Here is a 115343-nt window from a genome sequence, read left to right as displayed (position 1 = left end):
ATACAAAACCAACCCATTTACCGGCTAAGTGGAGCGGATCAGCTTCCCTATATCATGAAGGTAGTGGATTTTCTTGCCTTCCTTAAACACAACTGGGGCGAGCCTGATCATACGCTGACGCAAAATAAGTCAGACTTCATCAATGGCAAAAATGGCGTCATTGTTATGGAGATCACCGGATGGAGCGACGCCTCAGGTCACGCAACCCTTTGGAACGGGAGCGTAACCGGTGACGACAGTGACTACCACAGACAAGACAGCCATACCTATGACAATCCACGGGTAAAACTTGAAAAAATAAACTTTTGGGAGTTGAAGGGATGACACGCTCGCGGTTAATTTTTCTGGCCCTGCTACTTATTTCTGGGCGAGCCATATCTGCCGAAATCGATATCGATAAGGCTCGAGAAATGCTTAAAGATTATGGGCTAGCCAACTGTATTTCCAGCCAATTCAAGGGCGAATCAGAAGTAAAGTCTGATATAGGTCTTGCAATTGGTGCCTACTCGTCGATGGGCAAAGGTCAGCATCTCATCATTCAAAACGAGGACACTCTCGAAGTCACACACGACCCATACGCAGAAACCGAGAAATACATGAGCAATGCCTATACAAAGACTTCATCCGTCAGCAAGCATTCTGATAAAAAAATGGTCTTTTATGGTTGCTTGGAGGTTTACAACTCCAAGGAATTCGACGCATTCATTAAATCTCAGGATCAATACCTGCCAAAGTAGATCCGCAAAATAAAAAAGAACGATCCTTCCTACAACCAAACAGGAAGGATCACTCTTTATGCCGATGCTACGGCCGAGCCCGCAATCGCCGCCCAAGAACATCCAGCACATCACACCCATCCCGCAACGGAATGGCACAGAGCAAAGCAAAATCACTAAGAATGAAGGACTGACACTCGATCGAACCGCGCATGGACAGGTTCTCCATCACTTGGGTGACGGCGCGAATTCGGTAGTTGGCAGCGTCATACAAAACATCCAGCGGCGCTTGGGTGTCGACGAACAGGGTTGGCATGTCGTCGCAATTGCTGGTGAGCGCCATGAAGCGGTTTTTGGGGTGGGGGATTGGTTTTTCGTAGGGTGGATCGGGTGTAAATGTTTTCATTTGAATTGCTCCAAGGAAGAAATGGAGCTGCCTTAGGCCTTCCTACAGGCTAGGGTGGCAGCTATGCACGGGGTAGGAATATCGAGACCCTTAGAGCAAAACTCGACCACGCCGAAGCGTGCCCGCGCATAGCCGCCGCAACTGATCTTACGGACGCACGTTAACGGCCGCAAACCAAGCATCGACGCCAATGTAGCTCTAACGGTTTCGAAGGGTTCCTACACCCTGCCACTGGAATTTCAGTGACCGCCAAAGACTATCGATGGAGCTCATTTCATACCAGTTCATGGAAACCGCTACGACTTGAAGGAAACTTCCGACAACATTGCCCAGAAATTTCGCTCAAAAAAGCAAACGTGGCGAAAGGCTTCACTGAAGCTTGGCTTGATTTCGCCACCTGTTGAATCCACATCCTATAGCTGCCACTCAGCAAAGACAGAACTCGGCCCAGAGTGTGTAAAAATGCCTGCCACTCCCTTGCCGCCGACTTCAGACGGAGCAGAATGCCAAGCTATCAAGATCGATCTCGGCGTAGCTCCCCAAATCGCCTTTGTAGAGATAGATCTTGGACACTCCTAGCTCGGATTGTAAGAACTCAACAAGCTTTCTAAGGCTACCGTTTTTAGACATTGCAGTCGGACGTACTACCGTTGCCTGTCCGGGTTCGTCATCGTAAATTCTGATCAGAAACACATCCTCTTCGTTCTGTATGTCGTAGTTATAACCACGGTACTTATATCCAAAATCGTGGTCGACATCATCAAAGCGAGTAGATTTCACTATCTTCAAAGTAGCAGCCCGTTAAATGTCACTCATTGCAAAAGCGGGACAGATTTTATTTACCCCCCCTATTTAACATCTTCCTCAGACTGATAACGCTGCAAACAGCCAAGAAGAACCGTCATAAATTTTCTCTGGTCCTTAACATCTTCATCAAAATAAGTGTCAATTTTAGAAAAAACCCCATCAAAATTGTCACCACAATCTAAAAAATACTCCAAAGTATCAATAAGTAGTTTCCTCTCTTTTTGACTATAGATAAAAAACTCCGGACGCATCAAAACATCAAATAGTTCAGTGAGCTCTTGCTCATCATTCACGTCCTTCGAAACTATTATTTCTTCCCTTTTCAAGTCACGTGTATTTTCTATATCAAAAACGAAAAGCAAACTACGTATATCCCAAATATCGTAAGAATTTTTCATTAGTCAAAATCCGTAAAAGCTGTTATAGGCTGACCCGCTGAATTCAAGTAAACTATTGCTCTTGTTTGTTCACCGTACTGCAAGCCGTCTCTCTTAAATCCCTCGCCTACTTTTTTACCCATTTCAATTGGACGCTTGGAAGCATTCAAACCACTCTGTTTAAAAATCAACTGTGCGCGCTGTATCGCATTCATCTGAGCGCGATGGCTGAGAAAGTGTGTCGCCGCAGAGGGTATTACGGGCTCGCCCCTTCGCCTTCCTCTCTCGTACCTATCTATTTCGCCGGTCCCAGGGTTCCTGCCTTCTTGCACTCGCTGAAGCTGGGACTGCAGAGTGGTTTGAGTCCCATGTTTCTGTAGAAAGTGGGCCTCATCAATTGAATCTTCCATTTCTTTCAATCGCCTATGAACAACCGCCTCCGCCAATTCATCAATCCGCGCCCTACGCTGATCACCCGTCAGCTTCGGCAGCGCCGGCTCACCTTCATCAACCCTAGCGCCAGTAGTATCATCCGGCGCGCCACACCCAGGCTTATTCGGCGGTGGGCAACTCCCGCTCAACCCCAACGGATCAACCCACCCCGTCGGATTCGGCGTGTACTGGTACTGGTTCAGCCCGCCCGCCAACTTGATCGGATCCGGCGTCAGGTACCGACCCACCTCCGGATCATAGTACCGATGCCGGTTGTAATGCAGACCACTCTCAGCGTCGAAGTACTGCCCCTGAAACCGTAACGGTTGCTCGAGCTGCTCTCCTCCTCCGAATGCACGTCGAGTGACCTTGCCGTAGGCGTTGTACTTCGCCGACCAGACAATCTCGCCACCAAAATCGGTCAGTTCCTGCGGTGTNTCCCGCTCAACCCCAACGGATCAACCCACCCCGTCGGATTCGGCGTGTACTGGTACTGGTTCAGCCCGCCCGCCAACTTGATCGGATCCGGCGTCAGGTACCGACCCACCTCCGGATCATAGTACCGATGCCGGTTGTAATGCAGACCACTCTCAGCGTCGAAGTACTGCCCCTGAAACCGTAACGGTTGCTCGAGCTGCTCTCCTCCTCCGAATGCACGTCGAGTGACCTTGCCGTAGGCGTTGTACTTCGCCGACCAGACAATCTCGCCACCAAAATCGGTCAGTTCCTGCGGTGTGCCGAGGTGATCGAGCTGGTAGTAAAACGGGCAAGCCTTGCGCGGGCCTTTGCCGTCGAGCATCGCCAGTGGGCGGAAGCTGCCGGGTTCGTAGACGTAGCTGCGGTAGTGCTCGTGGGTGCTTTCGGCGATGAGGTGGTCGCCTTGCCAGAAGAACTCGGTGGTTTTGCTGTCGACGGTTTTGGCGATGCGGCGGCCGAAGGCGTCGTAGCGGTAGCTGGTGCTGCGGCCGTCCGGGGTCGTGACGCCGACCAAGCGGTGCTGGCAGTCGTAGCGGTATTCGGTGATGAGCTTTTGCCCGGTGCCGCGGCGCTCGCGGATCAGGTTGCCGAAGGCGTCGTAGTCATAGTGGCGATCGCCTTGCATCAGCAGGCGGTTGCCCAGCACCTTCGCTGCGCCGGAGCGGTCCTGCATCAGCAGGTTGCCCGCCGGGTCATGGGCGAAGCTTTCCGGTGGATCGTCTCGGGTGTGGCGCACGCGAGTCAGGCGGTTGAGCGGGTCGTATTGGTAATTGCGTTGGCCGTGACGGGTGTCGGCGATGCTGTCGAGATTGCCGTTGGCGCTGTAGGCATAGTCGCGGCGATACAGTGTTTGGTGCTGTTGACTGACAGCGTGGGCCTTCAATCGGCCCTGATCGTCGTAGGCATATTCGCTGAGCAACTGCCCCTGCTGGCGTTGCTGCTCCCGGCCGAAGGCGAATTGGTGGGTCGTGAGTCGCGCGCCGTTGAGGTCGATGGCCGTCAGCGCACCGCCCTTGGCGTGGTGGTAATCGAGTTTGCTGCCGTCCGGCAGGCGCAGGCGGTTGAGCTGGCCGCAGGCGTCGTAGCCATAGCGCAGCGTGCCCCAGCCTTGGTGTTCGGTGATCAGGCGGTCTTGCTGGTCGTATTCGAACTCCAGCGGATGGTCGTGGCCGTCGTCGACGCTGACCAGTCTGCGTTGGCCGTCGAATCCGCTTTCCTGTCGGATCAAGCCATTGGACGTGTAGTCCAGGAGATATTTTTCACCGGATTCGTTTTCAATTTCCGTGAGCAACAGCTGGGCGTTGTCGTAGCGGTACTTCAGCTGGGTGCCGTCGGCATTGATGCGGCGGCTGACCAGGTGCAGGTCGTCGACGTATTCGTAGCGGGTGACGCGACCCAGTTCATCGCGTTCGGCGGTGATCTTGCCGTAGGCGTTATAGCTGAACGCGCGGCTGGCGCCTGTGGGAAGCATCGTCTGGATCAGTCGGCCAACGGCATCCCATTGGTAGTGGGTAACGGCGCCATGTTCGTCCTGACGGGTAATCCGCCGCCCCAACGCATCGTAGGAAAATCGCCGCTGGCCACCGTCCGGCAAGGTTTCTTCGAGCAGTTGCCCCAAGGCGTTCCAGACGAACACATGCCGACTGGTGTCCGGGTAACGGATCGACAGCAGCTGCCCTTTTTCGTCGTAGTGATAGTGGCTGACATGGCCGTCGGGATCGGTCGCTTCGGTGACGTCGCCTTGCGCATTGCGCTGATATTTCCAGACGGCTTTGCCGCGGTACCGCGCATGCAGGAAACCGTTGCGATACTCGTAGGCTGTCGGTTCCTCTTCCGGCGGAATCAGCACAATCAGCCGCCCGACTTCGTCGTAACGGTATTCGGTGACAGCGCCGAGCGGATCCTGCTCGGCAAGCAACCGACCATTGTCGTCGTAGGCCTTGAGGTGCTCGCCGCCGTCCAGCTCGACCTTGCGCACCAGCCGCGCCCAGTCGTCATGGACGTAAACCTCTTCGCTGCCATCGATGTTCTGAACGGTGACGCTGCCCTCGTCATCCCAGACGTAACGCGCGTCCATCTGCGCAAACGACGCCCAGTGTCGGATGCATCGGGCCGCCTTGCCGGACCGTTCCCACTCCCAGAAGAAACTCGCCCCACCGGTCAGTTGCCGCTGCAGGATGACGTGCTGATCGTCGTAGTCGTAGCGCTCGCTTTCGCCGGCGGCATTGGTCGCTTCGATCAAGCGATGACAAGCGTCGTAGCGGTAGGCAACCAGTGTCTGCTCGGTGTGCCAAGCCTCGTCGAGGGTCTGGGCCGGGACAAAAACCTGATAGTCGACGGCGACCAAATGGCTGCGGTCATAGCGCAAGCGCAAGGCACGGCCGGCGCCATTGTCGAGGCGTTTGATGCGGTATTGCCGGTCGCGGGTGATGCGCAGGCGGTTGTCGTAAGCGTCGCTGATGGTGGTCAGCCGGCCATTTTGAAAGTGATAGAAGCGCGCATCGTCGCCAGCCTGGGCGAGGATCAATTCTTCGGGTTGATCGCCCAGATAAATCGCCGCCCGCGACAGGCTGTTGTGGATCGCCGGGCGTTCACTGTTAGGCAGCGGGAAAGTGGTGCGACGGTTTTCGTGGTCGATCCAGATGACAGTGTCGCCGTCGATTTCCAGGCGATGGGCGAGGCTGTGACTCCAGCCGAACCCGAGGCCGATATCGATCTCGGCGGCGCTGGTGCGATAGAGCCGGGTGAAGTCGAACGGCAGGATGCCGTCCAGCGCACCGTCGGTCAGCGTGAGCAGTTCTTCGCCGGTGACCATCGACACCGGGCATTTATTGGTCGCGGTTTTATCAACGGAATCGGCGCTGTCGCCGTTGGGGTTTTTCGCCTGATCCGGGGCGTTGTCGTGGTGTTCGTCTTTTTTCAGCGTGGTGTTGCGCCTGGCATCCCACCGCAGCTGCATGCGGCCTTTTTTCATACCGGCCGCGACGCCCCTCGCGGCGACTTTTTTGTAGCGGTCGACGTAGCTGATGAAGCTGTTGATGATCGTGAAAATCGCTTTGACGAGGCGCAGAACAGCGCTGAGTAATTGCGCAGCTCGATTAGCCAGCCGCATCGTCAAATAGGCGATACCGGCCCCTGCTGCAGCGAACGTCAGAACGATGCCAATCAGGATGTCGATCAACAGTTGCACCACCACCGTCGACACGGCTTCGGCAGTTTTGCCGGCGATCTCGCCGGGCGGCAGCATGTCCAACCAGAGGCTGGCGGTGCGTAGCAGCAGGTACAACGCCGCTTCGTCACTGGCCAACAGTTGGGCTTTTTCCATGACGTCGGGGGCGGTTTGCGCGAGTTTCTTCAGCTCTGCGGCGCTCTCGCCTAACCGCTCACCAAACTTCCCGGGATCCTTGAGGATGTCCGACAGCAGACCGATGCCGTCCCACACGCCCTCGATTGCCGCCCAGCTTCCCGCGAGCAATCCATTGCCTACGGCAACCGAAGACGATTGCGGCCACTTCGGCTTGAATGTCTTCCATTCATCACGCAGCCATTTCTCAAGTTCCTTCGTCAGGCCGTTGTAGGAAGAGAAAAGATCTTCAACGTGCTGCGGTGTGACTTCGTTGTGGACGTGAATGCGGTAGAACTTGCCCTCGTCCCCCTTGAACGTCCCTTTGCCATTTTCATCAAGCGTAACAAGCGTCGTTTCGCCGCTTTCAAGCGCAATCACATCGACCTGAATATTCCCCACGGGGATGTCATAAACCGATTCAAACTTGCTCTCGATTTCCAGCAATCCACCTTTCGGGCACTGCACGACGGTGGATAAAAACTCGTCATCGTCGCTGCTGACAGCGGTGCTGGAGTTGCCGAACCGGATGATCCGCTCCATGCCCATCAACGACGGCAGATCAGCGGCGCGGCTGGCCGTGTCCGCCGCTTGGCTGAACCAGTGCTTCAACTGTTCGCGATAAAGAGAAAGGGTGCCTGGAAAACTGTCGAGTTCCTGCTCGATACGGGCGACGTGCTCCATCAACGCCCCCAAAAATATGAAGTTGCTGGAGAAAAGGAGTCGAACATGAGCAATCCCTGGCGCAGAAATTAGGCGCGGGGACTTTGCGGGGGATCGATCAGGAAAGAAGTCGGGAAAGGTGGAAATGGATGTAGGGTGATTCCCAGATTAACGGCGACTAAATAACGATCAGCGAAGCGGCCCCCAATTCTGCAATCGCATTGCATCTGACTTATCGCGCTGGATGGTTTCACGACTGCTGCGCAGACGAACGGGAGCAAGCTCCCTCGCCACAGGGGGATGTGCGGCCCTTGGTAGCCCTTACTGTTTCTCAACCGCAGGTGTATCGTATTCGCCTTTTACAGGCCCCATGCCTGTCGCTGATACGTGAGGTAGTTGAGTTCATGTCCTTTACCCGTCGCCAAATCCTCGGTGGCCTGGCCGGTCTTGTTGTCGTTGGTGTCGGAGCGGAGGGCGCGTCGCGGTACTGGTTGGGCAAGATGGCCGACGCCGACGCGGGCCACGACTACGAGCTGATCGCTGCACCGCTGGACGTCGAACTGGTGGCCGGGCACAAGACTGAAGCCTGGGCGTTCGGCCCGTCGGCACCGGGCACCGAGTTGCGCGTGCGTCAGGGCGAATGGCTGCGGGTACGTTTCATCAACCACCTGCCGGCGGCCACCACCATTCACTGGCACGGCATTCGCCTGCCGCTGGAAATGGACGGCGTGCCCTACGTCTCGCAGCTTCCAGTGCTGCCGGGCGAATACTTCGACTACAAATTCCGCGTGCCCGACGCCGGCAGCTACTGGTATCACCCGCATGTGAACAGCAGCGAAGAACTCGGTCGCGGGCTGGTCGGCCCGTTGATCATCGAAGAGCGCGAGCCTACCGGCTTCAAGTACGAAAAGACGTTGAGCCTCAAGAGCTGGCATGTCGATGAAGAGGGCGCTTTTGTCGCGTTCAGCATTCCTCGCGAAGCGGCCCGTGGTGGCACGGCCGGGCGCCTGTCGACCATCAACGGTGTCTCGCAAGCGGTGATCGAGTTGCCCGCCGGGCAGATCACCCGGGTGCGCCTGCTCAACCTCGATAACACCCTGACCTACCGACTCAACATCCCTGGCGTCGAAGCGCAGATCTATGCGCTGGACGGCAACCCCATCGAACCGCGGCCACTCGGCAAGGAATACTGGCTCGGCCCGGGCATGCGCATTTGTCTGGCGATCAAGGCACCGCCGGCCGGTGAAGAACTGTCCCTGCGCAATGGCCCGGTACGACTGGGCACATTCCGTTCGGTGGCGAACACCGATACACCGACCGAATGGCCACCTGCGTTGCCCGCCAACCCGGTGGCCGAGCCGGACCTGGCCAATGCCGAGAAACTCAACTTCAATTTCGAATGGGTAGGCTCAGTGTCGGTGAACGTCGACAATGGCAAGCCGCCGAGCCTGTGGCAGATCAACGGCAAGGCCTGGGACATTACCGACAAGACTTGCGCCGACCGCCCGATTGCCAAGCTCGAGAAGGGCAAGAGCTACATTTTCGAATTGAAAAACATGACTCAGTATCAACACCCGATTCACCTGCACGGCATGAGCTTCAAGGTCATCGCCTCGAACCGGCACAAGGTTATTCCGTACTTCACGGACACCTACTTGCTGGGCAAGAACGAACGCGCGCAAGTGGCGCTGGTGGCGGATAACCCAGGAGTATGGATGTTCCACTGTCACGTGATCGATCACATGGAAACCGGCCTGATGGCCGCTATCGAGGTGGCCTGATGCGTCAGATACGCCCGACAGCAATCATCGACCGCAGCCGTGATCGTGACTTCATGCGCGAAGCCCTGACCCTGGCCGCCCAAGGCGCGGCCCTGGGCGAAGTGCCGGTGGGCGCAGTGCTGGTTCAGGACGGTGAAATCATCGGTCGGGGTTTCAACTGCCCGATCAGCGGCAACGACCCGAGTGCTCACGCCGAGATGGTCGCGATCCGCGCTGCCGCGTTGGCAGCCAGCAACTATCGGCTGCCGGGCAGCACGCTCTATGTGACGCTTGAGCCGTGCAGCATGTGCGCCGGGCTGATCGTGCATTCGCGGATTGCGCGGGTGGTGTATGGGGCGCTGGAGCCGAAGGCCGGGATTGTGCAGAGTCAGGGGCAGTTTTTTACCCAAGGCTTTCTCAATCATCGGGTGCTTTATGAAGGCGGGGTGTTGGCCGAGGAGTGCGGGGCGGTGTTGAGCGAGTTCTTCAAGGCCCGAAGAGCCAAGCCAACAGACTAAACACCGAACTAATGTGGGAGCGAGCCTGCTCGCGATAGCGGACTGACATCCAACATCTTCGTTGGCTGAAAGGTCCTCACAGCGAGCAGGCTCACTCCCACAGGTTTTTCTGGTGTCTGGGAGATTGGGGGTTTACTTGCGGGCCACGATCACGGCGCGCATCGGTGCCGGCAGCCCTTCAACCGTCTTGCTGTGATCTTGCGGATCAAGGAAATCGCTTAGCGACTGATACTTCATCCACTGCGTCCCGCGCTGTTCCTCGACCGTCGTCACGCTCACGTCCACACAGCGAACATCCGTGAACCCGGCCCGGCGCAGCCACAACTCCAGCGCCGGCACCGACGGCAGGAACCACACGTTACGCATCTGCGCATAACGGTCTTCCGGTACCAGCACCTGCTGCTGATCGCCTTCAATCACCAACGTCTCCAGCACCAATTCGCCGCCCTTGACCAGGCAATCCTTCAGCGCCAGCAAATGCTCGATCGGCGAGCGGCGGTGATAGAACACCCCCATGGAAAACACCGTGTCGAAGCCTTCCATGTTCGGCGGCAGGTCTTCGAACGGGAACGGCAGGTGCCAGGCATTGGGTTCGGACAGGTAACGCTGCACCGCCTGGAACTGACAGAAGAACAGCCAGTTCGGGTCAACACCAATCACGCTATCGGCCCCGGCACCGAGCATGCGCCACATGTAATAGCCGTTGCCGCAGCCGACATCGAGGATGCGTTTACCTTTCAGATCCAGATGCGGTGCAACCCGCGACCACTTCCAGTCCGAACGCCATTCGGTATCGACATGCACACCAAACAAATCGAACGGCCCTTTGCGCCATGGCGACAAGCCCATCAGCGCGGTGCGCATTTGCGCACGGGTTTCGTCGTCGCAATCGGTGTCCAGCGTCAGACCATTCAGTAAATCGACGACCCTCGGCTGAATCTTCGGCAAAGCGTCCAGCGCACTCTGCCAGCGCTCGAGGTCGCCATGACCCTTTTCCATTTTCTTGTCGAGTTGCGCCTGCAGGGTATTGGCCCAATCGGCCAGCGGTGTGCCGGTCAGACGGCGGGCGAGGGGAGAGAGATCAATCATGGCAAGGCAATCAACGAGGCAAAGTTAAGACACTGGAACCACGGCACGACTTTCGAGAACCCGGCGGCCAGCAGGCGCTCGCGGTGTTCTTCGAGGCTGTCGGGCTTCATGACGTTTTCGATGGCGCTACGTTTCTGGGCGATTTCCAGTTCGCTGTAGCCGTTGGCGCGTTTGAACGCGACATGCAAGTCAGTGAGCAGCGCATGTTCTTCAAGGTCGTTGAAGCGCAGCTTCTCCGACAGAATCAGCGCGCCACCGGGCAACAGCGACTGGCGGATGCGCGAGAGCAATGCGGTGCGCTGTTCCGGGGCGATGAATTGCAGGGTGAAGTTCAGCGCCACCACCGAGGCTGGCTGGAATTCGAGAGCGAGGATGTCGCCTTCGATCACTTCCACCGGCAGCAGCTCCTGGAACATCGAGTCTTGACCGTTGAGGTACTCGCGGCAGCGTTCAACCATTGCCGCCGAGTTATCCACAGCGATGACGCGGCAGCCGTCGGTGCGTACGTGTCGGCGCAGCGCCTGAGTCACGGCGCCCAAGGACGAGCCGAGGTCGTAGAGCACGCTGTTGGGCTGGGCGAACTGTGCGGCGAGCACGCCAAGGTTTTCAACGATGGTCGGATAGCCCGGCACCGAGCGCTTGATCATGTCCGGGAACACCCGCACCACGTCCTCGTTAAAGGCGAAGTCAGGCACCTGGGCCAAAGGCTGGGCGAAAAGGCGATCGGGTTCTTTGCTCACGGCGGTTCCAGCGGCGTAGGTGGAAAAGGCCGGCATTTTAGCCAAATTGACGGGGGGATGCGCGAGTTGTCTGATAAACCGCCGGGCAGGATCCGAGGTTTGCGTGTTCAGTGAGACCGCTTTCGCGAGCAGGCTCGCTCCCACAGTAGTTCTGCGTTGGACACAAGAAGTGCGTTTAACACTAATCAAATGTGGGAGCGAGCCTGCTCGCGAAGGGTTCAGCGCGGTTTTGCGCCGAACGCCGATGCAGTGATGCCCCATTGCCCTAGCCAGTAACTGAGGATGATCACATAGGCCGCTGCCTCGAACGGCGCGACGAATCGGTTGATGCCAATCACGCTGTCCGAAAACACAAACGCCACCGCACCTGCGGCCGCCAGCAGCGCCGAGCGTTTGGGCACGTCAGTGCCGAGCCGGGCCAGCGCCCGCCAAAGCATGGCGCTGATGGCCAGACCGTAGACGATTACCGGGATGAGTAGCGGACCCAGTCCATTGGAAATCAAGATCCCCAACAACACCGCGCCGACGCCCAAAGCGATGATCAGCGGTAACAGCGCTAACCGCCGGCAATCGCTCAAATAGGCTTTCAGATACGCCAGATGCGCGACCAAAAATGCCCCGAGACCGAACACAAACAAGTCCCCGGGCCACGCCAGCAACACATCGCCGAGCAGGGAGAAAATCAATCCAAGGCTGATCCAGCGCCGATATTCGCTGGGCGGTGCGTCATGCAACCAACCGAGCAAGGCCAATACCGGCAGCGGTTTGACCAGCAGACAGAGCAACGCGGCATGCACACTGACGCCGTAGAGGAACGTCACCGCGCCCATCAGCGCCAGAATCAGCCAGCCCACGATCAGTTAACCGAGATTGCGCAGTCGAAGGTTTCCACTGCCGGTACTTCCGGTGCCCATGGCTGTGAGTAGGTCAGGCGCAAACGGCCCGTGCCCGCGGCGAAGGACTGGAAGCGCCAGGTCGAGAGGCCGGCGCTGCCGACGATCCCCGCGTCTTGTGGATTGCTGTAAACCTCGGGGCTGAGCGCGCGCAATACGCCACCGGCCGAATCCTGGATCGCCCAGCGATAACCCGTGGTCGGGTTGCTTGGCAGGGTCAGGATCAGGTTTTGCCCGCTGTGCAGGTTTACCGGGCATTCGCTTTGTTTTTCCACAGTCACGTTCTGTTTCGGTTGCGTGGCGCACGCGGCCAGCAAGGAGAGGGCGAGGGGGACAAACAGGCGGGTGGGGGACATAAGGTCAGTGGCTCCGGCATTCACGACGAACGGCGAGCATAACTGAAGATGAGACAAAGTGTGACGGCGACAGGAGAGTCGGTGTTATCAGGGCCGACGCCATCGCGAGCAAGCTCGCTCCCACAGGTTTAGCGCAATCCTTGTGGGAGCGAGCTTGCTCGCGATAGCGGTGGTGCAGGCGCTAGATGATTATCAGAACAATATCTTCGCCACATCCGCAAACCGCTTGGCAAAGTGCACGGTAATCCCTTCCTTCAGATAATCCGGCAATTCTTCAAAGCTACCGCGATTAGGCTCCGGCAGGATCAATTCAAAGATCTTCTGCCGCCGCGCCGCAATCACCTTTTCGCGCACTCCGCCAATCGGCAGTACATGCCCGGTCAACGTCAGTTCGCCGGTCATGGCGATGCCTTTTTTCGGCGCCTGGTTTCGGGCGAGCGAGAGCAGGGCGCTGGCCATGGTCACGCCGGCGCTTGGGCCGTCTTTCGGGGTGGCGCCTTCCGGGACGTGGAGGTGAACGAAGGCTTCGTCGAAGAACTTCGGATCACCGCCGAACGACTTCAGGTTGGAGCTGACGTAGCTGTAGGCGATTTCCGCCGACTCCTTCATCACATCGCCCAGTTGCCCGGTGAGTTTGAAGCCACGATTCAGGGTGTGAATGCGCGTGGCTTCGATCGGCAAGGTCGCGCCGCCCATGCTGGTCCATGCCAGCCCGGTGATGACGCCGGTACCGGACAGCACTTGCTCGTTGCGGAAGACTGGATGGCCGAGTGAGGCTTCGAGGTCTTTCGGGCCGATCTTGATCACCGCTTTCGGCTCGTCGATCAATTTCACCACGGCTTTGCGCACCAGTTTGCCCAGTTCTTTTTCCAAGTGGCGCACCCCGGCTTCACGGGCATATCCGTCGATCAACGCTTTGAGGGCGCTGTCGCTGATGCTCAGGCTGCCTTTGGACACGCCGGCCTTTTCCAGTTGTTTCGGCCACAGGTGACGTTTGGCGATGGCGATTTTTTCTTCGGTGATGTAACCCGACAGACGGATGATTTCCATCCGGTCCAGCAACGGGCTGGGGATCGAGTCCAGGGTGTTGGCGGTGCAGATGAACAGCACTTTCGACAGGTCCAGACGCAAGTCCAGGTAGTGGTCGAGGAATTCGACGTTCTGTTCCGGGTCGAGGGTTTCCAGCAGCGCCGAGGCCGGGTCGCCCTGATAGCTTTGGCCCATCTTGTCGATCTCGTCGAGCATGATCACCGGGTTCATCACTTCGACGTCTTTCAACGCATGGACGAGTTTGCCCGGCTGCGCGCCGATGTAGGTGCGGCGGTGGCCCTTGATCTCGGCTTCGTCGCGCATGCCGCCGAGGCTGAAGCGGTAGAACGGCCGACCGAGGGATTCGGCGATGGATTTGCCGACACTGGTTTTACCCACGCCCGGCGGGCCGACCAGCAGCACGATGGAGCCGCTGATCTCGCCTTTGTAGGCACCGACCGCGAGGAACTCGAGGATGCGGTCCTTGATGTCGTCGAGGCCGGCATGGTGTTTGTCCAACACCTTGCGCGCGTGCTTGAGGTCGAGTTTGTCCTCGCCGTACACGCCCCACGGCACCGAGGTCGCCCAGTCGAGGTAGTTGCGGGTGACCGCATACTCCGGCGAACCGGTCTCGAGGATCGACAGCTTGTTCATTTCCTCTTCGACGCGTTTTTGCGCCTGGGGCGGCAGAACCTTGCCTTCCAGGCGTTGCTCGAACTGTTCGATGTCGGCGCTGCGGTCGTCCTTGGTCAGCCCCAGCTCTTGCTGGATGACCTTGAGTTGCTCCTTGAGGAAGAACTCGCGCTGATGCTCGCCGATCTTGCGGTTAACTTCGGCGGAAATTTCTTTTTGCAGGCGCGCGACTTCGACTTCCTTGCGCAGCATCGGCAGGACTTTTTCCATGCGTTTGAGCATGGGCACGCAGTCGAGTACTTCTTGCAGCTCGCTGCCGGTGGCCGAGGTCAGTGCGGCGGCGAAGTCGGTCAGCGGCGACGGATCGTTGGGACTGAAGCGATTGAGGTAGTTCTTCAGCTCTTCGCTGTACAGCGGGTTGAGCGGCAGCAGTTCCTTGATCGCATTGATCAGCGCCATGCCGTAGGCCTTGACCTCATCGGTCGGCTCGGTGGGCTGGTGAGGGTATTCGACTTCCACCAGGTACGGCGGGCGATGGTGCTTGAGCCAGGTGCGGATGCGCACGCGGGTCAGACCTTGGGCGACGAATTGCAGTTTGCCGTTTTCGCGACTGGCGTGGTGCACCTTGACCAGGGTGCCGTAGAGCGGCAGGGCCGAGGTGTCGAAATGGCGCGGATCTTCCTGAGGCGTGTCCATGTAGAACAGGGCCAGGGAGTGGTGATCGGATTTGCTCACCAGATCCAGCGTTTCAGCCCACGGTTCTTCATTGACGATGACCGGCAGCACTTGGGCCGGGAAGAACGGGCGGTTGTGGATCGGGATGATGTAGACCTTGTCCGGCAGGTTCTGGCCTGGCAGGGCGAGGCCTTTGCCGGTGGAGTGGTGTTCGGCGTTCTCTGGGTCGGCGTATTCGCTCGGGTCTTCGGGGAATTCTTGCTGGTCGCTCATGGGGCACCTGCGCAATTGGGTATGGGTGTTAGATGGGGCGGGTGGGGGGTGGTTTCAATGGCTTGGGGTATTTCTGGGTGTGTGTTCAGGGGTTTGACAGGTGCTTTTGACTTGGCGGCCTTTGGGCCGACCATGTTGGGGGTTGAATGGGGGCATATCCGTTGCTGCGGTAACGGCGGCTGGCGGTTTCGCCCTTACGGCGAGGCACTTTTTTCAAACGCCAAAAAAGTACCCAAAAAGGCTCGCCCCGAGCGTCCGGCCCCTCGCTCAGGCTCGGCGTTCCTTCGCTCCAGTATCCATCCGGGGACACTGCCCTCCGGTCTGCTTCGCGACGACCTACATGCAGCGTGTTCGACTGCGTCGAACGGCGCTGCGCGCCACTCCCCGGATGAACACCTCCACTCAGCCTCCCGAAGGGGCGGGTGGATCAAGATCAAGGGCTGCAGGCGAGCTAACGCTCGGCCTGATAAGTGGTGAGAAGCGAAGTTGTATGCCGATCTATTTGTATGAGCCCGCGTTGCCCGCGAAGGCGGCCTGACAGCCGACCAAGATTTCGCTGATGTGCACCGTTTCAATGTGGGAGCGAGCCTGCTCGCGATTGCGACCTGACAGCCGACCAATATTTCGCTGATGTGCACCGTTTCATTGTGGGAGCTGGCTTGTCGGGTCGCCGCATCGCTGCGATGGCGGCCTGACAGCCGACTAATTTTTGCTGATCCACACCATTCAACTGTGGGAGCGAGCCTGCTCGCGATTGCGACCTGACAGCCGACCAGGATTTCGCTGATGTGCACCGTTTCATTGTGGGAGCTGGCTTGTCGGGTCGCCGCATCGCTGCGATGGCGGCCTGACAGCCGACTAATTTTTGCTGATCCACACCATTCAACTGTGGGAGCGAGCCTGCTCGCGATTGCGACCTGACAGCCGACCAGGATTTCGCTGATGTGCACCGTTTCATTGTGGGAGCGGGCTTGCTCGCGAATGCGGTGTGTCATTCAGCATTAATTTCGACTGAAGCACCGCTTTCGCGAGCAAGCCCGCTCCCTCAGGGGGGATTAGCTGTGCGGCGAAGGTTTTGGTAGGTCGATGTTATCCAGCACCCGGTTTGCCGTGATCTCCGCCAGCATGATGTTGTTTGAAATACCCAGCAGGGCATTGCGCGATCCACCCTCTAGATGGTCCACCAACTGATGGACCATCACATCGACCGAGGCCAGGATCTCGACCAGAAAAACCACGAGGGTTTCGTTCGAGGCCTCTGAGTCCACGGAAAACAGGGTGCTGGGCGTGCGCGGCGTGGCTTTGACGTTGGCAATCGAGGGGAAGTGGTAGTCGAGGGCGCGTTCGGCGGCTTCATTGAGTTTGTTTGAATCGAGGGATTCGTAGGGGGAAACGTCGTCGGTTTCCGGGGGATTCGGTGTTTCTTTGATCATGGTGAAGCTCCATTCGAAGAAAAGGAGTTCGCCACGACTGCGACCAAGCAGTTGGGTGGCAAACCGTACGCAGGTTGGTCGACCAGGGAATGGAACCCGGCAGGGCCAAAGCCCTCCCACGCACAGCTCGCCATGAAGCAAGTACGAAAAGTGCGCCATTCTAAACCTGGGCGACCAAACCCGTTCGCTGAATTTGCAGCGACCCTAAAAGCCTATCGCCCTGGCTTCCGACCCGACAACCGATAGAACCTGTCGGAATCCTCCTCCAGAACAGCCAAACCTGTAGGACGTTCGCATTTTTTTCAGATCAACCTAGATCCAAATGTGGGAGCGAGCCTGCTCGCGAAGGCTGTTTAACATTCAACATCAATGTTGCCTGATACACCGCTTTCGCGAGCAGGCTCGCTCCCACCGGTGGCTGGAAATCCAGCGGCCACAAAAAAAGGCGACCCCCATCACAGGCGTCGCCTTTCCTTTAACCGCTGCTAAAACTTACTCGGACAGTTTGTACGCAATCACATAGTCACCCTGCTTGGTGCCCAGCGACCCATGACCACCTGCAACAACAAGCACGTATTGCTTGCCGTCCTTGCCGGTGTAGGTCATCGGCGTGGTTTGCGCGCCTGCTGGCAGGCGGCCTTCCCACAGTTGCTTGCCGTTTTTCACGTCGTAGGCGCGCAGGTACTGGTCGAGGGTGCCGCTCAGGAAGGCGACGCCACCGGCAGTGGTGAACGTGCCGCCCAGGCTTGGAACGCCCATGCTCAACGGGATCGGAACCGGCGAGCTGTCGCGCACGGTGCCGTTTTTGTGTTTCCAGATGATTTTGCTGGTGGTCAGGTCGACCGCTGTCACGTAACCCCAGGCCGGTGCCTGGCACGGCAGGCCCACTGGCGAGAGCAGGGGTTCGAGGATGACGCCGTAGGGCGCGCCTTTGTTCGGCTGCACGCCTTCGGTTTCGCTTTTACGCGGGCCTTGGGCTGCGATTTCGGCGGCCGGGATCAGTTTCGATTTGAACGCCATGTAGTCCGGGTTCATGAAAGCAATCTGACGCACCGGGTCAACCGAGATACCGCCCCAGTCGAACACGCCGAAGTTGCCTGGATACACGATCGAACCTTGCAGCGATGGCGGCGTGAACGGGCCGTCGTAGCGCAGGGATTTGAAGTCGATCCGGCAGATCAGTTGGTCGAACGGCGTCACGCCCCACATGTCGCGCTCTTTCAGTGGCGGCGGCATCAGGTTCAGGTCGGATTTCGGTTGGGTTGGCGAAGTGTGATCACCTTCGACAGCGCCTTGTGGCACCGGCACTTCGTTGATCGGCACGATGGCCTTGCCGGTGCTGCGGTCCAGCACGTAGATGCTGCCTTGTTTGGTGGACGCGAGTACCGCTGGCTTCACGCCGTCTGCGGTTTTCAGGTCCATCAGGGTTGGCTGGCCGCCGACGTCCATGTCCCACAGGTCGTGGTGGGTGAACTGGAAGTGCCAGCGCACCTTACCGGTGCCGATGTCGAGCGCGGTCAGGCCGGCGGCGTGCAGTTCCGATTCAGGGGTGCGAGCGCCACCGAACTGGTCCGGGGTCTGGTTGCCCATCGGCAGGTAAAGCATGCCGAGTTTTTCATCGACGGCGAACATGGACCACATGTTCGGCGAGTTGCGGGTGTAGACCTTGCCTTCGGCAATCGGCGTGGTGTCGTCCGGGTTGCCGCTGTCCCAGTTCCACACCAGTTTGCCGGTGTGCACGTCGAACGCGCGGATCACGCCGCTAGGTTCGTCGGTGGAGACGTTGTCGGTGACGTGGCCGCCAATCACGACCAGGTCTTTAGTGACCGCTGGAGGCGAGGTGGAGTAGTAACCGCCGGCGTTGAAGCCGCCGATATTGGCGCTCAGGTCGACCTGGCCTTTGTTGCCGAAGTCTTCGCACATTTTGCCGGTGTCGGCGTCGAGGGCGATCAGACGGGTGTCGGCAGTCGGCAGGAAGATCCGGCGTGGGCAGACGCTGCTGACCGGCGCAGGGTTGGCGGTGCCGGTCGGGCTTTGCTCGGAGGCATAAACGGCGTCATCGTGATACGTCACGCCACGGCAGGTCATGTGCGCCCAACCCTTGAAGTTCGCCGCGCTTTGCGTGGAGAGCTTCGGATCGAAACGCCAGATTTCCTTGCCAGTGTCCGGGTCCAGCGCGATCACCTGGCTGTGCGGCGTGCAGACGTAGAGCATGCCGTTGACTTTCAGCGGGGTGTTTTCGGCAGTGGTTTCACCCGGGTCGTTCGGCCCAGGCAGGTCGCCGGTGCGGAAGGTCCAGGCCGGAACGAGTTTGTTCGCGTTCTGCGGGGTGATCTGTGCCAGTGGCGAGTAACGATCGCCATGGGCGCTGCGGCCGTAGGAGTTCCAGTCACCGTCGGGCATGGCTGGGGCGGTGTTGGTCATGCCCGGCACGCTGTCGCGGTCCAGTTGGCCTTTGATTTCACCGGGGTTGGTGAATTGGCTGGCCAGCGCAGCAACGCCCGCCAGCACCACGGCCACGCTCAGTGCGCCGGTGCCCATCGGCGCAGGGCCAGTGAGCAACAGCGGACGGCGGAACCACGGCAGCAACATGACGATGCCCAGCGCAAACAGCATGGCCAGACGCGGCACCAGTTGCCACCAATCGAGGCCGACTTCCCACAAGGCCCAAACGGTGCTGGCGAACAGCACCAGTGCATAGAGGCCCAGTGCAGCGCGGCGAGCGGCAATCAGCAACACGCCGGTCAGCGCCAGGCCAATACCGGCCAGCAGGTAATACAGCGAGCCGCCGAGCATGCTCAGCTTGATCCCCCCGGCCAGCATGGCCAGGCCCATTAGCAGAAGCAGGATACCGAGCAGGCTCGGCAGCAGACGGCTTCGACTCAAAGCACCATCAGTGCTCATAGTGTGGTTCTCCGTGACGTTTTAAGTAGTCCCGCGCAAGTTCACTGTAGATGACGATCTGGCGTGGGCATGGTTCAGATAAAAACTGTTTGGACGACGCGATCCCCTGTGGGAGCGAACCTGCTCGCGAAAGCGGTGTGTCAGTCAGCATTGATGTTGAAGCTGACGGCCTCTTCGCGAGCAGGCTCGCTCCCACAGGTTTTGTGGCGTTGGTTAGAAGGATGACTGGATCTTGATCCCGCCAATCAGCGCGTCATCGACCTTGTCCACGCCACCGGGGTGGCGGATGTATTGCAGGTTCGGGCGCACGGTCAGCCAGTTCGTGACGTGCACGCCGTAATAGAGTTCGGCGCTGTATTCGGTGTCCTGCGGCGGCAGGAAGGACGGGTCGTCGTAGTCGAAGACAGCCCGGGCCTGATTGGTCGCCTCGGCGTTCTTGCGATAGGCCGGGTTGACGTGGACGCGAGCCAGGGCGAAACCGATGTCGTCCTTGGCGCGTGCATCGAACAAGCCTTTGTAGACGACGCCTGCCTGGACATAGTTGTCGATGGCGTTGGTCTTCTTGTCGTGCATCGTGCCGTTGGCGAACGCGCTCAGGCCGCGGGAGTTGTCGCTGGCACGGCTGGTCAATTGCTGCTGTACACCGAGCCACACACCGTGTTTGCTCGACGCGCTGCGGTAAGCCTCGCCACTCAGGGCTGCCGGCTGACCGTTGCTGTCCTTGTAAGCGTCGGTGGCGTTGGCACTGCTGTAGTAATAGCCGGCGCGGTATTCACCCGGCAGGCCGTTGAGCTTCGGCGACCAGACCAGTTCCACCGGCAGGATCGCCCCCTGGGTGCCACTGCCGCTGAGCTTGAAACCATTGTCGCGATCAAGGTTCGACGGGTTTTGCTCGTAGGCGCCGACCTGTGCGTACAGCTCCGGCGTCAGGTGATATTTAACGCGCATCGCCCATTGGCTGACCGGCCAGTTGTACCAGATGCCACCGACCCAGTTGCCGACCTGCGAGCCGCAGAACGCCAGGTTCTGGAAGTCGCAGGGGAAGCTGTTGAAGTCTTCGCCTTCGCCGAAACGGCCGACCTTGATGTCGAGCTTTTGATCGAAGAATTTCTGCTGATACCACATTTGCGTCAGGCGCCAGGTTTGCCCGCGACCCCAGACTTCCTGAGCCGAGGTGAACCCGCCCACGCGCGGATCATTGATACGGTCGTTGCTGATGTTGTTGCCGTTGCGCTCGGTGATGGTCAACTGAAATTCGGCATCGTCCCAGCCCAGAATCTTCTGCAGGTCCAGGTGCGTGCCGAGGCCGAACTGGTCGCTGTAGCGGGCGGTGCGGTCATGGTCGTAGCCGCCGTGCAGATTGCTGCCCATTTCTCCGGTGTAATCGACCTTGAAGTCGTAGCCTTTTTCCGAAAGTTCGGTGCGCGTGCCGTTCCAGTCGCCGAGCATCCACGGTGACTCGCTATCGAAGGCCGGAGCGGCCTGGGTGCAAGTAGCGAAGCCCAACGCGGAGAGTCCGCCGATCAGGTTCAGGGCTTTTCGACGAGCAATAGCGTTGCAGACAGCGCTGTCTCGCGGAGTTTGAAAATAAGGCATAGGGGAAGTAATTCTTGGTCTTTTCTGGAAAGTGAACTGAAGCGGCAGTATGTCGCGGGCAGCGGAAGCGTTTCAGCTTGACGGGCGCAAGGATAATGTCCTGTTACAAATAGAGAAAGCGCTTTTACTGACATGGAGCGTTTCGGATTTGGTAACAGCGTTTCACCTACATTTAACTGACAGCACACAGATCGCTTCCCCCCAAGGAAGCCCTCGGCTAAGGTGCGCGGCTTCCCATTCTTTCACCGCTCGAAGGCCCGGCATGACCGAACAGAACAACAACCCGCTGCACGGTGTGACGCTGGAGCAAATCCTCAACGCGCTGGTTGAACACTACGAATGGTCGGGGCTGGCCGAGCGCATCGATATCCGCTGCTTCAAGAGTGACCCGAGCATCAAGTCGAGCCTGACATTCCTGCGCAAAACCCCGTGGGCGCGGGAGAAAGTCGAACGCCTGTACGTGAAGTTGATGCGCACCAAGCGCCCGGTCTGAACATGGTTAGCCTCTCGACGCCGGGGTCTGCCGCGAGGCGTCGCTGTGTTGCCGTGGCCGCAGTGCTGGGCTGGTTTGCCCTGAGTGTCCAGCTGTACCTGATTCTCGGCACACGCTGGAGCATTGGAGCCAGCCTGTTGGGCGGGCTGGTGAGTTTCTTCAGCTTTTTTACCGTGCTGACCAATACCCTGGTGGCCGTGGTGCTGACCTGTGAATTGACATCGCGGGAGTCGGCGGCGCGCCGCTGGTTTTTGCAGCCGTCGGTCAGCAGTGGGATTGCCGTGAGCATCGCCGTGGTCGGCCTCGCGTATAGCCTGCTGTTGCGCCATCTGTGGCATCCCGAAGGCTGGCAGCTGCTCGCCGACGAGTTGCTGCACGACATCATGCCGCTTCTGTTTCTGGTGTATTGGTGGTGCTGCGTACCCAAAGGCACATTGCGCTTGGGGCACATCGCCTTGTGGGTGATGTATCCGCTGGTGTATTTCGCCTATGTGCTGCAGCGCGGGCATCTGCTCGCGGCCTACCCGTATCCGTTCATCGATGTGAGCACGCTGGGTTATCCACAGGTGTTTCTCAATGCCGGGGGGATATTGGTGGGGTTTGTCGCGATTGCATTACTGATCGTGGGATTGGATCGGTACCTTCGTCGTTGACTTGAAAAGCAAAGATCGCAGCCTCGCTGTCATCCAGCCGCCAGTAGCCGACGGCTTTGACGAACTGCTCGTTAAGCCCGTGCTCATCGAGCAACACCCGGCGTATCTGCCGCGACACTTTGCTCTCGGTCGCCACCCAGGCGTACAGATTGCCGCTGGGCACTTGCAGCTGCTTCACTGTCTTCAGCAGGTTGTCCTTGCCGCCCTCGCGCAACACCCAGATCACGTTGACCTGCGCGGCGCTTTCCAGTCGTTGCTGTTCGGCGCCGTTCTCTACTTCCACGATCACCAATACCCGGCGATTGGCCGCCAGGCCTTCCAGCCTCCGAGCGATCGCGGGCAGGGCAGTTTCGTCACCGATCAGCAAGTAGCTGTCGAAGATGTCCGGCACGACCATCGAGCCCCGTGGCCCGCCGATGTGCAGGAATTGGCCCGGTTTGGCTTGCTCGGCCCAGGTCGAAGCAGGGCCGTCGCCGTGCAGCACGAAGTCGATGTCCAGCTCCAGTGTGTTCAGGTCGTAACGACGCGGTGTGTAGTCGCGCATCGCCGGCATCGGCCCGTTGTCTTTACCGGCGCCGAGCACCAGGGTTTCCAGGGCCGCTTGTTCAGCCGCGTTTTGTGGAAACAGCAGTTTGACGTGGTCGTCCGTGCCGAGGCTGACGAAGCCCGCCAATTCCGGTCCACCCAGCGTGATGCGGCGCATGCGCGGCGTCAGGTCGACCACCCGCAACACCTCCAGACGACGGCGTTTGATCTCGTGGCTGACACGGTGGATGGTTTGCACGATCACTTCAGTCATTCGGCTTGCTCCTGAGCGGGTTGAACGACAGGGCCATCGACGATGGCTTTGGCGGTGTTGTTAAGCAGGTCGCGCACCCGCAGGATTTCTTCCGGGCTCCAGCGGCCGTGATGCATCTGCAAGGCATGACGCAAGTTGTGCACTGCTTCGTGAATCTCGGCGGGGCGGTCATGGCCGCGCAATGAGCGCTTGCTGACCTCGATGCGCATCCGCACGCCATCCAGTGCGATCGCCTGATCGCTTAACGACAGACGTCCGGCCTCGGTGATGGTGTAGCGTTTTTTTCCGCCCTCGGCGTCGCCCAGGATCATTTCGCTCTCTTCCAGAAAGGTCAGGGTCGGGTAGATCACGCCGGGGCTGGGGCTGTAGGCGCCGTCGAACATGCTTTCGATCTGGCGGATCAGGTCATAACCGTGGCAGGGCTGCTCGGCGATCATTGCCAACAGCAACAGTTTCAGATCCCCGGGCGCAAACACCCGGGGGCCGCGCCCGCCACGTTCGCGCCCGGGGCGCTTCTCGAAGCCGTCGCGGCCGTCACCGTGTTCGCGGTGGGGGAAATGATGGTCTCTCATTTTCTTGCCTTCTCTTCGTCGTGTTTAGATACAACTTAAGATATATCTTTAGAAAGAATCAAGGCCTCCCGACCAATGGTTTTCCACGCGCTTGACCGAAAGACACCTATGAAAAAAACCGTTTTTGGAAAAAATAAGCGCTTTTAGTTGAAGTAAATCGGCGTAATTAGTGCAAACTCTCTAATGCATAAATTAGAGCTAATATTTGCGGTAGATGTGGTACTTGTCTTACAGGAACAGGTTGGTTAATGTGGGCCGTTAATTGCCGTATTTTCGAACTTTGTAGTCTGTTTCTTACAGTAGCACTTTATATTTTCCGTTATTCAATGCTTTTTCACTCGAGTCTTATAGCGCTTTGGCTACAGGGTTTGAGGAACTTTCCGGCTTACTTTCCGAAAGAATTGATCGAATATTCCCGGCGTCGAAAGTTGAGCCAAATCGCCATCATCTCGTGAGTGATGGCAGCGCTTGATGACATTCGACGGTCCGATCAATTTAGAAAACAGGTAATAAGTAATGTTCAAGAAACTCGCAATCCTCACCCCGCTGGCTGTTCTGGTTTTCGGCTCGACTGCTGCTCTGGCCAAGGATGACGCCAGCACCACTATCAACATCAAGGCCGAAATTTCACCGTCCGAGTTCCATGCCAAACCGCGGGATCCAAACTTCGGTCGGGACGAGACCATGACCTACAACACGGTGAGCGGAGAGCTGAGCACGCTGCGTCAGACCTACGACCTGAAAAACATGAACGGTTCGATCAAGGCCTACATCGAGGGCGGCACCGCCGCGCTGTACAACGGTTCCAGCTCGATTCCCCTGACCATCGCCATCGGTGGTCAGGTACTGGGCGCCACGCCAGAAGAAGTCGCCCCTGACGTGCCTTCCAATGGTGGCATGCAGGCCGACATGGTGATCACCGCCGCCAAACCAGCGGATGACCAGGTTGGCTTGTTCACCGGCAACCCGGTGGTAATGTTCGACGCCGTACCGCGCTGAAGGACACTCCTTCTGTTCGTTGACTGACACGCCCCGATCGGTCCGTCTATCTAACCGGCCGACCGGGTTTCAACGTATTTACTGTCCGCATTCAGAGTATCCGGTTCATGTTCCCGATGACGCCCATCGCGGCAGCGCTTGCCTTGCTGTTTTGTTCAGCAGCCCTGGCCGCGCCCACTAACGGTAATTATATGCCGCGCTCTTTGCTCGCCCAGGCCAAGGGTTTGCCGGCCGAGTTTGAAGAGCACTTCTTTGATGTTCCGCTGGCGGTTCGAATTGAACGTGATCAACAGTTTCTGGGTGAGGCGATGGTGGTGTTATCCCGCGATGACCGCATCACCTTACTTGAAGTAACCGATGTTCGTGACAGCGACGTGAAAGCCACTGAGCGCGAGGCATTGACCACTTATCTGAAACAAGGCGTGCCACTGGGGGCCTGCACTAACAGTTGCCCGGAAAACCTGTTGGCCGTGCATTACAACCTTGAAAATTCCCTGGTCTCGCTCGTCACCGAAAACGCCGAGCGCGCCGACCAGCCCCAGGCTTATTACGAGCAGCCGCCAGGTGGCAGCACCGGCCTGATCGTGCGCAATCAGCTGAATCTCAACGGCGGGCAGGATCAAGACCTCGGCGGCCGATTCGGTCTTGAGGCCAGCAGCAGCCTCGGCAACTGGAGCCAGAGCGTCAACCTGCAACTCGCCCGGCTCGGTGGGCCAGACGATCAGCTCTATCACGCGGTACACGAGCTCTATACCCAGCGCGAACTGGAAGGCCAGTTTCTGCGCCTGGGCTATTTCATGCCCAACTCCGAAGGCCTGAGTCGCCAGCCCCGTTCGTTCGGCGCGAGCCCGGACACCGCGGTCGGCGTGATGTACGGCAGTTCCGACAGCCTGGCGATCAATAATCCCAAGCCCAGCGTGTATCCGATCTACGTCACCGCCAACCGTCTCGGCTCGGTGGAGATCTATCGCAATGGCCTGCTGATCAACACTCAACCGGTGCCCGCCGGATTGCAAACCCTCGATACCCGGCCACTGCCCGGTGGCATCTACGAGGTCGAGGTGCGGCTTATCGAAGACGGCCAGATCACTTCGACCACGCAAGAACTGGTCTACAAACCGAACAACTGGCGCAACCACGACGAACGCTGGCGCTACAACCTGTTTGCCGGGCGCGAGAGCAAGCTGCTCAGCAACTGGGATCAACAGGCTGAAGGCGACATGACCGCCGGCGCCGCACTCAACTACCTGCTGCACCCACGAGTGGTGCTGGGCTTGTCCGGGCGTCAGGTGCGGGATCAGTTGCAGTACGGCACGTCCGTGGACTGGACCGTGGCCAACAACGCCAGCCTGTTCGCCAACGTCTATCAGACCGAGGACCACGGCACCGGCCTCGATTTCCAAGGGCTCTACAGCTACGGCCTGGGCAACGTGGTGGTCAGCCACAATCGCAGCTGGCTCGACACTCGCAATACCTACGAAACCCTGCCCGACGGCACGCGCATTCGCCAGCGCAATGTGTTCAACGGCCAGACCAGCAACTCGTCGCTGTCCCTGACCCATCGCCTGAACAATCGCACCTCGCTCAACGGCCGGGTGGCCCACAGCGAAGGCAATGTCGAAGGCGTCGGCCTGGACCTGGGCTGGACCCAGCGCGGCAATCTGTTTGGCAACGACGCCAATTGGCGTTTCACCGTATTCGACCGGCCGGGCAGCACCAGCAGTGGCGACAAGCGTAATCGCGGTGTGGACCTGAGCGTGAGCCTGGCCCTCGGCGGTCCGGGCGAGCAAATCTCCGGCAGCATCGGCTCGCGCACTTCCCGCGATGGCGGGCGCGACAACAACGCCTCGCTGACCTATCGCAAAGACTTGCAGGATTTTATTCTGCAAAGCGTCTCGGCCACCGCGATCACCGACACCTACGGCCTCGGTGTGTCCGGCACCACGAGCTTCATGACCGACACCGTACTCGGCGATGCCTTCGCCCAGCGTTCGTCCTTCAGCGGCGACGTCACGGGTGGTTTGAACCTGGACAGCACCTTCGCCGTGGGCGGCCAGAAAATGGTCCTGACCAGTCAGTTCCAGGGCCGTGGCGCCGGGATGATTATCGACGTGGAGTCAGACGTGGACGCCATCGCCCTGCGCGCCGATGACCTCAGCGGCGGCAGCACCGCATTGCGTCCGGGACGCAACTTTGTGCCGATCACCGCCTACAAAAGCGGCTCGGTGAGCTTCGATTTCGAAGGCAACCATGTGCCGGCGGCGAGCATTCAACCGGCGCGCATGAGTTATCACCTGAACAAGGGCGGCGTGGCCTATCGCAAGGTCCAGGTGATGAAAACCGTGACCGTGCTCGGGCGCTTGCTCGATCCCCAGGGCCTGCCGCTCAAGGGGCACCACATCATCAACCACGCCAGCCGTGGGGTCAGCGAGGTCGACGGCTTCTTCTCCATGGAAATGAACGCCGGTTCACCGACCCTGCAAGTACGGCGTGGCGATCAGTTGCTGTGCCAGTTCCGCCTCGACCCGAGCAAGGCCCGCGTTGAGCAGGATGTGTTGATGATCGGCGATCTGCGCTGCACGCCCGACACCCTGGCGGACAGCTCTTTTACTTCTCACGCGGCAGGTTGAGCCATGTTTGGAACATTCTATAAGTGCTGTACCCGACAGGTCCTGCTGGTGGGTGCGCTGTGTGGCGCGTTCGCGGCGCCGGTGAATGCGTTGGTTCAGGACATCTCGGCGGTGTTCAACCCCGATCCGGCGAACCCGCTGAAGAACGAGTTCGTCAATACCACGCCGGAAAGCGGTGTGTGTCCCTGGCACATTCCGGCCAGGTGCAAGCAGTTGAATATTTTCAGTCTTCGCATTAGTACCCTTTTTGCACATTCCAAGGGGCCTATTTATCCCAACCCGAAGGACCCTCGCCAGGGAGCTATGTGGAAAGTGCCTTCGGAGTGGCGGGATGTGCAAGTCACCCACACGGGGACCGGTGAGGTCTCTACGGTGCAGATGCGTATTGCCGGCATCGGCCACCGCATGGACATGAGTGACAGTGTCGGTTCATGGGAGTTACCCGGTGTTCGATGGGACTCGCAGTGGCGCAACGCCCCCAGTCCTTGTGAAGGCACCGGATACATTGCGGCGGGCACCCGAATGATATATTTCTTCTGGCTGGTTCCGGAAGGTGCCGGTGTGTGCAGTCGACAACCCGGGACCGAGTTTGCGAGGCTGCAATACGCCGAATTCGAATTCGCCTACGCCCTGAAAACGCCCAATCCCTTGGGCATGTCGTCGGGGCAATACACCGGCACCCTGAAGTACAGCATCGGCCCGGGTAGGGATTTCGATTTTGGTGACAACATGGACGTCTTTCATGATGCGTTAATCCTCAACTTCACCCTGGATGTGCAACACACCCTCAAAGTCGAAGTACCGCCCGGCGGCAATCGCGTCGAGCTGATCCCGCAAGGCGGCTGGCAGGCCTGGTTGCAGCGCAATCGCCGGCCGGAGCGGTTGTTCCGCGACCAGACCTTCAATATCTCGGCCTCCAGCCGTTTCAAGATGCAACTCGACTGCCAATACAGTGATGGCGGCAATCAGTGCCTGTTGTACGAACCGAATTCCGGTGGGGCGGTGCCGCTGAACATCAGCGTCACCTTGCCCTCGGGACTGAACGACGCCGCCGGCCAGCCTGTCAGCCGCCGTCCGTTGCTGCGTGACGGCAGTGGCACCGAACTGTTCCAGCCGGGGCATTACGTCGATCGCAAACCCGGCCAGTTGCACTTCGAAATTGCCCGTGAACACGTCGAAGAAATGCTCACCGGGGTCGCCAAGACCTATTCGGGCAACGTCACGGTTATCTGGAATTCGGAAATCTGATCATCGCTGCCGGGAGGTTCCCGGGCAGCGTTCAACCTGAGGGATCGAAAGTGATGAAACGTCTGTGGGCAGTGTTGGGTGCAGGCTTGTTACCGTTGTTGGCCGAGGCCGGGCCGGCGATCAATGTCGGGGTGGTTTACGACTACCTGGATGGCGACAAAAGCACCTACCTGAAACGGGTTTTCAACGGCGGTGACAGCACTGCCTTCGTCAAGATCAATATTCACGAAATCGTCTATGACGCCGAGGGTAAACCCACGGAACTGCCGATCAAATCCCAGGCCGACAGCAGCGCCCGGGACGGTCTGATGGCCAGCCCGGCGCGCTTGATTGTGCCGGTGAACGGCATGCAGGGCACCCGGTTGCTGTTTATGGGTGAGCGCGAGCGCGAACGTTATTTTCGCGTGCGGTTCGTGCCGGTGGTGCCGGAGAAGGAGGACGAATTCGCGGTCTCCAGCGAGGAGCGCGACGAGTACAAAAAGACCCTCTCGGCCGGGGTCAATGTGCTGGCCGGTTACGGCACGATTTTCTTCGTGCGGCCCAAGGATGCGCGCTTCAACACGCAGATTGACGACCGAGCCGGCCTGTATGCGTTGAGCAACAACGGCAATACCGTGGTGGTGGTCGATGACTTCAAGGACTGCGCCGCCAGCGATGAAAACGATTGCCAGCCGATCACCAAGAACCATGTGTTGCCGGGCAAGGCGTTCCGCTTCGAGAAGCAGGCCGGGCGTCAGTACCGCTTCAAACTGGTGGAAGGTGCGGCGCAGAAAAATTATGAGGTGAAAGGGTGAAGCGCTCAGGTCTCAAGCGCGGGGTCCAGGTCACCCTGTGCACCGTTTTACTGTTGGCCTGCAATCACGCACTGGCGATCCGTGAAGAGCAAACCTTCCACGTCTCGGTGACCATCCCCACCAGCGAGTTTTATGTGTTGCCGGTCAATCCGGGGTTCCTGGAGCGCGAGCAGGTCATGGCGTGGAACCCGGTCAGCGCCGAACTCTCGCCATTGCGCGAGCATTTCGATGTGAAAAACGCCAGCGGCAGTATTTCCGCACGGCTGGCGGCCGAGCCGTTTCTGTTCAATGGCCGTGAGCGTATTGATCTGGCGGTGCGGTTCAATGGGCAGTTGTTGTCGTTGCTCGAGACGCCGGTAGTGGATGAGCAGCAGGCCCGGGTCGGTCAGCGGGTGCGGCTGGAGATCGCCGCAACGAAACCTGCCGACGGGTATGTCCCCGGCCAGTATTACGGGACGGTGCAACTGATGTTCGATGCGGTGAATCCATGAGTGCTTTCGGAGCACGGAGCCATGCACATGAAAAAACGAATGACTAGAGCGGGTTGTGGTGGTGTTTCAGTCGGCGCATTGCTGTGGCTAGTCACACTTTGTGCGACTGCCGCCACGCAAGAAATATCGGCTGTATTCAAACCGGACCCGAGCAACCCGATGCAGAACAAATTCGTCAATACCACGCCTCAAAGCGGGGTCTGTCCAGGGCACATGCCGGCACGGTGCGAGGCCCTTGGGATTTTCAGCATTCGTACATGGGATATCAATTTCACGGCCAATGCGCCGTTGCTACTCAATCATGTTGGGCCTGGGCCCGCCGATGTTCGTAAAGGTGTGATGTTTAAAGTCCCTTCCGAGTGGCGCAGTTTCGAAGTGGTTTCAGATAGAGGCGAGAGGGAAACAGTGCAGGTGCGCATTGCCGGGATTGGCAATCGCTTTGATACCCTCCCCGGAGGCACCCGATCGTGGGCGCCAAGAACCTTTCAGTTTGCACCGGCGCCTTGCGTGTCGACTGGGATGAATACCGGCAGCAGCCGATATTTACTGTGGTTCTGGATTGTTCCTGAGGGTGCGGGGACCTGCAGCCTGATTCACGTGTTGGAAGTGCCCCAGCTCTCGTATGTCAACTTCGAATACGCCTATGAACTGAAAACGCCCAACCCTTTGGGCATGTCCACGGGGCGTTACACCGGATCGATCACCTACACGGTTGGGCCGAACCAGGATTTCGACTTCGGCGACATCATGATTCCCAACGACAACATCTTGACCTTCAACTTCAACCTCGACGTGCAACACACCCTCAAGGTCGAAGTGCCGCCCGGTGGCAATCGCGTCGAGCTGATCCCGCAAGGTGGCTGGCAAGCCTGGCTACAACGCAATCGCCGGCCGGAGCGCTTGTTCCGCGACCAGACCTTCAATATCTCGGCCTCCAGCCGTTTCAAGATGCAGCTCGATTGCCAGTACGGCGATAGCAGCAATCACTGTTATTTGCGCGAACCGAATTCCGGCGACGCCGTGCCGCTGACCCTCAGCGTCACCTTGCCCTCGGGACTGACCGACGCCGCCGGCCAGCCTGTCAGCCGCCGTCCGTTGCTGCGTGACGGCAGTGGCACCGAACTGTTCCAGCCAGGGCATTACGTCGATCGCAAACCCGGCCAGTTGCACTTCGAAATCGCCCGTGAACACGTCGAAGAAATGCTCACCGGCGTCGGCAAGACCTATTCGGGCAACGTCACGGTTATCTGGAATTCGGAAGTCTGATCATCGCTGCCGGGCGTTTCCCGGGCAGCGTTCAATCCCTGGCCAGTATTACGGGACGGTGCAGTTGATGTTTAATGCGGTGAATCCATGAAGCGTCTTTACGGTTGTCTGCTGTTCGCTGCCTGCATGACGGCAAGGGCTGAAGTGGTACAGATTGCCGCCGAGTTCGAGCCGGCCCCGGCTAAGCCGCACAGCAATGAGTTCAAGAACACCACAAAGGACAGCGGCTACTGTGCCGAAAATCCGTTCTCATGCCAGGAGGGAAACGGGTTCGAACGACTATTCAGCATTGAGACCGGGATCGATGTTCAATCGATTCGGCCCATACCTGCCCGTCACACGAATCCTCGTCAGAGGGCGATGTTTGATATCTCGGCGGCGCAGTGGCGTGATGTTACGGTGCTCGATGCGGGCATTGCGCCAAGACCCTGCCGGGATGGACGCGCAGGAGCAGGAGCCAATGACATCGATTTTGCCTTTTTTATGGCTGACCCCGGCACCCTGCATTTTTCCTTGGAGCAGGACGGCGTCGGGCAGATGCTGGAACTGGGCAGCGCGAAATTCTCCGGCGATGTGACGGTGATCTGGGACTCCGAGGTTTAATTGCTCGCCGTGGCGGTCGGCGCCAGGCACTCGGTGTTGCGCCCCGGTTGCAGATACGGCGTCAGGATCGGCGCCATGCCCTTGAGCACTTGCACTGGCAAGGCCGAGGTGAACTTGAACGCTTCGGCCGATTGCCCGGGCACGAACGCAGTCAACGTGCCGAAGTGACGATCGCCGATGTAGAACACGAAGGTTGCGGTGCGGTTTATGGATTTCGAACTCAGAATTCGCCCACCCGAACCGAAGGCTTCGATACGGTTATCGCCCGTACCGGTTTTGCCGCCCATGGCCAACGGTTTGCCATCAGGCGTTACGAAACTCCCGGAGACCCGTTTCGCGGTACCGGCGTCGACCACGTGGGACAAGGCTTCGCGCATGGCTGCGGCCACCTCGGAAGGCATCACCCGTTTGCCGGCAACCGGGTCATTGATCAGTTTGGTTTCGTACGGCGTGTTCGCTGCAAAATGCAGGCTGTCGATGCGCAGTGTCGGCATGCGCACGCCGTCGTTGAGGATGGTACCGATCAGCTCCGCCAAGGCTGCCGGACGATCGCCGGAACTGCCGATGGCGGTGGCCAGCGACGGCACCAGGTGATCGAACGGATAGCCGACTTTCTGCCAGCGCTGGTGAATGTCGAGAAACGCCTCGATCTCCAGCATGGTGCGAATGCGGCTGTCGCGGGCAAGCTTGTGACGGCTTTTGAACAGCCAGCTGTAGACTTCCTGGCGTTCGAACTGGCTGGCTTTGACGATCTGGCTGAACTTGGCGTCGGGGTTGTTTAACAGGTAGCCCATCAGCCAAAGATCCAGCGGGTGAACCTTGGCGATGAAGCCCTGGTCCGGCAAGTCGTAGGCGCCAGGGCCGTAGCTTTCGTAGAGCCGTTGGAGGCGTTCGTCGGTCAGCTTCTCGGTGAGCTTGGCGCCGTTGAGGTGCGAGCGCACGAACATGTTGAAGCTTTGCTGGCTGGCCTGTGGCAGCAGATAACGATGCACAGCGGCCATGCGAATCGGGGTCGGGCGCATGCCGTCAAGAAAGGTTTCGAGCCGCGCCTGGGTGTCCTTGTTCTTGTACTTCTTCCAGAACTTCAGCAGGAACGATGTGCCTTCACGGTCGGCAAACGAGGCCAGGTATTCCTGACGCCGAGGGTCGCGGTCGTCCTTGAGCAATTCGGCGCTGCTGTTGGGGCCCGAATACGTGGTGTAGCGCACCAGGTCACGCATCAGCCGAATGAACGGCAGGTTGATCGACTCACGTATCGCATCGCGCAGCGTCGGCATGCGGCCGTTGTCTTCCTTGCGAAAGTTATGGAACACATGCAGCCCGCCACCGGTGAAAAAGGCTTCGCCGGGGCTGGCGGAGTATTTGCGGTCCAGCGCGGCGCCAAGCATGGCCGGCAGGTTGCGGTCTTTGTTCTGGATCAGGTAATCGACGGCCCAGCGACTCAGGCGGTCCTGATCAGGGACGTCGACCTTCTTCAGTTCCGGGATGGTCATCGTTGCGTATTTATCGTGCAGCTCGGCCATGATCTGCAAATAGGTGGTCAGCACACGCATCTTGGCGGTGGAGCCCAGTTCCAGCTTGCTGCCTTCATTGATATCGAACGGCTGGTCGGTGCTGTCGGTCTGCACCCGCACCCGCGAGCCGTCCGGGGTCAGTTCGAACAGCGTGAAGCTGTAGCGCACTTGGGCGGTACTGGTGGGGGTGAGCAGGCGTTCGCCCATCAAGCCGATCTGCGTCGCAAAAACCGGGTCGGCCAGACGTTTGAGGTACTCGGTGGCTTTGGTTTGCAGCTCGCCTTGCAGGGTGCTGGTGGCGGAGAGATCAAGGCGGTCGAGGTCGTACAGCGGACGGTTGAGCAACCCGCCCAGACGACTGCGCGCCACGCTGATGCCCTTGTTGGTTTCGATCGGCTGAATGGTGGGCTGTGTTTGCCAGTCGCGATAGGTCACTGTGCTGGCCAATGCCGCTGCCTCGAGTGGCGCATCGATCACGCCGTTCTGTGCCAGCAGGCGAATATGGCTGTCGGTGAGATCGGCCAGTTCCTCGTGCCCCTTGGTCAGGTAGTGGGAAGGGCGGCGCTGGGCGATCATCAAAGACAGCATCTCACGCAGGGCCAGACCTTTTTCCGACATGCTTTTCGGATCTGTCGCGTTGCTGGCCAGCTGTTTGTTGGCCTCGTTGAAGTCGGCGCCGTACCAGACGCGCAAACCTTCGGCCATGCCGTGCACTTCACCGTGCCCCGGTACTGCCGACAGGGGCACGCTGTTGAGGTAATCGCGAATCACGTTCTGCCGGGCCTCCAGCGTTTCCGGCCCGGCCTGATAGGCGCGCACGCTGGCGGAAATCATCTGGCGGATTTTTTCCGCGCCGGACACGGTCAGGCCATCGGGCGAATGCCGGTACTTCTCAAGTTGCGTTGCCAGGGTACTGCCGCCCGCCGACTGGCCCGGCAGGTGCATCAATTTGGCGACCTGGGACCACGCCGCCATGCCGAACCGCGGCCAATCCACCGCGGGGTTGGCCCGGGGCTGACGGGGGTCGAGCAAGAAGCGGTTTTCAATGAACAGCAAACTGTTGACCACCACGGGAGGGATCGCTGCAAAGCTTGAATACAGTTGTTGTGGGTATTTGTACTGGTAGAGGGGTGCCGCACGGCAATCAGTGATCGACAATCCCGCCTGGATTTTCTCCGCGTAGGGCACGAAAAAGCCCTTGTCGGTGTAGTCCATCAACTTTTGGGAAAACCGGGTCTGTGACGCCACAACGTAGTCGCGCTTGATCAGGCGCGGCAGGAATTCATCCAGAGAGCTGTAGCCCAGACGCAGGTCGAAAGGACCCGCCCCCGGATAGCGAATGGCATCGCTGGGACCGGGTTTGAGCTCGTAGCTCAGGCTGGCGGCGTATTGGCTGAGCTCCCGGGATTGAAACTTCGACGTGCGCATTTCCTTGGCGGCGGCCAGCCCCAGGACAATCAGGATTATCAGCAACAACAACCAGAACGCCCACCAGCCGTGCTTTGTGCGACTGCTTCGGGGTTTTTCAGGTATAGGCGTTTCATCCACACGTTCAGTCGGAACCACATTTTTTCTCGAATCGGTTTGCCATAAAACGCCCATAGTCGACTGATCCATTTACGCAGATTGAGAGGACTTGTCTGAAGCTTAGACGGTGGTTGGCGTTGGTGAAAAAATTGTGAAGCGATCAGCCGTAGAGAAAGGGCGACGGTGAGGATGCCGCGCAAGGCGGGTGACCGGTGCTGCAGCGTCCGGAAAAGTTTCGCCTCAATATTCCATTCAGAAACACTATTTTGTAATTGCAGCGTTGGCGGAGTTGTTACTTGTTTTAAGTGGGAGGAGAAAGAGCGCTTTATTATTTTTCGTAATACTCATGTGCTTCTTTTTTTAATGTGCCTGTTATTTACTTTTTCTTCGTTTACCTAAATCAAGGATGATGTCATGACTGAGTTGTATGGTTTTCGCTCGAGTGCTGTTTCGGTTTTAGCTGGTAATGGGAAGTCCACGGTTTTTGAGCATATGGAAATCGTTAAGTCGGTAACGCCTGCGCCGCTGTTAACCATGTCGAAGCATAATCTGGACATGTTGAAAAGTTTTACTCCAATCATGCCAGTCTGGCTTGATAAGGCATTACCGGAACAGCGTGTTGAAGCAAGACGACGGGTTGAAGCGAGTGTGACGGCGCACACTGCTTTGAACGACGCCATGGCTGGAGTCAAGGCGCTGAAAGAGTTTGCTGAACCGCTGTTGAAGAAGAGGATCAGTGAGTTCTTTGACCTCGATCTCGATGTGAATAAAACGTGGATTGAACTCACTCCATCGTCCCGGCTTTTTTCCTCCCCGCAAAGCGAATACTTCACCCTGCTGGAGGCAGCCCTTCATAATTTCGAGGAAGAGGAAGCTCGCCCGAGTCACTTTTACCGAACTGAGATTTTTACCTACGAGCCGCTAAAGACAGGGGTCCGCAAACGCGTTTCGATGAGTACAGGGCGTTTCATTGAACTGTGCAGGGAGCTGAATCTCGGCCAACAGTATCAGGCACATATAAAGGCGGTGCTGAAATGGGATGATGTCGTTGCCCAAGGTAAATGGAGAGACGTATTCGTCGGCTATCACAAAGCGGCACTGATGGCGGCGAGCCAAATCGCTTTGCTCAAAGACGATATCGAACCCAAGCATCACCATGCACTGATGGAGATAATAAGCGGCAACAAATCCGTGCGGGTCGACGGCAAACGCGTATGGAGCCGCAGTCTGAGTTTCATGGGAATGACGCTGCACCGCTGCATCATTTTCGAGTTGGCTGAACCCGATGATCAAAGCGCCCTGGACAAGTTGTGGCCATTAGCCGATGCCGGATCGCAGAAAGGTCTCATCGCTTATCTACCGGACGACCCCGACCATCCCGTCAAATATTACCCGTCACTGAGCGCGTTCAAAGCTCGACTGATCAGCCAGTTTTCGCGGAAAAATCCGGGTGCCTCTCAATCGTCTGAGGCTCCCACCGATTATCAGAACTTCTTCAGTCGTTTTGTGAAGCACAAAGACCGCGCAAAGTATTTCACCAGTTTCACTGAATTGGTTCCTCGCGAGTTTCCTAGGCATATGACTATCAAGCGTCGTCAAAAGCAGACACCTGACTTTCTCCTGCAGTTGCGAGTGCTGGACCCGTCGGGAGACCCATGGCATCAAGCGTTTGATATCTGGACAACGCTTTTCCGGGAATACAAGGCGCAGCTGTTGCTCGACGCCCGTAGCCAGGCGGTTCCCACGGAGGATGCCGATGCCAGCGGTCGCCAGGGGTTGGTCGTTCAACTGCTTGATATGGGCTTGACTATGCTGACTCTGGCCTCGTTCCTGGTACCGCCCGTGGGCCTGGTGATGTTGGGCGTGACAGCTGTACAGTTGATGAATGAGGTTTTGGAGGGCGTTGAGGATCTGAGTCTGGGGGATAAGGAAGCGGGCTGGCGACACATCGCCGGTGTGTTGGACAACCTGATCACCATGGGGGCAAGTATTCCGGCCTTTGAATTGCTCACGGCGCCTGCTCACGCTGAATTCAACGCGATAGAACTGGCCAATGGGCAGAAGCGCCTGTGGAAGCCTGATCTTGCCGTTTACCGCAGTGACGTGTCCCTGAAGGGCCACGTACCTAATGCTCAAGGGCAGTACCGGATCGCCGATCGGCACTATGTCCGGGTTGAGGACGATGTTTTCGAAAAGCGTCTTGATCCGGTGATCGGAAAATGGCGAATTCAGCACCCAAAAAAACCGCAGGCGTATCAACCGATCCTTGAAGCAGACACTGCCGGTAACTGGCAGCACACACTGGATCGCACGGTGAATCAACCTGCGCTGGATGCATCCGTCACTGAAGTGACTGATCAGGACGCGGGCAGGGAATGGGTCGCTGAAAGTGACGTTGCGCCCGTTCAGCCATTACCGGTGTCCTCACAGGGAATCAGCAATGCCACCTATAAACGGTATGCAGTCAAGGCGTCGGATATTGCCGGACTGACTCCTTCGAAAGGCATCTTTCGAAGTACCGACGGGCAACAGTTTTACATCCGTAACATCGATGGAAAAGGCAAGGTTGCAGTTTATTCGATCAGGAACTCTTTCAATCTCAATGCCGACATCGTGGACGTCAACATCGTTGACCCCAACACTAATCGGGCTACGGAACTGCGACTCTGGCAAGTCGCCCCCGATCAATGGCAACCGCTTTCATTGAGGGGAGGCAACAACGCCGTAAGTTTTGATAGTGCGCAGTCCTTTACTTCATCCAGTGGGGAAAATCTGGCGATTGCAACTGCCGACACGATGGCGTTTGGCAGCCCCGTATTTACGCGCAAACAATTGCCGAACGGTTTATGGGAGCCTGTGATCGCCGTGGGTGAACAGCGATATCCGGGAAACGTGCCGCTCGATTGGGGAAGGCCTCACCAAGGGCTGCCGTTTACAGCCGAACAGACCAACATCCGCCAAGCGCTATCGGTGCCGGAATTCAGCCGCGTCACGATCAACACCAATCTGTTTGAGGCAGGGAAGGTTCGTTATTCCTCTAGCGTTGCCAAGCAACTTGCGAATAGACAGGGGGGAAGCCGTTTTGTTTTTGAAATGCAGCGGATGAGGTATTCCGGTGCGGTGGAGGGTGAGTTCAATGCCATCAAAATCGTCGATATTGAAGCCGGTGAAATACCCGATCAATCCAACGCAGTATCGGGCTACTGGGCGCCTCAGGGCGGGTACGTCGACATACCGGTTCACCCCGGATGGGCAGAACCCGACTACGTTTTTACACCCGGTTTCGGCGGCTGTTCACTGGTGGTGGATCAACTTGAGGAGAACGTGTTGCGCGTCAGGCATGTCGAGGGCGGTAAAGAAGACGCCCAATACAACTCGCTACCCGGCGGCGAACACGGATGGGGACAGGCTGCTGCCATGGAATATTACGATTACGGCATCGCGGCGGATCAAAACAACAATGCCGACACGTTGTTGGGGGGCTTTGCGTTTATGAAGTACGACAGAAGAACCAAGGTATGGAATATTCATTACCAGTCTCTTCAGGGCACGCCGAATATTACCCGCTACTCCGTGGCCAAACCGGGATTGTTTGGCCAGTCGGACTCCTATGTGGCGGTATATGAACCGTCGAAAGTCAGAAAAACAATGGCCATACAAGTGGTCACGGCGAAGGTGCCTGTAGGCCAAAAAGAAGCCCACGCTGGCGATCCGCTGCGGATAGAGGATGCAAAGTCTTTCGCCTAGCCCGTACAGCTTGCTTGTTGCAATCGTTCACCCGGGACCCAGGTGCCGGGTGAACATGGGGGTGCATCAATGCTGTGCAATGCTCGATGCCGTTTTAAAAGCGAAAAATCCTACAAAGCGCAGATAATCCTTCTCCGCGAATCGCACTTTTGCCGAGATTTATGACTGAATTTTGTGGTTTATAGAGTGAAAATCTCTGTCGCCAGCTTTTTATACTGCACGCCCCCGCTGATCTTGAAGGTTTTGTCCTGCAAGACGGTTCTGCCCACGAAGCAGGCCCGGTTACGGGAAGCAATGGCATATCGGTCAGCGCTTCGACACTCGGTGGTCATATCCAATAACAAGACGAGGTTGTACCCCTATGCCAGGCAATCACCTGCCCAATGGCGAGACCGCTCAAGGCGGCCCGCTCAAACGCGAACTTGGCGAACGGCATATTCGCTTGATGGCGCTCGGTGCCTGTATCGGCGTCGGTCTGTTCCTCGGTTCGGCAAAGGCCATCGAGATGGCTGGCCCGGCAATCATGCTTTCTTACATCATCGGCGGTCTGGCGATCCTGGTGATCATGCGCGCCCTTGGCGAGATGGCGGTGCACAACCCGGTCGCCGGCTCCTTCAGCCGTTACGCCCAAGACTACCTCGGCCCATTGGCGGGCTTCCTGACCGGCTGGAACTACTGGTTCCTGTGGCTGGTGACCTGCGTCGCGGAAATCACCGCGGTGGCGGTGTACATGGGCGTCTGGTTCCCCGATGTGCCGCGCTGGATCTGGGCACTCGCTGCGTTGATCAGCATGGGCTCGATCAACCTGATCGCGGTGAAAGCCTTCGGTGAGTTCGAGTTCTGGTTCGCCCTGATCAAGATCGTCACCATCATTGCGATGGTGATCGGCGGTATCGGCGTGATCGCGTTCGGCTTCGGCAACGATGGCGTGGCGCTGGGGGTTTCCAATCTCTGGGCGCACGGCGGCTTCATGCCCAACGGCGTGCAAGGCGTGTTGATGTCGCTGCAAATGGTGATGTTCGCCTACCTCGGCGTCGAGATGATCGGTCTGACCGCCGGTGAAGCGAAGAACCCGCAGAAGACCATTCCCAATGCGATCGGTTCGGTGTTCTGGCGGATTCTGCTGTTCTACGTCGGCGCGCTGTTCGTGATCCTGTCGATCTACCCGTGGAACGAAATCGGCACCCAGGGCAGCCCGTTCGTGATGACCTTCGAGCGTCTGGGCATCAAGACCGCCGCCGGCATTATCAACTTCGTGGTGATCACCGCGGCACTGTCGTCCTGCAACGGTGGCATCTTCAGCACCGGGCGCATGCTGTACAGCCTGGCGCAGAACGGTCAGGCCCCAGCCGGCTTCGCCAAGACCTCGAACAACGGCGTGCCCCGTCGCGCGTTGCTGTTGTCGATCTTCGTGCTGTTACTGGGTGTGCTGCTCAACTACATGGTCCCGGAGAAAGTGTTCGTCTGGGTGACGGCGATTGCCACCTTCGGCGCGATCTGGACCTGGGTGATGATCCTGCTGGCCCAGCTCAATTTCCGCAAAGGCCTGAGCGCCAGCGAACGTGCCGGCCTGAAATACAAGATGTGGTTGTACCCGGTCAGCTCGTATCTGGCGCTGGCGTTTTTGGTACTGGTGGTCGGCCTGATGGCGTACTTCCCGGACACTCGCGTGGCGCTCTATGTGGGCCCGGCGTTCCTGATCCTGCTGACGGTGCTGTTCTACATGTTCAAGCTGCAACCGACCAATGTGTCGCAGGGTGCGGTGCGTTCGGCTTCGTAAGGCGTAACACCTGAAATGAAAAAGCCCCGGTCGTGATGATCGGGGCTTTTGCGTTTGGAGGGTCAAAAGATCGCAGCCTCGTTTCACTCGACAGCTCCTACAGGAGTTGCAATTGACGACCGTACACGGACGATCGGTAAACACATTTCCCTGTAGGAGCTGTCGAGTGAAACGAGGCTGCGATCTCTTGATCTTAAGCAGCCGCCACCGACATTTGCTGATTCAACCGCTTGTTGAAATCCAGCCACGCCCCCAGCAACGCCATCACCCCGGCACCCACCAACGCGGTGAAAACCTGCATGGCAAACGCATCGTCGGTCAGGGCGTTGAGCATGTCCGCCAAGGGCGCCAACAGCACGCCGAGGCAGAAAACTTCCAGTGAGTAGCGCCCCATGCGGCAGCATTGCTGCGCCAGCCAGTTTTGCGTCCAGCCGTTGCCGGGCAAGAGCCTGGCGGTGACATAGGCCAGCGCCAGGAAGTGCAGCAGACGGACCGGCGACAGATCGGTCTTGCTGATCGGGTACAGCAGGTTGCTCAGGCTGGCTGGCATCAGGGCATCGTGTATTTCCGGCCAGCGCCAGGAGACAGTCATCACGCCGGTCACCACCACGTACACCGCCGCGCTGACAAACAAGGGCTGGCGCAACAGCGGGCGAGTGTCGGGCAACCGTGGCCGCTGCCCGTGAATCGCCATAAAGCCGCCGAGGATAAACAGCAGTTGCCAAGTGACGGGGTTGAAGTACCACACACCGTCCTTGATGGCCGCAAGGTTCCAGCCAAACCGCGGTGCCAGCAGGTACACCGCCAATGACACCGCTACGACCGCCCACGGCTTGCGCACCAGCAACGGCAGGACCAGTGGCAATCCCGCCAGCAGCACGATGTACAGCGGCAGCGGGTCCATCAGGTTCGGCTTGAAGCGCAGCAGTAACTCATCCGTCAACGCTTGCTGGGGGTTGGTGATGAAGTGATGCAGGCCCATTTCCTCCACCAGATCGCGGGTTTCCACATGACTGTTGGCGAAGAACACGATGCCCATCAGCATGGCCAGCAGGAAAATATGGACCACGTAGAGCACCCAGGCGCGCCGCAGAATCTTCACGCAGGCGATCAGGTAACCATCGCGCGCAAGGATTTTGCCGTAGGCCAGAACGGCCGCGTAACCGGCGAGAAACACGAATATTTCTGCGGCATCGCTGAAACCGAGGTTGCGCAGGGTGATTTGGCCAAGGGGGTTGTGAGGCACGTGATCCCAAAAAATGAAGATCAGTGCCAGGCCGCGAAAAAAGTCGATTCGGTGATCGCGCTCAAACGTCATGACGGCGGGCTCGTGAACGGGTGATGAGATAGGGAGTAGCCGAGGCGCCAAAGATTGCGCGCCGCTTATTGGCGGCGCGCAGGGTGGCGTGATTCGCGGGTAATTGCAAAACCGGGATATTACGGGATGTCTCTTGGCAGGGCGGCGGACCTAACCGCTGGTCTGAAAGGCACGTACACCTGTGATTTCTGACAGTAGACAGGTTCAAAGTTTTATGACTTGAAACGGGAGATTCACCATGAGGTTCTTGTGGAAAGGATTTTCCAGCTACACCGTGGTCGGGGTGGCCAACACGCTGATTCACTGGCAAATCTTCTTCCTGCTGAGCGTGGGTGCCGGCTTCAGTCAGGCTGTCAGTAACCTGGCTGCCTTCTGCGTTGCCGCTTCGTTTTCCTTCTACATGAACGCGCTGTACACCTTCGATGCCAAGGCGTCGGTCGGCGGTTATCTTCTATTCTTGGGATCCATGGGGGCGCTGAGTCTGGGCGTCGGCCATGCAGGCGACGTGTGGAGACTTCATGGCCTGCTGACGGTGGCTATTTTTTCAGCGTTGAGCCTGGTGCTGGGCTTTCTGTTTTCAAAGTACGTAGTCTTTCGCGAGCGTAGTGCATGAAAGTCTCGTTGATCGTTCCGGTATTCAATGAAGAACAGGCGATCAGCCTGTTTTATCAGGCCGTGCGTCGCGAGTTGAGGCTTGACCAGGCAGAAGTCGAGATCGTGTTCATCAACGATGGCAGTTCCGACCGGACGGCTGAGGAGGTCAAGGCCTTGGCGCAGGCCGATGAACAGGTCTTGCTGATCAACTTCTCGCGCAACTTCGGCAAGGAGCCGGCGTTGTTCGCCGGCCTGGAATATGCCACCGGCGATGCAGTGATTCCCATGGACGTGGATTTGCAGGACCCGATCAGCGTCATCCCGCGATTGATTGGCGAATGGCAAAAAGGTGCGGATGTGGTGCTCGCCAAGCGCCGGGATCGCACCTCCGATGGTTATCTGAAACGCCACAGCGCGTCGCTGTTCTACCGTGTGCTGAACCGTATCGCTTACACCCGGATCGAAGAAAACGTCGGGGATTTCCGGCTGATGGATCGCAAGGTGGTCAACGTGATTCGCACACTTCCCGAGCATCAGTTGTTCATGAAGGGGGTGCTGTCATGGGCCGGGTTCACCACCGTGGTGGTGGAATACGAGCGAGCCGAGCGAGTGGCGGGTACCAGCAAGTTCAATGGCTGGAAACTCTGGAACCTGGCGCTGGAAGGCGTGACCTCGTTCAGTACGGTGCCGTTGCGCTTATGGACTTATGTCGGTGGCGGTATTTCGATCTTCGCGGTGCTCTACGCGGTGTACATGGTGCTGGACAAGATTTTCTTCGGCAACAGCGTCCCCGGTTACCCGTCATTGATGACCGCGATCCTGTTTCTCGGCGGCGTACAGCTGATCGGCATCGGCATCCTCGGTGAGTACGTCGGCCGCATCTACATCGAAGCCAAACATCGGCCGCGCTATGTGGTGAAAGACATCGTCGGCGGCAAAGACCGGCTCGGGATTTAGCATGGGCAGGTTCAGCGACTTTTTCAGCAAGGAACTCGGACGCCGCCAGGTCTGGCTGTTTTTTCTGTTGGCGACCTTGGTGTATGTGGTGCCGCTGATCCTTGCGGACTATCCGTATATCGATGACAACTGGCGATCCCTGTCGGCCGCGGCCGGTACGGCCTGGGCGGAGGAGGGACGGTTATTCACCGAGTTGTTCTACAACCTGCTGACCTTCAGCAATGCCGCGCCGAACATCTTTCCGCTGCCACTGTTGATCGCCACGCTGGCCATGGCCGCGGCGTTGACCAGCCTGACATTTCATTACTACCCGCAACCGACGATTGCCTGCTGCCTGGTGCCGTTGCCGCTCTGGTACAACCCGTTCTTTCTGCAAAACCTGTCCTATCAATACGACGGGCCCGCCATGGCGTTGAGCGTGGTGGCGGTCATCTATGCGATCACCTTTCGTCCCCCCTCGCGCATCCAGCAGTGGCTGGTGCCGTCCTTCCTGGTTGCCTTGGCGATAGGGCTGTATCAGGTGAGCTTCAATGTGTTTCTTGGTTTGTGTTGCCTAGAGGTACTCAGGGGCGCCAATGACAAGCTGGCCTGGCCGCAGTGGTGCGAGTTGATCGGCTGGAAAATATCGCAGGCCATCCTGGGCTGGTTGATTTACAGCGTCAGTGCTTATCCGTTCATGAGTGGAAATCGCACCTTGTTGTTGAACTGGACGGCGCAGCCCCTGCTGCAACTTCAAATCAACATCGCCCGGGTGCTGGAAAAAGTCGTGCTGCTGTTTCACGGCGGATTTTCCTGGGTGTTCGCCGCACTGCTGCTGTGTGCCATTGCCGGCAGTGTCCGGCTGGGGCTGAACGTGTTGGAACGTCAGGACTCAGTGCTGAAGAAAATCCTGATCGGCTTGGTGTGTTTACTGACATTGCCGGTCGTGACGCTGCTGGTGTCGGGTGTCGCGCTGTTTTTCCGGGACTTCAATGAAGGCGCCAGGACCCTGATGGGCTTCGCGGTCCTGTTGGTGCTGTTGTTCTATTTGAGCCATCTGGCGCTGGCACGAATCCACGAGCGACTGCCGCTGTTGTTGGTGGTTCCACTGCTGGCGATGCTTTCGATTTCGTACGCCTATGGGCGTGTGCTGACGGTGCAGAAAGCCTTCGCATCCAGCGCGTTGTTAAGTCTTGAACACGACATCGCGTCGAATCGACAGCTGCTCGAAGCCAAGCGCATTTACCTGTCAGTGACCTATTCCGATCACTGGCTGCTGGGGGCGGCGGGCTCGTTCAAACAGATGCCGGTGTTGCACTATCTGCTGAACATCGACTTTTTCATGCTGGCCGAGAACCTGCCGAAAGTGGGCATCACCAACGTCGTTGCGGAGAAGGAGCGACGTAACGCGACCCGGGTGGGTTATCAAGGTTATCCACCGCTGGTGGAGAACCCGTACTACCGGATTTATCTGATCGGCGATTACGGTTTTATTGTCATGAAAGAACCGGCCCCGATTAAGACGCTTCACTGGTGAAACGCGATGACGGGGGCCGTCGGGTTCAGGCTGCTACGACCTCGTTCGGCTCAAAACTATCCGCCCGCGCCATCTGCCACATCCGCGAGTAAAACTCACCGCTCACTTCCCCGGTCAACAACTCCCCCGGTTTCAAGAACACATGCAGTTGCGAGAACAGTTTGATCTCGGTCGCCGACATGCGCCGCACCAAATGCTTGGCCGACAATTGCGAAGGATGTTCCAACCCGGCAGCGGCGAGCATTTCGGCCAGGGCCTTGAGCGTGTTGCGGTGGAAGTTGAAGACGCGTTGGGCCTTGTCCGGGACGACGAGTGCGCGTTGGCGCAGGGTGTCCTGGGTGGCGACGCCGGTCGGGCATTTGTTGGTGTGGCAGCTTTGCGACTGGATGCAACCGATGGCGAACATGAAGCCGCGTGCCGAGTTGGCCCAGTCGGCGCCGATGGCCAGGACGCTGGCAATGTCGAAGGCGCTGACGATCTTGCCGCTGGCACCGAGTTTGATTTTGTCCCGCAGGTTCAGGCCGACCAGCGTGTTGTGCACGAACAGCAGGCCTTCGCGCATCGGCACACCGATGTGGTCGGTGAACTCCACGGGAGCGGCGCCGGTGCCGCCTTCCTTGCCATCGACAACGATGAAGTCCGGGAGGATGCCGGTTTCCAGCATGGCCTTGGCGATGCCCATGAATTCCCATGGGTGGCCGAGGCAGAACTTGAAACCCACCGGTTTGCCGCCGGACAATTCGCGCAACTGTTGGATGAAGTGCATCAGTTCGATCGGTGTGGAAAACGCGCTGTGCCGAGATGGCGAGATGCAGTCTTCGCCCATCAGAATGCCGCGGGTTTCGGCGATTTCCTTGGTGACTTTGTGCTTGGGCAGGATCCCGCCGTGGCCCGGTTTGGCGCCTTGGCTCATCTTGATTTCGATCATCCGCACTTGCGGCGTCTGCGCTTGTGCGGCGAAGCGTTCAGGGTCGAAGCGGCCATCAGCGGTGCGACAGCCAAAGTAGCCGCTGCCGAGTTCCCAGGTCAGGTCGCCGCCGTTTTCCCGGTGATAGGCACTGATGCTGCCTTCGCCGGTGTCGTGGGCGAAGTTGCCGAGTTTCGCCCCTTGGTTCAACGCGCGAATGGCGTTGGCGCTGAGGGAGCCAAAGCTCATGGCCGAGATGTTGAACACAGAGGCCGAGTACGGCTGCGTGCACTGCGGGCCGCCGACCGTCACGCGGAAACTGCTCGGGTCGCTCAACGGCGCCGGGCGCATGGAGTGGCCGATGAATTCGAAACCCGACTGATACACATCGATCAACGTGCCGAAGGGTTTGTCGGCGCTTTCGTTCTTGGCCCGTGAATAGACCAGCGAACGCTGAGCCCGGGAGAAGGGCAGGGCGTCGCTGTCGGACTCGAGCAGGTATTGGCGGATTTCCGGGCGAATGCCCTCCACCAGATAGCGGATGTTGCCGAGGATCGGGTAATTACGGCGCACCGCGTGAGGGCTTTGCAGCAGATCGAACAGGCCCACGAGGCTGAGAATGCCGGTGACGACGGTGATCGGCCAGAGCCAGTCGTGCTCCAGGAAGGGCAGGCTGGCGAGGGTAAACATCACACAGACGGCAAAGAAGGCGTAGCGGCTCAGGAGTGACAGGCTCATACGGTTTTCCTTGGTTCGGACTCAATAATTTCAACGCAGCAGGTGCATGGATACACACAGATCCCTGTGGGAGTGAGCCTGCTCGCGATTGCGGTGGTTCAGTCGACATCAATGCTGAATGAAAGACCGCAATCGCGAGCAGGCTCGCTCCCACAGTAAAAAGCACTCCGCGTGGTAATCAGGCATTTTGTGCCTGGAGAAAAATCGAAAACAGCTCGGACTGGGACTTGATCCCCAGCTTGCTGTACATGTGTTTCTTATGGACTTTCACGGTTTCGACAGAGATTTCCAGCTTACGGGCGATTTCTTTACTGGAGCAACCGCTGAGCATCAAGCGCCCGACATCCAGCTCCCGGGCGGTCAATTGCGCGCCTTTGAGTTGCTGCACCGACGCCTCCAGCTGCACGCGCCAGTCGACTTGCGGCGGTGCGGGTGCGAGGGCCACGACTTCGTTGATTTCGTAGGGCAGGCGCTGGCGCAACAGGCCGAGCACCCAGGGCTGGATCAGCGACAGCAAGGCAATCTGCTGGCCGCTGAAACGCTGCTTGCTGCCCAGTGACAGGCACAGCGTGCGGTCGCCTTCGAGCTGGCAATTGAACTGGATTTCATCGGCGACCACATTCAGACGAAAGTAGCGCTGGTAATACTCGGTCAGCTCGAAATGCTCCGGCGCCACTTCCGACAGGCGATAGAGCCCGGTGCGTGACTGCTCGCGACAGGCGATGTAGAACGGATCGAGCAGGTACAAACCGCGCAGATAGTCCTGGAACAACTGATCGGGACTGCCGTCCGCGCCTGGGCATTCGGCGAACACTTGCGGGTGCTGATCGGCGCTGAAAAGCAGCGCCACCCAGCTGTCGAAGGTCACGTACTGATCCAGCAACCGTACCAGCTGCGTCCAGAAATTGGGCTTGTCCAGGGCGTCGATCAGTTGCCCGACCGAGCGGTGCCACGCGATGTCGTCTAACGAGAGTGTCATGCCTCTACCCCTATCGGGTTACCCCAGCGGCGTGATTCCCCGGTCGCTGGCTTGCTGCGCATACTGGCGCACAGACACCGACCGGGCAATCTTTCTGCCAGCCTGGTCAAGAACAAGGAATACCCATGAAAGTCGAACTCGCCCAGTTGGCGGGCCGTGACAATGACACGGCTTACAACCTCGAACGCGCTCTGAAGGCGATGGCTGCCTGTGCTGCCGATACGCAGCTGATCGTGTTTCCCGAAACCCACTTGATGGGCTTTCCGACCCTTGAGGCGCTGGCTGAAACTGCCGAACCGCTGGACGGACCCACCGTCAGCGCCATTCAGGCTGCCGCCCGTGAACGCAACATCGCCGTAGTGATCGGCATGGCCGAGAACGACAACGGCCGCTTCTACAACACCACGCTGCTGATCACCCCGGAAGGTATCGCGCTGAAATACCGCAAGACGCACCTGTGGGCGTCGGATCGCGGTGTGTTCGAGGCCGGCGACCGTTACGCCACGTGTGAGTGGAACGGTGTACGGGTCGGCCTGCTGATTTGCTACGACATCGAATTCCCGGAAACCGCCCGGGCGCTGGCGCAATTGGGGGCCGAACTGTTGATCGTCACCAACGGCAACATGGACCCTTACGGCCCGACTCACCGCACCGCGATCATGGCCCGCGCCCAGGAAAACCAGGCGTTTGCGCTGATGGTCAACCGGGTGGAAGAGGGCGATGGCGGGTTGGTGTTTGCGGGCGGCAGTGCGCTGGTGGATCCGCTGGGGACTTTGTTGTTCGAGGCCGGGCGGGAGGAGGGGCAGTTTGCAGTGGAGCTGGACCTGAATCAGCTGACGGCGGCGCGGCAGGATTATCGGTATCTGGATGATCAGCGGCTGCGGTTGCCGGGGGAAGTGGTGGAGCAGATCGGCGGTGTTCGGGAGTTATTGATTCCTGAGCGTTGAACCAGCCCTCACCCTAACCCTCTCCCGGAGGGAGAGGGGACTGACCGTAGAGTCCTCAAGAAATATTGCGACCTGAAACACCCGGTCGAACTCAGGATTTGAAACACACGGAGATCTGCTCCCTTTCCCCCTCTCCCCTGTGGGGAGAGGGCTGGGGTGAGGGGTGGATCTTCAGGTTGACGAACATTTGAAGCCTTACCCAAAACAACAACGTAACACCCGAAATTTTTGCGCCGAACTCGGCTCTGCCATAAATCTAATAAATTCGGAGTAGTCGCTCATGGCTCGTTTGCAACGCACCCTGTCATTGGGTTCGGTGGTGCTGTTCGGCATCGCCTACATGACGCCGATCATTGTGCTCGGCACCTTCGGCATCCTCGCTCAATCCACCGCTGGCATGGTCCCGGCCGCTTATCTGGCGGCGCTGGTGGCGATGTTTTTCACTGCCATGAGTTACGGGCGAATGGCCTCGGCGTTCCCCGTTGCGGGCTCGGCCTATAGCTATGTCCGCAAGGCGATCAGCCCGAAACTCGGTTTTATCGCCGGTTGGGCCGTGCTGCTCGACTACCTGTTCCTGCCGATGGCGATCTGGCTGATCGGCGCGGCCTACCTCAACTCCGCCTTCCCGGCCGTGCCGCAGTGGATCTGGGTGCTGGCGTTCATCGGCATCACCAGTGCGATCAACATCGTCGGCCTGAAACTGGCCAACGGCATCAACGCGTTATTAATGCTGGTGCAGTTCCTGGTACTGATCGCCTTCGTTGCGCTGTGCGTTCATTACGTCGGTGGTGATGCGAGCACGCCGTTGTGGTCGGTCAAACCGTTCTTCAACGGTGACATGCAGATGCCGCTGATCATGAGCGGTGCAGCCATTGCCTGTTATTCATTCCTCGGGTTCGACGCGGTCAGCACCCTCACCGAAGAAACCCGCGACCCGCGCCGCACCATCCCGCGAGCAATCATGCTGATCACCCTGATCGGCGGGCTGATCTTTGTCGGTGTGTCGTACTTCGTGCAGATCGCGCATCCGTCGTTCCAGTTCGACAGCGTCGACTCGGCGGCCTATGAAATTGCCCGCAACATCGGTGGTGACCTGTTCGTGTCGATCTTCCTGATCGGCCTGATCGTCGGCCAGTTTGCGTCGGGCCTGTCGGCTCAGGCCAGCGGCTCGCGGCTGTTGTTCGCCATGGGCCGCGACGGCGTGCTGCCAAAATCGTTCTTCGGCACTTTGCATGAACGCTTTGGCACGCCGGTCAACAGCATCCTGCTGTGCGCCGTGGTCGCTTTGCTGGCGCTGAAACTGGACGTCACCACCTCGACCTCGTTCATAAACTTCGGCGCGTTCCTGGCGTTCAGTCTGGTGAACCTGTCGGTGATCTTTCACTACTGGATTGGCGGTGAGAACAAAGGGCTGCGTGAATTCGTGTTGTTCCTGTTGTTCCCGTTTATCGGCCTGGCGGCGGATTTGTGGCTGATGGTCAGCCTCGATCACCTGGCGATCTATCTGGGGCTGAGCTGGCTGGCGATTGGCGTGGTGTACCTGGCGGTGTTGACCGGCGGCTTCCGTCGCCAACCACCGGAGATGGATTTCCAGGAGGCCACATAATCGCCTGACGGGTGAGGACACTGTGGGAGCGAGCCTGCTCGCGAAGGCGGTGTGTCAGTCACTATCAATGTTGACTGACATGGCCCCTTCGCGAGCAGGCTCGCTCCCACATTTTGAATCGTGTTCAGGCGGCCGGTTTTGTCTGGTGCACGGGCAACTGGACCCGAAACGTGGTCCCCACGCCGACTTCACTGCGCACCGTAATATCCCCCCGATGTTTTTTCACGATGCCATAGGACAGGGACAACCCCAGCCCTGTCCCCTGGCCCACCGGTTTGGTGGTGAAGAACGGGTCGAAGATTTTTTGCAGGCAGTCCGGCGCAATGCCGGCGCCGGTGTCTTCGACCTCGATCCACACCGTTTCCGCTTCAAGCCCGGTGCGCAAGGTGAGGGTGCCGCGCTCCGGGCCGATGGCCTGAGAGGCGTTGACGATCAGGTTCATGATCACCTGATTGATTTGCGAAGGCAGGCACTCGATGTCGGGCAACGCCTGATATTCCTTGAGCACATCGGCCTTGTACTTGAGTTCGTTGGCGACAATGTTCAAGGTCGATTCGATGCCCTGTTGCAGATTGGCCCACTGCCATTCCTGATTGGAGTCCACCCGGGAGAAGTCCTTCAGGTCCTTGACGATCTGCCCGACCCGGTTGATGCCGTCCTTGGATTCCTTGATCAGCAGTGGAATGTCCTCGCGCAGGAACTCCAGCTCGACCCGTTCGCGCAGTTGGTTCAAACGCTCGACGAGCTCGCTGGAGCCGATCGCCTCTTCCGCATCCCGATAGGCGTCGAGCATTTCCTGCAGCTGTTTGAAGTAGCCATCCAGGGTGCCGAGGTTGGAGGAAATGAAGCCGATGGGGTTGTTGATTTCATGAGCGACGCCGGCCGCGAGTTGCCCCAGTGAAGCGAGTTTTTCCGATTGCACCAATTGGGTTTCAAGCTGTTTGCGCTCGTCGATTTCCCGCTGCAATTCAACGCTGGTTTCTGTGAGCTGCCGGGTTCGGCGTTCGACCATTTGCCCCAAATGGTCCATCTGCACGCTGGCCCGTTCGGTCATGTCCCATTTGGTCAACAGGGTGTTGGCCATCTGCTGGACTTCAATGTTGTCGAACGGTTTTTTTAGAATCAGCAGCCGGTCATGTGCTTTCAAGCGGTCCAGCAGTTCATCCCAGGAATAGTCGGAATAGGCGGTGCACACCACTACTTGCAGGCGCGGGTCGGCCTGCCACAAATGTTCGATGGTCTGCGCACCGTCCCAGCCCTCGGGCATGCGCATGTCTACGAAGGCCAGGGCATAGGGGTGGTTTTCCTGCAAGGCTTCGTTCAGTTTGCCCAGGCCTTCCTGGCCGCCATAGGCTGAGTCCAGCTCGAACAGTGCACTGGTTGATTTCACTTCGCTGCCAAACAGCGCGGCTTCCATCTCGTCCAGTTCGACGGTCTGCTCCGGCATGGGCGTGAGAATCTTGCGGAAGTCCACGTGAATGGACGGGGTGTCATCGATCAGCAGAATGCGTCGGTTAGAAAGCTCGCTCATGCTTCCTCCGGTACGGCTTTCAGCGGGATCTGCAACGTGAACATCGCTCCTTTGCCCGGTCCGTCGCTATGGGCGGTGAGGTGGCCGTTCATTTCGATGGCGGCCAGGGCGCAGCTGTGCAGGCCGAAGCCATGGCCTTCCTTGCGGGTAGTAAAACCGTGGGCAAAGATGCGCGTCATGTTTTCCTCGGCGATGCCTTCGCCGTCATCCTTGACGCTGACTTGCAGGGTCTTGTCTTCGACGATTTTGACCCCCAGGGTCATTTGCCGCGGGCGATTGCTGAGGTCGGACATGGCGTATTTGGCGTTGCTGATCAGGTTGATCAGGATCAGCAACAACCGGTGTTTGTCGCCCATGACCTGCGGCACATCGCTGTACTCCTTGATCACCTGGACGTGGTGTCGGGTCAGGGCGCCAGAGTTCATGCGCAGGGCGTCTTCCAGCAACTCGCTGATGTGCAGCGGTTCCATCAGGCTGTTGGCGCCCGCGTAGGATTGCTGGGTGGCGACGATGTCCTTGATGTGGTCCACGCTTTTGGTCAGCTGGGCCAGCTCCTCGGTCATGCTTTGTTGTTCCAGGGCTATCGCGTCCACCAGTTGATTCAGGTAGCCCGGTAGCAACTTGCCTTTCGCGTCCTCGGTCAGAAAGGTGCCGAGGTCGTCAGGATGGTCGTTGATTAGCTGCATGGCCTTGCCCAGGCCCTGCGCTTTGCTGCCGCGCAGTTTGCGGCTCACCAGGTCGGCCGAAATGTTCACGCTGTTGAGCACGTTGCCGACGTTGTGCAGCACATTGGTGGCGATCTCGGCCATGCCGGCCTGACGCGCGGTGTCGAGCAGTTCGCTCTGGGTATCCTTGAGTTCGCGGGTGCGTTCTTCAACCCGCAGCTCCAGGTCGTCATTGGCGGTTTGCAGGGCTTTGTTGACGCGATTGATCACCGTGAAACTGCGCATCAGGTGAATCGCCAGGTACACCAGCAGTAACACCAGCAGCACCGAAAATAACAGCATGTAGAAGTGATAGCGCTGGTCGACCGCATCGGTCCGTTGCTGGTCGGTGTTCAGCAGGTCGGTGATGTCGTCCAGGCGTTCGGCCACGGGAACAGCTTCGATGTTTTCCAGCAAGCGATTGACCACCGGCTGCTCACGCAGGATCAGTGAAATATGGTTGCTCAGAATATCGATCGGACTGTGGAACTGTTCAGGTAGACGCTGTTTGTTCACCCCCATTTTGTTCAGCCCCAACAGGATGTCGGCCGCCTTGTCGTCGGAGGTGACCTGAGCGAACTCCAGGCTGCTGAGCAACAAGTCATACGTATCGGTGGCGATGTTCTGAAGTTGCAGTTTGTCTTCGTCCGCCAACCGGGCCAACTGTTCCTGAATGTCGTCCTCGGCGGTGGGCAGGAACGCCAGTGAGTTGCGAAGCACGGCGTTGTGAGACTTGAACTGCTCCACCAACCGGGTCTTTTCCTGCATGGCGGTCAGGTACGCATCATGGCTGGCGCGCCAGACGGGCGAGTCGTTGCGGCCATGGCTCGACTCCATCGTGTCGAACCGCTCCCAAAGGTTCGTTATCTCGGTCAGCGGTGTGACCAACGGATCGTAGTTGTGACTGATGGCGATCCTGGCCTTGAGGATCTCGGTTTCCCATTGTGCGTTCAGCTGCTTGATCCGGCCGATCAAGTCCCGGGATTCGGCGTAGGTCGTCGTCTGGTTCGAGCTGGATTTGAGGTACAGAAACAGCAGCACCGAAGCCAACATCAGGGCCACGACACAAAGCAACGCCAGGTTGCCGCGGTTGGACGTTTTCATAAGGGCTTGCCTCCCCATTCACCGGTCAGGGTCTTGAGGAATTTGATGATCAGGGTCTTGTCGTCGGCAGAGGGAATACGCCCGAGCTGGAACTTGAACATCACGTCCACCGCGTCCTCGAGGGTTGTCGCCGAGCCGTCATGAAAGTACGGTGCGGTCACGGCGACGTTGCGCAGGCTCGGGACCTTGAACACGTTGCGGTCCTCTTCGTCTTTGGTGACCAGATAGCGGCCCAGGTCGGCTTCGGTGGGGTTGCCCCGAGTCTCGAAGTAGTCGCCCATGACCCCGAACTTCTGGAACATGTTGCCGCCGATGTTGACGCCCTGGTGGCAGGCGATGCAGCCGTAGTCCTTGAAGCGTTGGTAACCGTATTTCTCGTCGAGGGTGAGAATGTCGGTATCGCCTTGCAGGTATTGGTCGAAACGCGAGTTGGCGCTGATCAGCGTGCGTTCATAGGTGGCCAGGGCATTCTGCACATTGTTCATGGTCACGCCGTCCGGGTAGGCGTTGGCGAACGAGGTCTGATAGGCCGCATCGGCGGTCAGCGTCTGCACCACATGCTCCCAGTTACTGCCCATTTCACTGGGGCTTTGCACCACCCCGTGGATCTGGGTTTCCAGGGTGTCGGCGCGGCCGTTCCAGAATTGCCGGAAATTCAGGCTGGAGTTGAATACGCTGGGGGTGTTGAGTGTCACTGGAACGCCGTTGAACCCGATGGAAAACGCCTTGTTGTCGGCACCGCCGTTTTCGAGTCGATGACAACTGGCGCAAGACAGTGAGTTGTTGACCGACAAGCGTGTCTCGTTGAATAACTGGCGACCGAGCTCGATCCGCAGCGGATTCTGCTGGGGCACCGCCGGCAGTGGTTTGAGCGGTTCATCCAGCGGCGCGGCACCGGCGCTCAGGCAGAACCCGAACAACGGCGCCAATAGCAGACGGTGAAAGGAAGGCGACATCTGATGATTCCTTGGCGTAGGGCCTGTGTGTCGTTGCGCATCGTTCACGTGGCGGCGGATGAAGAGGGCTTCAGCGACCCCAGATACCGGACGAAGGCGTCCGGCTCCACGGCTTTGCTGAAGTAGAAACCTTGACCCTCTTCACATTGATGTGATTTGAGGAAATCCAGTTGTTCGAGGGTTTCCACCCCTTCGGCAATGATGGTCAGCTTGAGGCTCCGACCCAGGCTGATGATGGCGCTGACCAGCGCGGCGTCGTTGCTGTCGCTGCTTAAGCCGCGAATGAACGACTGGTCGATTTTCAGCACGTCGATGGGAAAACGCCGCAAGTAGCTCAGGCTGGAATAACCGGTACCGAAGTCATCGATGGCCAGTCGTACGCCCATCACCTTGAGCCGGGTCAGGGCGTTCACCGTGGTTTCGACGTTCTGCATCAACACGCCTTCGGTGATTTCCAGCTCCAGCAAGGCCGGTTCCAGACCTGTTTGTTTGAGTGTCTGTTCGATGCTGTCGACAAAGTCCCGCTGGCGGAAATCGATGGCCGACATGTTCACCGACATACAGATCTTCGGCAGCCCCGCAGCCTGCCAGGCGCAGGCTTGTCGGCACGCCTCGGCCAGCACCCATTTGCTCAACGGCACAATCAAACCGCTGTCTTCGGCAATACTGATGAAATCCGAGGGGTAGACCAGGCCGTGCCCCGGTTTTTGCCAGCGAATCAGCGCCTCGGCACCGACTACCTGGCCACTGACCAGGTCCAGTTTGGGCTGGTAATGCAGGACAAATTCGTTGCGTTCCAACGCCAGGCGAATGCCGCTCTCGATGCTTTGCTGATCCCGGGCGCGCTGGTTCATCTCGTCGATGAAAAAACTGAAATCGTTCGGGCCGCTTTCCTTGACGTTACGCATCGCGGTTTCGGCTTTCTTGATCAGCGCGATGGCATCGAAGCCGTCGTCCGGGTAAATGCTGATGCCCAGGCTGGCGGTCACGATCAGGTCGTGGCCGGCAATGTGCTGCGGCGCGCGGATGGCGTTCAAGAGTTTTTCGGCGATACCCTTGGTCTGCTGGGGATGGCGGACGTCGGCGAGGATCACCACGAATTCATCGGAACCGTAGCGGAACACCGAGTCGGACTCGCGCACCGTCGCCACCAGATTGCGCCCGACCTGTTTAAGCATTTCGTCACCGGCCGGATGACCCAGGGCATTGTTGATGCGCTTGAAGCGATCGAGGCCCAGAAACATCACGGCCAGTTGCTTGTCATGGCGCCGGGACAGGGCCAGTGACTGGTTCAACCGGTCACCGAGCAACGTGCTGTTGGGCAGCTCGGTCAGTACGTCGTACTGCAACAGGTGCGACACCTTGAGCAGTTCGTGGACCCGCGCCTCGATGGTTTGTTCCAGGCTCAGGACCTTCATCGCCGCGTCCTGCGCCATCTGCCATTTCCAGGTCAGGGCACTGGCCATCTGGCGGATTTCCAGGCTGTCGAAAGGTTTTTTCAGCACCAGTAACTGGTCGCCGAACTCCAGCCGTTCGGCCATGTCTTCCCAGGTGTAATCGGAATAGGCCGTGCACAACGCGATTTGCAGGTGAGGGTCGGCCTTCCACAGTTGTTCGATGGTTTCCAGGCCGTCCCAGCCCGGTGGCATGCGCATATCGGTGAACGCCATGGCATAGGGGCGACCTTCGGCCCGTGCGCGCTTGACCAGTTCAAGGGCTTCCTGGCCCTGATAGGCCGAGTCGAGCTGGAACGTCAGCCGGTCAATCTGCACGGTGCCGAACAGGGCTTCTTCAGCGCCGGCCAGGGACTGTTCACCTTCAATCTCAGGGCCGAGGATCTTGCGAAAATCCTCATGAATCGAGGGCGTGTCGTCGATGATCAGGATGCGCCGGTTAGTCCGCACGAAAGGCATTTTCATCCTTTGTCCTCCGTGAAGCGTGGCGGGTTGTCCAGAATCGTCCCGATGTCGTGGTTCGGGGGCACGATGCTACCGGCCTTCAGCAGCTCGGCGGCCTGCTGGCTGCTGACCGCTTTGCTGAAGAAGTAACCCTGGGCGTTCATCGGTGAACCGGTGGCCATCAGCGAGCTGCGCTGCTCCTGGGTTTCGACGCCCTCGGCAATGATGCCGATCCCGACTTCACGGGCGAAGTTGATGATGGCGCGCAAGGTGTTCGCGCTGGCCGGATCGCGGGCGGCGGTGTCAATGAAGGCCTGAGCGAGTTTCAGGTGATTGACCTGGTAGGTCTTGAGGTAGTCGAACGAGGAGTACTCGGTGCCGAAGTCGTCGATGGCGATCTTCACCCCCAGTTCACGCAGGCGCGGCAGCACATCGTTGTGGGTCCATTTGGTCTGGGCCAGCGTCGCTTCCGTGACGTCGAAGCGCAGGTCCCAGGGGCAGAGTTCCCAGCGCGCGGTGGTGCGCAGCACGTCATAGATCAGTTCGGGACCAGTCTTGAGTTGGGCCAGGGACAGCTTGATCGCAATCACCGGCGGCGCCATGCCTTCGTCGCGCCATTGGCGCATTTGCTGGCAGGCGCGATCCAGCACCCAGTGACCGAGCGCGACGATGGTGCCGGTCTTTTCCGCCGCGGGCAGAAACGCCGAGGCTTCCAGTAAACCGCGCTCAGGGTGGTTCCAGCTGACCTGCGCTTCCATGCCGAGGATTTTGCCGCTGCTCAGGTCTACTTCTGGCCAGTAATGCAGTTCGAGTTCTTGGTGTTCGATGGCCGCTCTCAGGTCGCTGGCGATGGTCATGCGTTCGACCACCTCCTGATTGATCTCCTCGGAGTGGAAGTGGTACTGGTTGCGACCCTTTTCCTTGGAGCGATACAGCGCCATGTCGGCCTGGGTCAGCAGACCATCGGCGCTGGTGCTTTCCGGGGTGCAGCTGCTGATACCGATACTCACCGAGACCCGTACATCATTGCCGGCCAGGGAGTAGGGCAGTACCAGCGTGTCGCGGATCTTGGCGGCCAGGGCCGCGGATTGGGTCGGGTCGCCGACCTCCAGCTGCAAGATCGCGAACTCGTCACCGCCGAGGCGGGCAACCACATCGTTTTCGCGCACACAGGCCTTGATCCGGCGGGAAACCTCTTGCAGCAACAGGTCGCCCACTGGATGGCCGAGGGTGTCGTTAATGCGTTTGAAGTGATCCAGGTCCAGGTAAAACATGGCGAACGGTGCCGCCCCCCGACGCGCAGCGGCGAATGCCTGGTGCAACCGCTCGATCAGCGTCGCACGGTTGGCCAGCCCGGTCAGCCCGTCGGTGCGGGCCAGCAGGGCGATTTTCTCTTCGGCTACTTTGCGTTCAGTGATGTCGATGATGATGCCTTCGACTTCCAGCAAACGGCCTTCATCGTCGCGCACCGGGATGTAGCGGTTTTCGACCCAGCGCCAGGCTCCGTCGCCAGTGCGCATCCGGAATTCGATGGAAGCGCCTGCCGCATGACGGTCCAGCACCCGGGCCATGGCGGTGTCGACCTTCGTTTGATCATCAGGATGGATCAGTTCCTGGGCCCAGTTGGCCGAGGCGACCAGTTTCGCCGCAACATGACCGTATTTGGTGATGTTGTGCGAGATATACATCAACGGAAACGATGGCTCGCCGCGCAACCGATACAGAATGGTGGGGCTGTTCTGCACGATGATGTTGGCGTCGGACAGCTCTCGGGTGCGTTCTTCGACCGCCTGTTCGAGCAGCGACATCTTCAGCTCTGCGTCTTCGGTCATTTGCCACTTGGCCGTCAAGGCGCTGGCCATCTGGCGGATTTCGATGGCATCGAAGGGTTTTTTCAGAATCAGCAGGCGATCGCCCAGCTCCAGGCGTTCGTCGATGTCTTCCCAGGAATAGTCGGAATAAGCGGTGCAAAGCGCCACTTGCAGCTTGGGATCGACCTGCCACAGCCGTTCGATGGTTTCCAGCCCGTCCCAGCCCGGCGGCATGCGCATGTCGATGAAGGCCATCGCATAGGGCATGTCGTTGGCCAGCGCCGTCTCGACCTTGTCCAGGGCTTCGAGGCCCTGAAACGCCGAGTCGAGCACGAAGCTCTGCAGCGATAGCGCCGCAGGGGTGCCGAACAGGGCATTTTCGGCGCTGATCAGGCTGTCGTCATCGATCGATGGTGGACTGAGGATCTTGGCGAAGTCCGCATGGATCGAGGCTGTGTCGTCGACGATAAGAATCCGTCGGTTGGTCCGCGCCAGCAGCGTATTTATCGACATACGCCAGTACCGGCAGCAGTTTGATGCGGTTTTCTCATAGGGGGCTTCCTTTCCCTGATCACCTGGCCGAACGTACAGATTATGGATCCGAGTCAGCTGAGCATAGTCGCCTGTCCCGCACTTCGCGCAACTCAATGAGCTGAATCATTTCCGTTGGCGGGCTGAAAATCATCTAGCCTGTAGGTCAGGCTCCGGCAATAGGGGATGTTTGCCTCGGGGCCTGCCACAACGATGTGCCCGTTTCACTTGAGGTGACGCCATGGAAGAGCAACTCCCCACGACTTTGAACGATAAACCCAAGGTGCTGCTGGTCGATGACGAGGAGTCAATCCTCAACAGCCTGCGTCGCCTGTTACGCGGCCAGCCCTACGAGTTGCTGCTGGCCACCAGCGGTGCCCAGGCGCTGGAGATCATGGAGCAGCACTCCATTGATCTGGTGATGACCGACGCACGCATGCCCAATATGGACGGCGCCACGCTGCTGGCCCGCATCCATCAGCTTTACCCGACGACCACCCGGATTCTGCTCACCGGCTACGCGGACATGCCGACGATCATCAAAGCGATCAACGAAGGGAAGATTCACCGCTACATCAGCAAACCCTGGAACGACGAGGAAATGCTCCTGACCTTGCGCCAGGCCCTGGCGCATCAACATTCCGAGCGCGAACGCCAGCGCCTGGAACAGTTGACCCGGCTGCAGAACGACCAGTTGAAGTCGCTCAACATCACCCTGGAAAAACACGTCGCCGCCCGCACTGCCGAACTCCAGCAGACCGCCGACATGCTCGACCTGGCCTACGAAGAACTCAAGCACAGCTATGTCACCGGCACCGAGGTGTTTTCGCTGCTGGCCAACCTACGCCTGCCGCCGGCCAAGCAGACCAACCGCCAGATCATCGAACTGGTGCGGGTCTACTGCAAACTTCATGGCCTGGACGAGGGCACCAGCCGCGACCTGGCCATGGCCGCGGCGCTCTACAACATTGGCAAACTGAGCTGGACCGACAGCATGATGACCGCGCCCGCGGACCTGCTGCATCACAGCGATCGGGAGCGCTATCGCGGTTATCCCAAGCAGAGCGAATCGCTGTTGATGACGCTCGACCCGATGAAGGACGCCGCTCGTCTGATTCTTTACCACCAGGAGCGCTGGGACGGCAGTGGTTTCCCCGACCGGCTCAAGGGCGAGGCCATTCCGTTCGGTTCGCGGCTGTTGAAACTGGCGGTGGATTTCATCGAGTTGCAACGCGGGCTGATCCTCGAGCGGCAGATGAACAGCGATGAAGCACTGGTCTACATCCGCAGCTATGCTGGACGGCTCTACGATCCCGAGTTGGTGGAGGATTTCATCCAGGTCTGTGCCGCGTACCTGAGCGATGTCTCGTTGGCCGATCCGTCGGTCAAAGTGCTGACCACACGGGAAGTGACGGCGGGCATGATCCTGGCGCGCAACCTCAATGCCGACAACGGCATGCTGCTGCTCAATGCCGGCAAGGTGTTGAATGGGCCGCTGGTGGAGAAGTTGATCGCCTTCGAAGCCATGGAGGGCGCGAAATACAGCATTTTCGTGAAGGTGCCGGAAGACGTTGCGGTTCTCGAGGCCAGTGAGGTCTAAGCGCTGTACTCGTCCAATGTGGGAGCGACGGTGCGGCGGTCCGACCTGCTCGCGATGAAGACAACGCGGTTTTTCAGGTACACCGCATCATCGTTCATCGCGAGCAGGCTCGCTCCCACAGAGGGCTTGGTAGATGCTTTTTTCGGCGTGACGACACACCGAGACTCATGTGATCCTTGCGTTTTTTTCCCCAAGGCCAATCCTGATCCATGACCCTTTCATCCGCTTCTTCACCCCGCCTCATCCGCATCGCCGCTGCCCTGTTGATCGGCCCGGACGGTCGCACTCTGGTGGTCCGCAAGCGCGGCACCGAAGCGTTCATGCAGGCGGGGGGCAAGATCGAAGCCCATGAGCAACCGGTCCACGCGCTGGCCCGTGAACTGGAAGAAGAATTGGGGCTGGTCATCGACCCGGCACACGCCACTTATCTCGGGCAATTCTCGGCACCGGCCGCCAATGAGCCGGGTTTTACCGTCCAGGCCGAACTCTTTCAGCTGACCATCGATTCAGACGTATCGCCTGCGGCGGAGATCGAAGAGGTGCGCTGGATCGACCCGGCCACTGACGGCAGTGTCACGCTGGCGCCATTGACACGGGACCTGATCCTGCCGTTTTATCGTGCCTTGTTAACCGAAACTGCCTGATTATTCCCGGACAAAGGACTGCCCATGATCCCGCTTCAAGACTTGCTGATCTTCGCCGCTGCCGCATTGCTGATGGTGCTGACGCCGGGGCCGAACATGATCTACCTGATCTCCCGTTCGATCTGCCAGGGGCGCAAGGCCGGTGTGACTTCGTTGCTCGGTGTGGTCGCGGGTTTTTTCGTGCACCTGTTCGCGGCGGCTGCCGGTTTGACCGCGGTGTTTCTGGCGGTGCCGATGGCCTACGAAGTGCTGAAATGGGCCGGCGCGCTGTATCTGATGTGGCTGGCCTGGCAAGCCGTCAAACCGGGTGCGCGTTCACCGTTCGAAGCGCAGCAGTTGCCGCCGGACTCGTCGCGCAAACTGATCACCATGGGCTTTCTGACCAGCGCCCTGAACCCGAAGATCGCGGTGTTTTATTTGTCGGTGTTTCCGCAGTTCATCACGCCTGAGCATGGCTCGGTGTTCACTCAAAGCATCACTTTGGGTCTGACCCAGATCAGCGTCAGTTTCAGCGTCAATCTGCTGATCGCGCTGTTCGCCGCGGGCATCGCCTCCTGGTTCGTCAACAACCCGTCCTGGCTGGCGGTGCAACGCTATTTCATGGGGTTCGTGCTGTCGGCGCTGGCGGTGCGACTGATGCTGGAACAACGACGGATGGCTTGAACATGTGGATTGAACGGCTTGATGCCAGTCATGCTCTGGATTATCGGGCGCTGATGCTCGAAGCCTATGACCTGCATCCCCAGGCATTTACCTCCAGCGTGCGCGAACGCGCCGTGATGCCGTTGAGTTGGTGGGAATCACGCCTGACCAGCAAGCTGGACGTGGTGTTCGGCGCGTTCGAAGACGGTGAGCTGGCGGGCATCGTCGGCCTGGCGTTCGAGCCCCGGGAAAAAGCCCGGCACAAGGCGACATTGTTTGGCATGTACGTGTCGGGCAAGGTCCGGCAGCGCGGGGTCGGTTATCACCTGGTGCAGGCCGCCCTGGCTGAAGCGCAGGACCATAAGGGTCTGAAGCTGATCCAGCTGACCGTCACCGCCGGCAATGACGCCGCGTTCAACCTGTACCAGCGTTGCGGCTTCATCCAGTTTGGCCTCGAACCGCTGGCGGTGCGGGTGGGTGAGGACTACTTCGACAAGATCCACATGTGGCGCGAGCTCTAAAGATCACCGAAATCCCTGTGGGAGCGAGCTTGCTCGCGATGGCGGTTTAGCATGCAACATTTGTATCGACTGACACACCGCTATCGCGAGCAAGCTCGCTCCCACATTTGATTGCATTCCAGTCTGCAAACGATCAGCGAACGGCGCTGACGCCGTCGAGTGTCGAGAACGATGTGTCCTTGGCTGTCAGCAGGAAGTCGCGCATGTACGGCGCATCCAGCATGTCGGCGCGAATCCCGGCGTACAGCGTCGCAAACAAACCTTTCTCGCCCAGCCGCTTGGCCTTCACATAACCCCGTGAGCTGTATTCATGCAGCGCCCAATGGGGCATGCCGCACACGCCGCGGCCGCTGGCCACCAATTGCATCATCATCACCGTCAGTTCCGACGTGCGGACCTGCGCCGGTTCGATATCGGCCGGTTCCAGGAAACGGGTGAAGATGTCCAGCCGATCACGCTCCACCGGGTAGGTGATCAGCGTTTCGGTGAGCAAATCTTCCGGGACGATGTAGGCCTTGTTCGCCAAACGGTGCTGATTGGCGACCGCGAGCATCGCTTCATAGGTGAACAATGGCACGTAAGTGATCCCGGCCAGTTCCAGCGGGTCGGAGGTCACCACCAAATCCAGATCGCCACGGGCCAGCGCAGGCAGCGGGGCGAATGAGAACCCTGAGGCCAGGTCCAGTTCGACTTCCGGCCAGGCATCGCGGAACTGGTCGATGGTCGGCATCAGCCACTGAAAGCAACTGTGGCACTCGATCGCCATGTGCAAACGCCCGGCGGTGCCACCGGCCAGCCGCGCGATATCGCGCTCGGCGCCGCGCAGCAATGGCAAGGTCGCGTCGGCCAGTTGCAGCAGACGCAAACCGGCGCTGGTGAAACGCACCGGTTTGGTCTTGCGCACGAACAGTGGCATCCCCAGCCGTTCCTCAAGCTCCTTGAACTGGTGGGACAGGGCCGACTGCGTCAGGTGCAAGCGGTCGGCCGCATCCACCAGGCTATCGGCTTCGCGCAAGGCGTGCAGGGTCTTCAGGTGACGGATTTCAAGCACCGGGGGCTCCATGAGGAAAACTTGTGATCAACACGAAAAGGTTGAGTTTGTCTCATGTTGGGTTGGCTGTCGACAATAGCGCCATGTTTTACGACATCTTTTATAGGGAGAAACTCACCATGGCTCTGGCCCACACTCTTGGTTTCCCGCGCATCGGCGCTGACCGCGAACTGAAAAAAGCCCTCGAATCCTACTGGAAGGGCGATCTGGATCAGGACGCGCTGAAAAGCGTCGGCCGCCAATTGCGCGCCACCCATTGGCAATTGCAGAAAGACGCCGGCATCGACCTGCTGCCCGTGGGCGACTTCGCCTGGTACGACCAGGTACTGACCCATTCCTTGACCTTCGGTGTGATCCCCGAGCGTTTCGACAGTGCCAAGGACTCGCGCGGCCTGCCGACCCTCGACACCCTGTTCGCCATGGCCCGTGGCGCCACGGCTGCCTGCTGCGGCGGCGAACACAGCAAAGCGCAATACGCCCAGGAACTGACCAAATGGTTCGACACCAACTACCACTACCTGGTCCCGGAGTTCACCGCTGACCAGCAGTTCAAGCTGAGCTGGGAACAGTTGTTCGACGAAGTCGACGAGGCGAAGGCCCTCGGCCACAACGTCAAACCGGTGATCATCGGTCCACTGACTTACCTGTGGCTGGGCAAAGCCAAAGGCAACGACTTCGACAAGCTCGACCTGCTGGAACGCCTGCTGCCGATCTACGGCGAAATCCTCGGTCGCCTAGCCGCTCAAGGCGTTGAGTGGGTGCAGATCGACGAACCGATCCTGACCCTCGACCTGCCACAGGCCTGGAAAAACGCTTTCGAGCGCGCCTATCACATTCTTCAATACTCGCCGCTGAAAAAACTGGTGGCGACCTACTTCAGCGGTCTGGAAGACAACCTCGGCCTGGCGGTCAGCCTGCCGGTACAAGGCCTGCACATCGATGCGGTGCGGGCGCCGGATCAACTCGGCCAGGTGCTGGACCGTCTGCCGACCTACAAGATTCTCTCGGTGGGCCTGGTCAACGGCCGCAACGTCTGGCGCTGCGAACTGGAGCAAGTCCTCGCTCAACTGCAGCCGGCCCAGGAACGCTTTGGCGACAACCTGTGGGTCAGCAGTTCCTGCTCGTTGCTGCACAGCCCGGTGGATCTGGATCGCGAAGACAAACTCGACCCGGAACTGAAAAGCTGGCTGGCATTCGCTGTGCAGAAGTGCGGCGAAATCGCCGTGCTGCGCGATGCTCTGAACGACCCGCAATCCCCCAAGGTACAAGCTGCCCTCGCCGAAAGCCGCTCGATTCAGGCCAGCCGCGCCGAGTCGCCGCGCATTCACAAAGCCGAAGTCCAAGCGCGCATTAACGCCATCAGCGCCAAAGACAGCCAACGTCACTCGCCGTTCGCCAAACGCATCGAGCAGCAACGTACGCGGTTGAAACTGCCGGCATTCCCAACCACCACCATCGGCTCGTTCCCGCAGACCGGTTCGATTCGTCTGGCACGCCAAGCGTTCAAGCAAGGCAAGCTGTCGGCCAACGATTACACCGACGCCATGCACAGCGAAATCCGCCATGCCGTGCAAGTTCAGGAACGCCTGGGCCTGGACGTGCTGGTTCACGGTGAAGCCGAACGCAACGACATGGTCGAGTACTTCGCCGAGCAACTGGACGGCTACCTGTTCACCCGTTTTGGCTGGGTGCAAAGCTACGGTTCGCGCTGCGTGAAACCGGCGATTATCTACGGCGACCTGAGCCGCCCGAACGCCATGACCGTCGACTGGATCACCTATGCACAGAGCCTGACCGACAAGGTCATGAAAGGCATGCTCACCGGTCCCGTGACCATGCTGATGTGGTCATTCCCGCGCGAAGACGTCTCGCGCAAAATCCAGGCGCAGCAGTTGGCGCTGGCGTTGCGTGACGAAGTGGTGGATCTGGAAAGCGCCGGCATCAAGATCGTGCAGATCGACGAAGCCGCATTCCGCGAAGGCTTGCCGCTGCGTCGGGCGCAATGGCAGGAATACCTCGATTGGGCGGTGGAAGCCTTCCGCCTGAGCGCATCCGGTGTGCGGGACGAAACCCAGATCCACACCCACATGTGCTACAGCGAATTCAATGACGTGATTCAGTCCATCGCGGCGATGGACGCCGATGTGATCACCATCGAAACCTCGCGCTCGGACATGGAATTGCTGGAGGCTTTCGAAGCGTTCGACTACCCGAACGATATCGGCCCGGGCGTGTATGACATCCACTCGCCACGGGTGCCGGACACGGCCGAGATGGTGAAATTGATGAGCAAAGCCGTGAAGCGCATTCCGGCTGAGCGGTTGTGGGTGAATCCGGATTGCGGGTTGAAGACCCGGGCGTGGCCGGAGACTGAGGCGGCGTTGGTGAACATGGTGGCGGCGGCGCGGCAGTTGCGTAGTCAGTTGGCTTAAGGCAGGCAAAGCTGACGGAACGATGGTTCCGTACAGCCAGTGCGCCGCAAGCCTTTCATCACTGCAATGGATAGACCCGCCGACTGCGAGGTCGGCGGGTTTTTACGTTTAAGCTTTACTCACCTGAATCCACGCCATGTCCCAATCGTTACCATAGCCACTGGCCTCAAGGCTGTCGATGTACAGCGTCAACTGTGGCGTGGTTGAGCTGAAAGCGATTGTAAGGTTGTTCAGGGTTGCTGCCCCAATGATCCAGCTCTGTCCCACTGTCTGGTCGGTGCGTAGCCTGATGTGTGGTATCACGAACGGAGCGGGCCGAGGATCAAAACGTGCTATCCGAATCGTAAAGGTGTAGGTGACATTGGGTTGCAGGTTGTAGAACGTCTTGTACAGCAAGACTCCACTGGACTGGTAGGTATAGGTGTAGTTGTTGAGTACGTATTGCCCATGATTGACATGTAAGGTCAGGTCCCGGGGCTGAATGGCAGTGCCCGCTACCCAGCCGTTGAAGTGGCGATTGTTGAAATTGGTGATATCGGTCGATAGCCCCTGTTGCACCGTGAAGGTGTAGGCGAGCGAGATTTTATTACTGCCATCGGTGGTCCGTGCGGTAATGGAATGACCGCCCAGCGAGAAGTTGCGCGCCGGCAGGGTCCAACCTCCGGTATCGGTGGTCGTGACCGGTCCCAGCAGGATGCTGCCATCGTAGATATTGATCCGATGTCCTGGTGAGGCCGAGCCTTTGATGCTGATATTGCTCTGGTAGTAAGTGCCACTGTTGTTCGGGATCGTCGAGCCGCCAGCCTGTACCGAGTCGATGATGGGCGTCTGTGATTCCTGCACGGTAAAGGCCCAGATAGCGGAGGGTCGATTGGTACCGGGGGTCTGTACGGTGAAGCTGTACGAGCCCGGCGCCAGGGGGGTGATGGTGTATGACCAGGTGCGCCCGTCGGTGGAGGTTGGTGTGGCGACAATCACGCCGTGGTTGCGCAGTTCTACGGGGACACTCACCCCGGCAGTGCCCGTCAGTGTTGCACGGGTGGCGAATGTCTGGCTGTTGCGCGCAATGTCGTTGCCGTTGCCGTCTTTGACTTCAGTGATGTCCGGGTTCGGAATCGGCGAGCCGATGTTCAATCGCAGCCGCTCCGAGACCCGTTGGGTTTTGGTAAAGGGGTTGGTGACGGTATAGACCAGCTCGACGGTGTTGTTCCGATTGGCTAGCAGTTTCTCGAAGGGCACGGTTTGCGTAAAGTCTATGCCCACCATTGCAGGCTGTACTTCTATGGGCGGTGACGACCAGGAGTCCTGCTGGTTGGCCCCGATGAAGTCGAGCCTGATGATGTGCAGGGCGCGCATGCCGGGATAGGGTTTGATGGTGACCACGGCACCGTTGGGTACCTCTTCGGGGATCAACACACCGTCTTTCGCGTCGTTGACTTCCGGTGGCGGCAATTGGGCCGTGATGTCGCCGATTTCCAGCACCAGGGTTTCGGAACCCACGTCTTCAGTGTCTGTGCGGCGGACGGTGTACTCGACCAGTACCTTGGCCCCTTCCCATTTTTCAATATGGTCTTTGGGTACGGTGAACTCGATGTCCTTGTCCACCATGTCCTCGCCAACGATGCTGGACGTTACGTAGAGATCTTCAATGCCTGACGCTGTTATGACGTACCAGTAAACGAGAATGAGATCGTCGAGAATTATGGCGCCAGGCTGGCTTTTCACGATCACGTGGGCCGGGTCGGTGTCTATCGCGACAGACCCCCCTTTGGCTTCAGGCACCTCAGGTGCCGCCAGCTTCAGGGGCATGCCGATCATTTTGGCGTAGGTCGTGCGTGAATAGCGCGGGGTGGCGGGCGTGGCGGCTTGGGTCAGGCGGTAGTCGACTTTGGCGAAACCTCGAGCAATCAGGTGGACCGGGTAATAGTCAATCATGAACGAGTGAGAGCGGGTTTGTGCGGTGGGTTTCCATTGCATATCCACGGGGACCTTGCGGCCACCAGCGCTGACGCCCCGCCAGCTCAGGTCCACCACGTCTCCTGATTCAAAACGGACCTTCGACGAAGTTACAATTGTTTCGACGTCTTCACCGAGCAGTGCATCAAGGTCGAGCTGTTGATCGCCATCCGCCTGGTCGATAACCGGGGCTTCGAGCAGCACGAGAGAAGGGTCGAACAGGAAGAAGATCGGAGGCGCATTGGCAGCGCTGTGATTCTCCACCACGTCCTGAAGGCGATAAGTGAGCAGCAAAGGATTTACGGGGGGCAGGTTTGTCAGGATGCTTTTAGGGATCGTGAACTTTATGGGCTTGCCAACCTGGCCGGTAGTGACCAGGGGTAGCTTGATCTCTATATCTCCCCACAGGACAAAAATGGTGGAGTTCTTGCGCATGTTCTCGTAGGGCGCGATGGTGATGGGCACCCCGTTGTTGTCGTCCAGATAATCCTTGGTAACGCCGTTATCGAGGATGTCCCGCTCCACCTCGATAGACGCCAGTCCCTGATGGTAAGGCTCCTTCTCATCCGGGTCGGGTCCGCCGGGCAGGGTGGTTTTGATCAGTACCTTCAAGGGCGGTGAGCGTTCGTAGTCACCCCCGGCATTGCTGATTCTGCGTACGCCGACAAGCAGCTCGCACACGCCGTCGGGCAACTGATCCTTTTTGATGGTCGGGAACAGCCGATTATCCACTTGAGTGACATTGACAGTGTCACTCACAAGTGTGATCGGGTTCCCCGGCGAGTAGATCGCTTCAATAATCCATTCATCGCCTTCCGACATGCTGAGCCACGGGTCGATAACTACATTCAGCTCTGTTGGCTGGCCTTTTCCGTCCAGAAACGCGAGTCGATTGATACCACCGTGGACACCCTCATCTGCTGGCAGGTTGGGGATAAACCCGGATATCAAGAGCGGATCAATGCTATTGACTCTGATATCGCCGGGTTTTGGCAGAGGGGGCAGCAGGTCAATTTGCCGTGCTTTGACGGGGGCGTCGGGTGTGTTGAAAACGCTCATGGCGGATTACCTCTGAATAGGTGGGTAATGGGAGTCAATCGATTCTGCGGGTGTTGCCGACAATGAAGACCTGGACGTACTTCGAGCGTCGGCGTTCGCCGCTGGCGGTGACTTGCGTATACGCCACGTTGGCAAAACCACCGGCCAGGCGCTGGACCACGGCGTTGGACAGCTCGAAGGTCAGCGCTGTCTGGGAGGCAACAGTCTGAGAGTCGGTGAACGGCTGGGGCAGGCCTGCACGGGGCTCGCCTCGCCAGTCGAGTTCCACCACATCCGTTGGGGCAAAGACCGAGGCTGGGGTTGCGACCGTCACGCTGACGGAGTTGGCCCCTAGCGCAGTCATGTAGATGGCGTTGTCATGATCGGTTTCGGACACCACCGGGGCGGGCAGGCGTTGTGCGTGGTTGGCGTCCTGGATGTCGACCATCAACCCGACGGAGTGGTCAGAGGCCATGTTGCCCACCTCGTCTGTTACCCAGTACTGAAGCAAGGCCTGGCCACTACCGTCGGCCGCGATCATTTCTTGGGAAATCGTGAGCTCGACCGATTGACCGATCTCGGACTTTAGAACCTGGTGTGCGATGCGCCAGTCGACATACTGAAACGCTACGGTATCGTTGTGGCGCATGCCTTGCCAGGGCGCCACGGTGACAATGACGTCCTGTGTGCCGTCGATGATCGACGGAGTAATGACGGGGGCCCGCAATAACCTGTGGCCCGGGTATTCCGGTTGTGGGTCGATTCCCCCGGGCAGGTCGGTTTTGACGAACACCTCAAGATGCCCCGACTCCACGTTATTGACTCGGTAGAACCAGGTACTGAAACCCTCGGGAATGTCATTGGCCTGGATTCTTCTCAAGAGCGGATCGCCGTTATAGTCACTTGGCACTGTGAACCAGATGATCGGCAGGGCGGGCGAGGTCGGGTGGCGAATGAACACTTCCACCCGGTCACCGACGAAGACTTGTGTGGGGGGAATAACGATCGCCATACCATTGATGTTGCCACGGGCCAGCGTTCGGTTGATGCCGACATCCGCGCCTTCGATCACCGTGAGGGCGCCGGGTATATCAATCCTGCTCTCGCTCACGGTCGAGGTGGCAAACCGGGCCGGGCTATTTTCCACCAGTTGTTCGTCGGTACTCATAATGTGCTCTCGCGGCGGAGTGGGTAGCAATCCCGTGATTCGGGACATATGAGTGGTCGATTGAGAGCTTGAACGGAGAGTTTGACTACTGTCAGATGTGACAGGTCGGTGCACTTTTCGGACGAGTGGCAAGCTTCGGCCGTCCGCCGCAGGGGCATTACCCCCCCTGCGCCGGTGGGGTCAGAGGCTCTGGAAGTGCAGCAAGGCTAACTGCCTGCCGATGTCACCACGCCAGACAGGGTCGACCGGTGCACCGATTTGCGCCTGCGTTTGTTGCCATTGCAGGCCGAGCTGGCGTTGTTGCGCTGTTTTGAGGTGAGCTTTGACGAACTCGTCGAAGCGCGGTTGGGGCTTGTTGTAGTGAAAATGGGCATACCACAGGCGCTGTGCCGGAGTTTGTGTCAGGTCGAGCACTTCATATTCCTGCAGGAAGTCCCTGCGCCCGCCCACCGGGCGTGCGAGCTCCGTCAATACACCGTTCTTGCGAATCTGCACCGCACCCTGTTTGAGTAGATAGTCCAGATACCCTTCTGTTGGCGTCTGGCTGATGAGGGAGTGCTGGATGCGCAAGTCTCGTCCTTTGCGCGTCAGTTCGGCAGCCTTGTCGCGCAGTTGCCCGACGAGGGGGTCATGGGGGGCGAGGCGTTCGATCTGGCTGGCGCGCAGGCGAAGCTCGGCGGCTTCAGTGAGCATCATGTGTTCAAGGTCGACGGGCAGCATTTTTTGCCGGGCGTAGGCTTCGACCTTGTTCTGGTAAGCCGCCTGGGTGTTCAAGCGACTCCTTGCCTCCGTCAACAAAGGCCTGACATCAGTGTGGATTCGCTGTTGGCTGACCCGCACGGGATTATCCTGCAGACGGTATTTGCCGTGTGACCCTGGCAACCAGTTTTCGGTATAGCCATCGATGCCATTGAGCGTGAATCGATCCTGGCCGCTGATCACGTCACCGATCAACAATTGACCTTGCTCGGTTTCAAAGATCTTTTTCACGATAGGCCCGGCCGGCCGCGGCACAGATGTTTGTCTGAGGGCCTGGCGAGCTCGTTCGGCGGTTTTTTCTATGCCGTCCAGGAGCAGCGGGACATAGGTGAGATCGAAATGTTGGGGGTAGCTGGCCGTCCATGCGGTCAGCTCCTTGCGAAATTGATCGTAGGCCGCGAGACAGTCTTCAAGAAGCTTGTTGCGTTCGGCGTGGCGGGCGTTCACTTGGGGAAGACTGCGCTGGGTAGACAGGACCCGGTCGATCCTGGCCCGTGCGTCAGCCATTTGGGTTTGCAGATAGAACCAGGAGACATCATTAACCGCTTCAAACCGACTGACGACTTGCAAGTATTGACCTGTTTTCAGGTACTGCCGGTTCTCCGGCAGCAATGCGTTTGTCAGTTTGTCTTTTTCTGTCGTTACGATTTTTCGTTGAGCGTCATTGGTGATGCGCCTGCTCCATTCATCAATCTGTGCGCTGGCCGCGTCGATTAATTCCATCTCCTTGATTACCCCTATCCGCACATTTTTGCGCTGTTGCAGAAGGCTCAATATGGGTTTGTAGTCTGTACTGGGCAGAGCATCCGCCTGGTTCGCAAGGTCTTCCAGTTCGTCCAGGTGCTGAGCGATGCGCCTGGCGCTAAACCTCACCCGGTGCAGTGAGCGGTCCACTATCATCCAGGCCACTCGACTTTTTGCGTCTTTAATATCTGCCCGCTTGTTGCCATGGCTCAGCGACAACAGTTCTTCGAGTTCCAGGTAACTGGTTTTGGCCTGTTCTATTTCTTGCAAGCAAGCAGCGTCCAGTCGCTGGATTTGTGCCGTGTGGGTCTCAGGGGGGCTGCTTTGGTAGCGCTCCAGCGCCTCATTTGTGCGCTTGCTCAGGGTATTGAGTTGCTTAATCCTGGCATCGCTGCTGGCTGTCAGTGCTTGTTGGCGCCGAAAAACCCGATCAACCCACCAACGCGGCAGTCGCTCGCGGATGGCCGTCGGCCAGATCGGATCAAGCCTGTTGGCCAGGTAACTTTGTACCCCACCCCCTCCCGCCAGGCCGCCATTGAAGGCTGTCCCGTAAACGGCGAAGTGAGTGTTCCATTGCCCGCTGACATCGAGGGCTATGGGTTGTTTATAGCTTTTGAGCCGAGTCCCGCTCAGCCGCCAGGCCCCGTTATGCAATTCCACCTTGTAGATGATTCCGTACCTGACAATGAAGTCACCGTCGGCGTGACGATAGACATTGCGGTAGACGCCGTGCGTATCGGGTTGAAGGCCCGCCAGGGAAACGTGTTTTTCGTAGTGGTAGCCAGCGAATCGGGCCGCGACATGCCGGGCCTCTCGTGCCGATATCTGAGGAGCGGACGAGGCGGCAATGCCTCTGAACATTCTGCTCCACTGGCGATGAATCGTTCGTGTGCGGATTGCGCTGAGCCGCAAGTTGAAACCCGAAAGAAGGTCCACGCCTGCATCGATCAACGCCTGCAAAACCATGGTTATTTCAGCCATGCCACGCACGTGATCACCTTTGCGAAAGGCCGCGACGGCTTGATTGGCGCTGTTCCAGGCGTCATAGAGGCCGACACCGGTACCGATGATGGGCAAGACGCCAATGGCCATTTTCAAGTAGGTGAACACCTTCTCGCCGCTGACTGCGTATTGCTCCAGAAACAGTTCGCTGTTGGAGCGTGAGGTGTTGCGGTGAGCCAGGATCAGGCGGCCCATCTCGGCATCCAATAGATGGGCTGGCAATGAAGTGCTCTTGGGCCACGGGCGCCCAACACCGATGATCCCATCGAAGTTTTTCAGCACGGCCTGTGTGATGCGGGTCAGGTGATTCGCCTTTAGGCCGTCGAGGGCGCGCTCTGCCAGATAGTTGGCTATTTCACTGCCAAGGCACAGATCGAACAACGCCTTTCGGGCTTGCTCCAGACTGTTGTATCGGCGCAGGAAAACGCCGTCCGGGGTATCGGGCAGGTACAGCAGCGTAAGACCGCTGATTTGCTCCTCAATAAAGGTAATGCCCGACAGGGTGGTTGGCTTGTTGTCCGTATCTTTGCCCCCCGCGCTCAAGCACGCGGGCAGCAGTACGATCTGCTGGCCATTGGCGGACCAGGCCTGCGGCGTCGCAGCTTCAATGGCGATGCTCAGGATTTGCCATTCGGTGGCGTTGATTGCACCTCGCAGGAGGGCAAAGCGTCCCTGAATGGCGAGTTGCAAGCGGTAGGGTTCGAGCAGGCATTCGTGGTGGTATTCACGTTCGAAGGCCGATGCTGTCGCAGGTCCGCTGTAGGTGCTGCGTATCAGCTCTTCGTAGTGCTGCGCCAGATCAAGTTCCGGCACGAGGGCGCACAGGTACGACAGCGTGATGCCTTTGACCAGCGCCTTGCGCTCGGTATCGGAGCTGGCGGTGACTTCGACACGCATGAAGCTCAAACGCTGCTTGATACTGTCGTCGATGTTCAGCAGCGCCAGTTCATGGATCGACAGTTTGCTGCGGCTCTGGCTGGCGACCCACACGGTTTTGGTCGGCGTTCCCGGTGCGCCTGGGGCCACTATGAAGTGTTGTTCGGATGTCACCGCATCAGGAAGGTCCAATTGCACGGAGAAGCTGTGCTTGAGTGAGAAATCCTCGCGCAGCCGGGCATCGACGCGTTTGGCGGCGAAGCTACTGACCAGCGGCAAAGTGAGTTCGTGTAACGCGTGGGCGCGTTGCAAGGCCGGTACATAGCGTTCAATCAATGCATTGAGCTGCAAGCGTTCATCCTGTGACGCCTGGGTGAGCCATTGGGGGAACTGGCGGGTCAATTGTGCGCTTAGGTTTTGCTCGACGATCTGTGCGTAAGCGAGGTCCCGGTTCTGGTGGCTGGGCACCAGCAGGGCGGTAAGCGTCTGTTCGCGTAACTGTCCCAGTGCGTTCGCTTGTTGTGCGGGGTGGGAACTGATGGGGTATTGCAGCCGGATCTCGGCTGCGCGGCGTTCGAAGGTCGAGACTTGTTGATGCAAGCTGTACTCGAAAGGGTCGGTGTTGATCGGGGTCAGCTGCAACGCCGCGTGCCCGCCAGCGGCGTGCAGTTTAAACAGGGAACACTCCATTTCCCGGCGATTGGCGAACCGTTGCAAGCCTCCGCCAGCACCGGTGCAGTAGAGCAACAGGCTTTGCGTTGAGGACGGGTCTTGCAGCGTCGCTGTGTCGGCGAAAACCAGCAGTCCCTCCAGCTCCTGGCGCTGCGAAAGGGTTTCAATTTCGCGGGTTTCGCTGACCGATAATGTTACGCAGGCAGCGGCGCTGTGATCAGAACGATCGGCGCTGGCAGGCGTTTTCAACACCGCTTCAAGCAGGCTGTGTTCGGCGGTATTGATCTGATCCAGTTTGAGTTGGATGTTGGCCTCGGTTTGCAGGGCCTTGAGTCTCGCCTGGTAGAGTGCGGTGTATTGGGTGTTGATTGTCGAGGTATCGAAAACGCGCTCGCGCTCCAGCAAGGCGGATGCCGCTGTCATGGCGGCTTGCTCGGCCTCGTCCAGGGATGCAAACAGGGTCTTGAGCTCTGTCATTCGTGGATTGTCAGATGTCCCCGGATCGTTTTTTTTCAGCATGTTTTCGATGGCGCTGTATTGCTGTTTGAGTGCGGCCTTGCGCACGAACAAAGAAAATTCGTGCCCCGGATTACCGAGCGGGAAGGACGGGGCGAGCGCCTGATCATCCTGCTCGGGTACCGGTGCGGGGAGGTCTGGCGCTTCGGTAAAGCCCCCCGTTGCGCGGCGTTGTGCGTCGACTTGATCGACAGCGAGCAGTGCGTAGGCCGCCTGTTCGGCAATGTCATCGCCAAGGCCGGTGCTTGCGCTTTCCAGTTGAATGGCGTGCAAACGGTCCAGTAATTGGGCCGCACCTGCCTCCAGCGGGGCACTCGGGTTGTTGTAGTCGACGACGCTGTGACCGTCAGTCGTGACACTCCAGGGGATAGCGTGTTGATGCCTGATCAGCCAGCTGTCCAGTTCGCTGCGCTGACTAAAGTGCAACAGTGCGGGCCGGTGGGTGGGTAGATACAGCAACTGGTCGGTGGATTGTCCCCCGTAGAGACTGATGGCCAGCACACCGGGAAGTTTGGCAAAACGATTGTCACGGCGCTGCAGGGCCAACTGTTCGGCCATGACCCGCTGGCCTGCCACTTCGGATTTTCCATCGACGGGATCGAGGACCGCCAGCAGCGGCTTTAACTGCTCGGCACTTAACGCACCCTCGGCGAGGGCCAACTGGCCTGCAGCGTCAATGTGTGTGCGGTACAACCGGGCGACCAGATGCCGTCTTGATAATGGCGAGCCAATTGCCCGGCCGTTCCAGTACGTGTTCCAGCCGTCCGTCAGGCACTGCTTCAGGTCCAGGGCTTTGAGTTGTGTGAGCAGTTCGCCGGCAGCGGTGGAGACGTGTCGATGGCTGCGATCGATTCCCGCCATCCGACAGGGCGGGATACGCCGCGGGTCCAGATCCGGTTGTTGCAGGAGGAAGGCGCAGGCTTGCGTCAGGCTGCAACGGCGCGAAGAGCGCTCGGCGGTGGCCGGAAAAAACAGGCCGACCCTCTCGCCATCCAGATCCAGTTGCTGCTTGAGCGTTTGCGTCAACAGGTTGCGAACGCTTGGGGAGTTCGCCATGAGCTTGAGAATTTGCTGCTGGCTGTCTTGCCAGCGCTGCGAGGCCTGGAGGAACAAATGTTCATTCTGGATCGCCGGGACGGCGCCGGGTGCGAGGCCAAAATCGCTGAGGGTGGAGAGGTCGGGGTTGTGATGTTGTTCGAGCATGGTTGCCTGCTTCAGGGTGGACGGTTGGCAGGCATTGAATGCGAAGGGGCTCGGGAGGTGGTGGTACATAGTTATCGCATTGACCGCTCAGCGATCTTCATCAAACTGTCACGTAACTGTGGCAGCGCGCTTGAACAAACTTCATCAGACTCGCGCTCTACTGGAGTTCTGCGTTTCGGTGTTTTTCATGCGTGTTTTCTTTTTTCTGGCCGCGCTGTTGTTCGGCCTGCCGTCCTTGGCGGCATCTCGTTGCGATATCAATGTTCCGACCGAGCGGGTCGATCTGGCACAGGTGAGCCTGGCGTACCAGAGCATCGGTCGTGCGTCGGACCCTGCGTTGTTGCTGGTGATGGGCCTGGGCGGGCAGTTGATTCACTGGCCGGACGAGGTGGTGATTGCGCTGTGTCAGCAAGGCTTTCGGGTGATTCGCTATGACAATCGCGATGTCGGGCTCTCGACCTGGCGGCAAACGCCCGTCGACGCCAACCTGACGTTCGAAGTGCTGCGCTACAAATTTGGTTTGCCGGTGTCGGCGCCGTACACCTTGACCGATATGGCAGGCGATGCTTTTGGCTTGATGGATGCGTTGCACGTCGAGCAATTCCACGTGCTGGGCGCGAGCATGGGCGGGATGATCGCCCAGCACATGGCAGCGATGGCGCCGCAACGGGTCGAGAGCCTGACCCTGATCATGACCAGTTCCGGGGCCGAAGGCTTGCCGGCGCCGAGTGCGGCGTTGGTGCAACTGTTGTCGCGTCGTGGGGCGCCCAATCGCGAAGTGGCGCTGGAGCAGCAAGCCGATTTGCTGGCGGCGCTGGGAAGTCCGACGGTGAGCGATGATCGGCAAGCGCTACTGCATCAGGCGGCGCAGTCCTATGACCGGTCATTCAACCCCGAGGGCGTGAAGCGCCAGATCATGGCGATCCTCGCCGAGCGCAGTCGTGTAGCACTGCTCAATCAACTGCGCGTACCGACGCTGGTGGTTCACGGCACTGCTGATCCGTTGCTGCCGGTCATGCACGGTGTGCACCTGGCGGCGCATATCCGCGGCAGTCAGCTGAAGTTGATTCCGGGGCTGGCGCATCGATTCCAGGAAGCGTTCAAGGCGCCGTTGCTGGCGGCGGTGTTGCCGTACTTGCAGGCCCACCGCGAAGACACCTCGCATTGGGCGCAGATTGATCCGGTGGCTGAACACAACCTTCTGTAACACCAGAATCCAATGTGGGAGCGAGCCTGCTCGTGAAAGCGGAGTGTCAGCTGAGTGGACCCTCTCTTTCGCGATCAGGCTCGGTCCCACAAGGGATCTGCTGCGTGCTCAGGCCAGACGGGTGTATCGTTCGAACTTTCCGGCGCGTTCCAGTCTGCGAGGTGTGTGATGAGTACCCCCCTGAAAATCGATTTCGTCAGCGACGTGTCCTGCCCCTGGTGCGTCGTCGGCCTCTACGGCCTGACCCGGGCCCTGGATTTGCTGGGCGACGAGGTGCAGGCCGAGATCCGTTTCCAGCCGTTCGAACTGAACCCGAAGATGGGCCCGGAAGGACAGAACATCACCGAACACATCACCGAGAAGTACGGCTCGACGCCCGAGCAATCCCAGAAGAATCGCGAGATGATCCGCGCGCGCGGCGTCGAGGTCGGGTTTGCGTTTCGCACGGACGGCAACAGCCGCATCTACAACACCTTCGATGCCCACCGTTTGCTGTTTTGGGCGGGACTGGAAGGGTTGCAGTTCAATCTGAAAGAGGCGCTGTTCAAGTTGTATTTCACCGAGGGCGGCAATCCGTCCGACCATGGGCAGTTGGCGCAGATCGCCGAAAGCGTGGGGCTGGATCGGTCGCGAGCCGAGGCGATTCTGGCGTCGGACGAGTTCGCCAAAGAGGTTCGAGAGGAAGAGCAGTTGTGGCTGTCGCGCGGGGTGAGTTCGGTGCCGACCGTGGTATTCAACGGGCAGTACGCCGTGAGTGGCGGTCAGCCGGTGGACGCCTTTGTCGGGGCAATTCGGCAGATCATGAGTGAAGCGAAGGGCGGGACGGTGAGCTGATCCTGTGGCACGCGCGGTCACTGTGGGAGCGAGCCTGCTCGCGAAGAGGGAGTGTCAGCTGGCATTAATGTTGACTGAAACACCGCCTTCGCGAGCAGGCTCGCTCCCACAGTGATTTGCGCTCAATTCTGGAAGTGAACCCAAACCGAAACCAACACCGTAGCCGCCATCAACCAAGCCACTGCCGCTACAGCGAGCGAAGCCTCCAGCCGCATCCGATCCACCATCACATACAACGTCGCCAGGTAGATGAAGTAAGGAATGATCGACCACATCCCGAACACGATGGTGGTCTTCAAGTCTTCCAGCGAACGGCCCTTGCCGACGATGTAATGCGCAATCAGCGCAAAGGTCGGAAACAGCGGCACCAATCCGGCGATGTAATAGTTTTTGGTCTTGGCCAGTGCGGCGAGGATCACCACCACGGCCGCGCCCAAGGTTGCTTTGAGAATCAGGTCCATCAGTGGCTCAGCCCGTACTTCTTCACTTTGTCGAACAGCGTGGTCTTGGCCATGCCCAGTTCCAGGCTGGCCTGGGTCAGGTTGCCGCCGCTGCGCTGCAAGGCGTCGTTGAGCAAGTTGCGTTCGAAGGCTTCCACCGCTTCGGCGAAGGCCAGGCCCTGATTGCTGCCGCTGGCACCTGGCTTCTTGAAGGCCGGCAAGCCCAGGGCGAACCGCTCGGCCACGTTGCGCAATTCCCGCACGTTGCCCGGCCAGTCGTGGCTCATCAGGTTCGACAGGGTCTGGTTGTCCAGATCCGGCACTGTGCGGTCGAAGCGCAGGGATGACTGCTGCAGGAAATGTTCGAACAGTTGCAGGATGTCTTCGCGGCGTTCGCGTAGTGGCGGCAGTTCCAGGGTGACCACATTGAGGCGGTAATACAGGTCGCTACGAAATTCGCCGGTCTTGCTCGTCGCGTCCAGGTCGGATTTGGTCGCCGCGATCACCCGGCAATCCACTGCCACACTCTGGTTCGAACCCAGGCGTTCCAGAGTGCGCTCCTGCAACACCCGCAGCAGTTTGATTTGCAGCGGCAGCGGCATGCTTTCCACTTCATCGAGGAACAGCGTGCCGCCGTCGGCGTGTTCGATCTTGCCGATCCGCCGCTTGCCGGCGCCGGTAAAGGCGTTGGCTTCATGGCCGAAGATTTCGCTTTCGAACAGGTTTTCCGGCAGGCCCCCGCAGTTCAGCGCGACGAACTGCTTGGTGTGCCGCCGACTGAAGTCGTGCAGGCAGCGTGCGACCAGTTCCTTGCCGGTGCCGGTCTCGCCTTCGATCAACACGTTGGCCGACGTATCGGCAACGTTGGCGATCAATTCCCGCAGGTTCTGCATGGCGGGCGAGCGGCCGATAATCCGGCCTTCGAGGGAATCCCGCTCCGCCAGTTGCCGACGCAATGAAAAAACTTCCCGCGCCAGGCTGCGTTGCTCCAGCGCACGGCGCGCCACATCGACCAGACGTTCGGGGGAAAAAGGTTTCTCCATGAAGTCATAGGCGCCTTTCTGCATCGCGCCGACAGCCATGGAGATGTCGCCGTGACCGGTAATCAGCACCACCGGCAGGCTGCGGTCGCGGGCCTTGAGGCGGGTCAGCAATTCCAGGCCGTCGATGCCCGGCAGGCGGATGTCGCTGATGACGATGCCGGCGAAGTTGTCGCCGACCCGCTCCAGCGCCTCTTCGGCGCTGCCGACTCCCTCGCAGGGAATGTCTTCCAGTGTCAGCGCCTGTTGGCAGCCGAGCAGCACATGGGGGTCGTCTTCGACGATCAGCACACTAAGGTCGTTGTTCATATTGGCTCGGCGTGAGTGGGGCTTACCAACGGTAAACTGAGGACGAAGGTGGTACCACCGCTGGCCGGGTGCTCGACACCCAGGTGCCCGCCGGTAGCGGCGGCCAGGCTGGCGGAAAGGGTCAGGCCGAGGCCCAGCCCCTGTTCGCCGGGTTTGGTGGTGAAGAACGGTTCGAACAAATGCTTGCGCGCTTCGGCGTCGATGCCGTGGCCGTTATCGCGTACACGAAGGCGATATTTGCCATCGAACTCTTCGCCTTCGAGCCACAGTTCTGGCAGCGGTTGTGCCTGCATGGCGTCGAGGGCGTTGCCGATCAGGTTGACCAGAATCTGCTCCAGACGGGTCTGGTCGATCTGCACCTGCAGATCGGCGAAGTCTCGGTGCAGTTGCAGATGCGCGCTTTCCACGCGACCACCGAGCAGCTGCAAGGCTGCATCCACCGCTTTGCCGAGGCTGGCCTGACCTTTGTCGTCTCCGCGGCGAGCGAACGAACGCAGGCTGGCGGTGATCCGGCCCATGCGGTCGATCAGTTCGTTGATGGTCTTGAGGTTGGTGCTGGCAACGTCCAGTTGACCGCGTTCCAGAAACCGCACGGTGTTGCCGGACAAGGTCCGCAGCGCTGCCAGTGGCTGGTTCAATTCGTGGGCGATGCTGGTGGACATCTGGCCGATGGCCGCGAGTTTACCGGCCTGCACCAGTTCATCCTGGGCACGGCGTAGCGTCTCTTCGGCCAGACGCCGTTCGCGGATCTGCCCCTTGAGCCGTTCGTTGCTGGCGCGCAGATCAGTGGTGCGTTCGGTAATCCGACGCTCCAGTTGATTGTTGGCTTCCTGCAAGGCCTCCCGGGCGGCGAGGCGCGTGGCAATGACCTTGCGCCGTTCGTTCCAGGCGATCAGCAGGAACGCCACGAGGGCAAACGCCACCGCCACCAGAATCCCCTGATTGATCGCTTCGCGCCGCAAATCCTGCAGGGGGGTGAGCAGGGTGAAATTCCACGGGGTATCGCTCAGTGGGCGGGTTTGCGACAGGTAGCTGATGTCCTCTTCATCTGATTCCACTTCACTGTTGGCGGGGAAGGTGAGTTTTTCCTCGCCTTCGGCCAGTCGTTCACGGGCCAGCGGTTGCAGTTCGTTCAGTGGGAACCAGTAGTACTGAAGGCTGCGGGCCAGTTTTTCCTTGGTCTCGTCGCTCAGCGGCACAACCGATTTCAGGCGCCGTGCCGGATCGCTGGAAAGAATGATGATGCCGTTTTCATCGCTGACGAAAGCTTCCAGCCGCGCGCGTTGCCAGCGTTCTTCCATGGCCTCGAGGCGGACCTTGACCACCGCGACGCCAATGATCTTGCCGTGTTCTTCCAGGCCATGAGCCAGGTAATAACCGGGCTCGCCGTTGGTGCTGCCGATGCCATAGAAGCGCCCCGGCTGACCGCGCACGGCATTCTGGAAATAGGCGCGAAAGGACAGATCTTCGCCCAGGTAACTGTCGACATCGCGCCAGTTGCTGGTCGCCATGACACGACCGGTGGTGTCCATCACGTAGATAGCCCGACTGCGGCTGCGCCGGTTCAGGCCTTCGAGGTATTCATTGACCGTCTGCCGGTGTTCCGGCGACGGGTCGGCCAACAGCTTCGAAACACTGGATTCGAGTTCCAGCAGGCTGGGCAGGTAGGTGTACTTGCTGATTTCGCTCTCGACAGCGCGGGCGTGCAGTTCCAGCTGACGCTGGCCGTTCTCGCTGAGGCTGCGAATTCCGTAGTGTTCACTGACCCAGAAGCCGAGGTAACCCAACCCGATCATCAGGGCGATGACCAGCGGCGGCAGGAACAGATGGCGAATCAGACGGGGTTTCACGGCGAGTGATGGCGGCGCGGCGCGATAGAGAGTGGGGTCGCATTTCATCACAGATGCCTTGGGTCAACCACTACAAGCCCTGAGGAACCCCCGTAGGAGCTGCCGAAGGCTGCGATCTTTTGCTCTTGATCTCCTGGGATTCTGCAAGAATCAAGATCAAAAGATCGCAGCCTTCGGCAGCTCCTACAGGGGCGGCCGTGTAGCTTTTAGTGCTGCAGAATCTTGGCGAGGAAATGCTGCGTACGCTCGGCGCGAGCGTTGATGTCGCCGAAGAACTCCTCTTTCTTGCAGTCTTCGATGATTTTGCCCTGGTCCATGAAGATCACCCGGTCCGCCACTTTGCGGGCGAAGCCCATTTCGTGGGTCACGCACATCATGGTCATGCCTTCGTGGGCCAGTTGCACCATCACGTCGAGTACTTCGTTGACCATTTCAGGGTCCAGCGCCGAAGTCGGTTCGTCGAACAGCATGACGATCGGGTCCATCGCCAGCGCTCGGGCAATCGCCACACGCTGTTGCTGACCACCGGAGAGCTGGCCCGGGTGCTTATGCGCATGGGCAGACAGCCCGACGCGCTCAAGCAGTTGCAGGCCTTTCTTGGTGGCTTCTGCCTTGCTGCGGCCCAACACCTTGATCTGCGCGATGGTCAGGTTTTCGGTGATGGTCAGGTGCGGGAACAGTTCGAAATGCTGGAACACCATGCCAACGCGCGAACGCAGTTTCGGCAGGTCGGTCTTCGGGTCGGCGATGGACGTGCCATCGACCACCACGTCGCCTTTCTGGAACGGTTCCAGGGCATTGACGCATTTGATCAGGGTGGATTTGCCGGAACCGGACGGCCCGCATACCACAATCACTTCGCCTTTTTTGACCTCGGTGCTGCAGTCAGTCAGTACCTGGAAGTCGCCATACCACTTGTTGACATTCTTGATAGAGATCATACGGCAAACCTTTTTTGCAGACGCTTGACCAGCAGCGAGGCGGCAAAGCTGATTGTGAAGTACGTGAGACCTGCAAAGATCAGGAACTCGTTGGAGCGACCGATGATGTCGCCACTGGCACGCGAGGCATTGAGGAAGTCCACCAGACCGACCGCGTAGACCAGCGAGGTGTCCTGAAACAGGATGATGCTTTGTTGCAGCAGCAGCGGGGTCATCTTGCGGAACGCTTGCGGCAGGATGATCAAACGCATCATCTGGCCATACGTCATGCCCAGGGCTTGGGCAGCACCCATCTGACCCTTGGAAATCGACTGGACGCCGGCCCGGACGATTTCGCAGAAGTACGCCGCTTCGAACATCATGAACGCCACGATGCACGAGGCGAATGCGCCGATCGGGGTGTCTTCGCCGGTGATCCAGCGCAGTACGAACGGCACCGCCAGGTAGAACCAGGTGATCACCAGCAGCAGCGGAATCGAGCGGAAGTAGTTAACGTAGGCGCCGGCAATGTTCGACAGCAATTTGCTGTGGGACAGGCGCATCAGCGCCAGGATCGTGCCGAGGATGATCCCGCCGACGACGCCCAGCGCCATCAGTTGCAGGGTCATGACCATGCCGTTCCACAAACCCGGCAGGGACGGGATGATGCCCGAGAAGTCGAATTCCATCATTTACCCCCTACGGAGATCAGGCCCGGTACGGCCACTTTCTTCTCGACCATGCGCATCAGCAGCATCAGGCCCATGTTCAGCGTGAAGTAAATCAGCGTTGCCAGGGTGAAGGCTTCGAACAGGTTGGCGGAGAACTCGGCGGTCTGTTTGGTCTGTGCGAGCAACTCCATCAGGCCGATCAGCGACGCGACGGAAGAGTTCTTGAACACGTTCAGGAATTCCGAGGTGAGCGGCGGAATGATGATCCGGTAAGCCTGGGGCAGCAGCACGTTCCAGTAGATCTGCGGCAGCTTGAAGCCCATGGCGCGAGCGGCGGCTTCCTGGCCGCGAGGCAGCGCCTGAATACCGGTGCGCACCTGTTCGCAAACACGAGCGGCGGTGAACAGGCCCAGGCAGACGACGACGCTCAGGTAGGCCGAAGTGGTCGGGTTCAGGTCCTGCTTGTACCAGTCTTGCAGGTTCTGAGGCAGCAGATCGGGCACCAGGAAGTACCAGATGAACAGCTGAACCAGCAGTGGCACATTACGGAAGAGTTCGACGTAACAGGTCGCGATGCCCGATACGATGCGGTTCGGCACGGTGCGCATGACGCCCAGCATCGAGCCCAGCAGCAGGGCAACGATCCAGGCCACGACGGCGATGGCGATGGTCCAGCCCAAACCGGAGACGTACCAGTCGAGATATGTCTCGCTGCCCACGCCGGTGGACTTGAAGAATACGCCCCAGTCCCAGTTGTAATTCATTAGGGTCTCCCCTCAGATCGATCGATGTACAAGTGCCCGCCTGGGGAAGCTCCGTTCCCGCCCGATTGAAGATCAGGCACACACGAGCGGCTCGACAGCCACCGGTTCGAGTGTTTCCAAAAATGCCAGCAGGGAGTGACTATCCCCTGAAAGGGCAGAGCCCTGTCAGGAGATAAGGTTAGTCAGAAATCAGGATTTCTTGTCGTCAGCCGCTTTATCGGTTGGATTGGCGATCAGGGCCTTGAGCTCGTCGCTCATAGGGAACATCAGGTTCAGGTTTTTTGGCGGGATTGGCTGCATGAACCATTTTTCGTAGATCTTGTTGATTTCGCCGGACTTGTAGGTCGCAACGATCGCGTCATCCACGGCCTTCTTGAACGGCGCGTCGCCCTTGCGGACCATGCAGCCGTAGATTTCGTAGGACTGTGCAGTACCGGTCACGGCCCAATCGGTTGGCTTCTTGGCCTTGGCCATTTCACCTGCCAGCAAGGCGTCGTCCATCATGAAAGCAACGGCGCGGCCGCTTTCCAGCATGTTGAAGGATTCGCCGTGGTCTTTGGCGGAGATAACGTTCATGCCCATCTGCTTGTCGGCGTTCATCGACTTGAGGATGCGCTCGGACGTGGTGCCGGCGGTGGTCACGACGTTCTTGCCTTTCAGGTCCGGGAAGTCTTTGTAAGGCGAATCTTTCTTGGACAGCAGCTTGGTGCCGATTTCGAAAATGCCGACGGAGAAGTCAACTTGCTGCTGACGCTCGACGTTGTTGGTGGTGGAGCCGCACTCGACGTCCACGGTGCCGTTCTGCACCAGCGGGATACGGGTTTGCGAAGTCACGAGGTTGTATTTGACCTGGAGGTTGGGCATGTCCAGGTCTTTCTTGATGGCTTCGACGATTTTCAGCTGGATATCGTGGGAGTAGCCAACCGGTTTGCCGGAAGCGTCCGCGATGTAGGAAAACGGAATGGAAGCGTCACGATGCCCGAGGGTGATAACGCCGGACTCTTTGATCTTCTTCAGGGTGCCGGTGAGTTCGGCGGCGAAAACTGGAGTGCTGATCAGAGCGGCAGCAATGGCTGCGCCCAGGAGATGGGGAACGATGCGCATCAAATTTTCCTCGACATTGTTTTTATATGGAGCCAGTTCATCGGCCCTTTTTTGTGCTTCGAATGCTTGCCGGCTCCTGAAGGGTTGGCTCAGCGGACATTCGTCCAAGAGTGTAGAGCATGACTCGTGCCAGGCCAGGCTGAACAGATCAACTTATTGATTTATAAGGTGATTAAATATTTATGGCGCAGTTTTTGACGTTGGAGAATCCGGGTAACCGAATCGACTGACAGGTCGCGTTCGGAAAACCGAATGGTGTTTGGGGTCGCTAACGTCCTTTCGGCCAGATAATAGAAGAGCCAGTGATCATGCCGTTCATATGACAATCAGCCTCCCTGGCTTAGCGGCGTTTCATGCAGGTAAATCCACTGGGCGTTGTGGTGATGGATGCCAATGATTGCCACCGAAACCCGTGAGCTCTCGCTTTGGTTTAGACGATGGGTTTCCTTGTAGCGGATCGCCACGCTGTTGCCTTCCTGCCAGACCGTCTGCAGGTCGCTGATGACGATCTCCAGGCCTGGCTTGGCGCCGACTGCACCTTTGAACATCTGTTCGACCGTCGCCCGGCTGACAATGGCGGCCGAGGTGGTGACCATGGTGAAGTGCTCGGCAAAGGCCGACATCAGCGGTTCAAGCGCCGCCTGCCCCTTACCGTTTGCGTCGGTGAACAGGGTGTGTATCAGCTCGTGAACGTGATGAATGCTGTGGTGCGCCTGTTCAACTATTTTGTTGTGCATGACAGTCCTTTTGAGTGTTCAACTGACTCAGTTGAAAGAGTGGGAACAGGCCCACCAGCGCGGCGATTGCAAAGGTCACGTGGTAGGCCTGGGTGGTATCGAAATGCTTCAAGAGCAGGTTGAAAACCATCAGGAAGAGGGCGGCACCGATGCTGAATGACATCTGTCGGTTGATGTTCCAGATGACGCTGGCCTTGTGGGTGTCATTACCCTCGAAGTCCATCAGCGACGTGGTTTGTGCTGTGTTGGCACCGATGCCGCCGCCGATCCCCATCAAGCTGTAGGCGATGACAATCACCAAAAAGTCTGAGGGATCGTTCACCAGTAACAGGGTGGCGATGCCGGCGCTGTGCAAGAGCATGCCGAGGGCAAACAGCCGCTTCGCGCCCATCCGGTTATAGACCCGGCCACAGATCAGCATCGCGATGAACGCGCCGATGGCGTACAGGATCATGAACATCCCTGTCAGTCGGGCGCTGAAGTGCAGGGTGTTTTGCAGGAAAAAGATGCTCATCAAGTTGACCCCCGTGAACACACCGGGAATCGCGTAATAGATAAAGATGGAGGTGCTGAGTTTTTTGCTTTTGAGCAGGCTCAGTTCAATGATCGGGTTTTTGCACGTGCGGTAGTGCAGCCCGTACAGCACGACGAAAGCAACGCCGGCCATGACGAAGAGGGCGGCTACCCATGCCGGAGCGTCGCCGCCATACAACGACATGCCCATCAGCAGGCTGCCGAGCGCCGCGCTGACCAGTAGCAAGCCCTTGATGTCGGGCCTGGGCAAACTCGTCGGGCGCGCTTCGTTGATCCAGAACCAGGACAGCAATGCCGCGATCAGCGAAAACGGGATGTTGCTGTAGAACACCCAGCGCCAGGAGCTGCTGTCGACGATGACACCGCCGATGGTTGGTGAAATGGCGGGCGCTATCAGGGCAACGGCCATGACCAATGTGGATATTTTCGCCCGCTGCTCGCCCTTGAACAGGTTGAACGTCAGCGCCTGGCCGACAGGAATCAACAGTCCGCCGCCAACCCCCTGGACGAAGCGCCAGATCACCAGTTCGTTGAAACTGTTGGCCAGCCCACTCATCCACACGGAGCCTGTGAACACGATCATCGAGGCGGTGAGGATTTCCCGGCTGCCAAAACGACCGGCCAGCCAGGTGCTGACCGGGATAATCAGCGTCAGCCCGAGAATATTAGCGTTAGCCACCCAGGCAACGTCTGAAGTACTAACGTGTAGCGCCGCCGATATACTCGGTAATGCGACCGCCGACATAAAGATGTTAATGCAGTCTATAAAAAAACCGATCAGAAATATCAGCGCAACTTTGTAGCGATAGGTCATGTTGTTTCCCCTTTGTCGCAAAGCATAGGGGCGGTGGACTTGAACTGTCGATACGACTATCCTTGAAACAATGTTTGACGGGATTTAACAGTGAACCATATTGCTATGCACACTCATCTTAATCGGGTCCAGACATTCCTGGCCGTGGTCGATTTTGGTTCTTACACCAAGGCTGCCAATTACCTGAGCATCAGCAAAGCCATGGCCAGCCTGCATGTCAAGGCGCTGGAGGACGTGCTGTCAGCGACGTTGTTGATTCGAAATACCCGAAATATATCCCTCACCGAAATCGGTCAGGACTTTTATGAAGAATTCAAAGGTATTGTCGCGGACATCGATAATGCCTTCGATAATGTATTAAAAGGGCATAATCGGGTGTCCGGCAAGTTGCGCTTCAGTTCCACCAGTGAATACGGCGAGGCCTATATTCTTCCGTTGATACCGCAATTTATAGAGCGCTATCCGGAAATAAAACTCTGTTATAACTTCAATTCGTCACTCAATGATCTGGTGGCGGAAAAGTTAGACCTGGTTATCCGTTTAGGCAACTTGGCGGACTCGGCTTTCAAGAGCCGTAAACTGGCGGATTATGAAATTGTCCTGGTGGCTACCGAGACGTTTCTTGCACGTCACCCGGTGCAGAATCCTCAGGACCTGAATTCGGTGCCGTGGATCGCCAACAGCAACCTGCAGGCACCGACCCAGTGGTCGTTGCGCCATCCGCAATTGGGGGCTGTCGAGATCAACGGGATCAATCAGTTTGAATCCAATTCTTCCACGGCCATCCGTTCCATGACGTTGTCGTCGCTAGGCGTCTCGGTGCTGCCCGCCTGGGTGGTCAAGGACGACATCGCCAGCGAGCGGCTGATCCGGTTGTTGCCCGACTATTCGCTGCCCTCGCAGTCCGTCAGCGTGGTGTTTCCCAACAGCCCGCATTTGCCCCACAAATCGAGGGCGTTCATCGATTTCCTATTGCTGCATCTGGCGCAGTAAGTTCCCACAAAAAAGCCCCTGAATCGTGAGATTCAGGGGCTTTGGTTTAACCGGATTCCCGATCAGGCCGCTTCGATCTTGCTGCGGTTCTGCTCGACCTTGCTCAGGTAATCCGCCAATTTCTGCTGCTCATCCGGGGTGGTGAACAGCCCCAGCTTGCTGCGGCGCCACAGGATGTCGTGCGCGGTGGTTGCCCATTCTTCGCTGCACAGGTAATCGACTTCACGGGTGTAGAGCCCGCCGCCGATGTGTTCGCCCATATCGCCGAGATTCTGCACGCCTTCCAGCATGCGCCAGGTGCGGCTGCCGTAGGTGGTGGCCCAGCGGCGGGCGATTTCGGTCGGCACCCAGTCGAACTTGTCACGGATCAAGGCGCACAAGGCTTGCGGGGTGGTCATGTCTTCACCGCCCGGCAGGGTAGCGCTGGCGGTCCAGCTTGGCTTGATGTGCTTGAAGTAAGGAGCCAGTTGCGCCAGTGCCGACTCGGCCAGTTTGCGGTAGGTGGTCAGCTTGCCGCCGAATACCGACAACAGTGGCGCTTCTTCGCCAGTGCCCGACAGCGCCAGGGTGTAGTCACGGGTGACGGCCGACGGGTTGTCGGATTCGTCGTTGCACAGTGGGCGAACACCGGAATAGCTGTGCAGGATATCGTCGCGGCTGATGCGTTTCTTGAAATGGGAGTTGACCACTTTCAACAGGTAATCGGTTTCGCCTTCAGTGATCGCAACTGCAGCCGGATCGCCGGTGTACTCGCGGTCGGTGGTGCCGATCAGGGTGAAGTGGTTCAGGTACGGAATGGTGAACACGATGCGCTGATCTTCGTTTTGCAGAATGTGCGCGTGTTCGCCTTCGTACAGTTTTGGAACGATCAGGTGGCTGCCCTGAATCAGGCGGATGCCGTACGGCGATTCCATCTTCAGGTCGTCACGAATGAACTTGGCGACCCATGGACCGGCAGCGTTCACCAACGCCTTGGCGCGGATCGAAAACAGACTGCCATCGGCGCGTTCCAGATGCAGATGCCACATTCCCTTGGTGCGACGGGCGCTGACGCAGCGAGTCTGGGTGTGAACGTGGGCGCCTTTTTCGCGGGCGGCCATGGCGTTCAGCACCACCAGACGAGCATCGTCTACCCAGCAATCGGAGTATTCGAAGCCTTTGGTGATTTCGCTTTTCAGCGGGCTGTCCGGGCCGAACTTCACGCTTTTGGAGCCTTCGAGTTTTTCCCGCTTGCCGAGGTGGTCATAAAGGAACAGACCGGCGCGGATCATCCAGGCCGGACGCAGGTGCGGACGGTGCGGCAGCACGAAGCGCATCTGCTTGACGATGTGCGGGGCGTTGGCCAGCAGCACTTCGCGTTCGGCCAGGGCTTCGCGCACCAAGCGGAATTCGTAATGTTCAAGGTAGCGCAGGCCACCGTGGATCAGCTTGCTACTGGCTGACGAGGTGTGGCTGGCCAGGTCGTCCTTTTCGCAAAGAAACACCGAAAGACCGCGACCGGCGGCATCCGCTGCGATCCCCGCGCCGTTGATCCCGCCACCGATGACGGCGATATCGTAGATCTCAGCGAGAGGGGGCGTAGGCAAGGTAGAAGTGGGCATCGGCTGGCCTCGGGCTTTTATGATTTTCGGTATTGGATTTCGAACATTAATGTTCATTTGCGAAAATGGTAGCCCATAAAGTCGCCCACAGCCAGTTAACTTCGATTGAAAATACTGATCGAAGGGCCGTGAAAGGAAAATTTTCGAACATTAAAAGCAAAAGATCGCAGCCTTCGGCAGCTCCTACAGGGGTGAGTGAACCTGCAGGAGCTGCCGAAGGCTGCGATCTTTAGAGGCTGAAAGCCTTAAACGACTTCGAGCCGAATCTTGTGCTGACTCAACAACTGCGCCAACGCCGGCACAGGTTGCTGATCGGTCACCAGGCAATCAATCAAACTGATCGGCCCCAGACGAATCATGGCGTTGCGCCCGAATTTGCTGGAGTCCGCCGCGAGGATGACCTTTCGGGCATTGGCGATGATCGCCTGGGACACCCGAACTTCCTGATAGTCGAAGTCCAGCAGGCTACCGTCTTCATCGATACCGCTGATGCCGACCAAGGCGAAATCAACCTTGAACTGGTTAATGAAGTCGACACTGGCCTGACCGACCACGCCACCGTCACGCCGCACATTGCCACCGGTCAGCAGAACGTCGAAGTCGTCCTTGGCGCTGAGCATCGAGGCTACATGCAGGTTGTTGGTGATGATCTTCAGGTGATTGTGATTGAGCAACGCCCGGGCGATGGATTCGGTGGTGGTACCGATATTGATGAACAGCGAGGCGTGATCCGGGATCTGAGCCGCAATGGCTTCACCGATACGCTGCTTTTCATCGCGCATCTGATCCGCACGCATGGCATAGGCGGTGTTTTCGACGCTGGAATCGTAAGCTGCGCCGCCGTGGTAGCGACGCAACAAATTAGCTTCCGCGAGCTGATTGATATCGCGGCGGATGGTTTGCGGTGTAACGACGAACAGCGTAGCCATTTCCTCGATGCTGACATAGCCGCGTTCGCGGACCAGTTCGAGGATTTGCTGCTGACGGGGAGGCAGATTCATGGGGCTTCCTTTGGGCTGCCGTGCAAAATTTGCCCATGATGCCGCAGGAATCTGCTCCCTACCAGTTACATACAGATACGAGTACTCAGCTTGGCTTATTCAGCGCCTTCATGCGGTTCCCAGTCGCGGGTGCGGCTGACGGCTTTTTTCCAGCCGGCGTAGAGCTTTTCCTTCGCGGTTTCGTCCAGGGTCGGTTCGAATTCGCGCTCGATCACAGCCTTGCCACGCAACTCGTCCAGGCTGCCCCAGAAGCCACACGCCAGACCGGCCAGGTAAGCCGCGCCCAGTGCGGTGGTTTCGCGCATTTGCGGACGTTCGACCTGAGTGCCGAGGATGTCGGCCTGGAACTGCATCAGGAAGTTGTTCGCGACTGCGCCGCCGTCTACACGCAGGGATTTCAAGCGTTCGCCGGAGTCCTGTTGCATGGCGTCGAGAACGTCGCGGGTCTGGTAGGCAATCGACTCCAGGGCTGCACGAATGATGTGATCCACGCGTACGCCGCGAGTCAAACCGAACAGTGCGCCACGGGCATACGGGTCCCAGTACGGAGCGCCCAGACCGGTGAAGGCGGGTACCAGGTACACGCCGTTGCTGTCCTTGACCTTGTTGGCGAAGTATTCGGTGTCGTGGGCGTCGTTGATGATTTTCAGTTCATCACGCAGCCATTGAACGGTGGAACCACCGTTGAACACGGCACCTTCCAGCGCGTAAGCCACTTCGCCGCGAGGGCCGCAAGCGATGGTGGTCAACATGCCGTGCTTGGATTTCACCGCTTTGTCGCCGGTGTTCATCAGCAGGAAGCAGCCGGTGCCGTAGGTGTTTTTCGCCTGGCCTGGTTCGACGCACATCTGGCCGAACAGGGCCGCTTGCTGGTCACCCGCGATGCCGCCGATGGCGATGCCGCTTTTGGTGTGGCCGTAGATTTCGGACGAGGATTTAACTTCCGGCAGCATCTCGCGCGGAATATCCAGCACCTCCAGCATCTTCGCGTCCCACTCCAGTGTGTGGATGTTGAAGAGCATGGTGCGCGAGGCGTTGGTGTAGTCGGTGACGTGCACCTTGCCGCCGGTAAATTTCCAGATCAGCCAGCTGTCGATGGTGCCGAACAACAGTTCGCCATTGCGCGCACGTTCGCGGCTGCCTTCGACGTTGTCGAGGATCCATTTGAGCTTGGTGCCGGAGAAGTACGGGTCGGTGACCAAGCCGGTGGTGTCGCTGATGTATTGCTCGTGACCGTCGCGCTTGAGTTGCTGGCAGATCTCGGTGCTGCGGCGGCACTGCCAGACGATCGCGTTGTAGATCGGGCGGCCGGTGGTCTTGTCCCAGACCACGGTGGTTTCGCGCTGGTTGGTGATGCCGATGGCGGCGACCTGGTCGTGATGCAGGCCGGCTTGAGCCAGGGCCTCGACCATCACGGCGCTCTGAGTGGCGAAGATTTCCATCGGGTCATGTTCAACCCAGCCGGCTTGCGGGTAATGCTGTGCGAATTCGCGCTGGGCGGTGCAAACCACGTTCGCGTCGCGGTCGAAAATGATCGCGCGGGAGCTGGTCGTACCCTGATCGAGGGCAATGATGTAGTTCTTATTCTGAGTGTCGGTCATGTCGATTGCCTTGGACGAAAAAAGGGAGTGAGGTCCGGCGAGCGATCTTAGGGGCAGGATCACACGCCAACGGTATCAAGAAGTTCTTGGTTTGCCGTCAATGGCCGGTGCTGCGTCCTTTGTAGCAGGTAGGGCGCTGGGCAGATGACGGGCAATCAGCCCGCGATAAGCTGCAGCACCGAGGCAGGCACCGACAATCGGTGCAAAAATCGGAATCAGGAAATACGGGATATCGCGCCCGCCGGTGAAGGAAATTTCACCCCAGCCAGCGAAGAAAGTCATCAGTTTAGGACCGAAGTCGCGCGCGGGGTTCATCGCAAAACCGGTCAGCGGACCCATCGAGCTCCCAATCACGGCAATCAGCAGGCCGATCAGCAGCGGAGCGAGCGGCCCCTTTGGCAAGCCATTGTTGTCGTCAGTCAGGGACATGATCACGCCCATCAGGATGGCGGTGATGATCACTTCAACCAGAAAGGCTTGTGCCGTGGACAAGACCGGGTTGGGGAAGGTGGAAAACACCGATGCCAATTCAAGGCTGGCCTGAGTACCACGAACCATATGGTGAGTTTGTTCGTAATCGAAGAATAAATTGCTGTACAGCGTGTAAACCAACAACGCTCCACAGAAGGCCCCAGCGATCTGGGCGAGAATATAGAAAGGCAGTTTGCGCTTTTCGAAGTCAGCGAAAATGCTCAGGGCAATGCTGACGGCGGGATTGAGATGAGCCCCGGAAACCCCGGCGGTCAGGTAGATCGCCATGCTCACGCCGATCCCCCAGATGATGCTGATTTCCCAAAGGCCGAAGCTGGCACCCGCGACCTTGAGCGCGGCAACACAGCCTGTACCAAAAAAGATCAGCAGCGCGGTGCCCAGGAATTCTGCCATGCATTGGCTTGAGAGCGACGGTTGTTGTAAAGCAGTTGTCATTGAAAACCTCGTTTTTGTTGTTGTCTGGCGCTTTTGCATCATGGTCAAAAGCGCGATTTTCACCGAGGCAGGATCCCCATCCTGTTCTCGGCCTACTGCTGGGTGCTGCGATAGGAACATTCGTACAGTATTCAGATTCGAAAAAATATAGACAAGAAACGCTGATGTCAAAGGTCGAAAGTGAACCATCAGTCACAATCGAACTATTAGTCACATGAATGACCGCATCGTTCACGCGGCAGGCCGAAGGTGGACGAACGGCATAAGGCGTCGCCAAGCCTTTGAAATAGCGCCGCAATAGAGCCTTTTATTGATCAATGACCTAGAATCCAGCGCAGTATTTTTCTACTGTCGCCCAGTCTGGAGCTGTCATGACCCCCGCATTGGATTTGTTGAAAAAAGTTCGTGCCGAACATCGCGTGCACAGTTACGAACATGATCCGAAGGCAGCGTCCTATGGGCTGGAGGCCGCGGAGAAGCTGGGGCTGGATCCGGCGCAGGTGTTCAAGACCTTGCTGGCGGCCAGCGAGAAAGGTGAATTGCTGGTGGCCGTGGTGCCGGTCGTCGGAAGTCTGGACTTAAAGGGCCTGGCGCATGCTGCGGGTGTGAAAAAAGTCGAAATGGCCGATCCTGCCGCTGCGCAGCGATCCACCGGTTACCTCTTGGGCGGCATCAGTCCGCTGGGACAGAAAAAGCGCTTGCGCACCTTTATCGATAATTCAGCTCAGCCCTTCGCCAGCATTTTTGTCAGTGCGGGGCGGCGAGGGCTGGAAGTCGAATTGGCACCCGCGGTGCTGGCCGAACATACCCAGGCAAAGTTCGCTGATATCGGCCGTGCCTGACGCGGACTATCAGCCCGGCGCTGTATGGTGCAAATTGACGGGCTCTGTCACTGGTGCCGCGTTGTCGGCAGCTTCATGCTCGGTGGCCTGACAAAGGGAGAAGGTTATGCAGCTTGAGTTTCATCAGGTCGATGCGTTCAGTGATCGGCCGTTCAGTGGCAACCCGGCGATGGTCTATCGCCTCGATGCCTGGCTTGCCGATGAGTTGATGCAGAAGATCGCCGCCGAGCACAACCTCGCCGAAACCGCTTTCGTGGTGCGCGAAGGGCAGGGCTGGCACATCCGCTGGTTTACCCCGGCCACCGAAGTGCCGTTGTGCGGTCATGCGACCCTGGCCAGCGCTTACGTTCTGTTTGAAATCTATAAAGAACCGGTCGAGCGGCTGGACTTCATCTGTAAGTCCGGCCCGCTGAGCGTGAGCCGTGAGGGTGAGCGCTTGTGGCTGGATTTTCCGGCGCTCATTCCGTCGGAAGTGGGCGTGACCCTGGATGTCGAGCGCGCGCTGGGTGTGGAAGCGGTTGATGTGCTGGGGTCGAACGAGTTGTTCGTGGTGCTGGAATCCGAGCAGGCGGTGCTCGAATGTCAGCCGGACATGGCGGCACTGGCGAAACTGCCGTGGCCGGGGGCAATTGTCACGGCCAGGGGCAACAAGCATGATTTTGTTTCCCGCTACTTCGCGCCGGCGATCGGCATCAACGAAGACCCGGTGACCGGTTCCACCCATTGCAGCCTGATTCCGTACTGGTCGAAACGTTTGGGCAAGTCGAGCCTGACGGCTTATCAGCATTCGGCTCGAGGCGGGGAGTTGTTCTGTCGGCTGGAACGGGATCGGGTGAAAATCGGCGGGAATGCGACGCTCGTTGCAAGCGGAACGCTAATGCTGGGTTAACCGAAACCTATTGTGGGAGCGAGCCTGCTCGCGAAGGCTGCGTGTCAGTTAACGAGGGTGTCGACTGATACACCGCCTTCGCGAGCAGGCTCGCTCCCACATTTATCCGTGTGTATCAGCTAGCAGTGCTGTAGCGCCGAACACCGGACTCTACTGTCGGAATCTGCGCCGCCGTACTGCCCGACGCCTGAAACAGCACCAGGTGTTCAGCCGCGACACGAATGCCGACCTCTGCTCCCACCTGATGATCGGCATGGCTCGGGAAAATTGACTCCAGCTGCGCGCCGGTCGGTAACTGCAAGCGATACAAGGTGGACGCACCCTGGAAAGACTTGCCGATAATCCGGGCCTTCAACGTGCTGTCCGGTGCATAAACGATATCGTCCGGACGCAGCAATACATCCACCGCACCGCCAACCGGCCAGGTGTACGCACGATTACCGCGTAACTCACCCAGTTCGGTCTGCACTGATTCGGGGCTGCTCAACTGACCGCGAATGAAATAACCCTGGCCTATGAAACTGGCCACATAGGGCGTCAGCGGTTCGTGATACAGGTTGTAGGGCGTATCCCACTGCTCCAGACGACCTTCCTTGAAAACCCCCACATGATCGCTCACCGCGAAGGCTTCTTCCTGGTCATGGGTCACCAGAATCGCGCTGGTACCACGGGCCTTGAGGATATCGCGCACCTCATGGCTGAGCTTGCGTCGCAGCTCGCCATCAAGGTTGGAAAAGGGTTCGTCGAGCAGCAGCAATTGCGGTTCCGGCGCCAGGGCACGGGCCAGTGCGACGCGCTGCTGTTGACCTCCGGACAGCTCATGCGGGAAGCGCTTGCCGAGGTTTTTCAGATTGACCAGTTCCAGCAATTCTTCGGTGACGCGATCCTTTTGCGGATGCTTGCGGATCCCGAAGGCGATGTTCTCGGCCACGCTCAAATGCGGAAACAGTGCGTAATCCTGGAACACCATGCCGATCCGGCGTTTCTCCGGAGCGAGGGTGAAGCCGGCGCGGGAGATCGTCTCGCCCGCCAACTGGATTTCACCTTCGTGTACCGGTTCGAAACCGGCAATCGCCCGCAGCGTGGTGGTTTTGCCGCAACCCGAAGAGCCCAGCAGGCACCCGATGTCGCCGGCATTCAAATGCAGGTTGAGGTTCTGCACGACGCGCTGGTCTTGATAGCCGCAGGCGAGGTTGCGCAGGTTCAGCAGTAATGGATGGCTCATGCGTGGTGGTACGCCGGTTCGACGAGAAACTCGAGCAAGGCCTTTTGTGCGTGAAGACGGTTTTCGGCTTGATCCCACGCGACGGAGCGCTGGTCATCGAGCAAGTCGACGCTGATCTCTTCGCCACGGTGGGCCGGCAGGCAGTGCATGAACAGCACGTCCGGTGCCGCCAGGTCGAGCAGGGCGCGGTTGACCTGGAACGGCGCGAACAGTTTCAGGCGCTTGGCGGTTTCCTCTTCCTGGCCCATGGAGGTCCAGACGTCGGTGCTGACCAGGTGGGCGCCGCGTACGGCATCCTTCGGATCGCGGACGATGGTGACCCGATCACCGGCCTTGGCCACGAATTCAGGGTTGGGTTCAAAGCCTTCCGGGCAAGCGATGCGCAACTGGAAGTCGAACTGGATCGCCGCTTCTATATAGCTGTTGCACATGTTGTTGCCGTCGCCGATCCAGGCCACCGTTTTGCCCTGGATCGAACCGCGGTGTTCGAGGAACGTCTGCATGTCGGCCAGCAACTGGCACGGGTGCAGGTCATCGGACAGGCCGTTGATCACGGGCACGCGGGAGTTGGCGGCGAATTCGGTCAGGGTGCTGTGGGCAAAGGTACGGATCATCACGGCGTCGAGCATGCTCGACATGACGATCGCGCAGTCGCCGATCGGCTCGCCACGGCCCAGTTGGGTGTCGCGCGGCGACAGGAAGATCGCCTGGCCACCGAGCTGGATCATGCCGGCTTCGAACGAAATACGGGTGCGGGTCGAGGACTTCTCGAAAATCATCCCGAGCACGCGGTTTTTCAGAGGCTCGAACAGTACGCCGCGGTTACGCAGGTCTTTGAGCTCAACGCCTCGACGGATCACGCTGACCAGCTCTTCGGGCGTGCAATCCATCAGGGAGAGAAAGTGCCTTGCGCTCATCATTGACTACCTTTTTGCAACAGACCGCAGATACTCAAAGCCTTGTTTAACTGAAAAACGGGCGAGACCTGCGGCGTAAGCCGCACGGGGCGACGAAATAGGGGAAGGCGCGATCTTATAATTAAATGTCGCGTCTTACCAATAGGGCTACGGTTTTTAGGGGATTTCAGAGGGGCTACGGGATGACCGCAGTAGCGCTTTTGAAGCCTGTTTCCTGACAGCAGCCCGTCATTTGTACACTGGGGTCACGGGGCTTTGCAATCAAACGGGGCGGGGAAGGCGTAGCAACGGTCGGTTTCTGACCTGTCATTCGAAACATTTGTACGCAGGATTGAGGGATGTGTCTGGTCTGAAACATTTGCTAAAGCAAAGTGGCGGGTTATAACTAACGCACGAACGACGCAGGAAGCCTTCGGAATGGAATCGAAAGAACGACAGTTAATGGAATTACTCGGCCTCACGGCTCGCTCGCTAACCCACCTCACCGCGTCCATGACCTCGATGTCCTTCGAGTTGATGCGCAGTGAAGACGAAGTGACCAAGGCCGCCGGCCGGCGAATGATCGACCGCATGGCAACCATCAGCACCGGGCTCGACGAACACTGGCGGCTGATCGGCGAACTCACCGGTGTTCATCTCGCTCAAGAGCAGATCGAAACCATCCAGGAGATCCAGTTGCAGGCGCCGCCGAGACCGCCGCCGAACTGATCCCCCAACGGTCATCGGCTGGCCTGATGGTCGCCAATTCACAAGACGAACGTCGCTGGCGCAGTCGTGGGTCTGGCGCCATAGTTTTGTTCCCGCGGCCGATATTGCCCGCCCAGAACAAGACAGAGACTGGCCATGACCAAGACTCTCCATCACCGTGCGTGCCACCTGTGTGAAGCCATTTGCGGCCTGACCATCGAAACCACCGAGGTCGAAGGCGCGGTGCAGATCACTTCGATCAAGGGGGACGCTCAGGATACATTCAGCCGCGGGCACATCTGCCCCAAGGCCGTCGCCCTGCAAGATATTCAGAGCGATCCGGATCGTTTGCGTCAGCCGATGCTACGTGTCGGCAGTGAATGGCAACCCATCGAGTGGGAAGACGCCTTCAACCTTGTAGCCGAACGTCTGGCGGCGATTCAGGAGCGTCACGGACAGAACTCGGTGGCGGTCTATCAAGGCAACCCCAGCGTGCACAACTATGGGTTGATGACCCACAGCAATTACTTTCTCGGCCTGTTGAAAACCCGCAACCGGTTTTCCGCGACCTCAGTCGACCAGTTGCCCCATCACCTGACCAGCCATTTGATGTACGGCCACGGTTTGCTGTTGCCGATCCCGGACATCGATCACACCGATTTCATGCTGATCCTCGGCGGCAATCCGCTGGCCTCCAACGGCAGCATCATGACCGTGCCGGATGTGGAGAAGCGCTTGAAGGCGATTCAGGCCCGCGGCGGCAAAGTGGTGGTGGTCGATCCGCGCCGCAGCGAAACCGCGGCGATTGCCGACCAGCATCTATTCGTGCGCCCCGGTGGCGATGCCGCGTTGTTGTTCGGACTGCTCAATACCTTGTTCGCTGAAGGTCTGACCCGCGACAGTCATTTGCCGGTGGACGGTCTGAATGAGGTGCGGGAGGCGGTCGCGAATTTCACCGCCGAGGCCATGAGCCCACTGTGCGCGGTGCCCGCCGAACAGATCCGCCAACTGGCGCGGGACTTTGCGGCGGCGCCGACAGCGGTCTGTTACGGCCGCATGGGTGTCTCGACCCAGGCGTTCGGCACCTTGTGTCATTGGGTTGTGCAACTGATCAATCTGGTCACCGGTAATCTTGATCGCGTTGGAGGGGCGTTGTGCACCGAACCTGCGGTGGACCTGGTGGCGTCCACCTCCGGTGGGCATTTCAATCTGTGGCAGAGCCGGGTCTCCGGGCGTCCTGAATATGGTGGAGAACTGCCGGTCTCGGCACTGGCCGAAGAGATGCTTACCGAAGGGGAAGGGCAGGTCCGCGCGCTGATTACCGTGGCGGGTAATCCGGTGCTGTCGACGCCCAATGGCCGACAACTGGAACAGGCGCTGGATGGGTTGGAGTTCATGGTCAGCATCGACCTGTACATCAATGAAACCACGCGTTATGCCGACCTGATCCTACCGTCCACATCGGCCCTGGAAAACGATCATTACGACACGACTTTCAATATGTTTGCGGTGCGTAACGTCAGCCGGTTCAATCGCGCGATCCTGGCCAAGCCTGAAGGTGCGTTGCATGACTGGGAAATCTTCGTAGGGCTGGCCAAGGCCTTTGCTGCGAAGACCGGCAAGGAGCTGAAACCGACGATCCCACCAGCGCAGATGATCGACCGTGGCTTGCGGATGGGGTTGTATGGCGATGCTTCGGAACAGAAATTGTCGCTGGCGACCTTGTTCGATCACCCGCATGGTGTCGATCTCGGGGCGCTGAAATCCAACCTGGCGCCACGCCTGAAAACCGCCAACCAGCGCGTCCAGGCTGCGCCGCCAGCGATCCTTGCCGACCTGGCGCGTTTTGCAGCCTTGCAAGCACCAGCGGCCGATGAGTTGTTGATGATCGGCCGCCGTCATGTGCGCAGCAACAACTCGTGGATGCACAACTATCATCGTCTGGTGAAGGGCAAACCGCGCCATCAATTGCTGATGCACCCGGATGACCTGGCCAGCCGTGGGCTCAACGACGGGCAGCGAGTGCGGGTCAGTTCGCGGGTCGGTGTGATTGAAGTTGAAGTGCTCGGTAGTCTGGATATGATGAAAGGCGTGGTCAGCCTTCCGCACGGTTGGGGCCATGCGCGACCGGGCGTGCAGATGACCATTGCCAGTGGTCAGCCGGGTTCCAGCGCCAATGACTTGACCGACGAGTGTCAGCTCGATGAGTTGTCGGGCAATGCAGTGTTGAACGGTGTGCCAGTGACCGTGGCGGCGGCTTGATCAAGTCTGTCGGGGAGACCGAGCAGGGTGCTCGGGTTTCCGTTACAATGCGCCACCGTGCCGACCCCTGAGTCGGAAAGTTCAGCCGAGGTGCTCCATGGATATCATCGAAACGATTAAAGAGCAGATTGCTAACAACACCATTCTGCTTTACATGAAAGGCTCGCCGAATGCCCCGCAATGCGGCTTCTCCGCGAAAGCCGCGCAGGCCGTGATGGCGTGTGGTGAAAAATTTGCTTACGTGGACATCCTGCAGAACCCGGAAATCCGCGCCAACCTGCCAAAATACGCCAACTGGCCAACCTTCCCGCAACTGTGGGTTGGCGGTGAGCTGGTCGGCGGTAGCGACATCATGACCGAGATGGCTGCAGACGGTTCGCTGCAAACCACCATCAAGGCTGCTGTCGAAGCTGCTGCTGCCAACAAGACCGAAGCCTGATTCGCTCCTGTAGGAGCTGTCGAGTGAAACGAGGCTGCGATCTCTTGATCTCAGCAACTAAAAAGCCCCGCCCTCGAAAGAGGAGCGGGGCTTTTTATTGCGCTTGATAAGTTATGTCGATGTCGCCGCTGCCATCGCCAAGATCGCAGCCTCGTTGCACTCGACAGCTCTTACACAGCTCCTACTCTTCGCCCATCTGCGATTGCAGATAGTTCTCAAGACCGACTTTATCGATCAGACCCAGTTGGGTTTCCAGCCAGTCGATATGTTCTTCTTCGGATTCAAGAATATCTTCAAGCAGTTCACGGCTACCAAAGTCGCCAACGGTTTCGCAATGAGCGATAGCCACTTTGAGATCCGCATGACCGGTGCGTTCGATACGCAGGTCGCACTCAAGCATTTCCTTGGTGTGTTCGCCGATCTGCAGCTTGCCCAGGTCCTGGACGTTCGGCAGGCCTTCAAGGAACAGGATGCGCTTGATCAGCTTGTCCGCGTGCTTCATCTCGTCGATGGATTCGTGGTATTCGTGCTTGCCAAGCTTGTTCAAGCCCCAATCTTCGTACATGCGTGCATGCAGGAAGTATTGATTGATCGCGACCAGTTCATTGGCAAGGATCTTGTTGAGATGCTGGATGACTGTAATGTCGCCTTTCATGATGGGGTCCTGCCCTTTATTAGCTGTCTATGAGGCCGAGTTTGAGCCGCGTAATTAAGAGTGTCAAACCTAAGTTATTGAAACTTAAATGAAAATTAATCGGAATAAGAATGTTTGTGTTCCGCGTCTAGAGCGTAAGCGGTTGATTTTCAGGTATAAAAAAACCGGACATCAAGTCCGGTTCTTTGAAATACGGTAGTTACGCGGCAGTAAACTCTACAGGATAGGGAATTGCAGCCTGGGCCGATTGCAGTTTAGTCAGGGTTTCGCGGACCACTTCCTTGGCAAGGCAGGCGCATTTACCGCATTGGCTGGCAACGCCGGTGGCCTGACGGACGTCCTTATAGCTGCAGCAACCTTCATAGATTGCTTCGCGGATTTGACCGTCGGTGACGCCAGTGCAGAGGCAGACATACATAAGTGAAAACCGTCGCTGGTTGTGACTCAATTGCGATGGATCTTAATGTTAACGAGAATGATTGTCAAAGTGCTTTCTGAAAGCTTCGCGTTATAAGCGGGCGTGACTGACGAACGGTTTCACCAGGGCAATCTGCCAGTAACCGTGGCGGCGGCATTTTTAACCCGCCTGCGAAAAACCGTTGAGGACAGCTCAAAAACGCCGTGTATGATGGTCGGTCCTTGCGAAGGGGTTCGTGTCACAGGGCTGTCGCTTGACGGTGGCAGGCTGATGCGAGCCCGGTTCTTCACGTTATTACACCAGGAGATATCCAATGAGCGTACTCGTAGGCAAACAAGCCCCTGACTTCACCGTACCGGCCGTACTCGGCAATGGCGAAATCGTAGACAGCTTCACCCTGTCGTCGGCCATCAAAGGCAAATACGGCCTGGTGTTCTTCTACCCACTGGACTTCACCTTCGTTTGCCCGTCCGAGCTGATCGCTCTGGACAACCGCATGTCTGACTTCAAGGCACGCAACGTTGAAGTGATCGCCGTTTCGATCGACTCGCACTTCACCCACAACGCCTGGCGCAACACTCCGGTCAACAATGGTGGTATCGGCGAAGTTCGCTACACCATGGCTGCCGACCTGAAACACGAAATCGCCAAGGCCTACGACGTTGAGTCCGAAGGCGGTGTGGCTTTCCGTGGCGCGTTCCTGATCGACGACAAAGGCGTTGTCCGCTCGCAGATCATCAACGACCTGCCGCTGGGCCGTAACATTGAAGAGCTGATCCGTCTGGTTGACGCTCTGCAATTCCACGAAGAGCACGGCGAAGTTTGCCCTGCCAACTGGAAAAAAGGCGACAAAGGCATGACCGCTTCGACCGAAGGCGTCGCGGCTTACCTGACCGAGAACGCTGCTGCGCTGTAAGGCACGTTTGAGGCATAAAAAAACCGGCCGTTGAGGCCGGTTTTTTTATGGGTGGGATAAACCCAACGATCAGTCGTTGTAGTCTTCCCAGCCGCCCATTTGTTTCCAGCGATTGACGATGCCGCAGAACAGCTCGGCCGTCTTCTCGGTGTCGTAGCGAGCCGAGTGGGCCTCACGACCGTCGAAGTCGATATCGGCGGCCTGACAGGCCTTGGCCAGTACCGTTTGGCCGTAAGCCAGACCGGCCAGGGTCGCAGTATCGAAGCTCGAGAACGGATGAAACGGGTTGCGCTTCATGTCCAGACGCGCGACAGCGGCGTTGAGGAAACCCAGATCGAAGCTGCTGTTGTGCCCGACCAGAATTGCCCGTTTGCAGCCATTGGCTTTCAGTGCCTTGCGGATGCCGCGGAAGATGTCGGTCAGCGCTGCTTCTTCGCTCACTGCCATGCGCAGCGGGTGATCGAGTTTGATCCCGGTAAATTCCAGAGCGGCCGCTTCGATGTTCGCGCCTTCAAAAGGCTCTACGCGAAAGAAGTAGGTGTGGTCGGCGTACACAAACCCTTTTTCGTCCATGCCAATGGTGGTTGCGGCAATTTCCAGCAAGGCGTCAGTGGCAGAGTTGAAACCACCGGTTTCAACGTCGACAACGACTGGCAGGTATCCACGGAAGCGCTCAGCCATCGGGTGGCGCGAACCACCTCCGCCGCCTTGACCGTCCTGTTCGTCGTCGAAATGGTCTTCACTCACGCGTGTTCCTCCAGCAGGCGCCAGCGCAGTTTTTCACCGGCGCGCAGCGGGATTACGGTCAGCTCGCCAAATGGCAGGCTGGTTGGGGCGGTCCACTCTTCGCGGACCAGGGTGATGCGATCGGTGTTCACCGGCAGGCCGTAGAAACGAGGGCCGTTCAGGCTGGCGAAGGCTTCGAGCTTGTCCAGCGCGTTGCGCTGTTCGAAGGCTTCGGCATACATCTCGATCGCTGCATAAGCCGTGTAGCAACCGGCACAGCCGCAAGCGGCTTCTTTGGCGTGCTGGGCATGGGGCGCCGAGTCGGTGCCGAGGAAGAACTTGTCGCTGCCGCTGGTGGCGGCGTCGAGCAGGGCTTCCTGGTGGGTGTTGCGCTTGAGAATCGGCAGGCAATAGAAGTGCGGCCGAATCCCGCCCACCAGCATGTGGTTGCGGTTGTACAGCAGGTGATGCGCGGTGATGGTAGCGCCAACATTGGCCGAAGCCTCGTTGACGAACTGCACGGCGTCGGCGGTAGTGATGTGTTCGAACACCACTTTGAGGCTCGGGAAGCGCTCGACCACACGACGCATGTGCTCATCGATAAAGAATTTTTCGCGATCGAACACGTCGACATCGCCACGGGTGACTTCACCGTGAACCAGCAAGGGCATCCCGACTTCGGCCATGGCCTCAAGTGCAGGGAAAATCTTGTCGATGCTGGTGACACCAGAGTCCGAGTTGGTGGTCGCGCCGGCCGGGTACAGCTTGGCGGCGTGAATGAAGCCGCAGGCCTTGGCCTCGCGAATTTCTTCGGGCTGGGTGCGGTCGGTCAGGTACAGCACCATCAACGGTTCGAAGCGGCTGCCAGCCGGGCGTGCAGCGAGAATCCGCTGGCGATAGCCGTCGGCTTCAGCGGTGTTCCGCACCGGAGGTACCAGGTTGGGCATGATGATGGCGCGACCAAAGGTGCGCGCGACATCCGCGACTGTATTGGGCAACACAGCACCATCGCGAAGATGAATATGCCAGTCGTCGGGACGCAGCAGGGTCAGGCGGTCGGACATGAGGGGATTCCAGGCGGGTCAAACTGAGGGGAATGCTACCGGAAAAGACTCTTCCAGGCACTCGCTATCAAGTTTTGCAGGAAGCTTCCGATATCCAACAGGTATGCCGTAAACATCTGTGTGTCGGTCTTTTTGTTGTAGAAGCCAGTGGAGCCTCCCGTGCGCCAGCGTTATTTAGCCTTGCTCAGCGTGTTTGCCAGCCTTCCTGCGATGGCGCTTACTTTCCAGACCCGTCTGGAGAGCATCGAGTGGACGGTCGAAGGAGACAAGTTCGAGTGCCGCCTGACTCAACCGATCACCGATTTTGGTTCGGGCGAATTCGTGCGTCGCGCTGGTGAGCAAGCGACGTTCCGTCTGAAGGCCTATAACTCGATGATCGGCGGCGGTTCCGCCACCTTGCTGGCGGCGGCTGCACCCTGGCAACCGGGGCGTGGCGACATCAACCTCGGTTCTGTGCGAATCGGCAGCGGCAATGTGTTGTTCAACAGTTCGCAAGTTCAGGCTGGCCGCTTGATCAGTGGCCTGATGGATGGCCGCAGTCCGGTCGTTCGACATTACTCGGGCGATGGCCGGGTGTCGGAAGTGCGTCTGTTGCCAGTCAAGTTCAGCAAGGCATTTAACGACTATCAGGGCTGCGTGGCGAAGCTGCTGCCGAAGAATTTCGAGCAGGTCAAGCAATCGCAGATCGGCTTCCCCGGCGAAGGTATCGATCTCGACGCGCAGGCCAAGGCGCAATTACAAGTGATGCTGGAGTTCATGAAGGCTGATCCGACGGTCAACCACATCGAGCTCGATGGCCACTCCGATAACAGCGGCAACCGCCTGACCAATCGTGATTTGTCGCGGCGTCGGGCCCTGGCCGTCATGGAGTTCTTCAAGGCCAACGGCATTCAGGAATCGCAGATCACCGTGCGCTTTCACGGCGAGCGTTATCCATTGGCGCCCAATACCAATTCCGCCAACCGGGCGAAGAACCGTCGGGTCAATGTGCACCTTGCGCGCGTTGCGCCCACTGAAAAGCCGGCCCCTCAGGCCACTGCATCGGCGAGCGCCGCGTCCACCTCCTGAACCCGCTGTTATCGTCGCTCACTCGACATAATCTGTCGCTTCGTCGTCATAAGCTGTCGCGCCTCTGTAAATTATCCTGCATGACCGGTAGACTTGACGGCTTTCCGTAGAACCCCGTGGAGTGATGGCATGGCGGACGTAAACAAGGTCGTTCTGGCGTATTCCGGCGGCCTGGACACTTCGGTGATCCTCAAGTGGCTGCAGGATACTTATAACTGTGAAGTCGTGACCTTCACCGCTGACCTGGGTCAGGGCGAAGAGGTCGAACCTGCACGCGCCAAGGCACAGGCCATGGGCGTGAAAGAGATCTACATCGACGACTTGCGCGAAGAATTCGTGCGCGATTTCGTTTTCCCGATGTTCCGCGCCAACACCGTTTACGAAGGCGAGTACCTGCTGGGTACTTCCATCGCTCGTCCGTTGATCGCCAAGCGCTTGATCGAAATCGCCAACGAAACCGGCGCTGACGCCATTTCCCATGGTGCCACCGGCAAGGGCAACGACCAGGTTCGTTTCGAGCTGGGCGCCTACGCCTTGAAGCCAGGCGTGAAAGTGATTGCTCCGTGGCGCGAATGGGACCTGCTCTCCCGTGAAAAGCTGATGGATTATGCTGAAAAGCACAACATCCCGATCGAGCGTCATGGCAAGAAAAAATCCCCGTACTCGATGGATGCCAACCTGCTGCACATCTCCTATGAAGGCGGCGTGCTGGAAGACACCTGGACCGAGCACGAAGAAGACATGTGGAAATGGACCGTCTCCCCGGAGAAGGCTCCAGATAAAGCGCAATACCTGGAACTGACCTACCGCAACGGCGACATCGTTGCACTGGACGGCGTCGAAATGACCCCGGCTACCGTGCTGGCGACCCTGAACCGTATCGGTGGCGAACACGGCATCGGCCGTCTCGACATCGTTGAGAACCGTTACGTGGGTATGAAGTCCCGTGGCTGCTATGAAACCCCAGGCGGCACCATCATGCTGCGCGCCCACCGTGCGATCGAATCGATCACCCTGGACCGCGAAGTGGCTCACCTCAAAGACGAGCTGATGCCTAAATACGCCAGCCTGATCTACACCGGTTACTGGTGGAGCCCTGAGCGCCTGATGCTGCAACAGATGATCGACGCGTCCCAGGCCCACGTGAACGGCGTTGTGCGCCTGAAGCTGTACAAGGGCAACGTGATCGTCACCGGTCGCAAGTCCGACGAATCGTTGTTCGATGCCAACATCGCGACCTTCGAAGAAGATGGCGGCGCCTACAACCAGGCCGACGCGGCGGGCTTCATCAAGCTCAACGCGTTGCGCATGCGTATTGCGGCGAACAAAGGCCGGAAGCTTTTCTGAGACCTTTGAAGCGGTAGTAGAACGACCTTAGTGGAACGAGAGTTGTGGCCTTGTCGGTGACAAGGCCACAATTTCTGAATAGGGGGGAGTTTTCCTGCCGGACATCGTGTTATCAGCACTCTTTTTGTATCTGTAATACCTTCCTTCTGTTTCCTCTCTCTGAATGCTCTTCAAGCGTTACCTGCTACGTGTCAGGTAAAAAGAGTGATCAAGAATCGTCAGACCGTGCGAATTCAAATTGTAAGCAATGCAAAGCGTTGGTCCGCTGCGATTCTTTGCCTGTTTTGATTGCTTGCTTGCGCTTTCCTTCAGTAGTGCCTCCGAATCGGTACAGGTGAGAAATACGATCACTTGTGCAGGACTTCCCTGTGGGTGCCGGTTTTTTTCAATCCAGGCACCGAATTCCATTTTCTTGTTTAACCAGCGCGCATCGATGATGTGCAGGTTTTTTAGCTGCTTGGCCATGCAAACGTGCTGTAGGGCCGAGAGGCCCGTCTGAATATCGATCCGGGTGGGAGGGTCCTTCAGGTTTTCGGGCCGCTGACCGCGTTCAGCGTTGTCCATCACTTCTACAAAATGCTTTCCCTTGCCGTAATCGGATGGCGCGTACAGCGACCGGTAGTTGAAGTTGAGTGTGGCGAAGAAAAGAAAAAGCAAATAAAAAGGAAAACTGATCAGAAACCAGACATAAAGCTCCCGCTCCTGGTTGTCGAGAAAGGGCAGCGAGACGGCGGCCGATGTTTCAGAAATAGCGGCAAATATCGCAATGACTGTCATGGGATTGATGATTTTGTTCTTTTGTTTGTTCATGTTTTCTGCTCATGGAAGTATTGTCTTTTCTCGATTGATTAGTGTTTTTTGGTTTTAACTTTTAATAACTAAGTGGTTGGTGTTTTTGTTTGTGTGGTACTCCTTTAAATGTTGGGTTTGAATAGTATGATAGTAGCGTTATTAAGTGTGGGCTGAGTATCTCTGTTCTTGATGTTTTAGGTGATGTTGCGTTAAATGTATTTTTAAGTGTTGCCTGGTGTGGTTTTTTTCTTGTTCCTTTATGTGCGATGTTTGTGGTGTGAAATTTAAAGTGGTAAATATCAGTTGCTTTTAAGGGTAGCTCAATAGTCGGTGTTCGTTTTAACGCTTGCGACGAATTCTGTTTTTTGGGTTTCTGGTTGTAAATAGAAACAAAAAAACTGCGGAGCATTGAAATGTTTTCAGGTTGATAAAGATTTTACCCTGCCGGTATTTTTGGAAATTTTGTAAGACTATTCGTTAATGTCTGTAGGGAATGTCTCTCGGTGCGGGTGGCCGAGGGGGGCGGCATGCCATGGGTGAAACGACTAGGCTATTGTGCGGGCTCTAAAAATTCGAACAGCGAAAATTGGACTTGCCCATGAATAAAGTGCTGATCGTGGATGATCACCCTGTCATTCGTCTTGCGGTGCGTATGCTAATGGAGCGTCATGGCTACGAAGTCATTGCAGAGACAGATAATGGCGTGGATGCGTTGCAACTTGCCCGTGAGCATATGCCGGATATTGTCATCCTGGATATTGGAATACCGAAACTTGATGGGCTGGAAGTCATTGCGCGTCTGACATCGACAGCAATGCCCATGAAAGTACTGATATTAACTTCCCAGGCGCCTGGGCATTTTTCTATGCGTTGCATGCAATCCGGTGCCGCAGGATATGTTTGCAAACAACAGGATCTCACTGAATTGCTCAGTGCAATAAAGGCAGTATTGTCGGGCTATAGTTACTTTCCGAATCAAGCTTTGCATACCGTACGTTCCAGTTTGGGGAACGCCAGTGAAGCCGATATGGTGGATCGACTGTCGGGACGGGAAATGATGGTCTTGCAACAATTGGCCCGAGGCAAGACCAACAAGGAGATTGCCGACGGAATGTTCCTCAGCAATAAGACCGTCAGTACTTACAAGACGCGTCTGTTGTTGAAGCTCAATGCTCGCTCCCTGGTCGACCTGATCGAATTGGCTCAACGCAATGGTCTGGTGTGACTGCCTCAGCGTTTGATGAGGCGCGATGAACGGGGGGGATCAGTGGTTGGCGCTTAGTAAAAAGCCTCCGTTTCGGGAGGCTTTTAGGTGTCATAGGTCAAAATCGTAATCGGCCAATTGCTTTTGCAGTCGGCGCTCCTCCAGCAGATTGTCGATGGTGCGGCGTTTGCTCAGGTTGGTCTTCGCCACTTCAACCACCGGTTCAGCATCATCAGCCTCAACAGGGGTGAAGTCGTCTTCTACGTCCAATTGCTCTTTGCCAGTGCTCATAGTGTTACTCCAGGCTAAGGCTGCCTTTGGCGCTCCTTATATCGATAATCTACCGGCGGGTAAAAAAGATTTTTTCAATCGATAAATTGAAAAACCTAATAGCGCCTCAATCGTCCGACGTCTTTTGCTTGTATTCGCACAAGTCTTCGATCCGACAGCTGCCGCAGCGAGGCTTGCGGGCAAGGCAAACGTAGCGTCCGTGGAGGATCAGCCAGTGATGGGAATCCAGCAGATATTCCTTCGGCACGTACTTCATCAGTTTTTGCTCAACCTCGACCACATTTTTGCCTGGAGCAATGCCGGTACGATTGCTGACCCGGAAAATATGCGTGTCCACGGCCATGGTCAGCTGACGGAACGCGGTATTGAGCACCACGTTGGCAGTCTTGCGGCCGACGCCGGGTAACGCTTCCAGCTCTTCACGGGTTTGCGGCACTTCGCCTCCATGACGTTCCATCAGTAAGCGACAGGTCTCGATCACGTTTTTCGCTTTGCTGTTGAACAGGCCGATGGTCTTGATGTATTCCGACAGTCCCTCGACACCCAAGGCATAAATCGCCGCCGGTGTATTGGCCACCGGATAGAGTTTCGCAGTGGCCTTGTTGACGCCGACATCGGTCGACTGCGCCGAGAGAATCACGGATATCAGCAATTCGAACGGCGAGGAGTAGGCCAGTTCGGTTTTCGGTTCCGGGTTGTCTTCGTGAAATCGGCGAAAAATTTCCAGACGTTTTGCGGCATTCATGGGCAGTGCGTTTCCTCGAAGGCGGTCAGTGTGGGGGCGTCGAGCGATTCCAGGCCTGATGTGCGGCGATCAGCAGTCCCAGCAGAATGAATCCGCCAGGGGCCAGGGTGGCGAGGCGCAAGCCACCGTCAGCGGTCAATGCCCAGCCTTGCCAGTCCGCTTGCGCAGTGCCAGCCAGCCATGGCAGATGGCTTGCGAATGTTCCGTTGCCGATAAATTCGCGCAGCACGCCAAGGCCCGCCATCAACGCGCCGAACAGGCCACACAGGCGCAGGCGATCACGCCAGGCGCTCTGGAAAAAACCGGTGTGTTCCAGCACAACACATTGCAAGGCAATCAATCCCGCATAGAACCCTACATGTTGGTGCCATTGCAGCGACCAGACTTGCGCGGCGAGTTCCGTGCAGCTGGTCAGTGTGGCCGCCAGCAGGACGTTGGCAAGCAAACGTGTCGCCGGGATAAGTCGGGATCGCAAGGCGGCCATGCTCACTCCAAAGGCACCGATCACCACGATGAACATCAGCCACAGGCCCAGAGCGGACACCAATGAATCCGTGGCACCGATCAGCGGTGCAAGCATCAGAGAATTCTGCAGCGTCGATGACTTATTCATGAGCGCTGCTCCCGATCAACTGTTGCTGATGTTCGTCGAAATAGCGCAACGCGTCATGGATGGCATTGATGACCGCTCTCGAAGTAATGGTCGCCCCCGCCATTTGATCGAATTGCCCCTGATCCTTTTTCAAGGCCCAGCCATTATCGGCAGGTTCGGTTCGGGACTTTCCGGAAAAAGCCTGAAGCCAGGTATTGGGCCAGTCGGCGAGTCGACCGCCCAGCCCCGGAGTTTCCGATTGCTTGAGCGTTTTTACGCCCAGCACCTTGCCGTTTGCGCCGATGGCGATCAGCAATTCGATGGAACCCTCGTAACCCAGGGTCTGGCTGCGCAGCAACACGGCACTGGTCTGGCCTGTCTTGGTTGCCAGGTAGCCACCTAGCAGCGTGCTGTTGGCCAACCCAGTGTTTTCGAGAGCGAGTGGTTGTTCCAGCGGCTGATTGTCGTAGCTTTCAGCAGGGAGCAGGTCCAGCAGGTTACGACTGTCGATCAGGCGCTGTTCGGCCGCAATGCGCGGCGCGCTGGTGTGCTGCAGGAGGTAAGTCGCACCAATCCCCAGGCTTGCCAGCAACACCAGGATCGCAATGCTCGACGCCCGGCTCATGGCGCACCCCGTTCCAGTCTCGAGGCGGCAAACCGCTCCAGCGCCGGCACACAGAGGTTCATCAACAGCACGGCAAAGGCTACGCCGTCCGGATAACCACCCCAGGTACGAATCAGGTACGTCAGCAGCCCGACGCCCGCGCCGAACAGCAGCCGCGCGCCGGGGCTTTTTGCGCCGGACACCGGTTCCGTAACGATGAAGAATGCCCCCAGCATGCTCGCACCAGTGAGCAGATGAAACAGCGGCGAGCCATGGGAGTCGGAGCCCGAGCCGTTCCAGCACAGCAGGCTAATGATGAACAGGCTGGCGAGCATGCCGACTGGCGCATGCCAACTGAACACCCGTCGTTGTAACAGAAACGCGCCGCCCGCCAGAAAGGCCAGGTTGACCCATTCCATGCCTCGGCCGCCGAAATGACCGAACGCCGGGTTAGCGGCAAACAGTTCATCCATGGTCAGGCTTTTGTTGATCCGCAGGCTGTCCAGCGCCGTGGCCTGGACCCAGGCATCTGGCGTCTGACCGAGGCTGAACCCGAACACCTGCTGCAAACCGCCGATCAGATCCAGTCCATGGAATGACGGCCAGTGGGTCATCTGTTGGGGAAAGGTCACCAGCACCAGGGCGAAGCCCAGCATTGCCGGGTTGAACGGGTTCTTGCCAACGCCGCCATACAAGTGTTTGCCGAACACCATCGCGAACGCCGCGGCACAGACCGTCAGCCACCACGGGCAATAAGGCGGCAAGGCCAGAGCCAACAGCGTCGCGCTGACCAGTGCGCTGCCGTCGCTCAAGGTCGGCTTGAGCGCTCGCTTGCGCAAGCGCAACACGGCCGCTTCAACGGCCAGTGCGGTAACCCCCGTCAGAATCAGGTTGATCAACACTCCCCAGCCATACAGCCAGAAAAACACCAGCATTCCCGGCACGGTGGCCAGCAATACCAGCTTCATGGCCTGCTGAAGACGCTCGTCGGCCGATTCAAGGGGCTGCATAGGCATCCACCTGACGCTCGGCTTCATTCACCGCGAGTTCCAGGGCTTCGATCTGCTCAGCTGGCGCTTCGCGGGCTTGGGCTTTCTTGAGTTCGGCGCGGCGCATGGCCAACTGGATCTTTGCCCGATTCAGCTGCGCATTTTTCGCCACAGTGACGGGTGCCTCGGCTGGCGGTGCAGTAATTTCCAGTTTCGCCAACGCCTGTTCGGCAACCTCGAACTGCTGTTGCAGGACGATCAGTTGCGACTGCTGTTCGAAGGTCGGCGGATGCCCGAACGCCTTGAGTGACTTGTTCAGTTGCGCCCGACTCATCGCCAGCTCGATCTTGGCTTTTTTCAACGCCGCATCGGCATTGGCTGCCTTCTGTGCTCGGACTCGCTCAAGAGCGGCTTGAACCGGGTCGAGCGTCGCTACCTCACTGTGCTGGACGGCGCGCTGGGCTCGGGCCTGACGTTCGGCGATTTTCTGTTCTTCTTCGCGATGCAGGCGAGCGTTGCGCTGTTCAAATCGGCGCCGTGCGCGATTGCGCTTGGCCGCCCGGGCGCGTTGTTCCTCAAGGCTGAACGCCAGGCCGCCGACAATCGGTAGCGCCGTGTCCAGCTGCAACGGCCGCATCTCGATGCAATCCACCGGGCAGGGCGCTACGCACAGGTCGCAACCGGTGCATTCATCGACGATCACCGTGTGCATCAATTTCGCCGCGCCGACAATGGCATCCACCGGGCAGGCCTGGATGCACTTGGTGCAACCAATACACTCCGCTTCACGAATATAGGCGATCTGCGCCGGGGCCGAACCGCGACTGACGTCCAGTTCCAGCACCGGCACTTTCAACAGCTCGGCCAGGGCAGCGATGGTTTCGTTGCCGCCCGGCGGGCACTTGTTGATCGGTTCGCCGCTGGCAATGCCTTCGGCGTACGGTTTGCATCCGGGGTGGCCGCACTTGCCGCATTGGGTCTGCGGCAACAGGGCGTCGATGCGTTGAATCAGACTCATGTTTTGATCAGTCCGCTGAATCCGAGAAAGGCCACTGCAATCAGTCCCGCGCCGATCAGGTCGATGGGCAGGCCGCGAAAGGGCAGGGGGATATCATTTTCGATTGTGCGTTGGCGCAAGTCGCTGAACAGGCTCAGTACCAGCCAGAATCCCAGCCCGGCACCCAGGCTCAGGGCCATGGCGTGGAAGAAGCCTTTGTCCTCCTGAGCGTTGAGCAGCGTCAGGCCGAGTACGCCGGCGTTGCCCAGCAGCAGGGGCCAGAGGCCATCGAACGCAAGCTTTGGAAGTAACCGGGAAAGCACTTTCAGCAGCGGGCCAATCAGCAGAACGCTTAATGGCAGGAAGACGAAAAGACGCAGCGACGTCAGCTCCAGCGGGACCAGCAACCAACGGTAGGCCGAGTAGCCCAGCGTGCCGACGATCAGCATCAAACACGTCGTCGCAAGGCCCAACGCGTGGACTTGCCGATGCTCGTTGTCCAGCAGCGGATCGACGCCCAGCGGCCAGTGCAACACGAGGTTGTTGATCAGGGCAGTGCTGATAAGCGTAAGAAGCAGTTCGGTCATGATCTGTCTACCTGAAGCGTCCGTATCCACACATCGTTGGGCTGCTGGGTAAATCTGTAGGAGTTGCCGCAGGCTGCGATCTTTTGACTTTGTTTTTTGAAGACAAGGTCAAAAGATCGCAGCCTCGTTTCACTCGACAGCTCCTACAAGGTGAGTCCGGAGTTGAGAGATAGTATGGGCCAGACATGAAAATCCCACAGTCGCGCCAGGCACGACTGTGGGATCGGTTTACAGCAGAACCTTACTTGATGCGCTGACCTGGCTTGGCGCCGCTGTCAGGGCTGAGCAGGTAGATTTCTTCACCGCCAGGGCCGGCCGCCATCACCATGCCTTCGGAGATGCCGAACTTCATTTTCCGTGGCTTGAGGTTGGCGATCATCATGGTCAGACGACCATTGAGCTTGGACGGATCCGGATAAGCGCTCTTGATTCCGGAGAACACGTTGCGTTGCTCGTCACCGATGTCCAGGGTCAGGCGCAGCAGTTTGTCGGCACCTTCCACGTGTTCGGCCTTGAGGATCAGGGCGACGCGCAGGTCGACAGCGGCAAAGGCATCGAACTCGATCTCCGGCGACAGCGGATCCTTGGCCAGTTCACCGTTGCCGGCAGGTGCAGCGTCGCCGGTGTCGGTAGCGCTGGCGGTCAGGTCTTCTTTCGAGGCGTCGCTCATGGCTTGCACTTTTACCGGGTCGATACGGGTCATCAACGGTTTGAACTCGTTCAGCTGATGGTTGCTGAGCAAGGTGGCGTGATCATTCCAGGTCAGCGGCGCGACGTTCAGGAACGCCTCGGCGTCGGCGGCCAGCAGCGGCAGCACCGGCTTGAGGAAGATCACCAACTGGCGGAACAGGTTGATGCCCAGGGCGCAGATGGCCTGGACTTCGTCTTGCTTGCCTTCCTGTTTGTTCAGCGACCACGGCGCCTTGTCGGCGATCCAGGCATTGGCACGGTCGGCCAGGCCCATGATTTCGCGCATGGCACGGGCGAAGTCGCGAGCCTCGTAGGCTTCGGCGATGCTCGGCGCAGCGGCGAGGAACGCTTCGGTCAGTTCCGGCGCGGCATTGCCCGCCACCAGTACACCGGCGTTGCCTTTGTGGATGAAACCGGCGCAACGGCTGGCGATGTTGACGACTTTGCCGACCAGGTCGGAGTTGACCTTCTGCACAAAGTCTTCGAGGTTCAGGTCCAGGTCGTCGACGCCGCGGCTCAACTTGGCTGCGTAGTAGTAGCGCAGATATTCCGGCGACAGGTGGTCGAGATAGGTCCGGGCCTTGATGAAGGTGCCGCGGGACTTGGACATTTTCTGACCGTTGACGGTCAGGTAACCGTGTACGTTGATGCCGGTCGGTTTACGGAAGCCGGCGCCTTCGAGCATGGCTGGCCAGAATAGAGCGTGGAAGTTGACGATGTCCTTGCCGATGAAATGGTACAGCTCGGCGGTGGAATCCTTGCCCCAGAACGCATCGAAATCAAGTGTAGGCGTGCGGTCGCAGAGGTTCTTGAAGCTGGCCATGTAGCCGATCGGCGCGTCGAGCCAGACGTAGAAGTATTTGCCTGGCTCGTCAGGAATTTCGAAACCGAAGTACGGCGCATCGCGGGAGATGTCCCACTGTTGCAGGCCAGCGTCCAGCCATTCGGCGATTTTGTTCGCCACGGCTTCTTGCAGGGTGCCGCTGCGGGTCCAGGCTTGCAGCATTTCCTGGAAGTCCGGCAGCTTGAAGAAGAAGTGCTGGGAATCCTTGAGCACCGGAGTGGCGCCAGAGATCGCCGACTTCGGATCCTTCAGGTCGGTCGGCGCGTAGGTCGCACCGCATTTTTCGCAGTTGTCGCCGTACTGGTCTTCGGTGCCGCATTTCGGGCAGGTGCCCTTGATGAAGCGGTCGGCCAGGAACATTTTCTTTTCCGGGTCGAAGTACTGAGTGATCGAGCGCGTGGCAATGTGCCCGGCGTCGCGCAGCTTCAGGTAGATCTGACTCGACAGCTCACGGTTTTCTTCGGCGTGAGTGGAGTGGAAGTTGTCGAAGTCCACCAGGAACTCGGCAAAGTCGGCGCTGTGTTCAGCCTGGACGTTGGCGATCAGTTGTTCCGGGGTGATGCCTTCCTTTTCCGCGCGCAGCATGATGGCCGAACCGTGGGCGTCGTCGGCGCAGACATAAATGCATTGATTGCCGCGGTGCTTCTGGAAGCGCACCCACATATCGGTCTGGATATATTCCAGCATGTGGCCAAGATGGATCGAACCATTGGCATAGGGCAGGGCGCTGGTGACGAGGATCTTGCGTGGCTCGGACATGGGGCTCGGCTACTTGATGAAACGGAGGTCGGCCACTATAAAGCGCCAGCGCATATTTTTCACCCCCGCGACCTGTATCCACGGTCCATGTAGCAGCTGGCGAAGCCTGCGTTCGGCTGCGCAGCAGTCGTGAACCCGGACAACTCGGACTACCTGAAATACCGCGGTGTCTGGTTTTACGACTGCTGCGCAGCCGAACGCAGGCTTCGCCAGCTGCTACAGGTTGCGTCTGGCCATGGGATATTTGTGACATCTTGAAAGCATGCCGTCCGGGCGACAGAACGGTTAGG

General features: G+C 58.4%; 89 protein-coding genes and 4 pseudogenes (1 of these 93 running past the window's edge). 37 read left to right on the top strand and 56 right to left on the bottom strand.

Annotation, left to right across the window (positions count from 1 at the left end; all coding sequences use genetic code 11):
- Both EAH74_RS06420 and EAH74_RS06415 read left to right on the top strand, forming a co-directional pair.
- A protein-coding gene (locus EAH74_RS06420; RefSeq protein WP_140677107.1) for a type VI secretion system amidase effector protein Tae4 crosses the window boundary here: on the top strand, positions 1-324 show its 3' portion. It extends 249 nt beyond the left edge of the window; only the last 324 of its 573 coding nucleotides appear in the window; the start codon falls outside the window, past its left edge; its stop codon occupies positions 322-324.
- The gene (locus tag EAH74_RS06415; RefSeq protein ID WP_140677105.1) at positions 321-737 is read left to right on the top strand and encodes a T6SS amidase immunity protein Tai4 family protein; all 417 of its coding nucleotides are present in this window, start codon (positions 321-323) and stop codon (positions 735-737) included. Before EAH74_RS06420 ends, EAH74_RS06415 begins: the two co-directional genes overlap by 4 nt.
- Positions 738-804: 67 nt before the next feature.
- Here the strand turns inward: EAH74_RS06415 and EAH74_RS06410 are convergent, their stop codons facing one another.
- The 4 genes and pseudogenes from EAH74_RS06410 to EAH74_RS06390 all read right to left on the bottom strand — a co-directional run.
- On the bottom strand, positions 805-1122 hold the full coding sequence (locus EAH74_RS06410; protein ID WP_140677103.1) for a hypothetical protein: 318 nt from the start codon (positions 1120-1122) through the stop codon (positions 805-807).
- Between the two features lie 848 nt (positions 1123-1970).
- Positions 1971-2327, bottom strand: a complete 357-nt coding sequence (locus tag EAH74_RS06400; protein ID WP_140677099.1) for a hypothetical protein — start codon at positions 2325-2327, stop codon at positions 1971-1973.
- Positions 2327-3175 (bottom strand): annotated as a pseudogene (locus tag EAH74_RS06395) (RHS repeat-associated core domain-containing protein); the annotation flags it as partial. The gene EAH74_RS06400 and the pseudogene EAH74_RS06395, both read right to left, overlap by 1 nt.
- A 2-nt stretch (positions 3176-3177) precedes the next feature.
- Positions 3178-7242 (bottom strand): annotated as a pseudogene (locus EAH74_RS06390) (RHS repeat-associated core domain-containing protein); the annotation flags it as partial.
- Positions 7243-7625: 383 nt separating this feature from the next.
- Here EAH74_RS06390 and EAH74_RS06385 point away from each other — a divergent pair.
- Positions 7626-9002 (top strand): multicopper oxidase family protein, encoded by a 1377-nt coding sequence (locus EAH74_RS06385; RefSeq protein WP_140677097.1) that lies wholly within the window; start codon positions 7626-7628, stop codon positions 9000-9002.
- Positions 9002-9499: a tRNA adenosine(34) deaminase TadA gene (gene tadA / locus EAH74_RS06380; protein ID WP_140677095.1), complete on the top strand. Its 498-nt coding sequence runs from the start codon at positions 9002-9004 to the stop codon at positions 9497-9499. The genes EAH74_RS06385 and tadA overlap by 1 nt, the downstream gene beginning before the upstream one ends.
- Positions 9500-9631: 132 nt before the next feature.
- Here tadA and cmoB read toward each other — a convergent pair whose 3' ends face one another.
- The 8 genes from cmoB to EAH74_RS06335 all read right to left on the bottom strand — a co-directional run bounded on the left by cmoB (position 9632) and on the right by EAH74_RS06335 (position 21120).
- The gene (cmoB, locus tag EAH74_RS06375; RefSeq protein WP_140677093.1) at positions 9632-10588 is read right to left on the bottom strand and encodes a tRNA 5-methoxyuridine(34)/uridine 5-oxyacetic acid(34) synthase CmoB; all 957 of its coding nucleotides are present in this window, start codon (positions 10586-10588) and stop codon (positions 9632-9634) included.
- The gene (gene cmoA, locus EAH74_RS06370; RefSeq protein WP_193560118.1) at positions 10585-11364 is read right to left on the bottom strand and encodes a carboxy-S-adenosyl-L-methionine synthase CmoA; all 780 of its coding nucleotides are present in this window, start codon (positions 11362-11364) and stop codon (positions 10585-10587) included. The genes cmoB and cmoA overlap by 4 nt, the downstream gene beginning before the upstream one ends.
- Positions 11365-11546: 182 nt before the next feature.
- Entirely contained in the window at positions 11547-12182 is a 636-nt protein-coding gene (locus tag EAH74_RS06365) for a lysoplasmalogenase (protein WP_140677091.1), read from the bottom strand.
- A gap of 2 nt (positions 12183-12184) precedes the next feature.
- Entirely contained in the window at positions 12185-12577 is a 393-nt protein-coding gene (locus tag EAH74_RS06360; protein WP_140677089.1) for a protease inhibitor I42 family protein, read from the bottom strand.
- Between the two features lie 192 nt (positions 12578-12769).
- Positions 12770-15187 (bottom strand): endopeptidase La, encoded by a 2418-nt coding sequence (lon, locus tag EAH74_RS06355; protein WP_140677087.1) that lies wholly within the window; start codon positions 15185-15187, stop codon positions 12770-12772.
- Between the two features lie 1055 nt (positions 15188-16242).
- Positions 16243-16620, bottom strand: a complete 378-nt coding sequence (locus EAH74_RS06345; RefSeq protein ID WP_140677085.1) for a DUF6124 family protein — start codon at positions 16618-16620, stop codon at positions 16243-16245.
- Positions 16621-17112: 492 nt separating this feature from the next.
- Positions 17113-19524, bottom strand: a complete 2412-nt coding sequence (locus tag EAH74_RS06340) for a glucose/quinate/shikimate family membrane-bound PQQ-dependent dehydrogenase (protein WP_140677083.1) — start codon at positions 19522-19524, stop codon at positions 17113-17115.
- 213 nt (positions 19525-19737) lie between these two features.
- Positions 19738-21120 (bottom strand): carbohydrate porin, encoded by a 1383-nt coding sequence (locus EAH74_RS06335; protein ID WP_140677081.1) that lies wholly within the window; start codon positions 21118-21120, stop codon positions 19738-19740.
- A gap of 262 nt (positions 21121-21382) precedes the next feature.
- On the opposite strand from EAH74_RS06335, the gene EAH74_RS06330 reads away from it, so the two are divergent.
- Both EAH74_RS06330 and EAH74_RS06325 read left to right on the top strand, forming a co-directional pair.
- On the top strand, positions 21383-21613 hold the full coding sequence (locus EAH74_RS06330) for a VF530 family DNA-binding protein (RefSeq protein WP_007944895.1): 231 nt from the start codon (positions 21383-21385) through the stop codon (positions 21611-21613).
- A gap of 2 nt (positions 21614-21615) precedes the next feature.
- Positions 21616-22266 (top strand): Pr6Pr family membrane protein, encoded by a 651-nt coding sequence (locus tag EAH74_RS06325; RefSeq protein WP_140677079.1) that lies wholly within the window; start codon positions 21616-21618, stop codon positions 22264-22266.
- A gap of 22 nt (positions 22267-22288) precedes the next feature.
- Here the strand turns inward: EAH74_RS06325 and EAH74_RS06320 are convergent.
- Both EAH74_RS06320 and EAH74_RS06315 read right to left on the bottom strand, forming a co-directional pair.
- Positions 22289-23065: pseudogene (locus EAH74_RS06320) on the bottom strand (siderophore-interacting protein); the annotation flags it as partial.
- On the bottom strand, positions 23062-23637 hold the full coding sequence (locus tag EAH74_RS06315) for a PadR family transcriptional regulator (RefSeq protein ID WP_140677077.1): 576 nt from the start codon (positions 23635-23637) through the stop codon (positions 23062-23064). The gene EAH74_RS06315 and the pseudogene EAH74_RS06320, both read right to left, overlap by 4 nt.
- A 516-nt stretch (positions 23638-24153) precedes the next feature.
- On the opposite strand from EAH74_RS06315, the gene EAH74_RS06310 reads away from it, so the two are divergent.
- The 7 genes from EAH74_RS06310 (at position 24154) to EAH74_RS06280 (ending at position 31668) form a co-directional block, all read left to right on the top strand.
- On the top strand, positions 24154-24636 hold the full coding sequence (locus tag EAH74_RS06310; protein ID WP_140677075.1) for a CS1 type fimbrial major subunit: 483 nt from the start codon (positions 24154-24156) through the stop codon (positions 24634-24636).
- Between the two features lie 107 nt (positions 24637-24743).
- Positions 24744-27266: a CS1-pili formation C-terminal domain-containing protein gene (locus tag EAH74_RS06305; RefSeq protein WP_140677073.1), complete on the top strand. Its 2523-nt coding sequence runs from the start codon at positions 24744-24746 to the stop codon at positions 27264-27266.
- A 3-nt stretch (positions 27267-27269) separates the two neighbouring features.
- Positions 27270-28514 (top strand): hypothetical protein, encoded by a 1245-nt coding sequence (locus EAH74_RS06300; RefSeq protein ID WP_240050480.1) that lies wholly within the window; start codon positions 27270-27272, stop codon positions 28512-28514.
- 53 nt (positions 28515-28567) lie between these two features.
- The gene (locus EAH74_RS06295; protein ID WP_140677071.1) at positions 28568-29308 is read left to right on the top strand and encodes a molecular chaperone; all 741 of its coding nucleotides are present in this window, start codon (positions 28568-28570) and stop codon (positions 29306-29308) included.
- Positions 29305-29799, top strand: a complete 495-nt coding sequence (locus EAH74_RS06290) for a CS1 type fimbrial major subunit (RefSeq protein ID WP_240050479.1) — start codon at positions 29305-29307, stop codon at positions 29797-29799. The genes EAH74_RS06295 and EAH74_RS06290 overlap by 4 nt, the downstream gene beginning before the upstream one ends.
- Positions 29800-29838: 39 nt before the next feature.
- On the top strand, positions 29839-31065 hold the full coding sequence (locus tag EAH74_RS33780; RefSeq protein WP_430539731.1) for a hypothetical protein: 1227 nt from the start codon (positions 29839-29841) through the stop codon (positions 31063-31065).
- Positions 31066-31152: 87 nt separating this feature from the next.
- The gene (locus EAH74_RS06280; RefSeq protein ID WP_140677069.1) at positions 31153-31668 is read left to right on the top strand and encodes a hypothetical protein; all 516 of its coding nucleotides are present in this window, start codon (positions 31153-31155) and stop codon (positions 31666-31668) included.
- On the opposite strand, the gene EAH74_RS06275 is transcribed toward EAH74_RS06280, so the two are convergent.
- Positions 31665-34784, bottom strand: coding sequence for a transglycosylase domain-containing protein (locus tag EAH74_RS06275; RefSeq protein ID WP_140677067.1), 3120 nt, complete (start codon positions 34782-34784; stop codon positions 31665-31667). The genes EAH74_RS06280 and EAH74_RS06275 overlap by 4 nt on opposite strands.
- Before the next feature lie 339 nt (positions 34785-35123).
- Here EAH74_RS06275 and EAH74_RS06270 point away from each other — a divergent pair, with 339 nt between their 5' ends.
- Together EAH74_RS06270 and EAH74_RS06265 are read left to right on the top strand one after the other, a co-directional pair.
- Positions 35124-38456 carry a dermonecrotic toxin domain-containing protein gene (locus EAH74_RS06270; protein WP_140677065.1) on the top strand — a complete coding sequence of 1111 codons (3333 nt, stop codon included), beginning with the start codon at positions 35124-35126 and terminating at the stop codon, positions 38454-38456.
- 361 nt (positions 38457-38817) lie between these two features.
- The gene (locus EAH74_RS06265; protein ID WP_140677063.1) at positions 38818-40236 is read left to right on the top strand and encodes an amino acid permease; all 1419 of its coding nucleotides are present in this window, start codon (positions 38818-38820) and stop codon (positions 40234-40236) included.
- 193 nt (positions 40237-40429) lie between these two features.
- Here the strand turns inward: EAH74_RS06265 and EAH74_RS06260 are convergent, their stop codons facing one another.
- Positions 40430-41554, bottom strand: a complete 1125-nt coding sequence (locus EAH74_RS06260) for an OpgC family protein (RefSeq protein ID WP_140677061.1) — start codon at positions 41552-41554, stop codon at positions 40430-40432.
- 238 nt (positions 41555-41792) lie between these two features.
- Between EAH74_RS06260 and EAH74_RS06255 the strand changes: the two genes are divergently transcribed.
- From EAH74_RS06255 to EAH74_RS06245, 3 genes are read left to right on the top strand one after another with little or no spacing between them, the layout of a single operon-like run.
- Positions 41793-42167: a GtrA family protein gene (locus tag EAH74_RS06255; protein ID WP_140677059.1), complete on the top strand. Its 375-nt coding sequence runs from the start codon at positions 41793-41795 to the stop codon at positions 42165-42167.
- Entirely contained in the window at positions 42164-43105 is a 942-nt protein-coding gene (locus EAH74_RS06250; RefSeq protein WP_140677057.1) for a glycosyltransferase family 2 protein, read from the top strand. Before EAH74_RS06255 ends, EAH74_RS06250 begins: the two co-directional genes overlap by 4 nt.
- A 1-nt stretch (position 43106) precedes the next feature.
- Positions 43107-44621, top strand: a complete 1515-nt coding sequence (locus tag EAH74_RS06245) for a glucosyltransferase domain-containing protein (protein WP_140677055.1) — start codon at positions 43107-43109, stop codon at positions 44619-44621.
- A 25-nt stretch (positions 44622-44646) separates the two neighbouring features.
- On the opposite strand, the gene EAH74_RS06240 is transcribed toward EAH74_RS06245, so the two are convergent.
- Entirely contained in the window at positions 44647-46266 is a 1620-nt protein-coding gene (locus tag EAH74_RS06240; protein WP_140677053.1) for an FMN-binding glutamate synthase family protein, read from the bottom strand.
- Between the two features lie 178 nt (positions 46267-46444).
- Complete coding sequence (locus EAH74_RS06235; protein WP_008147857.1) at positions 46445-47245, bottom strand: helix-turn-helix transcriptional regulator; 801 nt, start codon at positions 47243-47245, stop codon at positions 46445-46447.
- Positions 47246-47370: 125 nt separating this feature from the next.
- Between EAH74_RS06235 and EAH74_RS06230 the strand changes: the two genes are divergently transcribed.
- Both EAH74_RS06230 and EAH74_RS06225 read left to right on the top strand, forming a co-directional pair.
- Positions 47371-48192, top strand: coding sequence for a carbon-nitrogen hydrolase family protein (locus tag EAH74_RS06230; protein ID WP_140677051.1), 822 nt, complete (start codon positions 47371-47373; stop codon positions 48190-48192).
- A gap of 280 nt (positions 48193-48472) precedes the next feature.
- On the top strand, positions 48473-49798 hold the full coding sequence (locus tag EAH74_RS06225) for an APC family permease (protein WP_123369261.1): 1326 nt from the start codon (positions 48473-48475) through the stop codon (positions 49796-49798).
- Positions 49799-49922: 124 nt separating this feature from the next.
- Here the strand turns inward: EAH74_RS06225 and EAH74_RS33775 are convergent, their stop codons facing one another.
- The 6 genes and pseudogenes from EAH74_RS33775 to EAH74_RS06200 all read right to left on the bottom strand — a co-directional run bounded on the left by EAH74_RS33775 (position 49923) and on the right by EAH74_RS06200 (position 58315).
- Positions 49923-50591 carry an ATP-binding protein gene (locus tag EAH74_RS33775; protein ID WP_430539730.1) on the bottom strand — a complete coding sequence of 223 codons (669 nt, stop codon included), beginning with the start codon at positions 50589-50591 and terminating at the stop codon, positions 49923-49925.
- Positions 50592-50648: 57 nt separating this feature from the next.
- Positions 50649-50735: pseudogene (locus EAH74_RS33770) on the bottom strand (hypothetical protein); the annotation flags it as partial.
- A gap of 590 nt (positions 50736-51325) precedes the next feature.
- A complete protein-coding gene (locus EAH74_RS06215) occupies positions 51326-53137 on the bottom strand; it encodes a DAHL domain-containing protein (RefSeq protein WP_140677047.1) in 1812 nt (603 codons plus the stop codon).
- Positions 53134-54093: a cytochrome-c peroxidase gene (locus tag EAH74_RS06210; RefSeq protein ID WP_140677045.1), complete on the bottom strand. Its 960-nt coding sequence runs from the start codon at positions 54091-54093 to the stop codon at positions 53134-53136. Before EAH74_RS06210 ends, EAH74_RS06215 begins: the two co-directional genes overlap by 4 nt.
- Before the next feature lie 44 nt (positions 54094-54137).
- Positions 54138-56012 carry a putative bifunctional diguanylate cyclase/phosphodiesterase gene (locus EAH74_RS06205; RefSeq protein WP_140677043.1) on the bottom strand — a complete coding sequence of 625 codons (1875 nt, stop codon included), beginning with the start codon at positions 56010-56012 and terminating at the stop codon, positions 54138-54140.
- Positions 56009-58315 (bottom strand): putative bifunctional diguanylate cyclase/phosphodiesterase, encoded by a 2307-nt coding sequence (locus tag EAH74_RS06200; protein WP_140677041.1) that lies wholly within the window; start codon positions 58313-58315, stop codon positions 56009-56011. Before EAH74_RS06200 ends, EAH74_RS06205 begins: the two co-directional genes overlap by 4 nt.
- Before the next feature lie 259 nt (positions 58316-58574).
- On the opposite strand from EAH74_RS06200, the gene EAH74_RS06195 reads away from it, so the two are divergent.
- From EAH74_RS06195 to EAH74_RS06180, 4 genes are all read left to right on the top strand, one after another.
- Positions 58575-59933: an HD domain-containing phosphohydrolase gene (locus tag EAH74_RS06195; RefSeq protein ID WP_140677039.1), complete on the top strand. Its 1359-nt coding sequence runs from the start codon at positions 58575-58577 to the stop codon at positions 59931-59933.
- 209 nt (positions 59934-60142) lie between these two features.
- Positions 60143-60577: an NUDIX hydrolase gene (locus EAH74_RS06190; protein ID WP_140677037.1), complete on the top strand. Its 435-nt coding sequence runs from the start codon at positions 60143-60145 to the stop codon at positions 60575-60577.
- Positions 60578-60601: 24 nt separating this feature from the next.
- The gene (locus tag EAH74_RS06185; RefSeq protein WP_033057445.1) at positions 60602-61240 is read left to right on the top strand and encodes a LysE family translocator; all 639 of its coding nucleotides are present in this window, start codon (positions 60602-60604) and stop codon (positions 61238-61240) included.
- 2 nt (positions 61241-61242) lie between these two features.
- Positions 61243-61740 carry a GNAT family N-acetyltransferase gene (locus tag EAH74_RS06180; RefSeq protein ID WP_140677035.1) on the top strand — a complete coding sequence of 166 codons (498 nt, stop codon included), beginning with the start codon at positions 61243-61245 and terminating at the stop codon, positions 61738-61740.
- 133 nt (positions 61741-61873) lie between these two features.
- On the opposite strand, the gene metR is transcribed toward EAH74_RS06180, so the two are convergent.
- Positions 61874-62791 carry a transcriptional regulator MetR gene (gene metR / locus EAH74_RS06175; protein WP_076028480.1) on the bottom strand — a complete coding sequence of 306 codons (918 nt, stop codon included), beginning with the start codon at positions 62789-62791 and terminating at the stop codon, positions 61874-61876.
- Positions 62792-62910: 119 nt separating this feature from the next.
- Between metR and metE the strand changes: the two genes are divergently transcribed.
- Positions 62911-65223, top strand: a complete 2313-nt coding sequence (gene metE / locus EAH74_RS06170) for a 5-methyltetrahydropteroyltriglutamate--homocysteine S-methyltransferase (protein ID WP_140677033.1) — start codon at positions 62911-62913, stop codon at positions 65221-65223.
- Between the two features lie 108 nt (positions 65224-65331).
- Here the strand turns inward: metE and EAH74_RS06165 are convergent, their stop codons facing one another.
- The 3 genes from EAH74_RS06165 to EAH74_RS06155 all read right to left on the bottom strand — a co-directional run bounded on the left by EAH74_RS06165 (position 65332) and on the right by EAH74_RS06155 (position 75226).
- Complete coding sequence (locus EAH74_RS06165) at positions 65332-68238, bottom strand: carboxypeptidase-like regulatory domain-containing protein (protein WP_140677031.1); 2907 nt, start codon at positions 68236-68238, stop codon at positions 65332-65334.
- 34 nt (positions 68239-68272) lie between these two features.
- The gene (locus EAH74_RS06160) at positions 68273-69385 is read right to left on the bottom strand and encodes a hypothetical protein (protein WP_140677029.1); all 1113 of its coding nucleotides are present in this window, start codon (positions 69383-69385) and stop codon (positions 68273-68275) included.
- A 180-nt stretch (positions 69386-69565) separates the two neighbouring features.
- The gene (locus EAH74_RS06155) at positions 69566-75226 is read right to left on the bottom strand and encodes a dermonecrotic toxin domain-containing protein (RefSeq protein ID WP_205012901.1); all 5661 of its coding nucleotides are present in this window, start codon (positions 75224-75226) and stop codon (positions 69566-69568) included.
- A gap of 118 nt (positions 75227-75344) precedes the next feature.
- On the opposite strand from EAH74_RS06155, the gene EAH74_RS06150 reads away from it, so the two are divergent.
- Positions 75345-76364 (top strand): alpha/beta fold hydrolase, encoded by a 1020-nt coding sequence (locus EAH74_RS06150; RefSeq protein ID WP_140677025.1) that lies wholly within the window; start codon positions 75345-75347, stop codon positions 76362-76364.
- A 168-nt stretch (positions 76365-76532) separates the two neighbouring features.
- On the top strand, positions 76533-77198 hold the full coding sequence (locus EAH74_RS06145; RefSeq protein WP_140677023.1) for a DsbA family oxidoreductase: 666 nt from the start codon (positions 76533-76535) through the stop codon (positions 77196-77198).
- 122 nt (positions 77199-77320) lie between these two features.
- On the opposite strand, the gene EAH74_RS06140 is transcribed toward EAH74_RS06145, so the two are convergent.
- From EAH74_RS06140 to EAH74_RS06095, 9 genes are all read right to left on the bottom strand, one after another.
- Positions 77321-77650: a GlpM family protein gene (locus EAH74_RS06140; RefSeq protein ID WP_178082235.1), complete on the bottom strand. Its 330-nt coding sequence runs from the start codon at positions 77648-77650 to the stop codon at positions 77321-77323.
- Positions 77651-77658: 8 nt separating this feature from the next.
- Positions 77659-78987 carry a sigma-54-dependent transcriptional regulator gene (locus EAH74_RS06135; protein ID WP_140677021.1) on the bottom strand — a complete coding sequence of 443 codons (1329 nt, stop codon included), beginning with the start codon at positions 78985-78987 and terminating at the stop codon, positions 77659-77661.
- Positions 78984-80885, bottom strand: coding sequence for a sensor histidine kinase (locus EAH74_RS06130; RefSeq protein ID WP_140677019.1), 1902 nt, complete (start codon positions 80883-80885; stop codon positions 78984-78986). Before EAH74_RS06130 ends, EAH74_RS06135 begins: the two co-directional genes overlap by 4 nt.
- Positions 80886-81043: 158 nt before the next feature.
- Positions 81044-81778, bottom strand: a complete 735-nt coding sequence (locus EAH74_RS06120; protein WP_140677015.1) for an amino acid ABC transporter ATP-binding protein — start codon at positions 81776-81778, stop codon at positions 81044-81046.
- Positions 81775-82446, bottom strand: coding sequence for an amino acid ABC transporter permease (locus EAH74_RS06115; RefSeq protein WP_033053683.1), 672 nt, complete (start codon positions 82444-82446; stop codon positions 81775-81777). The genes EAH74_RS06120 and EAH74_RS06115 overlap by 4 nt, the downstream gene beginning before the upstream one ends.
- On the bottom strand, positions 82446-83192 hold the full coding sequence (locus EAH74_RS06110; protein ID WP_123368456.1) for an amino acid ABC transporter permease: 747 nt from the start codon (positions 83190-83192) through the stop codon (positions 82446-82448). The genes EAH74_RS06115 and EAH74_RS06110 overlap by 1 nt, the downstream gene beginning before the upstream one ends.
- Before the next feature lie 189 nt (positions 83193-83381).
- The gene (locus EAH74_RS06105; RefSeq protein WP_123368457.1) at positions 83382-84296 is read right to left on the bottom strand and encodes a glutamate/aspartate ABC transporter substrate-binding protein; all 915 of its coding nucleotides are present in this window, start codon (positions 84294-84296) and stop codon (positions 83382-83384) included.
- A gap of 326 nt (positions 84297-84622) precedes the next feature.
- On the bottom strand, positions 84623-85033 hold the full coding sequence (locus EAH74_RS06100) for a DUF4440 domain-containing protein (protein ID WP_140677013.1): 411 nt from the start codon (positions 85031-85033) through the stop codon (positions 84623-84625).
- Positions 85014-86381: an MFS transporter gene (locus EAH74_RS06095; RefSeq protein WP_140677011.1), complete on the bottom strand. Its 1368-nt coding sequence runs from the start codon at positions 86379-86381 to the stop codon at positions 85014-85016. Before EAH74_RS06095 ends, EAH74_RS06100 begins: the two co-directional genes overlap by 20 nt.
- Positions 86382-86486: 105 nt before the next feature.
- On the opposite strand from EAH74_RS06095, the gene EAH74_RS06090 reads away from it, so the two are divergent.
- Positions 86487-87374: a LysR family transcriptional regulator gene (locus EAH74_RS06090; protein ID WP_140677287.1), complete on the top strand. Its 888-nt coding sequence runs from the start codon at positions 86487-86489 to the stop codon at positions 87372-87374.
- 62 nt (positions 87375-87436) lie between these two features.
- On the opposite strand, the gene glpD is transcribed toward EAH74_RS06090, so the two are convergent.
- The 4 genes from glpD to EAH74_RS06070 form a co-directional block, all read right to left on the bottom strand.
- A complete protein-coding gene (glpD, locus tag EAH74_RS06085) occupies positions 87437-88975 on the bottom strand; it encodes a glycerol-3-phosphate dehydrogenase (RefSeq protein WP_140677009.1) in 1539 nt (512 codons plus the stop codon).
- A 245-nt stretch (positions 88976-89220) separates the two neighbouring features.
- A complete protein-coding gene (locus EAH74_RS06080; protein ID WP_027922833.1) occupies positions 89221-89976 on the bottom strand; it encodes a DeoR/GlpR family transcriptional regulator in 756 nt (251 codons plus the stop codon).
- 95 nt (positions 89977-90071) lie between these two features.
- Positions 90072-91577, bottom strand: a complete 1506-nt coding sequence (glpK, locus tag EAH74_RS06075) for a glycerol kinase GlpK (protein ID WP_123368459.1) — start codon at positions 91575-91577, stop codon at positions 90072-90074.
- Positions 91578-91652: 75 nt separating this feature from the next.
- Complete coding sequence (locus EAH74_RS06070) at positions 91653-92504, bottom strand: MIP/aquaporin family protein (protein ID WP_076028475.1); 852 nt, start codon at positions 92502-92504, stop codon at positions 91653-91655.
- 371 nt (positions 92505-92875) lie between these two features.
- On the opposite strand from EAH74_RS06070, the gene ybaK reads away from it, so the two are divergent.
- Positions 92876-93346: a Cys-tRNA(Pro) deacylase gene (gene ybaK / locus EAH74_RS06065; RefSeq protein WP_007971306.1), complete on the top strand. Its 471-nt coding sequence runs from the start codon at positions 92876-92878 to the stop codon at positions 93344-93346.
- Between the two features lie 106 nt (positions 93347-93452).
- Positions 93453-94235 carry a PhzF family phenazine biosynthesis protein gene (locus EAH74_RS06060; RefSeq protein ID WP_140677007.1) on the top strand — a complete coding sequence of 261 codons (783 nt, stop codon included), beginning with the start codon at positions 93453-93455 and terminating at the stop codon, positions 94233-94235.
- Between the two features lie 115 nt (positions 94236-94350).
- Here the strand turns inward: EAH74_RS06060 and EAH74_RS06050 are convergent, their stop codons facing one another.
- Positions 94351-95460: an ABC transporter ATP-binding protein gene (locus EAH74_RS06050; RefSeq protein WP_140677005.1), complete on the bottom strand. Its 1110-nt coding sequence runs from the start codon at positions 95458-95460 to the stop codon at positions 94351-94353.
- On the bottom strand, positions 95457-96377 hold the full coding sequence (gene argF, locus EAH74_RS06045) for an ornithine carbamoyltransferase (protein ID WP_140677003.1): 921 nt from the start codon (positions 96375-96377) through the stop codon (positions 95457-95459). Before argF ends, EAH74_RS06050 begins: the two co-directional genes overlap by 4 nt.
- A gap of 417 nt (positions 96378-96794) precedes the next feature.
- Here argF and EAH74_RS06040 point away from each other — a divergent pair, with 417 nt between their 5' ends.
- The 3 genes from EAH74_RS06040 to grxD all read left to right on the top strand — a co-directional run bounded on the left by EAH74_RS06040 (position 96795) and on the right by grxD (position 99765).
- A complete protein-coding gene (locus EAH74_RS06040) occupies positions 96795-97085 on the top strand; it encodes a hypothetical protein (protein WP_140677001.1) in 291 nt (96 codons plus the stop codon).
- A 135-nt stretch (positions 97086-97220) separates the two neighbouring features.
- A complete protein-coding gene (locus EAH74_RS06035) occupies positions 97221-99326 on the top strand; it encodes a molybdopterin oxidoreductase family protein (protein ID WP_140676999.1) in 2106 nt (701 codons plus the stop codon).
- A 97-nt stretch (positions 99327-99423) separates the two neighbouring features.
- Entirely contained in the window at positions 99424-99765 is a 342-nt protein-coding gene (gene grxD / locus EAH74_RS06030) for a Grx4 family monothiol glutaredoxin (protein ID WP_007943565.1), read from the top strand.
- A 181-nt stretch (positions 99766-99946) separates the two neighbouring features.
- On the opposite strand, the gene bfr is transcribed toward grxD, so the two are convergent.
- Both bfr and EAH74_RS06020 read right to left on the bottom strand, forming a co-directional pair.
- Positions 99947-100420: a bacterioferritin gene (gene bfr / locus EAH74_RS06025; protein WP_123368465.1), complete on the bottom strand. Its 474-nt coding sequence runs from the start codon at positions 100418-100420 to the stop codon at positions 99947-99949.
- Positions 100421-100619: 199 nt separating this feature from the next.
- A complete protein-coding gene (locus EAH74_RS06020) occupies positions 100620-100838 on the bottom strand; it encodes a bacterioferritin-associated ferredoxin (protein WP_123368466.1) in 219 nt (72 codons plus the stop codon).
- Between the two features lie 313 nt (positions 100839-101151).
- Between EAH74_RS06020 and EAH74_RS06015 the strand changes: the two genes are divergently transcribed.
- A complete protein-coding gene (locus EAH74_RS06015) occupies positions 101152-101754 on the top strand; it encodes a peroxiredoxin (RefSeq protein WP_064679479.1) in 603 nt (200 codons plus the stop codon).
- 69 nt (positions 101755-101823) lie between these two features.
- Here EAH74_RS06015 and rnt read toward each other — a convergent pair whose 3' ends face one another.
- Together rnt and pyrC are read right to left on the bottom strand one after the other, a co-directional pair.
- On the bottom strand, positions 101824-102501 hold the full coding sequence (rnt, locus tag EAH74_RS06010; RefSeq protein WP_123368467.1) for a ribonuclease T: 678 nt from the start codon (positions 102499-102501) through the stop codon (positions 101824-101826).
- On the bottom strand, positions 102498-103544 hold the full coding sequence (gene pyrC, locus EAH74_RS06005) for a dihydroorotase (protein ID WP_123368468.1): 1047 nt from the start codon (positions 103542-103544) through the stop codon (positions 102498-102500). The genes rnt and pyrC overlap by 4 nt, the downstream gene beginning before the upstream one ends.
- 159 nt (positions 103545-103703) lie before the next feature.
- On the opposite strand from pyrC, the gene EAH74_RS06000 reads away from it, so the two are divergent.
- A complete protein-coding gene (locus EAH74_RS06000; protein ID WP_123368469.1) occupies positions 103704-104612 on the top strand; it encodes a flagellar protein MotY in 909 nt (302 codons plus the stop codon).
- A 129-nt stretch (positions 104613-104741) separates the two neighbouring features.
- Positions 104742-105959, top strand: coding sequence for an argininosuccinate synthase (locus EAH74_RS05995; RefSeq protein ID WP_007898502.1), 1218 nt, complete (start codon positions 104742-104744; stop codon positions 105957-105959).
- Between the two features lie 177 nt (positions 105960-106136).
- Here the strand turns inward: EAH74_RS05995 and EAH74_RS05990 are convergent, their stop codons facing one another.
- Positions 106137-106769 carry a hypothetical protein gene (locus EAH74_RS05990; protein WP_140676997.1) on the bottom strand — a complete coding sequence of 211 codons (633 nt, stop codon included), beginning with the start codon at positions 106767-106769 and terminating at the stop codon, positions 106137-106139.
- A 580-nt stretch (positions 106770-107349) separates the two neighbouring features.
- Between EAH74_RS05990 and EAH74_RS05985 the strand changes: the two genes are divergently transcribed.
- On the top strand, positions 107350-107976 hold the full coding sequence (locus EAH74_RS05985; protein ID WP_008155570.1) for a response regulator transcription factor: 627 nt from the start codon (positions 107350-107352) through the stop codon (positions 107974-107976).
- Positions 107977-108066: 90 nt separating this feature from the next.
- Here EAH74_RS05985 and EAH74_RS05980 read toward each other — a convergent pair whose 3' ends face one another.
- From EAH74_RS05980 to metG, 8 genes are all read right to left on the bottom strand, one after another.
- Positions 108067-108246 (bottom strand): PA3496 family putative envelope integrity protein, encoded by a 180-nt coding sequence (locus EAH74_RS05980; RefSeq protein ID WP_007898493.1) that lies wholly within the window; start codon positions 108244-108246, stop codon positions 108067-108069.
- 106 nt (positions 108247-108352) lie between these two features.
- Positions 108353-108991 (bottom strand): endonuclease III, encoded by a 639-nt coding sequence (gene nth, locus EAH74_RS05975; protein ID WP_140676995.1) that lies wholly within the window; start codon positions 108989-108991, stop codon positions 108353-108355.
- 25 nt (positions 108992-109016) lie between these two features.
- The gene (locus EAH74_RS05970; protein WP_140676993.1) at positions 109017-109604 is read right to left on the bottom strand and encodes an Rnf-Nqr domain containing protein; all 588 of its coding nucleotides are present in this window, start codon (positions 109602-109604) and stop codon (positions 109017-109019) included.
- The gene (locus EAH74_RS05965) at positions 109597-110208 is read right to left on the bottom strand and encodes an RnfABCDGE type electron transport complex subunit G (RefSeq protein ID WP_140676991.1); all 612 of its coding nucleotides are present in this window, start codon (positions 110206-110208) and stop codon (positions 109597-109599) included. The genes EAH74_RS05970 and EAH74_RS05965 overlap by 8 nt, the downstream gene beginning before the upstream one ends.
- Positions 110205-111197: an RnfABCDGE type electron transport complex subunit D gene (locus tag EAH74_RS05960; RefSeq protein ID WP_140676989.1), complete on the bottom strand. Its 993-nt coding sequence runs from the start codon at positions 111195-111197 to the stop codon at positions 110205-110207. The genes EAH74_RS05965 and EAH74_RS05960 overlap by 4 nt, the downstream gene beginning before the upstream one ends.
- Positions 111184-112194: an electron transport complex subunit RsxB gene (gene rsxB / locus EAH74_RS05955; RefSeq protein WP_140676987.1), complete on the bottom strand. Its 1011-nt coding sequence runs from the start codon at positions 112192-112194 to the stop codon at positions 111184-111186. The genes EAH74_RS05960 and rsxB overlap by 14 nt, the downstream gene beginning before the upstream one ends.
- On the bottom strand, positions 112191-112760 hold the full coding sequence (locus EAH74_RS05950) for an electron transport complex protein RnfA (protein WP_140676985.1): 570 nt from the start codon (positions 112758-112760) through the stop codon (positions 112191-112193). Before EAH74_RS05950 ends, rsxB begins: the two co-directional genes overlap by 4 nt.
- Positions 112761-113001: 241 nt before the next feature.
- On the bottom strand, positions 113002-115053 hold the full coding sequence (gene metG / locus EAH74_RS05945) for a methionine--tRNA ligase (RefSeq protein ID WP_123368476.1): 2052 nt from the start codon (positions 115051-115053) through the stop codon (positions 113002-113004).
- Between the last annotated feature and the right edge of the window lie 290 nt (positions 115054-115343).

Origin of the sequence: Pseudomonas mandelii, assembly GCF_006438925.1 — a bacterium.
Taxonomy (GTDB): domain Bacteria; phylum Pseudomonadota; class Gammaproteobacteria; order Pseudomonadales; family Pseudomonadaceae; genus Aquipseudomonas; species Aquipseudomonas mandelii_C.
This window is presented reverse-complemented; position numbering and strand designations above follow the sequence as displayed.

Coding starts and splice junctions, on each gene's coding strand:
- EAH74_RS06090 (WP_140677287.1), top strand. CDS start 86,487: ATGCACACTCATCTTAATCGGGTCCAGACATTCCTGGCCGTGGTCGAT.
- EAH74_RS06080 (WP_027922833.1), bottom strand. CDS start 89,976: ATGAATCTGCCTCCCCGTCAGCAGCAAATCCTCGAACTGGTCCGCGAA.
- EAH74_RS06185 (WP_033057445.1), top strand. CDS start 60,602: ATGATCCCGCTTCAAGACTTGCTGATCTTCGCCGCTGCCGCATTGCTG.
- glpD (WP_140677009.1), bottom strand. CDS start 88,975: ATGCCCACTTCTACCTTGCCTACGCCCCCTCTCGCTGAGATCTACGAT.
- EAH74_RS06280 (WP_140677069.1), top strand. CDS start 31,153: ATGAAGCGTCTTTACGGTTGTCTGCTGTTCGCTGCCTGCATGACGGCA.
- EAH74_RS06385 (WP_140677097.1), top strand. CDS start 7,626: ATGTCCTTTACCCGTCGCCAAATCCTCGGTGGCCTGGCCGGTCTTGTT.
- EAH74_RS06345 (WP_140677085.1), bottom strand. CDS start 16,620: ATGATCAAAGAAACACCGAATCCCCCGGAAACCGACGACGTTTCCCCC.
- nth (WP_140676995.1), bottom strand. CDS start 108,991: ATGAATGCCGCAAAACGTCTGGAAATTTTTCGCCGATTTCACGAAGAC.
- EAH74_RS06050 (WP_140677005.1), bottom strand. CDS start 95,460: ATGAGCCATCCATTACTGCTGAACCTGCGCAACCTCGCCTGCGGCTAT.
- EAH74_RS06190 (WP_140677037.1), top strand. CDS start 60,143: ATGACCCTTTCATCCGCTTCTTCACCCCGCCTCATCCGCATCGCCGCT.
- EAH74_RS06155 (WP_205012901.1), bottom strand. CDS start 75,226: ATGTACCACCACCTCCCGAGCCCCTTCGCATTCAATGCCTGCCAACCG.
- EAH74_RS06310 (WP_140677075.1), top strand. CDS start 24,154: ATGTTCAAGAAACTCGCAATCCTCACCCCGCTGGCTGTTCTGGTTTTC.
- bfr (WP_123368465.1), bottom strand. CDS start 100,420: ATGAAAGGCGACATTACAGTCATCCAGCATCTCAACAAGATCCTTGCC.
- EAH74_RS06235 (WP_008147857.1), bottom strand. CDS start 47,245: ATGACACTCTCGTTAGACGACATCGCGTGGCACCGCTCGGTCGGGCAA.
- EAH74_RS06340 (WP_140677083.1), bottom strand. CDS start 19,524: ATGAGCACTGATGGTGCTTTGAGTCGAAGCCGTCTGCTGCCGAGCCTG.
- EAH74_RS06195 (WP_140677039.1), top strand. CDS start 58,575: ATGGAAGAGCAACTCCCCACGACTTTGAACGATAAACCCAAGGTGCTG.
- metG (WP_123368476.1), bottom strand. CDS start 115,053: ATGTCCGAGCCACGCAAGATCCTCGTCACCAGCGCCCTGCCCTATGCC.
- EAH74_RS05990 (WP_140676997.1), bottom strand. CDS start 106,769: ATGAACAAACAAAAGAACAAAATCATCAATCCCATGACAGTCATTGCG.
- EAH74_RS06115 (WP_033053683.1), bottom strand. CDS start 82,446: ATGGAATTCGACTTCTCGGGCATCATCCCGTCCCTGCCGGGTTTGTGG.
- cmoB (WP_140677093.1), bottom strand. CDS start 10,588: ATGATTGATCTCTCTCCCCTCGCCCGCCGTCTGACCGGCACACCGCTG.
- EAH74_RS06245 (WP_140677055.1), top strand. CDS start 43,107: ATGGGCAGGTTCAGCGACTTTTTCAGCAAGGAACTCGGACGCCGCCAG.
- EAH74_RS06100 (WP_140677013.1), bottom strand. CDS start 85,033: ATGCACAACAAAATAGTTGAACAGGCGCACCACAGCATTCATCACGTT.
- EAH74_RS06410 (WP_140677103.1), bottom strand. CDS start 1,122: ATGAAAACATTTACACCCGATCCACCCTACGAAAAACCAATCCCCCAC.
- lon (WP_140677087.1), bottom strand. CDS start 15,187: ATGAGCGACCAGCAAGAATTCCCCGAAGACCCGAGCGAATACGCCGAC.
- EAH74_RS06215 (WP_140677047.1), bottom strand. CDS start 53,137: ATGAAAACGTCCAACCGCGGCAACCTGGCGTTGCTTTGTGTCGTGGCC.
- EAH74_RS33775 (WP_430539730.1), bottom strand. CDS start 50,591: ATGCTCGACGCCTATCGGGATGCGGAAGAGGCGATCGGCTCCAGCGAG.
- EAH74_RS06295 (WP_140677071.1), top strand. CDS start 28,568: ATGAAACGTCTGTGGGCAGTGTTGGGTGCAGGCTTGTTACCGTTGTTG.
- EAH74_RS06230 (WP_140677051.1), top strand. CDS start 47,371: ATGAAAGTCGAACTCGCCCAGTTGGCGGGCCGTGACAATGACACGGCT.
- EAH74_RS06315 (WP_140677077.1), bottom strand. CDS start 23,637: ATGAGAGACCATCATTTCCCCCACCGCGAACACGGTGACGGCCGCGAC.
- EAH74_RS06060 (WP_140677007.1), top strand. CDS start 93,453: ATGCAGCTTGAGTTTCATCAGGTCGATGCGTTCAGTGATCGGCCGTTC.
- EAH74_RS06160 (WP_140677029.1), bottom strand. CDS start 69,385: ATGAGTACCGACGAACAACTGGTGGAAAATAGCCCGGCCCGGTTTGCC.
- EAH74_RS06150 (WP_140677025.1), top strand. CDS start 75,345: ATGCGTGTTTTCTTTTTTCTGGCCGCGCTGTTGTTCGGCCTGCCGTCC.
- EAH74_RS06325 (WP_140677079.1), top strand. CDS start 21,616: ATGGTTAGCCTCTCGACGCCGGGGTCTGCCGCGAGGCGTCGCTGTGTT.
- EAH74_RS05965 (WP_140676991.1), bottom strand. CDS start 110,208: ATGAGCCGGGCGTCGAGCATTGCGATCCTGGTGTTGCTGGCAAGCCTG.
- EAH74_RS06300 (WP_240050480.1), top strand. CDS start 27,270: ATGTTTGGAACATTCTATAAGTGCTGTACCCGACAGGTCCTGCTGGTG.
- EAH74_RS33780 (WP_430539731.1), top strand. CDS start 29,839: ATGACTAGAGCGGGTTGTGGTGGTGTTTCAGTCGGCGCATTGCTGTGG.
- metE (WP_140677033.1), top strand. CDS start 62,911: ATGGCTCTGGCCCACACTCTTGGTTTCCCGCGCATCGGCGCTGACCGC.
- EAH74_RS06205 (WP_140677043.1), bottom strand. CDS start 56,012: ATGAAAATGCCTTTCGTGCGGACTAACCGGCGCATCCTGATCATCGAC.
- EAH74_RS06120 (WP_140677015.1), bottom strand. CDS start 81,778: ATGATCTCTATCAAGAATGTCAACAAGTGGTATGGCGACTTCCAGGTA.
- EAH74_RS06105 (WP_123368457.1), bottom strand. CDS start 84,296: ATGCGCATCGTTCCCCATCTCCTGGGCGCAGCCATTGCTGCCGCTCTG.
- EAH74_RS06015 (WP_064679479.1), top strand. CDS start 101,152: ATGAGCGTACTCGTAGGCAAACAAGCCCCTGACTTCACCGTACCGGCC.
- EAH74_RS05995 (WP_007898502.1), top strand. CDS start 104,742: ATGGCGGACGTAAACAAGGTCGTTCTGGCGTATTCCGGCGGCCTGGAC.
- EAH74_RS05980 (WP_007898493.1), bottom strand. CDS start 108,246: ATGAGCACTGGCAAAGAGCAATTGGACGTAGAAGACGACTTCACCCCT.
- EAH74_RS06400 (WP_140677099.1), bottom strand. CDS start 2,327: ATGAAAAATTCTTACGATATTTGGGATATACGTAGTTTGCTTTTCGTT.
- argF (WP_140677003.1), bottom strand. CDS start 96,377: ATGAGCGCAAGGCACTTTCTCTCCCTGATGGATTGCACGCCCGAAGAG.
- EAH74_RS06110 (WP_123368456.1), bottom strand. CDS start 83,192: ATGAATTACAACTGGGACTGGGGCGTATTCTTCAAGTCCACCGGCGTG.
- EAH74_RS06275 (WP_140677067.1), bottom strand. CDS start 34,784: ATGGGCGTTTTATGGCAAACCGATTCGAGAAAAAATGTGGTTCCGACT.
- EAH74_RS06270 (WP_140677065.1), top strand. CDS start 35,124: ATGACTGAGTTGTATGGTTTTCGCTCGAGTGCTGTTTCGGTTTTAGCT.
- pyrC (WP_123368468.1), bottom strand. CDS start 103,544: ATGTCCGACCGCCTGACCCTGCTGCGTCCCGACGACTGGCATATTCAT.
- EAH74_RS06305 (WP_140677073.1), top strand. CDS start 24,744: ATGTTCCCGATGACGCCCATCGCGGCAGCGCTTGCCTTGCTGTTTTGT.
- EAH74_RS06180 (WP_140677035.1), top strand. CDS start 61,243: ATGTGGATTGAACGGCTTGATGCCAGTCATGCTCTGGATTATCGGGCG.
- EAH74_RS06130 (WP_140677019.1), bottom strand. CDS start 80,885: ATGAAATGCGACCCCACTCTCTATCGCGCCGCGCCGCCATCACTCGCC.
- EAH74_RS06330 (WP_007944895.1), top strand. CDS start 21,383: ATGACCGAACAGAACAACAACCCGCTGCACGGTGTGACGCTGGAGCAA.
- EAH74_RS06200 (WP_140677041.1), bottom strand. CDS start 58,315: ATGTCGATAAATACGCTGCTGGCGCGGACCAACCGACGGATTCTTATC.
- EAH74_RS05960 (WP_140676989.1), bottom strand. CDS start 111,197: ATGCAGCCCCTTGAATCGGCCGACGAGCGTCTTCAGCAGGCCATGAAG.
- EAH74_RS06335 (WP_140677081.1), bottom strand. CDS start 21,120: ATGCCTTATTTTCAAACTCCGCGAGACAGCGCTGTCTGCAACGCTATT.
- EAH74_RS06135 (WP_140677021.1), bottom strand. CDS start 78,987: ATGAACAACGACCTTAGTGTGCTGATCGTCGAAGACGACCCCCATGTG.
- EAH74_RS05950 (WP_140676985.1), bottom strand. CDS start 112,760: ATGACCGAACTGCTTCTTACGCTTATCAGCACTGCCCTGATCAACAAC.
- EAH74_RS06250 (WP_140677057.1), top strand. CDS start 42,164: ATGAAAGTCTCGTTGATCGTTCCGGTATTCAATGAAGAACAGGCGATC.
- cmoA (WP_193560118.1), bottom strand. CDS start 11,364: ATGCCGGCCTTTTCCACCTACGCCGCTGGAACCGCCGTGAGCAAAGAA.
- tadA (WP_140677095.1), top strand. CDS start 9,002: ATGCGTCAGATACGCCCGACAGCAATCATCGACCGCAGCCGTGATCGT.
- EAH74_RS06070 (WP_076028475.1), bottom strand. CDS start 92,504: ATGACAACTGCTTTACAACAACCGTCGCTCTCAAGCCAATGCATGGCA.
- EAH74_RS06095 (WP_140677011.1), bottom strand. CDS start 86,381: ATGACCTATCGCTACAAAGTTGCGCTGATATTTCTGATCGGTTTTTTT.
- ybaK (WP_007971306.1), top strand. CDS start 92,876: ATGACCCCCGCATTGGATTTGTTGAAAAAAGTTCGTGCCGAACATCGC.
- EAH74_RS06360 (WP_140677089.1), bottom strand. CDS start 12,577: ATGTCCCCCACCCGCCTGTTTGTCCCCCTCGCCCTCTCCTTGCTGGCC.
- EAH74_RS05970 (WP_140676993.1), bottom strand. CDS start 109,604: ATGAATAAGTCATCGACGCTGCAGAATTCTCTGATGCTTGCACCGCTG.
- EAH74_RS06260 (WP_140677061.1), bottom strand. CDS start 41,554: ATGACGTTTGAGCGCGATCACCGAATCGACTTTTTTCGCGGCCTGGCA.
- EAH74_RS06040 (WP_140677001.1), top strand. CDS start 96,795: ATGGAATCGAAAGAACGACAGTTAATGGAATTACTCGGCCTCACGGCT.
- EAH74_RS06415 (WP_140677105.1), top strand. CDS start 321: ATGACACGCTCGCGGTTAATTTTTCTGGCCCTGCTACTTATTTCTGGG.
- EAH74_RS06020 (WP_123368466.1), bottom strand. CDS start 100,838: ATGTATGTCTGCCTCTGCACTGGCGTCACCGACGGTCAAATCCGCGAA.
- EAH74_RS06225 (WP_123369261.1), top strand. CDS start 48,473: ATGGCTCGTTTGCAACGCACCCTGTCATTGGGTTCGGTGGTGCTGTTC.
- rsxB (WP_140676987.1), bottom strand. CDS start 112,194: ATGAGTCTGATTCAACGCATCGACGCCCTGTTGCCGCAGACCCAATGC.
- EAH74_RS06145 (WP_140677023.1), top strand. CDS start 76,533: ATGAGTACCCCCCTGAAAATCGATTTCGTCAGCGACGTGTCCTGCCCC.
- EAH74_RS05985 (WP_008155570.1), top strand. CDS start 107,350: ATGAATAAAGTGCTGATCGTGGATGATCACCCTGTCATTCGTCTTGCG.
- grxD (WP_007943565.1), top strand. CDS start 99,424: ATGGATATCATCGAAACGATTAAAGAGCAGATTGCTAACAACACCATT.
- EAH74_RS06210 (WP_140677045.1), bottom strand. CDS start 54,093: ATGTCGCCTTCCTTTCACCGTCTGCTATTGGCGCCGTTGTTCGGGTTC.
- EAH74_RS06240 (WP_140677053.1), bottom strand. CDS start 46,266: ATGAGCCTGTCACTCCTGAGCCGCTACGCCTTCTTTGCCGTCTGTGTG.
- glpK (WP_123368459.1), bottom strand. CDS start 91,577: ATGACCGACACTCAGAATAAGAACTACATCATTGCCCTCGATCAGGGT.
- EAH74_RS06035 (WP_140676999.1), top strand. CDS start 97,221: ATGACCAAGACTCTCCATCACCGTGCGTGCCACCTGTGTGAAGCCATT.
- EAH74_RS06265 (WP_140677063.1), top strand. CDS start 38,818: ATGCCAGGCAATCACCTGCCCAATGGCGAGACCGCTCAAGGCGGCCCG.
- EAH74_RS06255 (WP_140677059.1), top strand. CDS start 41,793: ATGAGGTTCTTGTGGAAAGGATTTTCCAGCTACACCGTGGTCGGGGTG.
- EAH74_RS06165 (WP_140677031.1), bottom strand. CDS start 68,238: ATGAGCGTTTTCAACACACCCGACGCCCCCGTCAAAGCACGGCAAATT.